This window comes from Lactobacillus selangorensis (assembly GCF_001437205.1).
Taxonomy (GTDB): Bacteria; Bacillota; Bacilli; order Lactobacillales; family Lactobacillaceae; genus Paralactobacillus; species Paralactobacillus selangorensis.
The window spans coordinates 345,811-461,153 of sequence record NZ_JQAZ01000002.1; the positions used below are offsets into that span (position 1 = coordinate 345,811).

Sequence of the window (115,343 nt, forward strand, 5' to 3'; positions counted from 1 at the left end):
TACTAGATCAGTATGGAAGTATACGTTACATGAATACTCGTGCAATCTGCTAAATAGCCTCCTCCAAATGACTAGCATAAACTGTGGAGTGGACACAATGGCAAGCAAGAACCCTTATCACAAAAAAAGACAATGATCTACTCATTGTCCTGCTTGTGCTTCATATTCTGTTGCCATAACTTGCTCAGATATGGAATCGGATGATCTTCGTCGTGAAACTTGGCCAAGTGATCATCAAATGTATCCAACTCGTGTTCTAAAATCGCACGCGTATTTTCCATATCTTCGATTTTTTGATTAAGCTCATCTAATGATTGCCGCAAAATTTCCTTTTGCGCTTGCTCAGGATGATCGACGGATTCATTCAATTTGGCATATTTGACTAGGGATTCAACCGAAAGCCCAGCCGCTCGTAAACTTTTGGCCAAGAAAAGCCGGTTGAGATCTTTGATCTGATAATCGCGGTAGCCACTTTGATCGCGTGTTACTGGCGGAATGACCCCGATTCGCTCATAATAGCGCATGGTATCGATCGTCATGCCCAAAAATTGAGATGCACGTTTACTATTCACTTCATCGCTCCCCAAAAATGAAATAGCAAACGCCATTTCGTTTCATTTTATCTCCTTATATTAAGGTATGGTGTAAACACCACAGCAAGCAAAATTTAAGCAAACTCAAAAATAAATAGATCTTGCTTGCCATGGAGTGGAGGCAAGGGTTTATGATGTAAGCGTTCAAACAATTTGCAATTGAAAGGATGATCTTAATGACAGTTCCTACTTTTAAGTTAAGCAATGGTGTTGAAATGCCTGCCACTGGCTTTGGTGTCTTCCAAATTGATCCCGCTGGTACAAAAGATGCCGTTTTAGGGGCAATTGATGCTGGCTATCGTTTGATTGATACAGCTGAAGCTTATGGCAATGAAAAAGAAGTTGGCGATGCCTTACAGGAAGCCAATGTTGCACGTGACGATCTCTTTATCACAACAAAACTTTGGATCAATCATACTGGCTACGATGCCACCAAAAAGGCCTTTGAAGATTCTTTGAAGAGATTACAGCTCGATTACTTAGATCTCTATCTAATCCACCAACCTTATGGCGATGTTTATGGTTCATGGCGTGCAATGGAAGATCTTCAAGCAGAAGGTAAAGTTCGTGCTATTGGTGTTTCAAACTTTGGTTCTGATCGTTTGGTCGATTTATCGCTTCACAATACTGAAGCCCCAGAAGTCAATCAAATCGAAATCAATCCTTGGAACCAGCAGCAAGGCGAACTCGATTGGTTCAAGAAGTACAATGTTCAGCCAGAAGCATGGGCCCCATTTGCTGAAGGCAAACATGGCTTATTTACTAATGATGTGTTATCAGCCATCGGTCAAGCTCATAATAAAGGCGTCGGCCAAGTCGTTTTGCGTTGGCTCTATCAGCGTGGTGTGATTTCATTGGCTAAATCAGTTCATGAAGATCGGATGAAGCAAAACATCGATATCTTCGACTTTGAGTTATCTGATGCTGAAATGAAGCAAATTACCGCATTAAATAAAGATGAAAGTCAATTCTTCGATCATCGTGATCCAGCTATGGTCGAAAATCTTTCCAAAAATTAAATCCGTTCTGAAACGGTCTGAAAAAACAATCTTTTAAAAAAAGGATTTCACACGTTAAATGTGAAATCCTTTTTTAGTTTATTCTTCATTGCTAAAATGCTTTTCCCAAAGCTTTTCATGTGCTTCGTTGGTTTCATAACGGCCAATATGAGTATCAAAGTGAGCGATTTTATACTGCAGGATCTTCTTTGTATGCTCAAGCGTCTGAATTCGCTGTTCCAAGCTATTAAGCGACTTTTGCAGCAGCTTTTTTTGTGCTTCGCCCGGATGATCTGCGGACTTGCTGAGCCGCTCAAATTCAATCATTTCGTCGACAGATAATCCGGCCCGCTTTAAGGATTTCGCCAAATAAAGCCAGTTGAGATCTTCGGTTTGATAATCACGATAACCATTTTTATCTCGTTTAACGGGTGGAATGACACCAACACGTTCATAGTATCGAATTGTATCGATTGAAAGTCCCAGTGTTTCAGAAACTTTTTTAATGTTCACTTGGCAGCCTTCCTTCGATGGATGATTTTTTTAATCATTAGTTGGATCTAGTTTGACTAAGCCACCAGTCACATTATTCATATCAGGTCGGTCAGCTGTAACAACTAATTGTTCGTTGACAAAAGCCATCAAACCGAGCTCACTCATTTCACGACCATAACCAGAGTTTTTTACACCCCCAAATGGCAATTCTGGTAATGAAGTCATAAACGTATTGACGTAGACCATTCCAGTATTAATTTGAGTAGCCACCTTTTCGCCATGTAAAGGATCACCGCTAAAGACAATTCCACCCAACCCATACTGTGAGTTATTTGCTAAATCAATCGCATCTTGTTCAGAATGAACTCGATAAACTTGAGCAACTGGACCAAACATTTCGGTATGCATGGCCGGATTATCAGCAGCAATATCAATTAAAATCGTTGGCATAAAGAACTGGCCGGGAAGATCAATTGGCTTATTTCCATAGGCTACTGTTGCTCCAGCAGCTACTGCTTCATCAACTTGCTTCTGAAGCTTTTCTTTGGCTTTCTTTGTATTCATCGGCGCCAATGTTGTTGCATTATCCATGGGATCACCTGGTTGAACAGATGCGAAGTTTTTGATCAAATTTTCAAGGAATTCGTCATAGACACTGTCCATCACAATAAATCTCTTTGAGGAGGTGCAGACCTGGCCCGCATTATATAAACGTGCCCGCCAAGCAATATTATTCACATCGTCCATATTAGCATCATCTAAAACGATAAATGCATCTTGCCCGCCTAATTCCATGGTACTCTTTTTCAGGTTTTGGCCAGCTTCTTTAGCAACGGAAGCACCACCGCGTTCAGAGCCCGTTAATGCAATGCCTTGAATACGTGGATCAGCAATAATATCGGCAACTTGATCATAACTCATGAATAAATTGGCGATCGATCCTTGTGGAGCACCAGCCTGAATGATCATATCGGCAAAAGTCTGCGCGGACCACGGAATATTGGCGGCATCACGCAAAATCATTGGATTTCCCGCCATAAAATTAGGTGCAAAAACCCGCATGATCTGATAATAAGGAAAATTCCAGGGTTCAACAGCTAATACAACGCCTGTTGATTGTTTATACACTTTAGCTTCACCGTTTGCACGAGTGTGAAGCAAAGTCGGTTCCATCATTTCAGCACCATGATCAGCAAAATAGTCGGCAATATCGGCACAAAGTTCAACTTCACCTTCGGACTCAGAAATCAATTTTCCCATTTCTAAAGTCATCACTTTTGCCAAATCATACTTGTTGTAACGCATATATTTAGCGATACCATGCAAAATAGTTGCACGCGTGCTGATCGGTTTACTTTTCATTTCATGATACAAGCCATCCGCAGTTTCCAACGCTTGCTGGATATCCACATCAGTTGCATCAGCAAATGTTTTTAAAACTTCATTTGTATATGGATTCACGGTTTGTCTTGGCATAATCATTACTTCCCTCTCATTTTAGTAAAAACTAGGCTTGCTCCATTCAGTACCTGGTTCGCCTACCCCTAAACTTTCACGATGATAATCTTCCTTACCATCTAGTAAGTCCGTCACAAATTGGGCAACGGCTTCACGGGTAATCTGAGCATCTTTAAAAGGTTCGCCTTTTTTCGAAACTTCGATCTTTGTATTTCCTTCTTGGTTATAAAGCCAAGTGACACGTAATAACACATAATCTAAATCACTGGCTTCAAGGATCTTAGCTGATTCAGCTCGATCACTCTGCCAAGTTAAACCGGTGTGCTGACGATACCAAGCTTGAAAAGGACCCGTAACTTCTTGATAAATATCCGGGATGCTTAAGGCAATCAGACGTTTCACACCTGTTGCATCCATGTCGTCGATCAAGCTCTGCATAATATCAGGCGTTGCGACATAACTGATGTAAACCATATCGACATCGGATAAGTTTTGTTTGATCTTGTCATTTTCTTCAAATGTGCCATCGACTAAAGTGACACGATCACTGGCTTTATCAGCCAAACGAGTGGTCACATTGCGGCCATATAAAACTAAATCAAGATCGCTCTGTGCTAAAACATCATCTGTTACCATGCGGCCGATTTGACCGGCGGCACCTAAAATCATTGCTTTCATTGTAAAATCTCCTTTAATTTAAGTTGTTCTGCTTTAAATACCGCTTCATTGCAGCATTGTTGTCATCATAACGGAAGCCGCTTTCGACCGTCACATTCTGATCTTTTTTAGCCATTTTGCGAATATACTTCGTGGAGGCACTGATCGGCGTGCTCATACTGGTCGTAAAGGGCACGATCGTTTTGCCGCTGAAGTTTTCCTGATCAAACAAAGTGTGAATGATCATCGGCGGTTGTTGCCACCAAGTCGGAAAACCGATATAAATCGTGTCATATTTGTCCAAATCAGGAATTTTTGTTTTAATGGCTGGATGACGTTTCTTCTTTAGTTGCTGCCGTGCCATTTTAACAGTGCCATCATAATCAGCTGGGTAGGCCTTCACTGGCTCAATTCGAACTAATTTGGCACCTGTATCCTGCTGTAATTTTTCAGCAGCTTTTTTAGTATTGCCCGAAGTTGAAAAATACAAGATCAGACTCTTTTTGCTGGTCGCCGCTTGAGCAGTTTCACCCTGACTTTGAAATTGAAGTCCCAATGTCAATAATGCTGCGAAGAAAGCGAGGATCACCCCAATTTTTCGTTTCATTTCATTAGCTCCTCTCTAACGGCTACTCTAAACTCTGGAGTTCACTCCACAGCAATTTTTTTGCTATAAAACTTGTTTGGATGGTCGAATAATAATTTCATTAAGCGCCGTATCAGCTGGCGCATTGATTGCAAAGGCAATCGTAGCGGCTACACGCTCTGGGCCAATCTCATTTTGAGCATAAAAGGCTTTTGCCTCTTTTTTGACACTTTCATCACGGATCGAATCCGTCAATTCAGTGGCGATCGACCCCGGTGAAACAACAGTCACACGAATGTTGCTGCCAGCAATGGCTTCTTCCTGCCGCAGTGATTCACTGATCGATAAAACGGCCGCCTTTGTGGCTCCATAAACACCATTTTGTGCATTGACGTCATGTCCAGCTGTTGAAGAAAGATTGATATACTGGCCAGATTTTTGTTCACGCATCACTGCCAAGGAAGCGTTGATTCCATATAGCACACCACGAATGTTGACATCGATCATTTGATTCCAATCTGAAACCTGACCTTTGCTCAATTCATCGGTTGGCATGGCGCCAGCATTATTCATCCAAACATCGATCCGGCCATAGGTATCCAAAGCCGTTTGTGCCAAATTCTTGACTGAATCCAAATTCGCAACATCAGTAATCGCATAAGCGGCTTGACCGCCATTTGCTGTGATTTCTTGAACGATTTGCTGCAGTTTGCTTTCACGCCGAGCGCCCAAAACAACTTGATCGCCCTGTGAAGCCAATAATTTTGCGGTGGCCTCGCCAATGCCGCTAGAAGCACCCGTGATCACAATTACTTTTTTTGTCATATGAACATACTCCTCTCTTTTTACATCACTTGCTTTGCCGGACGAATAATAATTTCATTTAAAGCTGTATCAGCTGGTGCATTGATCGCAAAGGCGATCGTTTCAGCAATTCGTTCCGGAGCAATTGCAAATTGATCATAAAATTGCTTGGTGCCAGCTTTTGTGGCCTCATCGGTGATCGAATCGGTCAATTCGGTAGCAATGGCACCCGGTGAAACAACGGTGACACGAATGTTACTGCCGGCTTGAGCTTCTTCCTGACGAAGCGATTCGCTGATTGATAAAACGGCTGCTTTAGTGGCACTATAAACACCACTACCAGGACCAGCAACATGGGCTGCGATCGAAGAAGTATTGATGTATTGGCCTGATTGTTGTTTGCGCATTGTATCCAAAGAAGCGTTGATACCATACAGAACGCCGCGAATATTAACATCGATCATGCGATCCCAATCTTCAACACGGCCTTGGCTGAATTCAGATTGGGGCATTAAACCAGCATTATTCATCCAAACATCGATCCGGCCATAGGTATCAAGGGCCTTTTGCGCCAAACCTTTGACTGAACCTAAATTCGAAACATCAGTCGAAGCATAAGTGGCTTCACCACCGGCAGCAGTGATTGTTTTAACGATTTCTTGTAATTTACTTTCACGCCGAGCCCCTAAAACAATTTGATTGCCTTGTGAAGCCAATAATTTTGCGGTTGCTTCACCAATACCACTAGAGGCGCCTGTAATTACGATTACTTTTTTTGTCATTTTCAATTTCCTCCTAATTGTTTAGAAATAACTTTCATCAATTGTCATTTGATTCAAAGCGTCATTGATTCGCTTTTCTTCATCTTTTGTTAAAACGATCTCGGCAGCGCCGTAATTTTCGATCAGACGCTTTTCTTTGGTCGTCCCTGGAATTGGAACGATAAAATCGCGTTGGGCTAATTCCCAAGCTAAAACAATCTGAGCCGATGTTGCTCCTTTTGAAGCCGCAATTTCAGCTAATAAATCCAACACAGCTTGATTTTTAGCCATCGCTTCTGGACTGAAACGGCCCATTGACTGGCGGACATCACTCTTATCATATTTAGTTTGCTGTGAATATTTACCACTTAAAAAGCCATTGCCTAAGGGACTATAAGCGACAAAACCAATTCCTAATTCTTCGCATAATGCAAAGATCTCTTTTTCAGGTTCGCGGTAAACCATTGAATATTGATTTTCTAAGGCCGTCACTGGACTGACAGCATTGGCACGGCGAATATAATCGACTGGTGCATTAGAAAGGCCCCAATACCGAATTTTGCCGGCCTTGATCAATTCATTCATCACGTCAGCCACAGCTTCTGGCTCGACATTTGGATCAACACGATGCTGATAATACAGATCAATATGGTCAGTTTGTAAACGAGTCAACGATTCGTCGACTTGTTTGCGAATTGAATCCGGACGGCTATCTAAAATCAATTCAGGCTGACCATTCACAAATTTTTGACCGGTAATCCCGAATTTTGTTGCAATAACGGCTTGATCGCGGCGATCTTTAACAGCCTCACCGAGCACTTTTTCGTTACCTTCTCCATAAATCACGGCGGTGTCAAAGAAATTACCACCTAGGTCTAGTGATTTTTGAATCAGATTAACTGCTTTTTGCCGATCTAAGGGTTCCCCATAAGCATGATCCATGCCCATCAACCCTAAACCGATTTCTGACACTTTCAACTTATTTCCTAAAACGCGCTTTTTCATTGAAATAACCTCCATTAATCATCTGCATGAACATCATAGGCAGATAGCAACATTTCTTCATTACCTGGAGCATCTGGATCATAGGTTCCCTTCCCTGTATCAAGTGCACGGATCTGAGCCATTTCTGAATCAGTTAATTTAAAATCAAAGATATCAAGATTACTCTTGATCCGAGCTGGATGAACCGACTTTGGAAAGACGATAATTCCTTCTTGATTTTCAAACCGTAAGATCACCTGTCCAGCATCTTTTTGATACTTCTTAGCAAGATCCTGAATAATGGGTTCTGCAAAAAGATCTTGGTTTCCCTGACCAAGTGGTGCCCAAGCTTCTAACTTCACATCATCGGCCGCCAATAACTTGCGTAAATCCTTCTGTTGAAAATAAGGATTGAATTGAACTTGATCAACAGATGGTGTTGTTTCAAACTGCGGAATATATTCTTGCCAATATTTCGGTGTCATATTTGAAACACCAATTGATCTGATTTTGCCGGCCTTCTTGGCTTCTTCTAGAGCTTTCCATGCGCCGACGACATCTCCGTATGGCTGGTGCAACAAATATAGATCTAAATAATTAAGTCCCATCACTTGCAGCGAGCGATCGATCCCTTTTTTAGCCGCCTCGTAGCCGTAATCCTGTAACCATAACTTGCTAGTCACCCAAATTTGATCCCGTGGAATACCACTTTCGCGAACTGCTTGACCTACCTCAGCTTCATTCATATAAACAGCCGCTGTATCAAGATGACGATAACCGACTGATAAAGCATCGCTAACAGCTCGATAGGTTGTGCCGTCATTTGGAATCAAATAAGTTCCAAATCCGATCGCTGGAATTTCAGTGCCATCATTCAATTTAAATTTTGGTGTATTGACGTTTGTCATTTTTAAGACGCTCCTTTTTATTGTTGTGTTTGTTTTAAACTTGTTCCAAAAATTTGTTCAATTGCAACGGGATCACGATGATCGAAAAATTGGCTTTCCCCTTTATCTAATGTCGCAATTTGCTCCATATCATCAGCCGTTAATTCAAAATCAAAAACATCGATATTTTCAGCCATCCGTTTTTGATGAACCGATTTAGGAATGACAGTAATGCCACGTTGCAATAACCACCGTAAGATTACTTGACCGGCTGATTTACCATACTTTTGTCCGATTGCAACCAATGCCTCATTCTTGAAGATGCCATGTTTGCCTTCTGCGAATGGTGCCCATGCCTCAACCCGCACATCTTCAGCTTGGTTAAAATCAACCTCACCAGTTTGCTGGAACCACGGATTGACTTCGATTTGATTAACAGCTGGTTTAATAGAAGTCGATAATTCAAGATTTTTTAACTGATCTTCATAAAAGTTAGATACCCCGATGGCACGAATTTTGCCAGCTTGGCGCGCTTCTTCTAAAGCGCGCCAAGCTCCGACGACATCTCCATAAGGTTGATGTAAGAGGTAAAGGTCCATATAATCCAAACCCAAACGCTGTAACGAAGCATCAATGCCCTCTTTAGCACGTTCATAAGTAAAATCTGAGACCCATAACTTAGAGGTCACGAAAATATCCTCGCGCCGAATATTGCTTTCCTGGATTGCCTGACCAACTGCCTCTTCATTTTGATAAGCTGTTGCAGTATCGATCATTCGATAACCAGTTTGTAAGGCTTCCGAAACAGCTGTCTTGGCATCTATTAAATTATGAATTTGAAAAACACCAAATCCTAATGCTGGCATCTCAACCCCATTATTTAATGGGATCATTGGAACATCTGTCATTTTTAATAATCTCCTTCATTTGCTTCGTTCACTTGATGATGGGTTCATTATGCAACCGATCCTGACATTTGAAAATTACTGGTTGAGAATGGTAGCATACGAGTAGCGTATGCTAAGGAGGAAACATCATGCTCGATAACTACTTACTCGAAGAATTAGCAACTTTTGCCGAGTGCAAAACATTAGCAAAAACCGCAGAAAAACTCCATATGACCCAGCCTTCCATTACTCGCGGCACAAAAAAATTAGAAGAAGAACTCGGTGTGCAACTATTTGAGCGCTATCCAAACCACATTACTTTGACTAAAACTGGCGAATTGGCCGCCCAAGTTGCCGCCCACATTATCAAGGTCAACCAAGAGGGCATTGAAAAGATCCGTAATTTTGACCAAAGTCAACACTCGATTCAGTTAGGCGTAACAATTCCTGGACCGCGAATTTTATTGCAGCACTTAAAAGTAGAATTTCCTGACAATGTTCATTTGAATCCTGAACTTTTATCCGAAGATTCAATTACTTCACTATTAGAAAAAAATGAATATACATTGATTTTTTCTGATCAAGAAATCTTTACAGATCAGGTTGAATCACGCTATCTGGGTGATGAAACGATGTCTGTTCATTTAAATCAATTTATGTACCTTGCCAGTCAATCATCAGTTGCCTTCAAAGATCTGAAAGGGCTTAGTTTTCTTGTTCTTTCATGTCGGTCCTTGGAACGCAATCACACAAAATGCAATTCCAGATGCAAAATTTCTTTATCAAAATGAAGATGAGACCTTCTCCGAACTCACTAAATTTTCTGATTTTCCGTTTTTTAGTACGAATTTAGCTAGATTGGATCCCCTCTATCAGGATTATTTACAAATGGAAGATAGTCGCGTAATTGTTCCGATCTCAGACGACAGTGCTCATATGCCCGTCTATGCAAATTATTTGATCAGTCAAAAACGAATTGTAAAACCTGTCATTGAAACACTCGTTAAAGAATGGCCAACTGAGCAAAAATAAAGGGGTTTCACTTGCTATGGAGTGAAGACGAGGGTTTATAGTAGTTTTGTAATTAAAATCGTTAGGGAGGTTTTTTGATGCAAGAACAAAAGGTTGTTTTTATGAATAAAGACTTGAACCTACGTTTAGCTGGGATCCTTCGTTTGCCAGCAGAGTTTAATTTAAGTAACAATTATCCAGCCATTGTTGTTACTGGCCCGATGCTTTCCGTTAAGGAACAAGCACAGAGTGTTTATGCCAAACATCTGACTGAATTAGGCTATGTGACCCTTGTATTCGATGGCTCTTATTATGGCGAAAGTGAAGGAACTCCTCGTCAGCAGGAATTACCAGATATTAAAGAATCCGACAATGAAAGTGCCGTTGATTTCTTAACGAGCTTACCTTATGTTGACAATGACCGAATTGGTGGACTCGGAATTTGTGGATCTGGCTCATATATGTCCGTTTCTGGGGTTAAGGAACCTCGTTTCAAGGCAATTGCCGCAGTTGTGCCAGCCATTTCTGATATTTCCAAATCACCGATGATGTCCTTCTTCAAGCCAGAAGATGAAGTCAAAGCTGATAAAGAAGCTTATGAAAATGGGACTGGTGAGTTGAAGTATCTCAACTTCATGCCTAGATCATTCGACGAAGGGGCTGCTTATTATTACACGAAGCGCGGCACAAATCCGCGCTGGAGCAATCAAGTTGTTGCATGGAGCCAGCTTGAGTTAGCTAAATATAACGTTCCAAATATTATGAAGGATATGAAGAAACCTTATTTGGTGATTACTGCTGAAAATGCTTGGAGTAAAGATTCTTCAACTGAGGATTACAATGCTGTCCCTGGCGATAACAAAGAGATGCATGTCATTCCAGAAGCTGGTCATTTTGATATGTATGATCTAGCACCTTATGTGAAAGAAGCCTTTGATTACATCAAGCCATTCTTTGCTAAAAATCTCTAATATTGAACGTCAAAAAGGAAACGATAGAAATGATCGCTTCCTTTTTCATTTACTTTAAAATGCCTCCTACTTGCTATGGAGTTAAGACAAGGGTCTATGATGAATGAAAATCTAGAAAGCAGGCATAATGACATGAATATTTTGATTTTAGGTGCAACCGGACAAATTGCCCATTACTTGATTACTGACCTGTTGAACCATTCAGATGCAGATCTAACCCTTTTTGGCCATCATACTTCTAGTCGTCTTACTTTAAGTAACCCCAATCGTGAAAAAGCGATTGATGGAGATATTGAGAATGCAAATGATCTTAAACAGGCCATGAAAGATCAAAACATCGTTATTCTGGATAACGCAATGCCGAATTTACTGGAAGATACTTATCAGGCCATGAAAAAAGCAGGCGTTACCCGTTTAATTGTTACCGGCACAATCGGACTCTACGATGAGGTCGGCGGAAAATTCGGCGAATGGGGCAAATCGATGTCTGGTGCTTTTAAAGACAGTGAACAATACCAACAGATCATCCAGCAGATCATAGACGACCCAGAAATCGATTTTACTTACGTCCGCATGACCATGCTTTATAATAACGATCAAAAAACAGACTATAAACTGGTCCCCTTTGGTGAAAAAGTCACAGGTGCCCAAGTATCCCGACAGGCTGTTGCTCATTTCATCACCGATATGGTCAATGATCCAACTCTCGAGAATAATGCCAACATTGCCATTATCGAACCTGGATCAGAGGACATGACAAAACCATCGTTCTATTAAAATTGAAAGGAAGAATAAAGATGTTTGAACATGCAATCCAATTAAATGACGGCAATTCAATTCCGGCAATCGGTTTTGGAGCAATGATCGAACCCAAGGACACCTATCAAGCCGTTTTAGACGCTTTGAAAAATGGTTATCGTCATATTGATACGGCTGCCAGCTATTTTAATGAAAAGGAAGTTGGTCAAGCAATCAAAGACAGTGGGATTCCTCGTGAAGAACTATTTGTGACCAGCAAATTATGGATTCAAGACTATGGTTATGAAGCAGCTCAAAAAGGACTAGACACTTCCTTAAAAAATCTGGGCTTAGATTACCTCGATCTTTATCTTCTTCATCAACCCTATGATGATGTCATCGGTGCATGGAGAGGTTTAGAAAAAGCTCAAAAAGACGGTAAAGTTCGTTCGATCGGTGTCTCCAACATGAATCCTAATCTTTGGAAGAAGTTCATTCCACAATTTTCAGAAACACCAGCTGTTAATCAGGTTGAATTCAATCCGCTTTTCCAGCAAAAAGAACTGCGCAAACTCATGGACCAAGATAAGGTCCGTCTAGAAGCCTGGTATCCATTAGGCCATGGCAATCAAGAATTGCTGACAAATCCTAAATTGGAAACGATCGCCAAGAAATACGGCAAAAATGTTGGACAGGTCATTATCCGATTTGAATATCAAGATGGTGTCATTACCTTGCCAAAATCAAGCCATCCTGAACGAATCAAAACCAATTTGAACGTATTTGATTTTCAATTAACTCCGGATGAAATGAAAACAATTGAAGCATTGGATACAGGTAAGGGAACCTTCGATCCCGAATCTGCTAGTTCAGAAAAATATTTGCGTGAACATTTAGATGTTCATCAAAATGGCTAAAATAAATAAGCGCCATCCTTTTTGAAGGATGACGCTTATTTTTATTGAAACAACCGCTGCAAGCCATTATAAGCTTGATTGGCAACAGAGGTCATATCATGATTGCCGCCGCGATCCAATTCATAGCTCAAATTTTCAGCCGTAAATTGCGGATACTGACGCATCTGCTTGATCTGCGGAGCAATTTCGCCTTGGGTGCCATCAGCACCACCGACAGAAGCATCGATTTGAAAATCGTTCGCCCTAAAATGATTTTTCGTCACTGCATCAGCTAATTTTTGGGCCGTCTTTTTAGGGACACTCCCGCCGCCCATAGGTTCAACCGTCCAGCTTCCGCCAGACATCGGCATAAAGTACTTGAATAAATCCAAATCATTTTCAAAAACATACCAAGTTGTAACAGCACCCATTGAAAAACCGCCAAACGCACGATGATCTCGTGACTTTTCTAAGCCCTGACGCGTGGTGTTTTTTGCATAAGTCCGATATTTTCCTTCAACTGCTGGCATCAAATCATTGGGCAGTTCATTTTTGGCAAATGCCAAGTTTAGCGGTGCATCTTGGGTATAGTCGCTTTTAACAAAACTGCGATCTGGATAGTAAGTTGGCGTTACAACGATCACGGGTTTCATCTTTTTAGCTGCAATTTCATGATCTAATAGCCGCTTAAAACCAGATTTTTGTTCAGTTCCAGTGTCTCCCAAAAAACTATTGACACTTTGGGTCGACCCATGCAACAGATAAAGGATGTCATATTGTTTCGTTGTATTCGCCGAATATCCGGCTGGTAAATAAACCAATGCCTGCTTTTGATATTCAACCCCTTTATAAGGGATTGAATAGGAAATGCGTTCAACACGACCCTGCTGGTCTTTTGGAGCCATATTTCGATAATTGCTTGGCATTTTGACATATTCGCCCTGATTTGTTTGAGAATTCATGCTTTCTGAAACCTCCGTTCTGGAAGGCTGATAAAACTGATCCTTTAACAAAAAGTGCCAGCCAATGATCAGTAGCAGACTCACACTAATGATGATCGCAGCCACAATTCGAAATTGCCTTTTCATTTTGTCCGATCCTTCCAAAAATATTCAAGTTAATATCTTTTTTATGAAACTATTTCCCGTTCAAAAAATGCTGATGTTCTGGCCTTTTCCTGAACCCTATTTTTTGCGTCCAAATTTAACTCGATGAAACCACTCGCGGTGATCGCCGCAATTTTAGCTTGCAGATCCCGATGCATTTTCACAATTTCCTTGATCTTTGCTGAAAGACTTGAGAGCGCAATAATTCCGATCATAATGATGACAAAAAGCAGCGTCAGCAGCAGTAGGACAGCATCTAAGATCAAATCTGGAAAGATGAATAACCACAATAAACTCATTTTTTTACCCCGTCCCTTTTTCGTTTGTATTCAATGGTTACATCCTACTTCCTGAAAGCAACGATGAAAATTACCAAATGAGCATTGTAGCATACGTGAAAAGTATACCTATTCCTGATTCCCTATGCGGCGACTTTTTGTGCCTTGTAATAACTCCAAATGTTTAGTAAGCCAGCTACAACAAGGATCAATAATGAAACCAGCATGATATTGTGCAGGCCATTATGCAAAATGACACGCATTTGTGGAATTAAATTTTTTGGCAATAAATGGATACTGGCGGCATCACTCAAATTGTTCATCATTTTCAAAGTAATGCGACCATGCGAATTACGAACACCTTTAAATAAAGCTTGATTTAAAATGATCCCTAAAATCGAGGCCATGAATGTTTGGCTGAGCATCCGAATCAAAAAACTGAATGAAGTTGCAACTGGAACATCCTCTTGAGCGGCATCCTGCTGAACTTTGATCTGCAAAACATTGAAACACATCCCATTGCCGATTCCTTCAAAAGCACCAGCAACCAGTAACAGCCAGAAAGGTGCTTGAACACCGGCAATTGTCATGACTGCAAAGGCAATGATAAAGGCAACGATCCCCATGGCAACCACACTTTGTGGCTTAAAACGCATTCTTAAAGGCGCAACTGATTCAGCGCCCATAAAATTTGTCAATGAGCCAGGAATTTGAGTGGCACCCCCAATGATCGCCGATGTTCCTAACAATCCTTGGGCCCACATCGGAATATAAATGTTAAACCCGACAAAAGCACCCCAAATCAAGGCAAATAAGATAAAATCAGTCATCAATGGATGATTTTTGAATAAACGACTCGGAATGATCGGATCAGTCGCCCGTCCTTCAACAATAAACATTGCACCTAGTAATCCCGCCGATACGATCAATAATAAAATGACGTAAAGTGTTGAAATCGTTCCGATCATTTCGATCGCCATCAACAGGCAAACTAAGCCGGCTGTCATCAATGTTGCCCCTAGGTAATCGACAGGACTGCCTTTTTTGGTTGATTTTGGAATTTTGAAAAAAATCTGGACCAGAATAATGGATAACAACCCTAATGGCACATTAAGGTAGAAGACCCAGTGCCAGCTGAATGTATCAACGATCCACCCACCCACTAATGGGCCGATGATCGTAGCAGTACTGTAACTTGCGGTTGCAAAACCAAGCATTTGTGTTCGTTTGTGTGGATCTTTGTACATCTTGGCATAAATAATATAGGGAAGCGAAATCATTCCGCCATCTCCAATTCCCATGATTGTCCGCGCAACGATCAAAAAATAAATGTTGGGTGACATTCCTTCTAAAAAGGCTCCGAGTACAAATAGGCTGGTTGCGAACTGATAAGCATGTTTATTACCAACGTGTTCACCTAATTTACTCCATAATGGCGTCGATACAGCTGTTCCTAACAAAAATACGGCCACAATCCAGCCCATCAATTGAATCCCATGCAGATCGCTGATAATGGCTGGTAAAGCCGTATTGATAATGGTACTATCTAAGCCACCCATGGCATTTGATAATAGCAATGCACAGGTGACGATCAAAATACTTCTTTTTGACACTTTTCATTCTCCTTTTCTCCTTTTCTTATTCCGAATCCTTACAATGACTCCATTATGAGAACTATCGGCCCATTTTAAAATTGCGTATTATGTATATTAGTATGCAACGGTTGTATACTATACACCTTGAAGTTTGCTTCATAGCAAAGCAAGCATGTCAAGAAAATATTTTGAAGCGGATAGTTTACAATTAGCCAATTTGGTACGAAGGTCCGTAATTTTTAACTAATAAAGGGTATATAATACCAACAAACGCCTATCTATCAACCTTTACCAGAAAAACCGCATCACTTATGATACGGCATGCCATTGATAATCGTAAAGGCGCGATAGATCTGTTCGGTCAAGACAAGTCGCATCAATTGGTGTGGCATGGTCAGCTTGCCGAATGAGAGCTGGTCGTTGGCTCGCTTGAGGACGGCTTCTGAGAGGCCCAGCGAGCCGCCGATGACGAAGGTGATGTCAGAGTGCCCATAAGTGGCGAGCTGGTCGATTTCGTGGGCGAGTTCCTCAGAGGAACGCTCCTTGCCCAGGATGGCGAGTGCGATTACGTACTCCTTATCCTTGATTTTGGCTAGGATACGTTCGCCCTCTTTGTCTTTGACATGCGTCATTTGGGCGTCACTAAGCGATTCAGGTGCTTTTTCGTCCGGCACCTCGATGATTTGGAATTTGCAGAACTTGTCGAGCCGTTTGGCGTATTCGGCAATTCCCTGTTTAAAATATTTTTCCTTCAATTTGCCGACACCGATAATTTTGATATTCACTGCTGTTTCTCCTCCACGTTTTTAACTGTCTCCATTTTACCAAACTGGCCTGATTTATCCACAGGTGAATAAACGAACTACATTCGGTGGTGGTTCGTTTTTTTCATGCCACTAGATAGCGAAGTCCTAAAATTTATCAAAACGCCATTTTCAGGTGCTGAAAATCGGCTGTCAAACGTTCGTAAAAAAGGTTGAGAACCCTATTCATAGATACCTTTCAGCCTATTTTACCAAGTGCGCATTTAGACTGGCTTTTTCATTATTCATTTGGATGTATATTTATGCAATCCCCGTTTTTAGCAGAGTTATGCACATTATCCACAGGGTTATCCACAGGTTCTTAACTTTAATTGTGGCTGGAATCCACAGCTTGACAAATCAATTTCTTAACGTTTATCCACAGGATTGCAATCAACCTTCAGTTTTTTCTTGCCTTGAAGTCCACTCGAGGGTTTATGATAGTGTCAGCAATTTCAATTAGGGAGGGTTTTTGAATGCAAAAAGTACTGATTCTTGGTGCAACGGGGACTGTCGGTAGCGCCGTTCGCCAGACCTTATTAACGGAAACAGATGACCAGCTGACTTTATTTGCCCGCCATCCAAATGGTTTACAAACCAATCCGGCTCGTGAACAGGTCATCGCTGGCGATGTCATGAGCGAATCCGACTTACGCACTGCTATTAGAGGTCAAGAAGTTGTTTTTGCGGCTTTAAGCGGCAATCTAGGTACGATGGCCCAGCAAATCGTCTCCGCAATGGACGCCGAAAATGTCACACGATTGATTTTCATTACCTCAATGGGAATCTATAATGAAATTCCAGCCGCAATCGGTGCGGATGGCAATCTCAAATTCAATCCAGCATTGAAACCGTATCGCCAAGCCGCTGATGTCATCGAAGCATCCGATTTGAACTACACTTTGATTCGGCCTGGCTGGTTTGACAATGGCAATCCAAGCTACGAAATCACCCACAAAGGCGAACCGTTCGGCGGTCACAATGTGGCTGTGAAAAGTATCGCCGATCTGGTCAGACGCCTGTCGGCAGATTCTTCATTGGGCAGTCGGGATAGTCTGGGCATCGATCGTCCACAGTAAAGGAGTTTTATCATGAATATTCAAGCAGTTAGTAAGAAATACGGCGTTTCCAGCGACACTTTGCGGTATTGGGAACGGGTCGGCGTCATTCCGCCGGTCACTCGCAATGCAAGCGGCTATCGTGATTACACGCCGGAAGATGAAAATTGGGTCCATTTTACCCAGTGCATGCGCAACGCTGGTGTTTCGATCGACATCCTGATCGAATATACGACGCTGATGATGGAAGGCAAACAGACGATTGCTGCCCGCCAATCCCTTTTGGAGGAGCAGCGTGACAAGCTGCAGGATCAGATTGATAAGTTAGCGGCGGCTCGCGATCGGCTCAATGGAAAACTGGACGGCTATGCCGAACGGATGGCCAATCTCGATGAATCGAAATATCGCAAAACGAAATAGATTTTAAAATCCGCACTGAAAACCATTCATGCGGATTTTTTCTGAAAAGATGAGTTATCATTTGTGCATTATTGACAAACCACTTACAATTAGTGAATAGCATCTTTTTAAGAAAGCGGGCGGATTTATGCAGAAGCAACACCATTTTCACATTTCAATGGGCTGGCAGATTCTGATCGGTCTGACTTTGGGAATTATTTCTGGGGTCGTTTTCTACCAGAACAAAGCGGCAATTACCGTCATGTCGAATCTCGGCTCGATGTTCATCGGTCTGATTCAGATGATCGTCCTACCGATTATCGTATCCTGCTTGATCGTCGGAATCGCCAATATGGGCGACCTAAAAAAACTCGGTCGGGTCGGCGGCAAAACAATCATTTACTTCGAAGTGATGACGACAATCGCTTTGGCATTAGGTTTGCTAGTCGGCAACGTCTTCCATCCTGGGACCTCGATCGACATCAACAAGCTGCATGCGGCCAATATCAGCCAGTACGTCACAGCGTCGAAAAGTGCGGCTTCTAGCGGTGTCTGGGGCTTTCTGGAAAGTATCATCCCTACGAATATTTTCAAAGCGCTTGGTGACGGCAATATGCTAGCCGTAATTTTCTTCAGTATTTTATTCGGGATTGGGACAGCAGCCATCGGCGAACGAGGCAAAATCATCCTCAACTTCTTCCAGGCCATTTCGGAAGTGATGTTTAAAATTACCAACTGGATCATGAAGCTGGCTCCAATCGGTGTCTTTGGGCTGATTGGCAATACCATCGCTCAGATGGGGATTAGATCCTTGCTGCCGCTTGGTTATTTCATCTTATTAGCTTATGCAACGATGGCCGTTTTTGTGGCGGTCTTTATGTCGCTGGCGGCGCATCTGTTCCATATCAACTTCAAAGAATTATTGCGGGTCATCAAAGATGAAGCTATTTTGGCCTTTACGACGTCAAGCTCTGAGGTCACCTTGCCCCGCATGATGAACAAGATGGAAGATTACGGCGTCGATCGCAGTATCGTCTCCCTAGTCATTCCAACTGGCTATTCGTTCAACCTCGATGGCGGCGCAATTTATCAGTCAATGGCCGTTCTTTTCTTAGCCCAGGCTTATCACATCAATATGAGTCTCTGGCAGCAAATCACCATCTTAGTCGTCCTGATGATTACAACGAAAGGGACTGCCGGCGTTCCGAGTGCCAATTTCGTCGTTCTGTTGGCAACGCTGCCCGCCGTCGGAATCCCGGCCTCTGGTTTAGCCTTTATTGCCGGAATCGATCGCCTCGTCGATATGGGCCGGACCTGTGTCAACGTCATCGGCAATTCACTGGCAACAGCAATCATCGGCCGTTCCGAACATGAATTTGATGACCAGAAACGACAGCAATATGTGGCTGAACATTTGGATAAAAATTAGAAAGAGGTTGTGGCCTCTTTTTTTTAACCGCATTTTGATCACAATTTGTTTTTTGTACGTCAAAACCAGCTCAATTGGCCGAAATCCGCTACAATAAGAAGAGAACTTTTTCAGAAAGCAGGTTAAAACATGAAACAGAAACCACGGGATGAGGCGGGTCACTTCCTAGGATTAGTGCCGCTGCTCTTCTTTCTGGTCGTCTACATCAGTTCCGGTGTTGTCTTCAATAATTTTGATGCGATGCCCTTGCTGGTGGCGATGATCTTGGCAACAATTCTGGCATTGGCGCTGAATCCCCATGAACGATTAAATGAAAAACTGGCTGTTTTCTACAAAGGGGCTGGTCAGGATACGATGATTCTGATGATCGTCATTTTTATGCTGGCGGGTGCTTTTTATTACGTCACCAAATCGATGCACGCCGTCGATACAGTCACCATGCTGGGCCTGCGTTTCCTGCCGAAAAACTTTATTATTCCTGGTGTCTTCGTTTTGGGCTGTCTGATTAGTTTTGCGATGGGGACTTCGATGGGGACGGTCGCTGCGTTGATGCCGATCGCCGCCCAAATCGGCCAGATGGCACATATTAGTTTGCCGTTATTGGCTGGAGTCGTTGTCAGCGGCGCTATGTTCGGTGATGATTTATCGCTGATTTCGGCGTCGGCGATCATTTCGGCTCAGACCCAATCCGTCTCGATTTTCGCCAAGTTCAAGACGAATGCGATTATGGTCCTGCCGGCGTTCATCCTGACGACGCTCTTATTAGCCTTCGTGCCAGTTGGGACATTTTCCCTTGGCATGTATAAAGCCGTCCAGTGGCTCAACCTACTGCCTTATGTGCTGGTAATCGTCCTGTCGTTTATGAATCTCAATGTGCTAATCGTCCTGACACTAGGAATCATTTCGGCGGTGCTGATCGGCCTGTTCCATGGCGACTTTACGTTCATCCAGTCGCTCAGTCTGATTCATAAAGGAATCTTATCGATGGCCGATGTGTCGTTCATTTCAATCATCGTCGGCGGTTTGGCGGCCCTGATGGAGCACATGGGCGGCATCCAGTGGCTGCTGCAGCGGATTACCAAACATGCCCACAGCTCGATTGGCGGCAAATTTGCGATTGCCTTCCTGATTTTATTGCTCGACGTAATCACGACCAACAATACGGTTTCTGTGATGATTGCTGGGCCAATCGCCAAAAAGCTGGGACATAATTACCACATTTCGCCATCCTACACCGCCAGCATCCTCGATATCTATTCCTGTGTTGGTCAGGGACTGATTCCTTATGGCGCCCAATTATTGATGGCGTCGTCACTGGTCGGAATTTCAGCAGCCTCAATTGTGCCGTACAGCTGGTATTGCATGCTGCTGTTTGTCATTTCCAGCCTGTTTCTGCTCAGTCCGTATTCGCCGAAAGAAAATCAGCTGCGCATCTAAAATAGGCTTGACCTTTGCCTCAAAATTGGTTATGGTTAGTAACAATCAAACGAGTGCTTTAATTCGGTTCAGAGAAGCCGGAAAGCTGACGGAGTAAGTCCGACCCAATGGGGATCGTCTAGTTAGCTGTAGGCAGATCTCGTTGGGGCGGACTTTTTATTTGCACTCAAAAAATTCAGGAGGCACCTATGAAACCAGTCATCATTGCGTTAGATTTCGAAAATCGGCACCAGACGGAACAGTTTCTAACTCTTTTTGATGCGGCACCGAAAAAGCCGGTCATCAAGGTCGGCATGGAACTCTTTTATCGCGAAGGTCCTGCCTTTGTCCGTGATTTGGCGGCGCAAGGCTATGCAATTTTTCTCGATTTAAAATTGATGGACATTCCGCACACCGTTGAAATGGCGATGCAGCAGCTGGCCCAGCTCGGAATCGCTTACACGACCATCCATGCCAACGGCGGCTCGGCGATGATTCAAGCGGCTAAAAAAGGCCTGACCACCGGCGCCGCAAAAGCGGGTCTGCCGACACCAAAGCTTTTGGCCGTCACCGAACTAACTTCGATTACGCCGGCAATGCTGAAAGATGAATTGCACGTCGACCTGCCGATGCAGGCTGAAGTGGTGGCCCTGGCCGAACTTGCCCAGCAGAACGGTGCGGATGGCGTCATCTGCTCGCCCCAAGAAGTGCCGGCATTGCAACAGCATTTACCGCAAGATTTCTTATTTGTCACACCTGGAATTCGACCCGTCGGTGCGGCCAAAGACGACCAAGCACGTGTCGCCACGCCAGCAGAAGCCGCCCAGCTTGGCAGTTCAGCGATCGTCGTCGGCCGACCGATTACTTTGTCACAAACACCGTTCGCCACTTATCAGCAGATTAGAAAGGAATTCAATGCTCATGACTAAAACAACGATTATTGATGGCCTTTTACAAGCCAATGCGATTCAAATTTCTCCAAACGAGCCGTTTACATACGCCAGCGGGATTTTATCCCCGATTTACACCGATTTGCGGGTCACCATTTCCTATCCGCAACTGCGGCGGCAAATTGCGACTGGCCTGGCGGAACTGATTGCCGCCAATTTTCCCGAAGCAACGGTCATCGGCGGTGTCGCCACTGCTGGTATCCCGCATGCTGCTTGGGTCGCCGCTGAACTCGACCTGCCGATGGTCTACGTCCGTTCCAAACCAAAAGACCACGGTACCGGCAAACAAATCGAAGGTAAATTGACGAAGGACGATCAGGTCGTTCTGATCGATGACCTGATTTCCACCGGTGGCAGTGTGCTTGGGGCCGTCAAAGCTGTCCGTGACTTTGGAGCCGACGTTGCCGGTGTGGCGGCCATTTATTCCTACGAACTGCCGGATGCCGACCAGAACTTTGCAGCGGCCGACACCAAATTGGTTCATTTGACTGGTTTCTCCACTTTGGTCGGTGAAATGGAACAGACCCATCGCCTTTCTGATGACGACCTGCAGATTCTCAAAAATTGGCATGCCAAACCATGGGGCAAGAAACGGGAAGAGGACGCTAAAAATGATTGATTTGACAACCACTTTAAATAAATTGCATTTTAAAACGCCGCTTATGAATGCGGCTGGCGTTCATTGTGCGACCACGACGGAATTGGACGACTTGCTGGATTCGCAGGCGGGCGGACTGGTAACCAAGAGTGCCACTTTACAGCCCCGCACCGGCAATCCCGACCCCCGTTACGCTAATTTGCCCTTCGGCAGTATCAATTCAATGGGTCTGCCTAACCAAGGGCTCGATTACTATTTGAACTATGCCAACGCAACGGCACTGACGCATCCCGATTTTCCGATTCTTTTGTCGCTGGCCGGCCAGAGTTTAGCTGAAAACCTGCAGATGCTTGAACGCATCCAAGCCAGTGCTTTTTCAGGCCTAACCGAATTAAACCTGTCGTGTCCGAATGTGCCTGGCAAGCCGCAGATCGGATATGATTTCGACCAGATGAAGACAATCTTGACGGCAGTGTTTCAGACTTTCAACCAGCCGTTAGGCATTAAATTGCCGCCCTATTTCGATTTGGCGCAATTCGACTTGGTTGCTGACATCTTGAATCAGTTTCCCTTAGCCTTCATCAACACCATCAACAGTGTCGGCAACGGCCTTTTCATCAACTTAGAAACCGAAACGACCGTCATCAAGCCCAAGGGCGGTTTCGGCGGCATCGGCGGTTCCTACGTCAAACCAGTCGCACTGGCAAATGTACGGGCATTTCGGCAACGGCTCAACCCTGCCATTCAGATTATCGGCACCGGCGGCGTGGTCAGCGGCGGCGACCTCTTCGAACTGATTCTCTGCGGCGCTGATGTCGTTCAAATCGGAACGACGCTCGCCCAAGAAGGCACACCGGCTTTCGGACGCATCTTAACCGAGCTCGAACGGATTATGGCCCAAAAAGGTTACGCCACTTTGGCTGATTTCAGAGGCAATTTAAAAACGTTGTAATTTTAAAAAAAAGGTGCCGGCAAAATTTTTGCCGGCACCTTTTTTGATGCTTTCATTTATGCTGATAAAAACCGACTTGAATTGCATCCAGAATAATCCCAACGATTAACACGAGCACAAAGACGATTCCAATCCACGCCCAGCTGATTGCTGTTACAGCCACTCCAGTTACTGACAGAACGATTGCCAAGAGGCAGTTCAATGTGATTGCCGTTAAGACCCCGTTGCTGGGGCGGCTCTGCCAGAAGAATTTCTTGGTTCTGGTCATCAAAATCGTCAGCATCGCACTGAACAAGAGGTATAAGAATAAAATGGTGCTGACTTGTCCATGCGCCATGCCGCTGGCAACGAGTTCGTGTCCGAAGACAATTCCGGTAACAATCCAGCCGACTGTGAAGACACTCGCCAACCGTGATAATTTGCCCAGATTCCAAGTTTCGGGATGGGTCGTAATTGTCGTATTGTCGGTGCCTAGCGCCAACGTTACCAAGTCGTTGAGGATCGCGACGAGTACGATCGCATTCAGGCTCAGCGGGAAGAAATGGGTGACGAGGTAGCCGACGGTCAGAAGCACCGTCAATTCAGCTGTTCGAGCTAGTTTGGTGATCGTCCAAGTCATCATCCGGGAATAAACCCGATGGCCGCTATCGAGCAAGTCGACGATGCGGCTCAATCCGTCGACCATTAGAATTACTTTGGCAGCCTTCTTGGCGATATCGACCGCCGACTTGACGGCGATGCCGACGTCAGCTTGTTTCAAAGCGGGTGCATCGTTGACGCCATCGCCGGTCATTCCGACAATATAACCGGCCTGCTGGAACTGTTTGACGATCGCCAGTTTGTTTTCTGGCAGAACATCGGCGATGCCGGCCAATTGAGCGAGCTGCGGTTTCTGTGCCAAATCAGCTGAGGAAATAACCTGGCCGTCCAATCCGACTTCGGTAGCGACTTTTTGGGCGGTTGCCTGCCCATCGCCCGTCAGCATAATCACTTTGACACCACGTGCTTTGATGGCCGCAATCGATTTGGCGCTGTCCGGACGAGGCTGGTCCTGCAAGGTAAAGACGCCGACGACTTGGTCATCGACAGCCAGTGCAACTTGCCGGCCTAACACATTTTTGTCGGCGGCATGCCCTGTCAAAACGTGGTAAGAACCAAGTTTGATACGTGCGGATTTGCCATTGACAGGAACTGTGAGTGCTGAATAACCGACTTGGGGGTTGAACAATAAATTGTCCGTTCCCGTCAAAGGTTGAGCCTGATGCCGATGTGCCGCCATTTGAATAGCGCGATCGACTTCACTAGGTGCTTTGAAGTCCGTTGCGGAGACAGCCAGTGTCAGTAATTGCTGGTCTGAAAATTGCTTGCCGATTGGCGTAATCTTGATGACTTCCGGCTTGTTGGCCGTAATCGTCCCCGTTTTATCCACCAACAGCAAATTCAAATTGGCTGCATTCTGAATCCCAGTCAGATCACTGACTAGGACCTGTTCCCGACTCAGCGTCCGTGCTTCAACCGAATTGGCAACCGCAAAGCTCGATGGCATTGCAATCGGGATTGTCGCAATGACCAGCACCGCTAAAAACGGTGCGAGTGCCAAAATGTTTTCACCCCGAATTAAGGCTGCAATGGTTAAGATTACGGCTAAAACGGCGTCGAGAATTGCTAAGTACTGGATTACTTTACCCAACAGCTTTTGCAAATGACCTGGTGATTGCGAAGTTGAGACCAATGTGATGGTTTTCCCAGCCCGACTATTTTTGCCAGTGGCTGTGACCTGAGCTAAAGATTCACCCCATTCAACGGCCGTGCCGGCATACGCTGTCGCGTTCGGGTCGTGTTTGACGGCCTGCGATTCGCCAGTAATACTGCTTTCGTCGACTTCCAGCGGTGCTGTCAGAATTTCGACATCGGCCGGAATGACATCGCCGCTTTTCAGCCGGATGACATCGCCAACGACTAATTCTTTAGATGGGACTTGCTGCCACTGGCCATCTCGTAAAACACTGACTAACGGCACCAGCTGCTGGGTCAGATTGCCCAGCACTTTGCTGGCTCGTTTTTCCTGAACGGCCCCATTTACGGCGGCAAACAAAAGCAACAGCAACACAAAAACGGCTTGAACCCATTTTCCCAATGCAAACTCCAGCAGCAACGCCACTTCCAGAATCCAGGCGGACGGTTCCCATAATCGTTTCAAAACGGAGCCCCAGAATGTTGTTTGTTTCATGGCCACTTCATTGGGCCCATCCTGCTTCAGTTTCGTCTGTGCCTGTGCACTCGTTAGTCCCTGAACTTTTTCCAAAAATGCCACCTCCTCAAAACTTTTTTATCACACCAGTGTAGTCCTTTTTTGATAATGAGGGGCACTATTTCATTCGAAAATTGATATTAAAAATCTAATCGAATTCGAGCAGCCACTCAAAAAGGCCCTTAAATGCACTTTTGGCATTTAAGGACCTTTTTTAATCTTTAATCAGCGGTTTTAGTCAGATGGACTTGAACTGATTTAAGGTCGCTGCCCCGATAGTAACCAAGCTTGATCGTCGCACCGACTTTATACTTGTAGAGTTCGGTGTGCAGTTCGGCCACACTCGTGACTTTCTTCCCATTAACGGAAACAATAACATCATACTTCTTGAGTCCGGCGGCACTGGCAGGCGTATTGCTGGAGACAGAACCAATAACAACCCCGCTGGTGATGCTGGATGGCAGCTTCAGAATCGACTTCTGCTGCGACGACGAAACATTCGATAAGTCTAAGACTTTGACGCCGAGAGCTGGACGCTTGACCTTTCCATCGGTAATCAATTGATCGATAATCGAAACAACTTGGTCGCTTGGAATGGCAAAGCCCATCCCTTCGACGGAGGAACCATCTGTGCTTGAGGATAATTTCATCGAGTTGATTCCAATCACTTGGCCGCCCATATTGACTAACGGACCACCTGAATTCCCAGGATTGATGGCAGCATCGGTTTGGATAACAGTCTGTTCCCCAGTTTCCTGGCCAGTATCTTCATCGGTCACAGCGACCGTCCGGCTCTTGGCCGAAACAATCCCTTGCGTGACACTAGTAGCATATTCAGAACCTAACGGCGACCCGATAGCAATGACCGGTTCGCCTGCCGTAATCGCACTGGAATCGCCAAAGGTGGCAACGGTCGAAACCTTGCTGCCGTCGATTTTAAGAACGGCCAAATCGGTCGCACTATCCGTCCCGACTTTCGTGGCGGTCAGTTTAGTTCCGTCGCTCAAAATCACTTCGAGCTTATCGGAACCGCTGACAACGTGGTTATTGGTGACAATATACGCCGATCCGTCTTCTTTTTTATAAATGACCCCAGACCCTTCGCTGTATTCTTCGAGCTTGCTAGAACTGCTGCTGCTATCCGAATTAGTATCCCCATTGGTCGTGCCGCCGCTGCCGAACAAACTGCCAAAGTCAGAATCGGAACTGTCCTGTTCCTTCTGCAAATTGATGACAGAAACAACCGCACCCTTAACCTTGTTGAAAGCTTTCGTATAGTCGCTGGTTGTTTTAACCGTGACATTACTGATTTCGGCGGTACCGGCTTTCTTCGGCACACTCGTTGTGGCTGACGACGAAACATTATTATCGATATAATGGGCTGCAACACCGCCCCCGACGCCGCCGCCAATCAGCGCTGCGACGATAGCAATCAACGTTGTTTTACCGATCCCTGAATTTGCCATTTTGTTAACCCTCCAGTTATCCTAATTGTTTATCTCTATCATACTGTCAAAATTTGAAGAATTTATGAATGAAATTGGCAAAATATTTCCGCTTTCATCCTTGCTAAGTCAAGCATACCACCAATTTTATCAAATAAAAAAGCATTCGCCTAATGCGAGTGCTTTCAGTGTTGCTGTTTCAGAGTTAATCATTGCCGATAAACTTATTGTAATCCTTCAGGAATTTGTCGTATTCATCTTCTGAATAATCGTCGTATTTGCCGGCATCATGGAGCGCACGCTTGATTTCCCAAACGGCCTTCTCGGTTTCAAACCAGCCGCGCGTCTTGTGACCCTCAGCGTCATCTGTGTTTGCCTTGGCAATTGAATCATCGAAGTTGCTCAAAATCTTGGCAATATCATCTAATGTTTGATCTTCTTTTTTTGCATAATCTGCCATAAAAATCGCTCCCTTCAAATTTCATTCTTACTGTAACACTGAATGAAAATGAATGGGTAAATAACGCCTCGCCCATTTAAAAACGCCAGTCTTAAGCTGGCTGGCGAATTTTCAAAAAACATCTTTAAACTGTGAACAATGGGTCAGCGACAGCTGGGTCTGTATCGAGAATCTTGAAATCATGGTCGACCCCCAGCCCCTGCTCCTTCATCATCGAAGCAACGGTCAGATGTGCGAGTTCCTTCATATTATTGTGCTGGCTGAGATGGCCCAAATAGATTTTCTTCGTCCGCAGGCCCATCACGTCCATGAGGGCGTTGGCCCCTTCTTCATTCGACAAATGACCTTGATCGCTCAAAATCCGCTGTTTGAGCGGCCATGGGTATTCGCCCATGCGCAGCATTTCGGTATCGTGGTTGCACTCGAACAAATAAGCTTCAGCATCCCGAATCTGGCCAGCCATGCGGTCAGAAACATACCCGGTGTCGGTCAGAACGACGAACGCCTTATCGTCATGGTGAAATTCATAAAACTGCGGATCGGCCGCATCGTGCGAAACCGAAAAACTTTCCACATCAAGGTCGCCAAACGATTTTGTTTTATTGGCTTCGAAGAAATGAATCTGGTCATCCGGAATTTTGCCAACGGTATGTGCCATTGCCTGCCAAGTTTTCTTGTTCGCATAGACCTGCAGCCCGTAACGGCGCGCTAAAACGCCGACCCCATGCGAATGGTCCGTATGTTCATGTGTGACGAACAGGGAATCGACATCCTTGATATCACGTCCAATGCTGGCCATCGCTTCCTTGATCTTTTTGCCGCTTAAGCCGGCATCGACCAAAACTTTGTGCTCCGGTGTTTCGATGTAAGTCGAATTGCCCGAGCTGCTGCTGGCCAAAACACTGACACGCATTCCAAAATCATCACTCATGCTGCAAGGCTCCCTTTTCCGTTTAATCTTTACTGATAAGAATAACGTGTTTTTGTGCAGAAATCAATTTGCATTCTCACTTTATTTTCATTAAATAACATTATCCAGCCCATGGTTATCCCGTTTCAAGGCAATCAAAAATCCTGTCGGAAAGACAGGATTTTCTGAAAAAGTTTTTAAACGTGTTCTGAAGTGCTGGCAATTCTCTTAAACGTGTTCACAAGGACAGCCATCTCGTTTAAGTCGTTCCAGCCTAAATCCTAAAATCCAGGATTTTGTCTGAAACTTTCTTAAGCCTCGATGCCTAAACGCCCTTGCTCACACTCTTTTTTTAATCATGGTTTTTCATGATTTCGCCGGAGAAGGCGTTGACGCGTTTATTGGTGACGTTTTTGGAGGCTTTGCTTTCAAGGCTGACATACCAAGCGGGAATATAGACGGTGCTGCCTTTAACATCCATCAGCTTCGTATAGCCGAGTTTCATCCCCTGAATAATCGTATTATTCGGAATTTCGTTGTGGGTGTACAGCGTATTGACGGCCTCTTTAGCCGAAATCGTGTTTTCTTTTTCCCGCAGGGTTGTGATTGTTGCCGAATAAGTCTGAATGTAGCCGGTAATCATATTCTTGTGTTTCTGGAACGTAATCTGACCATCGCCGTCCAGCAGGACACCATTGGGAACCTTCTGCGCATAAACGATTTCGGTGCTGGTTGACAGCTCCGGCACGTATTGATAGTCCTTCCCAAAGGCAACGTTATGCTTATCCTGCCGGAACTTATCAATGGCGGTCGTTGCTTGGCCGGATTTGAAATTCAGCGGTTCGACCAGACGGCTGGTCAGTGTCGTATTATTATTACTCAAAGTCACATGCTGGTTCTCTAGTTCACGCACTTGAGCGGCGAGCGCCGGCCGATTGCTGCTGGCCAGATAATAGCCCTGCTGATGTGTCTTCGCAAGCGTATGTTTAATGGAAATGCCATCGCTGCGCAATTCCGATGCCAAGCTCGTCGTCTGCGTCTGGTTGCCGGACAATTCGATTGGCTGGCGGCTCTGCTTCAGCGTCACAAACAGGAAAACATCTAGGGCGATGAAAACGGCCAGAAAAATCATTTCGATTCGTTTAAAATCCACGTCTCATCATCCCGCTTTCGTTTGTGACTGGCTATTGTTCAGCATATCTTTGTATTCAGACCATTCGCCTTGGTACTGCACATAATAGGACGGCTGAAGGTCGATAATCTGCTCATTATCAGCATCCTTGACCCAACGGTAGCCGATCTGAATATTGCTGATTTCATTAAGTTTGTAACCAGCGGCACTCAATTGATTGAGCATTGTCTGCGTGGCTGGCAAATGGACCGCCGTTTCTGTCGATGGGACTGGTACTTGCAAACTATAGGCGGAAAAATTCAAAGTGGTACTGGATTGCGATAGTTTGACCTTCACAGCGCCAAAATCAGTCTGATAGTAGATTGGGAAGCCCTCGACATAGCTGCGATACGTGACTGTGCCAGCGTTTTCGTCATAATTGACATAGCGCATATTCGTCAACGGGTTGCCAATCTTAATCAATTCGCTGTAACTGTTGGTCAGCAAATCCGACACATTCGTGATTTTTTTGTTGCTGGTGTAATCATCGTACTGAATCTGATTGGTCTTGTGATTGACCGTCAGACGCTGGTAAACGCCATCCGAATAAATCGTCTCGTCGTTGTTTTCCTTCGAATCAATCGAACCAGGATTGCTGGTATCGAGCAGATTGCTGACAAAGTAATTTTCCGACTGGTGACTCGCTAAATAGCTGTACGGCTTGATGTCGACCGTCTTCTGGTAATAAGTCAGCGGCAGATGATTCATCATTTTTTCGACCACTGGCAATTTGACATTGGCCGTCTGAATGATTTGATTGACTTTCTGAACGGAGATTCCAGCAACCCGTAATTGATACCCTTGGCGTGTCTTATCATTTAGCAGCAGCAAATACGTCCGCCCAGTCTTGCGTGTGATCAGCATGCGATTAAAGGTCGTATTTTTCCGCAGCGGAACCTTCAGTTTCTTAAAAATGCTTTCAAATAAATTGACCGTAATATTATCGGCGTACACGAATTGCAGGCTGTTTTTGCGAGCCAGCTCCTTTGTATAGGCCTTGCCGCTCATTTTAGCCAGTTTGCGGGGCTGTGAAAACGTCCAATTTTTAATTTCCGTTTCAAACCGGCTTGTCATATTGTCATGCGTGTTGTAAATCAGATATTTCTGACCGTCATTCCGCATAAAAATCTGAGTCGGTGAAAAGACTTCGTCGATGTTTTTCGTATCGGCGGTCTGTGTCGTTGACGAAGTTACGGAGCTGTTGGTGCTGCCTTCATAACGAACGCTGCTCGTCCAGATTTTCCAAGACAAGAAGAAACTAAGGAGAATCGCCAGTGTCAGGCCGACCCGTAAGAGAATGTCGTTAATTTTCATCCCAGAGGTCACCTCCATCGTCCATCGGTTCATACGGCAAAGAAATATAGAACGTCGACCCTTTTCCTTCACGGCTGTCGACCCAAATCTTGCCATGCAAAGCTTCGATAACTTCCTTCGAGATGGCCAAACCTAACCCAGTCCCGCCTTGCTGACGAGAACGGGCTTTGTCGACTCGATAGAAACGATCGAAGACTTTGTTGAGGTCTTTCTTCGGAATCCCCAAACCTTGGTCCGTAATACTCAAAATCACAAAATTATGGGTTTCCAGCAATCGGCAGGTGATGACCCCGCCGTCTGGCGAATACTTAATCGCATTGTTCATAATGTTATCAATGACCTGCATAAACTTGTCGGTATCGATTTCGACCCAGAGATCACGGTCGGTAAATTCACGTTTGATCGTATATTTCTTAGTCGGCTGATCGGCATCGATTGCATTGTTATCTTTGGCAACCGTTTCGTTATCCGTCTTGAGCATCATATCGAAACGATTCAAAATATAATTGAAGAATTCATTGATGTTGACATATTCCATTTCAATCTTGGCTGTCCCTTGATCCAAACGGGATAAACTAAGCAGATCGTTAATCATCCGAATCATCCGATCAGTTTCATCCGACGTCACCTTCAGAAACTGCGGTGCAATTTTCGGGTCTTTCCAAGCCCCGTCATTCAAGGCATCGACGTAACTGCGGACACTCGTTAGCGGGGTCCGTAATTCATGCGATACATTTGAAACGAATTCACGGCGGTCATGGTCGGCCTTCTGCTGTTCGGTGACATCATGAAGGACACAAACGAGCCCGCTGATAAAGCCTGATTCCCGCTGAATCAATGAGAATTCGGCATGGAGAATCAATTTATGCCCATCGACATCCGTCGAATCGAGCATGATTTCACTCTGGTCCTCAAGTAGATCCCGTAGATTGTAATCTTTTTCGATGCCAAGCACCTTCAAAATCGAATTGCCCAGCGTCGTTTCATTATTGACATTCAAAAATTCCTGCGCCATTTCATTGATGATGACGACGTTGCCACGTCGGTCAGTCGCAATGACCCCATCCGTCATATGGGATAAGACACTGTCCAGCCGTCTCCGTTCGGCCTCCGACGCTTCCTGAGCTTCTTCGACACGCACCGACAAGTTATTGACCGCAACAGCCAATTGACCCAATTCATCCTGCCCATAAATGTGGACTTGGCCCGAATAATCGCCCCGTGCCATTCGAATTGCCTGCCGTTTCATTTCATCAATCGGACGTGTGATCGCCCGACTGATGACGATCGACAGGAGGACGCCGAGCGCACCAGCCACTAAGGACGCTGACAAGAAGATCAGCGTAATATTATTGATATCCCGATAAACAGTTTCCATGCTGGCCCGAATGTAGATCGCCCCAATGGCAGCGTTGTTGTTGCTGTTGGGGTTAGTCAGCGGCATGATTGAGACATATGAACTGCCGCTGTTTTTGTCATAAGCCAGACTTTCGCTGTCACGGTTGCTGTAGATAACTTCCTTGATTTTAGCGTTGGTCGTCTTTTGGCCGACTTCATTGTGGCGATTGATATCACTTGTGCCGCGAATGGTCCCCTTATTATCGACAATCACAATTTCACCTAAGTTATTGATGTCGCTGACAATATTTTTGATTTTTTTGTTGGCCGTACTCGTCTTATCATTCAAAAGGTCATCGGCAATCTGTGTTTTGACATACTCCGGCACTTGAATCGACGTTTCGAATGTTTCAATATTCTGCTTTTCGAGCCGCTGCACAAAGTAGGCTCCAATGATCTCCAGTGTGATCACGAGCAGAAAGATGAACACGACCGCAATTTTAAAATGGATCGATTGGAAAAAGTGAATCTTCTTATTCATGACCCTGTTCTGCTCCTCTAAATTCGTCCTTGGTCGTTCTAATAATAAAAGGGCCGCAACAAAACCATTTGCCACGGCCAATAATGCTTGAAATGCATTGCAAATTCATTCTAGCTCATTTAAGCTAGAAATCAGCTTGCGATGCTTTATTTGAACGTATGATCAAATTTTGCCATACGAAATGTATTCAAGGAACGGGAAACTACAGTTAAGGTCGTTGTGGCAAAGTCCAAACATCTGGACGCTAGCCAAAGCTGCTTAATCCCCATTTCCGAAACGCTCCTTGTCGTGCTCTTATTTATCTGCTTCTGGGTTGCGTAAGAAGTACCCAACGCCACGCCGTGTGACCAGCCATTCTGGATGGCTAGGATTATCTTCAATCTTTTCACGAAGCCGCCGAACGGTAACATCCACTGTCCGGACATCGCCAAAATAGTCATAACCCCAAACGGTCTGCAGTAAATGCTCGCGCGTCATAACTTGGCCGATGTGCTGAGCCAAATAATGCAAAAGTTCGAATTCACGGTGCGTCAAATCAATCTTTTCGCCCCGTTTGGAAACACTATAAGCATCCGGATGAATTACTAGGTCTCCAATTTCAATATCATTATTTTCATTTTCGGCTTCCTGCGCAGAGGCTTGGCTCGTCGTCTGCCGCCGTAAATTAGCTTTCACACGTGCGATCAATTCTCGATTTGAAAAAGGCTTGGTCACATAATCGTCCGCCCCTAATTCAAGTCCCAATACCTTATCAATTTCAGAATCCTTGGCCGTCACCATGATGATCGGCATATCATGTTCCTTGCGAACCTGACGAGCCACTTCCAGCCCATCGATTTTTGGCAACATTAAATCCAATAGGATTAAGTCCGGGTTGACTTCATCCACTTGCTTAAGGGCCTCTTCGCCATCATAAGCTGTGTAAACGTCGTAACCTTCCTTGGTTAAATTAAATTTGACGATGTCAGAAATCGGTTTCTCATCGTCAACTACTAAGATTTTTTTAGCCATATCTATCCTCCTTGGATGCTTAAGTCCATTATATCGTTTTTCGTTCAGTTCGTAAAAAGTCGTTTTTAGGCACGAAACTGGCATTTCGTGAAAGCTTGATATATCAGCCTTCTTCACCCTAATTACGTGAATAATTCATTTTTTTCTCAAAAAGTCTTGCGTGGTTTCTGAAATCATGCTATTATATTTAAGTCGGCAAGGCAAGTAAGCCTTAAGCCTTTCACAACATGGGTTGTTAGCTCAGCTGGCAGAGCAACGGACTCTTAATCCGTGGGTCCGGGGTTCGATCCCCCGACAACCCATCTATACAAACGATAGCTGTTATCCAGTGGTTAAATACCGCGAGATAACAGCTTTTTTGTTACCTTGCGTGTCAATGCGTAGCAACCAATAATAAACCATCTATAAGTTAGCCTATAAGTTAGCGTATAGATCACTTAAATAAAATATACGTGGGTAGTCCATAGTGTGGCGGATGTTTTCATCCGTCTTTTTTCATACTCTGGAAATGGGTGGATGTCCTCAATCAGGATGGTTCGCATTTCATTTTATCGTGTTATAATACAAATACAGATAAAGTGTACTTGCATTGGTACACCAAAGCCCCTAGCTATTTGCGCATAGCTAAGGGCTTTTTTTACGCCTTAAAAGGTGGGTGCGTTACCTATTATTTTTTGTCGTGTGTATCTAACCAAAAGCTAAACCATGCAACAAGACAACCCACTACTAGTGGGCAGATAATAGAAAATGGTAAAAATATCATTTTAGAGCAAAAAAAGTGATTTAAATTTTGTTTTTTGAGCATTTTTTGAATGCGCTTACAATTAGGCGTTTATTTTTTCAAAAATCATAAAGATTTTTATAAATACTGACACCAAAAGTCGCAAAAAATTCGTTATGCTAGGGTCATCGATAGATAACTTGCCAAATTTCTTTGTTGAAGTGATTGCTGAAAGTAGGTGACCCCACATGCATAGTCAGATGACAACTAAAAAACAACGCTTGATTTCAGTCAGCTTGATTTTCTTGCTGCTGATGAGCGCTTTTTGTTCGCTCTTTTCGCCCCTTTTTCAAGTTTCGGCGGCAACGGAAGCCGCTAAAAATACGATCAGCGGCCAAAACATCCAGCTGATCTTCAGCAATCAAACACAAGACGACCAGACTGAATGGCATCTCACTTTCAAAGGAACGGCTTCATTGGGAAAACTGCGCTTCCAGCTGGCCGATCAAACGGATCGCCAGCCCTTAACAGCGCTGACTCAGGACAAACAGACTTTGAAAGCTGACTCGGAAGGCTATTTTGAGCTGACAGCCGACCAGTTGCAGGAGATTACCTTTACAACGCCGGCTGGAGAAACACTGCAAGCCGATGTCACCGAATCGGACCAGACCGATCCAACTTCATTCAGTGGCGTTGCCAAAGAATATTATCGGATTGCAGCCGATGCAACCGTCAGTGAAGACCCAACGGCGGCCAGTTCAACCAGTGAAAGCCAGCCAGCAGCTTCTATTAGCTCCTCCTCTAGTTCGGAAAGTTCATCCAGTTCAAGCAGCACTCCAGCCGAAAGCAGTTCGGCAACTGAATCCGATAGTCTTGGTTCAAATGCTGCCAAGCCGCTGCTGGCCAGCGATTTAACTGGGTCAGCCACCATTCCAGGTGATGCCATCGAGCTGAACGATGCCTTTTCGGCAGTTAATCAAATCGGAAACGGCTATACAACGACGACGATTAACGATGGCAGCAACAACAATATTCCATACACAGATTATCGCTCTCTGGCGGGCAAAGTTACACGTCGATCTGGTCTAAGAAAAAACTCGATTTTGCCAAATCATTTGCCGGCAAATCCTATGTCAATTTTGGGACGGAACCAGCGGACGGGTTTGCATTCGTGATGCAAAACGATCCACGTGGCGAGGCAGCGCTCACTTCAGCAGCTCAGGATTCACGTGATGGCCAGACGTTAGGAGTTTACGGTGGCGGCTCTTATAGTTATGGAACCAGCAGCATTGCCATTAAAAATTCCGTTGCAATTGAATTCGACTTGAACTCCAACCAGAATGCTGGTACCGACGGCCAGAATTTCGACTCAAAAGTCACATCTGAAAAGATGCATCTGGCGTACTCATTTCCAGGCGATGCGGCCAGCTATAGTAATCCGGACGGCGATCGAGCCGTCCTGAATCATTACGGGACATTGTCGCTAGATGGCACTCAAAACGGCAACTGGTACGAATTCCATTACGCCTACGATCACTCCTCCGGCAACTTTACCTACTATTTAAAGGACCCAGGCGGAACGACACAGACGGCAGTAACGACCATTCCTAGTGCTGCGCTTGAAAAAGAACTGCAACTCAGTGCTAATAATAACCAGGCTTACTGGGGCTTTACCGCTGCCGATGGTGCCGTTTCCGGCCAAACCAAAATTGCTTTTGCCGATCTGCCGATTGTGCAAGATATTTCGCTGACCAACGATGTTCAAAATTCCGCCGGCAAATCGATTGTCGTCCCTGCCGACGATGAAACAAAGGAACCATCCATCAGCAAAAACGACACGGCACAATTCAAAGCAGCATTTCACTATACGGCCAATTCTGCAACGACCCTCAAGGGCTTTGTGACCAATTTTGAAACAGCAGTCGTCAAACTGCCGAAAGCTTTAAGTACGACGGCAAATGCACCGACATTAACCATCACTCACAGCGATGGGACGACTACCGTTATTTCCGGCAGTGATCTGAATGCCACCGTCTCGCAAATCAATCAGAAAATTACGTTTCTCCCTAATTCTCCTGTCACTATTAAAAATGGCGATCAACTGGAATTATCCGTGACGTTGCCAATGGTCACAACCTTAACCGCCGATACGAAAACATATTTTACGAGTCACGTCACCACGTCCGCTTCAAATGTTGAAACGACCACGCCAGGCAATGCGGCCTACTTCTGGGTCACGACCGGCAATCCGACGACGCTGACTTGGGATGACACCGACAGCACGGTCAAAAATAAAATCATCAACGTTGATCAGCTGACTGACCTGACCACCAGCGGCAGTGATTGGATTGGAACGTTCTACTGGCAGGATAAAGATATTACGCCGGCGAATGCGACGTCCGAATTCAACGTCATCGTTAAAAAAGACGGTACCATTCTGAACAACACCGGCTATTCATTATCCAGCACGGCCGCTCAAAACGGCTTCTATAAAGGCGCTTTGCACATTCGGCCTGAATATTTTGCGGATGGTGTCAACACCTTTACCATCGCCATTTATCCGAAAGGAGTGTCCAGCGGCACGCCGCTTGATACTTTGACCGTCACTTTCAATGTCGGCGGCGATCTTTCCTTCGAAGTGCTGACCGGCCAATCCGGAACTGATCCGTTGTCATGGACCGACCGCACCGTCAGCGAAACTAAGAGCGACGCCTTGGCCCGTGACGCCGACAACACCATCCAATTCAAAGTTGATGATGCGCGACAGGCCGACCGAAACTGGGCGATTCATGCATCGACTACAACGGTTGATGGCGCCGCTGCCGTCCCGTTTTCCTTGGGCTGGCGAGATGCTGCGACAGGCAGTCTGACCGATTTGGCAACAAATCCGATTGTCTTTTCCAGTACTAGCGGCGGGACGGTTACTGGCAACCTGACCACCTCAAAAACATGGTCTAACGATGCCGGCGTTTTAATCGATAGTCCTGATTACTTGTCTGTCGGCGATTACAGCAATCGCCTGCAAGTAAATTGGCGCTTGTACAACACGTCAAACCCAGAATAGGAGGCGCTCACGATGAAAAAATGGTTGTTTAGCCTTTTAGCGCTGCTGATCATGGCGGTAGGATTGGCAGCGCATCCGACTCGGGCCAGCGCTGTGGATCGCAATCAGCAATCCGTCACCGTCGACCTAGAGGCGCCTAAAACGACGCCGCCAACAGATACTGATGGAGCCGGCCGCAATACTGCCCATAAAAACGATGCTTCTGGAACGATTCAAGGCCAGCTTGAGCAAGTCATTCATGGTATTCTTCCGCAAACCGGTGAACAAACCAGTTTCTGGCTGGCCTTTCTAGGTACACTGCTCCTAGTGGGAACCGTACTCCTGATTCTGGAAAGGAGGCGACCGTATGAAAGTTCCTAAGTATCTGCTCCTGTTGACGCTGATGCTGCTGTGCCAAACAAGCCAGCCGGTTGCGGCCGCCTCAAACAGCACGTCCGTCAAGATTGCGATCACCCCGCAACCGCTTGAAATTACCAGTACGACCGTCCCCAAATTTAGCGGCCGCATCCACACTGATCAAACGCAAACGCTGGTTTCGCGCCAGCCGTTAACAATCAAAGTCAATGATCAGCGGACCCGTCAGACCAATCCATGGATGCTGCGTTATCAAATTTCAGCTTTTAAAAATGGCACGCACAGCCTTGGTAATGAGGTCCATCTCAAGATCGGTCCAGGGCTCCTGACGACTAGTGCACCCGCTGATTACCAGGCCCAATCGCTCAATCTGCTTCCTGGGCAAACTCAGGAATTGGTTCAGGCGCAGACCCAGCCGGACACATCTGAGTACCAGGTGGCTGCGGATGCGATCACCTTAGAGATTCCGGCGAATGCGCAAGCAGGTCAATATCAGGCTTTACAGACAATTACGCTATTGGATGTTCCAAACGTTTAAAAACTTAAAAGAAGTCACCACCAAATTGGAGGAATTTAATCATGAAAGCAACTAAATTATTCGGCTTAGGCCTCGCAAGTTTAATGGTTTTTGGATTTACTGCTTCTAATGTGCATGCGGCGGGTGTCGTTGGGACAGATGCAACGACAACAAATGTTACGATCAAAGATGCCGATACGGCTAATCTCATTCTGAAATCGACACCCTCCCTCTTTTCATTTGAAACGTCATTGAATGACACTGGTTCGTACACCCTTGCTGGGACGAATAAGGACAATGAACAAATCGTCGTTTACAACGATAAGAGCGACCAATCTTGGACTGTTTCAGCAGCCTTGACCGATAATTCCTTAACCGCAACTAGCGGGACTTATACCGTTTCCACCTTAAGCTTTAACGGTGGCGATGCAATCGGAACAGGGGCAAGTAACGTAGTGGCAACGAACCCAACTGGGGCTACTAACTCTGGGACAATCGGAACTGACATCGAAGATTTGTCGATTACATTCTCGGATCCAAACGGAACCCTGAAATCAGGCGACACCCTGACAGGAACAATCAATTACACTTTAAATAACGTGACTGATCCTGCTTAACCTGTCCCACCCAAAAAGGCCAGCCCCTCATCGGTCTGGTCTTTTCTGCACAAAACGGTTCTCTATTTTCACATAAAGGAGTGTTTGCATTGAGAAAATTTGTTTGGTTGATCATGATGCTGTTTGGAGGTGTTCTTGGCACGATCGGAACGACTCAGGCAGCGTCGACTGAAGAAGTCGGCTATAACATTCAAGCGGTTATTCCTGAGAATCAAGTCGATCAAAAAAATTCCTACTTTGATTTGCGCATGCAGCCTAAGCAGGAAGAGACAATCCAAGTCATTGTCAATAACACCTCAAACACGAAAGGCACTTATAAAATCAAGGTCAATCAAGCATATACAAATGCTTCTGGTTTTATCGACTATGCCCAAGCTGTTCAGCCCGATAAAACGCTGCGTTATCCCATCGGCAAGCTGGTATCAGCGCCCAAATCGATAACCGTTCCGGCCAATTCATCGAAGAAATTCAGCTTGAAGATTAAAATGCCGGCCAAACAGTATGATGGCCAGATTCTGGCAGGCATTCAAGTCAATAAAGTTCTAAAGAAACAGAAAAAAGGAATCAGCAACGCTTATGGCTACGTTCTGGGCTTGAAACTGACTGAAACTGATAACGAAGTCGCACGCGACTTGAAACTTGTGGCAGTCAAGCCAGCTGCCAAATTCGGCAAAACCAGTGTAGTCGCCGTCTTACGGAATCCAACCATGGATGCTTATGGTCACTTGAAGTACAAGGCTAACATCACGTCCTTGGCGACCAACAAGACCATTTACCGCAAGACGTACGATAATAATATGCAGATGGCCCCGAATTCAACCTACGATTTTGCCATGACCATCGGCAAACGACTGAAGGCTGGTAAATACAAACTGGAGCTGACCGTTTCAGATGCCAAGAATAATAAATGGACGTTCGCCAAGCATTTCACCATCACTCAGAAGCAGGCTGATACCGTCAACAACGCCACGATTGATCAGGGCAAACCATCTTACACGTGGCTCTACATTCTGCTGGGTGTCATCGCTGCTCTATTGCTCATCGTCATTCTCCTCCTGCTGAAACGCCGCAAAGAAAAATAACGGTTTCATCACGAAAGAGGCGCAAATAATTCGCTATTTGCGCCTCTTTTTGTGTCCTCAGCTTAACGTTTCCTTAGCGTTTATCACAAAACATTCACAATTTGCCCAATAAATAAACTTATTTCTGCCTAAAAAAGGTCTTGTTTACCGTTTAAAGTTGTTCTTATCGATAAGAACAAAATAACTTTTAAACACACAGGGGGTCTTTCTTATGACAGAAGAAATCAATCAACAATACTTTGCAGGTGAACGGTCTTTATTTGGTGCCAACGATCTTAAAATTAAAAATTCAGTTTTCTTGGGCGGTGAATCGCCGTTAAAGGAAAGCAGCAACGTTGAGGTCGATTCATCGACTTTCACCTATAAATACCCATTATGGGAAAGTACCAATGCCATCGTCCGGAATTCCAAAATCGAGGCCGCTGCACGCGCCGGCTTCTGGTACGACGATGGTTTGACGGTCACCAATTCCGTTTTTATGGGACCGAAGGAAATCCGCAATTCCAAACACATTAAATTGGAAGACGTTTATTTCTCCGATGGCGAAGAAACGTTATGGAACTGCGAGGATGTCAATCTCAAGAACGTCCAGGTCAAAGGCGACTACTTCTGCCAGCACAGTAAGGATGTTTACGTCGACAACCTGACCCTCGATGGGAAATATGCTTTTGACAGCTGTGAAAATGTCGAGGTCCACAATTCCAGAATGATGTTCAAAGATACTTTCTGGAACTGCAAGAATGTCACCATCTACGATTCCTTCTTAAGCGGAAAGTACCTGTCCTGGCACGCTGAAAACATTACCTTCATCAACTGCACCATCGAAACCGAACAAGGTTTATGCTACCTCGATCATTTAACGATGAAGAATTGTGTGATGACTAATTCCGACCGTGCATTCGAATACAGCAGCAATGTTGACCTTGAAATCAATTCACGGATTGAAAGCGTCAAGAACATCAAGAGCGGCGTGCTCAAAGCAGATTCCATCGGCAAACTCGTCATGGATCCGGCCAAAGTCGACGTTTCACAGACACAAATCATTTGTACGAATATCGAAGAAAATACCGATCACACCGAAGATGATGATTCGAATGTGATCGAACATTATCAAAACGTTTAAGGATAACGAATCAGGGGGGTGTCGCAATGAATATTGAAATTACAGATCCATACACCGGGCAACGCTACAAAACGTTTCCGCAGAGTTCGCCGGAACAAGTTGCAACGGCGTTACAGAACGGCGCAGCGTATTTTGAAACGGCGTTACAACAATCGCCGCAGGAACGCGCCGCACAGTTACTGACACTAGCGCAGCTGTTTCGAGACCGACAGGATGAGTTAGCCACCGAAGCCACCCATAATATGGGCAAACTCTTCCGTGAAGGCCAAGGCGAAGCACAAGCAGCGGCCAACATCGCCGAATATTATGCCCAGCATGGGCCGGCGTTTTTGCAAGATCGGCCGTATAACATCGACGGGCAGCATGCCAGCCTCGAATATACAGCGACCGGCATCATTGTCAGTGTGGAACCCTGGAATTTTCCGTACACCCAAGTGATGCGTGTCTTTGCGCCGAACTTCATCCTTGGTAATCCGATTATCCTGAAACATGCTGCAATCGTCGGCGGATGTGCCGCTTTGTTCGAACAATTGGTCGCAGCAGCTGGCATGCCAACCGGCGCCTTCAAAAATTTATTCTTGAGCCATGATCAAGTGGATAAATTGCTGGCCGATCCACGTGTCCAAGGCGTTGCGCTGACGGGTTCGGAAGCAGCTGGACGTTCGATCGCCGCAATGGCCGGCCATAATCTCATTAAAAGCACCCTTGAGCTCGGCGGCAGCGATGCCTTCGTTGTCTTAGACGATGCCGATATTCCCGCCGCCGTTGAAGGCGCAACGGTCTCCCGATTGCGAAATGCTGGTCAAGTTTGCACTTCGGCTAAACGTTATATCGTTCGTAAAGAAGTCGCCGCTGATTTCATTGCCGGCATCAAGCACAATTTTCAAACTCAAATTCTAGGCGATCCAAGCGACCCAGCAACCACACTAGCGCCCCTTTCGTCCCGCAGTGCCCGTGATACCCTGCAGAAACAAGTCGATGCTGCGGTTCAAGAAGGCGCCCAAATCGTCGTCGATGGCGGTGCCGTTGCTGGTACGAATTTCTTCAAACCAATCGTCCTCAGCAATATCACCCCTAACAATCCCGCTTCACAAACCGAATTCTTTGGGCCCGTTGCCCAGCTCTACATCGTTGATTCCGATGAAGAAGCGATTCGAGTGGCCAATGCCACCCCGTATGGATTAGCTGGAGCCGTTTATTCGCAGGATATCGAACGTGCTCAAAATGTCGCCCGCCAGATGATTACCGGCCAAGTCTTCTTGAACCGGCCATCCGTCGGCGTCCCGCAGCTGCCGTTCGGCGGGGTTAAAAATTCCGGTTATGGCCGTGAAATGAGCGACCTGGGTATCCTTGAATTTGCCAATCAAAAAATCGTTGTCCACTAAAAAAAGGACCAAGTCCAACGACCTGGTCCCGCTATCAAATCTCATCTTAACGACGGTGCTGTTGTGAAGGCTGCTGTTCGGTGATTCGAACTGGGACAGCTTGCCGCTGGTTCCATTGCGGAACAACCAACAGTGCACCGACTGAAATAACTGCTAAAACACCTAAAAGAGTCAACATGAGTCATCCTTCTTTCTAGTTGCATGCCAACATTCTAATCCTTTCGGCCGCAAAAGCAAACTTTAATGAATCTGCCACACAAAATCGAGCGCCTTCTTCTGAACGACCTCATTATAACGTGGCAAACGGCTGTGCTGGGCATTCGCACCATGGGCAATGAACGTTTGGTCGCTCTTGATGCGGCTGTGCAGGGCGTAATGCAAGGATAACGCCGATGTTTCGGTAATGACGCCGTCTGAATGCGACCCATTATCAAGATTACCGGCAATCGATAGTACGTGCACTCCCTTGGGGAAGTTTTGAGCATTGTCGATGACCTGCTGGTATTCCGGCTTGATCACATTAGGACGGCCGTTACGGTCCGTTTCAGTCGCATCGACGCCGTGATCCCGCCAAATGGCCCCATCAAACGGGCCGGCGATTGTCACCAGCCGTTTTAATCGAGCGACTTGATGCGGATGTTCGGCGGCCATGATGATGGCTTCGCAGCCACGTGAATGGCCGATTGCATTGTAACTAGTCACGCCGTAACGCTGGTTGAGTTCTCGCAAGAGTTCGTCGAGCCAGTCGCCTTCACGATTCCAGTTGGCATGATTGTCTTTGAAGATTACCTGAACCATCGGCCGCTTCAAACTTTTCGGCCATTTGCCAATCAGCTGAATGCGGTCAGGAGTGATTACTGCCACCAAAGCACGGTGTGCATGGTCTTCCCATTGTGCCTTGGCAATCATATTATCGAAAGAGCCAGGGCCACCATTTAAACCATGCACAAACAAAGTCGGCCGCTGCCGTCTGACAGTCACCGAATCGGCATGAACCTGCTCAGTCGGAACGATCAGGCAGACCAAAGCGATCAGCAATAAGCATAATTTTCGAACGGAAGGTCGTTTCATGTGTCCCATCTCTTTTCAAATTCAGTTTAACATGGTTTGTATTTTTCATAAGTAATGTTGCTTTTATCAATCACACTGGGGGGATGTGAGTGAATACCACACCAACGAAAAAAAAGAAAAAGCCGTATCTATATGAAGTCGACCTCATGCGCGTCATTTTCATCTTCGGCGTATTGCTAAATCATACCACTTCTGCCTTTGCCGGCAGCATGGGAAGTGCCTCATGGGAGAAAACGTTACTAAATTCGACCCATTTGATGCTTCATTTTACCCGCATGGGCTTCATGTTCATGACTGGCTTGGTTCTTTTTCTCAACTATTATCACCGTCCAGAACAAAACTGGTGGGCTTTTTGGAAGAAACGCTACACCAGCGTCGGCATCCCGTATCTTGCTTGGAACGCCATCTTGGTCGCCGGCCTAATCTGGGGAACAAGCGGCTCATTCAGCGGTTTTTGGAGTCAATTCAGCGACGCCGTCATCCATGGGAACCGATTCTATCTCTACTACGTGTTCGTCACGTTCCAGTTGTACCTGATTTTCCCGCTGATGATCTGGCTATTCAAAAAAACGGAAGGTCATCATATTCAGCTGATGGTCGTTAGTTTCCTCTTGGAACTGCTGATGCTGTTCACCGTCAAATATGGTTATCCGCATTGGAATACCGCCAGCTGGCCGTACATCTTCCGTGCCTATGGGCTCAATGTCCTGATCTACGAAATGTATTTCATGGCTGGTGCCTATGCCGCCATTCATTACAAAGCCGTTTTGGCCTTCTTGAAGCAGCACAGCCGCATCATTTTAGGAATTACCGCCGTCTTATCGCTTGGGACCATCGGCCTGTATTGGTTCGACCTCAAGGTGCTTGGTCTTGATATGACGCATACCGAAACACCCCAGCAGCCGTACATTATGATCTACGCATTATTTATGGTCGCCGTTGTCTTCATCGTCGGCCTCAAATACGCACAGCATCGGGCTCGGGGAATCAATCCGAAAGTGGAAAACTTCATCCATATGGGGGCACGTGTTTCCTTTGGGATTTACTTGGTTCAGACGATTCCACTCGTTCTTTTAGATGGCATCTTAGGCCAAGCGGCTCGTTTCATTCCGGATTGGGGACTCTTATTACTGATTCCAATCGGATACGCCTTCGTCTTAGGCGGTTCATATCTGATTTCATTATTCTGTTACTACGTATGGCCATTTGGGTGGCTGATCGGTCGGCCTCAAAAAAAACGCCCTTGGAAAGGAGTCGCACATGACAAAACTAACACAAGCACTTCAAAAACAACTGATTGATTTTCCGAATCGTCCCTTAATCAAGGAGGCCTCCGAAGCCGACTGGCACACTGGCGCACAATTTGCCGCTGATGTCGCCCACCTCGAACAGGCTTACACCGATGCTAAAATCGGCGCTCATGACCTCCTGCTCGTCTGCCTCAGCAATTCGACAGCATATCCTGAATTGATGCAATCGATGTGGGATCGTGGCATCGCTGTTCATCCGATTGCCGGCAACACCCCTGTCGCCGAACTTCTCAACGAGTGGCACGAACAGGATTATACAGCGATGGTCGTCGATAACCATTTGCGGGATGCTTTGATGACGGCTGAAAATCTGACCGCCGAAGCCCTCAACATCGACACCAACCCGAACCTGAGTCTCCTTGTCGATACAAAACGCGTTGAGAATCGGATTCAGTCGCCTGCAGCACCGATTCTTGAAGATGATTTGGCCTTAATCTTGAATACCTCTGGAACGACTGGCAAGCCGAAACGAGTCGGCCTTTCCCACCGGCTGATTTACAACGCCGGCCGCCATAACGCCGCCAGCCAGTCGATTACCGACCAGGATACGACCATGATTGTGATGCCGATGTTCCATATCAACGCCCAAGTGATGGCGGTCGTCACCACCCGACTTTCCGGCGGCAAAATTGTTGTCACACCGAAGTTCAGTGCCAGCCATTTCTGGCAGCAATGCGCTGAAAACGACGTGACCTGGGTCGCTGTCGTTCCGACGATTGTAACGATTCTATTAATCAATCAGAACGCCAATGCCCAGTACGAGCAATATCAGGACCAGCTGAAACTGCGGTTTGTCCGGAGCTCATCCTTCTCGCTGCCGGAAGACAAATTTACCGCCTTCGAGAAACGTTTCCACACCCAAATCCTAGAAGGCTACGGCATGACCGAAACGGCCAGTCAGGTGACGATTAATCCAATCGATGCACCCGTTATCGGCTCAGCCGGCAAAGTTTACGGCACCGATTTGGCCATCTACACAGACGGTCAGTTTACAACCGCACCGAACGTCTCCGGTGAAATTGCCGTCAAGGGCGACCACGTCATCAGCCATTATATGGATGGCGAACATGATTCCTTCAAAGACGGCTGGTTTTTGACCGGCGATCTCGGTTATGTCGATGAAAAAGGCTACCTGTTCGTACAGGGCCGCAGCAAAGATATGATCAGCCGTGGCGGTGAAAAAGTCGCTCCCGCTTATGTCGAAAATGCTCTCAATAAATTATCGTTCATCAAAGAGTTGGCGGTTATCGGCCTACCCGATCCGATTCATGATGAAGCCGTCACCGCTGTGATTGTGCCTAAGGTTTGGGACCCTAGCCAGGAACAAGCTTGGCAAGATGCGTTATTTGCCTTTGCCCAACAGAAACTGGCCAAGTATGAACAACCAACCTTGGTGTACTTCATTAAGGAATTCCCAGTCAATAACACCGGCAAAGTGCTGCGGGCCGAGCTCAAACAGCAGATTTTGCAGCAGCAGGTGAGCAGTTGTTAAACCAGCCGTAAAGGACCTGAACCGTTCCCATTAAGACCTGTTCAGATCTTTTTGTGTTTGCTTTTTAGCCAGAATAAAGGAGTCGAATCAGTATGGAAAATGTATCCCCAGTGGCGGCTGTTACCCCCAAGAAAAAGAAAATGAACTGGAATCGCCTGCTTCCATGGGTCCTGCCAGTCTTAATCATCGGTGGCTGGCAGCTCGCCAGCAGTACCGGCTTTCTAGCAAGCAAAACGTTCCCATCGCCAGTGGCTGTCTTCCAAGATGGGGTCGCTTTAGCGCAAGCAGGCACATTGCAGCGTAATATTGCGATCAGCCTGTATCGGGCTACAATGGGGCTGCTGATCGGCGGTTCGATCGGGTTTGCACTCGGCGTCTTGAATGGCGTCTCAAAATTATCCCGTAACCTGACCGATACCTCGATCCAAATGCTGCGGACGATTCCCCATTTATCCCTGATTCCTTTGGTCATCCTAGCCATCGGGATTGGTGAACCGGCTAAAATTTCATTAGTCAGCATCGGCGTTCTCTTTCCCGTTTATATCAATACTTTGCATGGCATTCGGTCCGTCGATCCGAACTTAGTCGAAATGGGAACTTCCTATGGACTCTCCAAATGGGAAATCTTCACAAAAATTATTTTTCCTGGCGCCCTGCCGACAATTTTGATGGGCTTGCGCTATGCATTAGGCGTCATGTGGACGACCTTGATCGTCGCCGAAACGATTGCTTCCGACTCCGGAATTGGTTATATGGCTACCAATGCCGAAGATTTTATGGATATGGAAACGATTATTTTATGTATCGTGATTTATGCGCTATTAGGCAAATTATCCGACCTGATTGCCAAGAACCTTGAAATCTTGGCGTTAGGCTGGCGGCAGGCAAAGGAGGCCCAACAATGACAACGACAACTGCAGCACAACCCTTACTGACGATTAACGATTTGGGTAAACAGTATGGTCCAAAAGTCGTCCTCCGTGACGTTAACTTAACCATTCAGCAGGGCGAATTTGTCGCCTTGGTCGGCATGAGCGGCGGCGGGAAAAGTACCCTGCTGCGTCTGATCGCTGGGCTTGAAAAAATGTCGACGGGCACGCTTACCTATCCTGATGTGGCGCCTGTGATTCGCGTCATGTTTCAGGATGATCGGCTGCTTCCTTGGATGACGGTTCGTCAGAATATCACCTTCAAACGGAACGATGCCGCTTTGCAAGCCCGCAGTCAGAAAATGCTGGCCCGTGTCGGGCTCGAAAAGTGGGCGGATCAGTATCCAGCCCAATTATCCGGCGGCCAAAAACAGCGTGTTGCCTTGGCACGGGCTCTAATGGCGAAGCCGCAATTATTGCTGCTCGATGAACCCTTAGGTGCGCTGGATGCTCTAACCAGACGCAAAATGCAAGACTTGATTCTGCAAGTGTGCCAAGAAGAACAATTAACGACCATTTTAGTGACCCATGATGTGGAAGAAGCCGCTCGCATGGCCGATCGGACCATTGTGATCAAAGACGGGACCAACCGTTATGCTGAAAAGGGCCCTGACAAAGACGATCCTGCCGCTGTTGGTGTCGTAGCCGACCAGATTCTCCATGACATTATCGATCCGGAAGGAGGCCCGGCATGAGTCGTACCGTTCGAAAAATCGGCCTCTTCGTTTTCCTGCTGGCTTGGGTCGCCGTTGCCATCTACGGTTACCATGAAATTCATGGCAGCAGTTCCGGCTTAACCACGATCACAATTGGTTATCAAACCGCTGATCCTGTCGACATTGCTCGCCAACGGGGTGATTTCGCCAAGAAAATGAAACAAAAAGGCTATCACGTTGTTTTTAAGAAATTTCAAGATGGCGCTTCTGAAATGCAAGCCCTGAAATCCGGCAGTATTGATTACGCTCGCATCGGCGATACACCGCCAGTCACCGCCCTTTCTTCCGGGACCGACCTTGTCTATGTTGCTTCCGGTTCATCGAAGGCGAAAGGCTCTGGCATCCTCGTCAAAAAAGGTTCCGGCATCACATCCATCAAGGATTTGAAAGGCAAACGAGTCGCTTATACGAAGAGCACGAGTTCTCATTTTCTGCTTCTGAATGCGCTCAAGAAAGCTGGGATGTCATCTAGCGATATCAAGTGGGTCAATCTGGATCAATCCGCCGCCAGTGTTGCGTTCAACAAAGGCAAAGTCGATGCTTGGGTCACGTGGGATCCGATGACCGCCACCGCTGAGCTCGATCAGAATGCCACCCTCCTTGAAACTGGCGAAAACGGCGTCAGCTCTAATCGTGACTACATCTTAGCCACGAAGAGCTATGCCGCCGACCATACCGACACCTCCAAACTGATCATCAATTATCTGGAGGACGATATGAAGTGGGCCAATAACCATCACACCAAGCTGATCACCATGCTCAGCAAGTCGCTGGGACTTTCGAAGAAGGTCGTCAAGAAGATGGTTGAGCGGCGCACTTACGCCATGGGCAAGATGAGCACGACCGCCATCAAAGAAGAACAAGAAATTGCTGACACCTTCTACGCAGAAGGTTTAATCAAAAAGAAGGTCACGATTAAAAATCATGTGGCTGATTAAGCAGTATTCACACTCCGATTTTATTTCAATCGGGGTGTTTTTTTAATGAATTCGTTTGCATGCTAACTATTTTTCAAAAAGCCCTTGTATTCAGAAATGAGCGTGTTATTATAATTAGCATGCTAACAAATTAGTTAGCCCTTATTTTTGCAGATAAAGTTAGCTTGCTAATTAAATGAATGGAGTGACCTTGTTGTTTAAAATCTTAAAACGCCTCACCAAAAAAGAATGGACCATGATCGTAATCAGCGTCTTCTTTATCGCTGCTCAGGTCGGCTTGGAATTGGAGATTCCAGCCTATATGACCAAAATCACAACGGCACTTGAAACCACCGGCACGACTGCGGCTGATATTCTAACTCCTGGCAGCATCATGCTGCTGCTATCGGTCTTAAGCATGCTAGCGGCCATCATCGTCGGTTTCTTCGCCGCACGAGTAGCCGCTAGTTTCGCCGCCGAATTACGAGGCGATGTTTACGACCAAGTCATGGATTATTCAGCGGAAGATATCAGTCATTTCTCCGTCCCAAGTTTATTAACACGTTCAACCAACGATATCACCCAGCTCCAGCAGTTCATTGCGATGGGCCTGCAAGTAATCATCAAAGCACCCATCACTGCCGTTTGGGCAATCGCCAAAATTGCCAACCAGAATTGGCAATGGACGCTGGCGACCGGCATCGCCGTTGTCGTTCTGATTATCATGCTGACTATCATCTTAACCTTGGTTCAGCCACGTTTTAAGCTCGTTCAGTCCTTGACCGACCGTTTAAATGCGATTACACGTGAAAACCTGAACGGTCTCAAAGTCGTTCGTGCTTATAACGCTGAAGAATATCAAAATCAGAAGTTTGCGACTGCTAATGCCAATTTGACCAATACGAACTTATTCGCCAATCGCGTTTTAGCCTTGATGAACCCCGGCATGACGCTGATTTCAAACGGCTTAACCCTAGCCATCTATGCCATTGGGGCAATCTTAATCAGTGCAGCTGCTCAAGCCGCCAAATTAACCTTATTCAGCAATATGATTGTCTTCTCCACCTATGCCATGCAAGTGATTACCGCCTTCCTGCTCCTGTCAATCATCTTCATCCTGCTGCCACGTGTGACTGTTTCTGTCGGTCGAATCAATGAAGTCCTCGACGTCAAACCCAGCATCGCTTATGGCAGTAAAACGCCCGAAGCAAGCAAACCAGCTGGCACAATCGAATTCAAAGACGTCAGTTTCCATTTCGGCGATGCCAAGGAAGATGCCGTCAAACATTTGAGTTTCACGGCCCAGCCTGGTCAGACGATTGCCCTGATCGGTTCAACCGGCAGCGGCAAATCCACCGTGCTGAACCTGCTCGATCGGCAGTATGACGTTTCAGAAGGACAGGTGCTCATTGATGGCGTCGATGTCAAACAGTACACCGAACAAGATTTGAACAACAAAATCGGTTATGCGCCGCAGAAAGCCGTTTTATTCAGCGGCACAATCCGTTCCAACATTGATTTCGGGAACAGCCCAGAAATGCAGCAGCCCCTTTCAGACCTGGAAATCACAGATGCCTTGGATACCGCCGCAGCATTAGATTTTGTTGAGCAAGAACCGCAGCAGCTCGATGCCAAGGTGGCTCAGCATGGGGATAACTTCTCCGGCGGACAGAAACAACGGCTCGCAATCGCCAGAGCAGTGGCTCGCAAACCTGAAATTCTGATGTTCGATGATTCCTTCTCAGCTCTTGATTATGAAACCGACCAAAAGGTACGGGGCAAATTAAGCTCGAAGAACAAAGGAACGACCAAAGTTATCGTCGCCCAACGAATCAGTGCAATCATGGATGCCGATCAGATTATCGTGCTCGACGACACTGGCAACGTCGCTGGCATCGGCACCCATCAAGAATTGTTAAAGAAGAACAACGTCTACCAGGAAATCGCCTATTCACAATTATCGAAGGAGGAATTGGCCTAATGGAAAAACAGCATACAAGCATTGTCGCCGGCATCAAAAAATACGGCCAGCCCTATCTGCGCATGATGGTCATTGCAATTATCCTAGCTATTTTAGGCAGCTTAGCCACTTTAATCGGCCCGAATCAACTGAGCAAAATCACCAATTTGATCACGGCGGGTCTGCATGGTTCGATTAATCTTACTAAAATCGGTGCGATCGTCTTATTGCTAGCGATCGTTTACTTGGTCGGCGCCTTTTTCTCCTACGGGCAGGGTTACCTCATGGCGACCGTTTCGCAGAAATTCACGCAGGACCTGCGGACGAAAATCAGTCACAAAATTAACCAACTGCCGCTGTCTTACTTCGATACACATGATGAAGGGGATACTTTAAGCCGGGTCACCAATGATTTGGATACCTTCGGACAGTCGTTGAATCAAAGTTTAGGCACCTTGGTTTCTTCGCTGGTTTTAATTGTTGGTACCATCATCATGATGACTTTCACCAACTGGATCATGAGTGTAACGGCGATTATCGCCGCTGCACTTGGCATGATCGGCACCATGTGGCTGCTGAGTCATTCCCAACAGTACTTTACTGCCCAGCAGAACCAATTAGCCGACGTCTCCGGATTCGTCGAAGAAGTTTATTCCGGCCAAGCCGTCGTAAAGACCTATAACGACAAACAGCATGCTCGGGATACTTTCGTCCATTTGAATACCAATTTGTACAACAGTGTCTGGAAATCACAGTTTTTATCCGGCATTATGCAGCCGTTGATGACCTTTATCGGGAACTTTGCCTATGTGGCCGTCGCCGTTGTCGGCGCCCTGCTCGTTTTGAATCACACCATTACAATCGGTGTCGTCGTTGCCTTCATCGTCTACGTCAAAATTTTCACCCAGCCGTTATCACAAGTCACACAGGCTTTCGCCAGTTTGCAATCGGCCCAGGCCGCATTACGGCGGGTCTTCGAATTCTTGGATGAGCCTGATGAAAAAGAGGCCGCCAGCACCGAACATCTGAATGATGTCAAAGGCCAGATCGACTTCGATGACGTTTCCTTCGGCTACAACAAGGGCACCCAGATTATCAAAGATTTCAGTGCGCACATCAAACCTGGTCAGAAAGTGGCCATCGTCGGCCCGACTGGGTCTGGGAAAACCACTTTAATCAGTTTACTGATGGGCTTCTACCCCTTCAATCAAGGTTCCATTAAAATTGATGGCATCGACACCCACAATGTACCAAAGACGGAGATTCGGGACCAATTCGATATGGTGCTGCAGGATACGTGGTTGTTCGAAGATACGATTATGAACAACTTGAAGTACAATCAGCCTGAAATCGACGATGAACGTGTCTATGCGGCGGCCAAAGCGGTCGGCATCGACCACTTCATCAAAACGCTGCCGAATGGGTATGACACCGTCCTTAATGATTCCGTCAGCTTGTCGGTCGGTCAGAAACAATTGCTGACGATTGCTAGAGCGCTGGTCCGCAACAAACCGATGCTGATCCTCGATGAGGCGACGAGTTCCGTCGACACCCGCACCGAAGAACAGCTTCAGCAAGCGATGGACGTCCTGACAAAGGGCCGGACGTCACTGGTCATCGCCCACCGATTATCGACGATCAAAAATGCCGACAACATCCTTGTTCTGAAGGATGGCCAGCTAATTGAATCCGGCACACATGATCAATTGATGTCACAAAACGGTTTCTATGCTAATCTATATAATAGTCAGTTTGAAAGTTTGACTGCATAAGGAGGAACTACTATGCGAGAACCAATTGGGCCCCGAATCAAGGCCGTCAATACCCTCTTCGAAAAGCAGCTGGAAAAAAATTTGAATCATCCGAATGTGTCGCCGCATTTGACCAGTGCCCAGTTCGGGCTGATCAGCTACCTCTATGATCATCCGCATCAAGCAGTCTACCAGCGGGATTTGGAAAAAATCTTCAGTCTCAGCCGGCCGACTATCAACGGGATTGTCAAACGCCTTCGTTTGGGCGGATTCGTCGATGTCAGTCCTTCCCAATCCGATAAACGGTATAAATTAGTGACCCTGACGCCGGCATCCCGGGCCGAAATGACGAAACACCGGCCCGATTTCATCCACGATGTCCGTAAAATCGAAGATAAAATGACCGCTGGCATGAGCGACGCCGAAATCGCCGAAATGAGCCGGCTAATCGATAAAATGCTCGTTAATTTGAAGAAATGATTTAAATAAACGGCACCAAAGCCCCCAGCTACCGATTATTGCTGCGGGCTTTTTTCTTATTTTTCTGAAGTTGTTTTTAACACGATTCGTGTTACACTGAAGATACGAAAATCTTTATCAATCGACACCAAAGCCCTCAGCTACCGGTTATAGCTGAGGGCTTTTTTAACGTTTTCTTCAAACGGGTGGGTTACAAGTTGCCATGTTTACTTTCCGTCATGCTTATGTAACCAGTAAGCAAATAACTGTACGTAACAGCCGACTCAAAGCGGTGCTACGAAAATCTTCATCAATCTGATCACCTCCAGCCCATGCCGGATTTGATTTAGGCAACAAGGGCAGGATACCATACTCACACAAAGTCTACTAAGAACTATTTTTCTATTTTCAACGCTGCTGCTAATTCTTGAGCGAGTCCGGCAAAACGATCATCTTGATAGATCAGCAGGAGCTCACTCGTAACTGGCTTGGCAAGGGGACGGGCCACGACCCGGTCATTGAGAAACGGCTGGGCCGACTTTTTAAATAGAAAAGTGACGAGCCGGTCGGAATTAGCAATCAGGCCGGACAGCGTTTCAATATGAGTGCTTTCGAAGCGAATCGGCAATTCGATTCCCGTCTGTACAAATAAAGAGCTCATCAAATCAAAAATACCAGAGCTGGCCTTTAATGACACCAATTCGGAGGCTTTCAAATCATCAAGATGAATCTGTTTTTGCCGCGCCAGCGGATTCGACTGCGCCAAAATCACTTCCAGCTCGTCTGAACCCAAAACAAGCTGCTGGTAAGTCGAATTCGGCAGCTGATCAGCCCGAATGATTCCCAAGTTCAATTGCTTGTCAGTCAGCTGCTGCAGCAGTTCCTCGCCTTCCATCTCCGTCACCCGGACATCGATGTGCGGATGCGCCGCCATAAACCGCTGCATGCCATTGGTAAAGCCATACTGCGCCATAATCGGAATACTGCCGATTCTCAAATGGGAAATCTTCGGCGTCTGGTTTTGATGCAGCGCTTGCCGAGCCTGATGATCAAGCGTCAGCAGCTGAGTCGCATACGGATAGAATGCGGCGGCCTGCGGAGTACTGACAAGATGCCGCCGGTTGCGGGTGTCGAATAAAGTGACACCTAATTCCGCCTGCAGTTTGCTAAGCCGTTTCGACAAGGCCGATTGGGTGATTGCCAGCTGGTTGGCGGCTGCTGAAATTGTCTGGTTTTCATAAGTCACCACAAAACACTTCACATTAAAAAAATCCATCACACTGATCTCCCTTCCTTGCCATTATGGCATAGAAAAAGCCGTTTCGAAATGATTTCGAAACGGCTTTTTTAAATCAGCGTGGTTGTTCGCTGTTGCTGTAATAAACGGGCGGCTTGATGTCGAAGTGCTGTGCTTCCAGCCAGGCATTGATTTGCTGGGCCAAGGTGTCGGCCATTGTAAATGAAGCGTCGATTTGCGCCTGTGAAATGTGATCGACATGGATGCCGGCTGTCAGCACGCATTTGCCTGGTAAATTGTCTTTAATCTGCGGTGCAATCCGTTCGGCCACCAGATTGTCTTTGTGTTTGCGGCCATCGTGGCTGGCGAGTCGCAGTGTCGCCATGTCATCTTCCGAACTAATGACGGTCACGTCGCCCAAATGGGGATGATCGCCGCCAGTAATCACTAATAATAAATCGGGTCCGACAAACTGAGCAGCAACCGCAATCGTATAATTTTCCTGTGTGACACTGAATTGTTTATTTAACATGCGTTCCCTCCCAACGGCTGTCGATTTGATTGGCAATGCCGAGTAGATCGAGTTCCTTCATCGTCTGGTGGTGCACCAGATCGGCAATCGTCTTCGGATGCGCATAAAACGCTGGCATCGGCGGAACGATTGCTACTCCCAGTTTTGCTAGTCTAGTCAGATTTTCAAGGTGGATCACACTCAAAGGTGTTTCACGTGGAACAAGGACCAGCTTGCGTTGCTCTTTGATGGTCACATCGGCGGCCCGTCCGATCAAATCGGCATCGTAGCCGCTGCTGATGGCGGCCACTGTTTTCATACTCGTCGGCACAATAATCATCCCATCTGCTAAAAAGGAACCGCTGGCGATGGTCGCCCCCATGTCCCGATTCGAATAAACATGGTCGGCCAAATCCATGACTTGTGCCAACGAATAATCCGTTTCTTCCTTGATATTATTTTTGGCCCATTCGCTGATAATCAAATGTGTTTCAACGTCCGGATTCTGGTGCAATGCCTGCAAGAGGTCGATGCCATACGGCGCCCCTGAAGCACCGGTCATGCCCACGATTAACTTTTTCATGTGCTTGCCTCCCCCTAAACTGCTTTACTTTAAATATTTCTCCCAATCGTCAATCTGTTTGAACTGGGCTCGCTTGAACTGGTCCTTCATATCGAACGGTACCGTTCCATCGAGAATCAATTTCGAACTCATCCCTTGGAAACGAATCGACTTTGGATCGTATTGCGGCCGTTCGGATGGGTCCAGCGGATGATTCCGCATGCCCGGCAGCACAACAATGTCCTGGTCGGCCTGGAAACGCGTATTGATCGTCCACATGACATCGTTCATATCGAAAATATCGACGTCTTCATCGACCAGAATGACCGTCTTCAATTCCTTGAAGGCTGAAAAGGCCAGCAAGGCTGCCTGCCGCTGGATGCCTTCATCGGCTTCATTCTCCTTATGAATCTGCATGATCGTCATTAGCTTGCCGCCGCCTGCCGGTGGATTGTAGACATTGAGAACCTTGCCAGGAATGGCTCGATTGACGAGTTCTAAGATGCTGGCTTCGGTCGGAATGCCGGCCAGACTGACATGTTCCTCACTAGGTCCAATAACACTCTGCATAATCGGATTGTCCTTGCGATGAGTGACAGCTGTGACCTTGATCACTTGCAGCGCCGGATTGGCATCGCCGTCATAACCTGGAAATTCCGGCATTGCCTTGCCAGTATTGGTGTTGATGTCTTCACGGACCCGTTCATGCGGCATGATATAGCCTTCCAAAGTGTATTCAGACTGAGCAATTGCATATTCGTCAACGGTCTTCGCCTTGACCAAATCAACAGCTTGATGCCGAATCGCACCCGCCACACCGAGTTCGTTGTAGCCAAGCGGTGTGGTCGGCGGCTCGAAAGTAGCCCCAATGGTGATGGCCGGATCGAGTCCGACGTTGATTGTAATTGGCATCGGCTTGTTGGCGGCTTCATATTCTTCAGCAAATTTGCCGATGTGACGGCCGCCAGGCATGATATAAATACCTAACGTATCTTTGCTTTCAATGACCATCCGATGAATGGTAACGTCGCTTTGCTTTTTGTCCAAGCTGGAACCTAGGACAAGTCCGCACGTCAAGTAAGGACCGGCATCATAAGGCGTATTCGTCGGCGCCGGCACTAATTTGAACAAATCAAAATCAGGTGCATCTGATTTGATTACCACTTCCTGAGCCGGTGCCTGCTCATCAGAAACGACCGGCGGAACCGGGTCACTGACGGCATCCGTAAAGAATTGTCCTAATGTCTTCGGGTCATGATGCAGCATCATTCCAACTCGTTTGCGGCTGGCCATCAAGCCAATTAGGACCCGTGTGCCTGGAAAACCTTCAATCGAATTGAACATCATCGCCGGCCCTTCTTGTGTCGGCCGTTCAACTGTTCCGCCAGCACCGATGTAACGATAAACGCCCGACAAATCAGCGTTGGGGTTAATCGGTACATCCGTTGCATGGTATTGGCCTGGCTGCTGCTGCAGTTCTTTTAAAACACGACGCAGATTCCATACCTCACTCATAAAAATTCCTCCTTGATTGATTTGATTAACTCTAATTTAAGCGCATCCCGGCACATGAACAAGTCGCCTTTTGAGAACTAATATTCCACTTTGGAATAGAAAGCTTCATTCATGCCACTGCCAATCAAGTTTCATTATCCGAAAACTTATTTAACAAGTAATGTTTTCAGGCGTGTTACAATGACAATGAAAACGTTTGAATCGGATTGTCGAGTCTTTGGAGGTGCATATGATGTTTAAAGCTACAAGTTTATTCATTGCCGCTTTAGCACTACTGTCCTTGACAAGCGGCGGCAACCATTCGCTCAGCCAAGCGAAAAATACATCTGCTCAGGTCATAACTATCAAAAATACGGCACAACAACCACAGCCGCCTGCCGCCAGCCAAGTCGGTTCGGAATCAGCCAGTCAATCACAAGCTAGTTCTGAGCACAACCAGTCGGCGGCATCAAAAGCGAAAAGTACCGCTTCAGAAGAATCTAATCGACAGCAGACAACGGCCTGTTTTTCGATTACAACGGATGGTGCGATTTCACCCGAAAAAGCTGCCCGCCGCCTAAATATTCCTGCTGCTAAAATTACCATTCATGATCGCAACGAGGCTGTTGCCTACCTCACGCAAAAAGAACCAGCCTTGCAAAATGGCCACAAGCTGCATTGGCACGCCTTCAAATACGACTCTGGGAAAAAAGGCCATCCCTATTATCTTTATGCCAACGACCCCGACAACGGCCAGGAAATCGCCCGATACGTATCACCAACCGGCGATATCATCGCTGATTATTAATCATTAAACGATTAAAAAGGAAGCCCATCGTCATGAGCTTCCTTTTTTGAGTAATTCTTATGAAATGCGTCTTTGCACACGGCACTAACCTAATTGCGCAAATTTCAACAAGGTGCGGATCATCTGGCATGTAAAGCCGTATTCATTGTCATACCAAGCAACCGTTTTGACAATCTGAGTGTCGCCGGCAGTAGTGACTTCAGTCTGGGTCGGGTCGAAAATCGAACCATATGTGGTGTTGATGACATCACTGGAGACAATCTGGTCGTCATTCCAGCCGAAGGACTCGTTACCAGCAGTGTAGGGCTTAATTTTGGCATTGATTTCATCGCTAGTAACTTTGGTGTTTAAAATGGTTACCAATTCCGTCAACGAACCATCGGCCACTGGCACACGCTGGGCATGGCCCTTTAATTTGCCATTAAGGTGCGGCAAAACGAGTCCGATTGCCTTCGCAGCACCGGATGAATGTGGAATGGTGTTTGCAGCAGCTGTTCGAGCCGCCCGTAAATTTCCGCCCCGAACCGGTCCGTCAAGGATCATCTGAGTGCTGGTATACGCATGAACCGTCGTCATGGTTCCGACTTGAACACCGAATTCCTTATCCAAGGCAGCGGCCATCGGTGCTAAGCAGTTAGTGGTGCAAGAGCCAGCTGATACGATTCGATCGGCATCAGCCAGGATATCGTCGTTAACATTGTATACGATTGTCTTCACATCGCTGCCAGCCGGTGCAGAAATCAAAACCCGCTTCACGCCAGCATCCAAATGTGCTTGGGCTTTTGCTTTAGAAGTGTAGAAGCCGGTGCATTCCAATACGTAGTCGACGCCGTCATTGTTAACCCAAGGAATATTCTGAGCTTGCGGTTCAGCATACACATGGTATTTCTTGCCATTGACGATGATCGCATCATCAGTCGCAGTGACTTCAGCTGGAAAAGTGCCATGTGTGGAGTCATACTTCAGCAGATGCGCTAACATCGCCGGGCTGGTCAGATCATTGATGGCGACCACTTCAATCGCGTCTGATTTTTCACCGAGTTCATAAATTCTGCGAAATGCTAAACGTCCAATCCGTCCAAAACCATTGATACCAATTTTGATTGTCATCCTAAATCCCTCCAATAAATAAACATGCTTTATCGTTTCAACATTGTTACTATAAAAGAAAAGATGTCTGACAAGCAGAGCTGGTTTATCCTAGGATAACTTGTCCCATGCAAAGGAAGTGTTTTGATGAATGAAAAAGTACTGGGTCATTTTCTGAGTTACAAACGGGCTACTTTAGACCCCGCCGACTATGGAATCACCGTTTCTGCCCATCGTCGTGTTGCTGGATTGACCCGTGAGGAAGTGGCTGAACTCGCTCACGTCAGTACCGACTGGTACACTCGAATCGAACAAGGCCGTAACGGCAGTACCCCGTCGCCTGAAGTTCTAGCGTCACTGGCTAAGGTGCTTCATTTGACGCCATCTGAGCAGGAATATGTTGCTCATTTAGTCGCCAAAAATGATTTGCAGACGACGACGCCCGAAAACACAATCAGCCAAACCTTTTTGGACAGCCAGATGCCAACCCCTGCCTTTGAAACAGATCACTTTTTGACCGTCCAAAAATTTAATCACAACGCCCAGAAATTGTATCAGTTTGAACCTGAGACCAGTGCAAAGGAACGTAATTTATTCTGGCGTGCCTTTAAAATCCCAGCCTTTCGCCAACAATTTCCCGATTGGGACGACTTTGCCTATTTACGGACGGCTCAGTTTCGCAATGTCTATAGTACTGATCCTGATTCAGAATTATTATTTGCCATTTTTACCGATATTAAAGACGATCCTGTCTTTAAAAAAGCTTGGAATCAGCTTAAAGTGGCTGGTTTTCCAGCTCAAAAATGGCTCGTCAAAACAGCAGCTAACCAAGAATTATATTTAGGCGAGACGACCTGGCAGGCCCCCGACTCCGGGCATTATTTATTCCTGCAAACGCCATTGGACAATGCCACTCGTCAACAGCTTAAACGACTATAAAAAAGGAAGCCCATCGTCATGAGCTTCCTTTTTTGAGTAGTTCTTATTTAACCGATACATACAAGCCGCTAATCCATTGGCCGCTGCCAAGGTCATACCATGTTTCGCCATCGGCATATTGGACGGTCTTGATAATCTTCCAAGCCGAACCGTTCGGCAATGTCTGCCCGTTCGGTGTGATAAAACCAGGTGTCTTCCATAGTTTAGTCGGCACACCAGAAGTGATTGTAGCAACCTTGCCAGTCGTAGTCGCTGGTGTTGAAGGGGCGGCCGCTTTTGTGTCGCTATCCTTGATATATAAATCAGCACCGACTAAGTAGTAGGTGTTTCCGCTGGCATCCGTTGCAGCGCCGTTAACACGCCATGCAGACTTGTAAGCCAGCGTTTGGTGCTTGGCACCGGTCGAATCATAAGTGACCGCACCGTTTGTGTTCAGCACTGTCTTGACACCGCTGGCATTCGATTTGCTAGTGAAGAATGTGCCGTTTGACGTGTTGCTGCCAGAATTGCTGTTATTATTTGAGGAACTGTTATTATTCGACGAACCACCCTGCGGATCGGTGAAGTACTGAGTGTAGTCCAGACTCATATCGATATTGTCGCTAGTTAAGCCGCTGCCGGTCCAGTTATATTGGGAAGTATACTGCCACATATCAATGCGGCTGTCGTTGTAATACAAGTGATCTGAATATTCAGAAATCCATAAATGGGTCGGGGTCAAATCGCTTGGATTGATTGTGCCGCCGGTAAACCAGCTGCGCATCGCATATAAAGCAGTATTGTTATATCCCTGTGACTTCAAGTAACCATCAAAGGCATTGATAGATGACGTCAGATGAGCTGCCGACTCACCCGTTGCAACGGTTTCCTTGTCATCGACCATGACAGTGTTCTTGGACAAGCCGAATTTCTGGGCAAATTCCACGAACCACTTAGCTTCGGCAATCGCATCGGCGTCGCCATAATAATCCCCAAAATGGTAAACGCTGACGTTCAAACCAGCAGCCTGAGCATTTTTGATTTGGGTGCCGGCATATTTATTGACGTAGGCCGTCCCATCGGCACTCCCTTCGGTCAATTTAATGACGACCCCTTTAACGCCCTGATTCTTCAATGTTTGGAAGAAATACAGCGAATCAGGCTGATAACTGGAAACATCTGCGACAAATGTCCCATGATCGTTGCCAGGAAAGATATCGGCCTGTGCCTGGCCGCGATTTGCATTGAACCCAACCATGGCTGTCAATCCCAGCAGAAACAGGCTGAATATGTAGAAAATCTTTTTATTCAATTGTCAAACTCCTCCGTATCTGATTGTCGTTACAGTTTATGCTTAATTTTAACATTAAATAACAAGCGATAAAAGTCTGGTCTTAAAAAAAGAACTTCGTCAAAAATGACCATCAAAAAAGCCGGACTAATCTGCAGCTTAGTCCGACTTTTGAATTTTTACTCATTTGAATTTTTTTAAACTAAATTACTTAACGGTCACGTACATGGAGCTGACCCATTGGCCGCTGCCAAGGTCATACCATGTTTCGCCATCGGCATACCGAACGGTCTTGATAATCTTCCATGAAGTGCCGTTTTGAAGCAGCTGACCGTTTGGTGTGACGAAACCAGGTGTCTTCCATAACTTCGTCGGCACACCAGAACTGATGGTGGCTACGGAAGGAACCGTATCTTGGGCCTTGATGTACAGGTCGGCACCGACGAGGTAATATTCATTACCGCTGGCATCTTGGGCCGTGCCGTTCACTTTCCAAGCCGTTTTATAACTTAATGTTTGATGAGCAGTCCCATTAGAATCATAGGTAACGGCCCCATTCTGGTTATAAACCGTTTCAACCGCACTGGCCGATTGTTTGTTAGTCAATGCAGAAGTGCTGGAACTGCTGCTAGAGCTGGATGAACTAGAACTGGATGACCCAGTGCCAGTCGTATTATTCTGAGTCGTGAAGTAATGGGTATAATCAAGACTCATATCAATGTTATTGCTGCCGGTCCCGTCCCAATTGTAAGAATCGGTATATTGCCACATATCGATCTTCGAATTGTCATAGTAGAGATGGTCGTTATATTCAGACAACCACAGATGCTGAACGGTCAAAGCACTTGTGCTGATTGTACCGCCAGTAAACCAGCTGCGCATCGCATAAAGGGCTGTGTTACTGTAGCCGGCCGCCTTGACGTAATTATCGAAGGTGTTGATCGATGAGGTCAACGTTGCGGCTGATTCGCCGGTACCTTCGTTTTCCTTATCATCAACCATGACAGTGTTCTTGGAAACACCCATGGCATTGGCTTCCTTAACGAAGTATGCCGCTTCGCTAGTTGCACCTGAATCACTCGTAAAATCACCGAAATGGTAGAGGTTGACAACTAATCCAGCTGCTTCCGCATTCTTAATCTGTGCAGATGCCTTTGGATTGACGTAACTCGTGCCTTCGGTCAATTTAATGACAACACCAGAAACCCCGTCATTCTTCAAAGCTGTGAAGAAAGCCAGCGTTGACGGCTGATAGCTCGATACATCGGCGACCAATTGGCCGTCATCATTTCCTGCATAATAGGATGCGGCATGTGCTTGACCATGTCCCGCATTAAAACCCAGGATTGCTGTTAAACCCAGCGCAAACAGGCTGAATATGTAGAATATTTTTCTATCCAATTTTTCTGAAACCTCCATTTCTATTTTTAGTTTAGCACTTGAAAACGGATAAATTTATTTGTCATCGAACTGAAATAGAAACGCAATCAAACGACAACAAAATTTGTTTGTATGAAATATAAATTTAATCGATAAAGTTTTACAAAGAAACGGTTTCAACCAGCTAGACCAATCTCAAACCAGCTGAATAATGATGCTCCTTCCTATGATGACAAGCGTCCATGCCAACCTTAAAATTGGCTTAAGGAAAAAATGCCGCAAGCGGCCCACTAATTTCGCCACAAAAAAGGGAGCGTGACAGAAGTCGCTTTTTGACTTCGTTGTCACGCCCCCGCGAGGATAGCTAGGTATTTACGCAGCTTGCAGCTTTAGGAGAGCTACAGAAGTCGCTTTTTTGACTTCGTCGTAGCTCCCCCGCAAGACCATCTAGGCATTTACCTAGCTTTGTAAAAGCTAGTCAATGCCAGATGGTTACTGCGCGATGTAAATACCAGATGGCTACCGCGTTTCGCTAATTTATACTGTTCAAACAAAAATGATTCTTTAAATGCAATTTTTGCATTTAAAGAATCATTTTTCGTGAAAGAGACACTTATGTCACAGCTTTTTGTAATTTTTATGACACATTTAAAAATCAGCTGTTATTATTTAACGCTGACGTACAGGGCACTGACCCATTGGCCGCTGCCAAGGTCATACCATGTTTCGCCATTATTATAACGAATCGTTTTGATAATCTTCCAAGCCGAACCATTTGCGACAGTTTGGCCGTTTGGTGTGATGAAGCCGGCTGTTTTCCACAGCTTCGTCGGCACACCTGAGTTAATCGTTGCGACCGTCGGCACGGTATCTTGAGCCTTGATGTAAAGGTCGGCCCCTACTAAGTAGTAGGTACTGCCGCTTGCATCTTGCGCCGTTCCGTTCACTTTCCAAGCCGATTTATAACTCAGTGTCTGGTGGCTGGCCCCATTAGAATCATAGGTCACGGCCCCCTTTTGGTTATAAACCGTTTCAACGGCATTTGCAGATTGCTTATTCGTCAAGGCCGACACGCTCGATGAGCCGGAATTAGACGAATCGCCGTTTTGCTGGTTGGTGAAGTACTGCGTATAATCCAGACTCATATCGATATTATTCTGACCGGTCCCATCCCAATTGTAGGAACTGGTGTACTGCCACATATCGATTTTGGAATTGTTGTAATACAGCTGATCCGAATAGTCGGCGATCCAGAAATGGTCGACGGTGATATCATTCACATTGATAATGCCATCCGTGAACCAGCTCCGCATTGTGTATAACGCTGTATTGCTGTAACCTTGCGACTTCAAGTAATTATCGAAGGCATTGATTGATGAGGTCAGATGAGCCGCTGATTCGCCAGTAGCCCGTGTTTCTTTATCATCGACCATGACGGTACTCTTCGAAAGGCCATACTTCTGTGCGTAAGCGACAAACCATTTGGCTTCCGCAATCGCATCCGCATCGCCGTAGAAATCCCCAAAATGATACAGGCTGACGTTCAAGCCAGCTGCCTGCGCATTTTTGATTTGTGTCCCAGCTTTTGGATTCACATAAGCTGTTCCATCGGCGCTCCCTTCCGTCAGCTTGACAACAACCCCTTTTACACCTCGGTTGGCCAGTGTCTGAAAGAAAGACAAATCGGATGATTGGTAACTCGAAATATCCGCGACCAATGTGCCATGGTCGTTACCCGGGTATACGTCGGCGTGGACTTGGCCACGACCGATATTGAGACCCAGGACTGCTGTTAAACCCAGTGCAAACACACTGAATATGTAGAACAGTTTTTTATTCAATTTTCTGAAACCTCCATTTTGTTTTCAGGATATGGGTATCATATCATGCCAAGGGGCCATAAAACCGCTTGCACCTTGAATGACTTTGAATTGTCATCATCCTGAAATATTTGTCAAATTTGTCATCAATCGTGCTATACTTGGCTCATCTAAATGGAGGAGGAACTGCAAAATGGCAGACATTTTAATTACCACAACCGAAAAAATTCCCGGTCAGGAATACGAAATTATTGGGGAAGTCTTCGGTCTGACGACCCAGTCGAAAAACGTTGTGAAAAATATCGGGGCTGGTTTAAAGAACATTGTTGGTGGGGAAATCAAAGCTTACACCGAACTCTTAACAGAGGCACGTGATGAAGCGGTCAAACGATTACGCAAGAACGCTGCCGAAATGGGCGCCGATGCCGTTGTGATGATGCGTTATGATTCGGACTCAATCAGTCAGGACATGGAAACGGTCGCTGCTTATGGCACAGCGGTTAAATTTATTTAAAAGTATATACTTTTGGCCGAAATGGATTGTTTCGGCCTTTTATTTGCGGTAAACTGAAAGCGGTTTATATCAGAAGGAGGATTCAGCATGACAGCATTATATGGTGGAATCGAGGCTGGCGGCACAAAGTTTGTCTGCGCAGTCGGCGATGCCCAGGGTAATTTACAAACACGGGTTCATTTTCCAACAACAACCCCTGAAGAAACATTACAACACGTTTTTGAATTTTTTGACCAATATCAATTAACGGCACTGGCAATCGGTTCGTTCGGGCCGATCGACATCAATCCCGACTCCGATACATACGGCTACATTACCGATACGCCTAAAGAAGGCTGGCGGATGTTTGATTTCTACGGCAGCATGAAACGTCGCTACCCTGATTTAAAAATCGTTTGGACGACTGATGTCAATGTTGCTGCTTACGGTGAGTATCGCCATGCCCAATTAACGAACCAATCCGTTCAGGACAATATCCTTTACACGACAATCGGAACTGGCGTCGGCAGTGGTTTTATTTATCATGGCAGTTTATATCAAGCCTACAGCCATCCGGAAACCGGCCATATTTTAGTCCGGCACGCCCCTGACGATACGTTCAGCGGCGACTGCCCTTACCATGGCGATTGTTTGGAAGGCATGGCAGCTGGCCCGGCGCTTGAAAAGCGGGCCGGCAAAAAAGCACAAGAATTGGCTCCTGATGACCCCTTATGGAAGCTCGAAGCCTATTACATTGCCCAAGCCTGTGTCGATTACACCTTGCAGTTTGCACCGGCGCAATTGATTTTCGGCGGCGGCGTGATGAATCAGGAACAGCTCTTTCCGCTCGTTCGGGAAGAATTCACCAAACTGCTGAATGGTTATGTGGCCACCCCTAATCCGGATGAATATATCATTCATGCCCGGCTCGGCGACAATGCCGGAATCGTCGGCAGTATCTTATTAGCTGCCGAAGCAAAATAGTACAAAAAAAGAAGGCCCAACGCCTTCTTTTTTTGTGGCTTTATTCAATTCGTGTGCCGGCTTTGGGCCCGATATCCAACAGATGGATTTCATCAATGTCGATCACACCGACCTGCTGAACACTGGCCTTCGGATTGGTCTGCTGCTGATAAGCCTGTTCGGCATCGACGTAAGGACCGCTTGTGTGGATTTCAGCTTTACCGCTGAAACGGAAGCCCTTGAATGCCTTCCGATCGACATATGCAACGGCTGCCTTGCCAGTTGCTTCAATGTTTTTCATCGTCTGCTTCGCCGTAAATTCATCGTAAATTAAATGTGAATCATCATACAGCCGCATCGTCATCTTCGGTCCGACATCGGGATTGCCGTCCGTATCGACAGTCGCAATGTAAGCAAGCTGCTTGGCAATCATATCTTTCATGTCCTGTGTTATCTGTGCCATTTCAATCTCCTCCTTCGACTTTGCCTCCATTGTAACGGCTTGCCGCCGAAAACTCAATTGATTTGCTTGTCAGGGATTGAGAATATCGGCCGCATTCTGATAAGCAACCTGCTGTTTCAAAGTCGGATCGAGCTGGAGCTGCTCGAACCAGTTGCTGGCTTCTTCATTAGTGACATACGGAAAATCGATGGAAAACATCAGATGGCGCGGTCCGAAGGCTTTCAGCGCCGATTTGAAGGCATCGGTGTCGAAATGGCCGCTGGTCGTGGCGAGAAAATTGGTGCGCAAATAATAGGTCAGCGGTTTCTGATTTTTAGCACCCGTTGCTCCTTGCCGTTGTTTGTAAAGCCGGGCCTGCGTTCTAGGCAGATTCTGCGATAAACCTTCGCCTAAATGGCCTAAAATAATCCGCAAGTTAGGATGCCGGTCAAATAAACCGCTCATCATCAACCGAATCGCATGAACCGCCGTTTCCTGTGTGTAGCCCCACGCCGACCCAACCAAACCGGGGTAGCCTTGATAAATCTGGCGCTGATCTGGTTTAGGGGTGCGGGGGTGCAGGTAAACCGGCACATTCAGTTCATCGACTTTATCCCAGAATACTTCCATGGACGGGTCATCCAGGTAGACCACTTGTCCATTCGGCAAATCGGTATAACCGTTGACCAAGGCTCCTTTCATGCCTAAATCACGGACAGCTCGTTCCAATTCAGCAGCCGCTGCCTGCGGATTTTGCAGTGCCACACAGGCAAAAGCACTGAATTGATGTGGATGGGTTTGCACATAAGTCTGGTCAATCAAATCATTGGTTGCTTTAGCCAGTGCGACGGCTTGTTTCGGGTCAGGAATCCCCTGAATACCAGGTGAAACCAGCGATAACACGACTTGGTCAATTTCATTTTGAGCCATTTCCTGGATATAATGGTCGATATTGCCCCATAGATGCTCCTGAATAAATTGGGCGTAAACGGCACCGGATGTCTGTGCAGCATGCGGATTCTGATAAATTTTGCTGACGGCCGGTGTCGAAACATGTTCCTCCAACGCAATTTTTTTCATCACAAAAGCCTCCCTCTTGAAAACCACTGTACACTGCGGTGCAGCACGGCTTCAAGCAAAGAGGCTCTCTTTGTTTCACGTGAAACTAAACATTTAGTTCGTTAAATGATTCAAAACGTGTCCATCTTTCTAATTGACATTCAAAATCCATAGGAAAATCACAAACACGACGGCGAGGGCGTACATAATCGGCGAAACTTCCTTGCCTCGTTTGGCAGCGAGCATCGTAATCGGATACATGATAAATCCAAAGGCAATCCCATCCGAAATACTATACGTCAGCGGCATTCCGATGACAATCAAAAAGGCGGGAATGGCGACCTCGAGTTTCTGCCAATCGATATTTTGCAACGATTGCGCCATCAAAACACCGACGATAATCAAGGCTGGGGCGGTCACTTGAGTCGTAACGACGCCTAGCAACGGCGAGAAGAACATGCTGAGCAGGAAGCAAACACCAGCCACCACCGCCATCAGACCGGTACGGCCGCCGACTGCAATGCCGGCGGATGATTCAACGTAGACACCGACTGGCGATACGCCTAACAGCGAGCCGCCTAACATAGCGGTCGAATCGGACATCAACGCCTTCCCTACGCGTGGAATCTTATTATCGACCATTAAACCAGCCTGTTCGGCTAGGCCAACCAAAGTACCGGTCGTATCAAAGAAGGTAACCAAGAGGAATGTCAACACAACGGTCCACATCTGAACCGAATTGATGGCACCGATATGGTTCAATGCCACTAAGAAAGTCGGTTTGATGCTGGGCGGTGTACTAATAATTCGGGTCGGCATCGGAATCAAACCGGTGACTAGTCCTAACAAAGCCGTTGCCAGCATCCCGATAAAAATGCCACCAGGTACTTTGCGAATCATTAGGATTGAAATGATGATGATTCCGAAAATAGTCAGCCACGTCGTGCCGACATTGAAGGAACCTAAGCCGACGACCGTTGATTTATTGGCGACAATCAAACCACCGCCATGCAAGCCGATGAAAGTGATGAACAAACCAATCCCAGCGGCAATCGCTCGTTTGAGGTCCTCTGGAATCGCATTGATAATCATTTCACGGAGCTTGAAGACTGTGATCAGCATAAAAATAATCGCAGCTACGAAAACACCAGCTAAGGCTGTTTGCCAGGGAATTTTCATTCCGACGACAACGGAATAAACGAAGAAGGCTTCTGACCCCAGTGTCGGGGCAGTGGCGGCCGGAAACTTCGCATAAAAACCCATTAAAAGGCAACCCAGGGCACTTGCGAGTGCGGTAGCGGTGAAAACTGCTCCGGTACTCATCCCTGCTTTCCCACATACCTGGGGATTAATAAATAAGATGTATGCCATTGAAATAAAAGTCGTAAAACCGGCTAAAAATTCACGTTTTACGGTTGTACCATGTTGCTCAAGCTGAAAATAACTTGCCATTTTGTTTTGCACTATCTTTCTCCCCTTCGTGATATGTTCGTTTTTTAGTAAAAGTGTTGCTTAAAATCATAGCACAAGGTTATAAAATTTTAAATAGGCATACTTTTAAATAACAGTCTTCACAATTGTTCGTTTTTAAAGTGGATATCTTTTTAAAAAGATTCATGTTATACTAGGCTACGTGGTGCCAAACCCACTGGGACGGAGAATTGTCGGTGCAAGTTTACTTGCATTCAGAAGGCGAATCTTGCGTCCTATTTATTTTGCATGCGGACAATATCGCGTCCGGTGCCGCTTTCACAAGCAGCCCATTTTAATTTTCCAAATCCAATTGCTGGTTTGAAGCTCACGATCTCAACGGTCACCCTTTAAAAAAATAATTTTTGCCACTAAAAAAACGCATCTGCTGAGATGCGTTTTTAATTTGGCCTAGCCGACATTCAAAATCCATAAAAAGGCAATGAAAATAAAGAACAAGGCATACATAATCGGTGAAACTTCCTTGCCGCGTTTAGCAGCGATCATCGTGATTGGATACATAATAAAACCAAAGGCAATCCCATCTGAAATACTATACGTTAACGGCATGCCGATAATAATCAGGAAGGCCGGAATGGCAATGGCCAAATCCTTCCAGTTGATATTTTGCATCGATTGAGCCATTAAGACCCCGACAATGATTAAAGCTGGCGCCGTCACTTGAGTCGTGACCACACCCAGCAATGGTGAAAAGAACATCCCTAATAAGAAACAGATTCCCGTCACAACGGCGGTCAAACCGGTGCGGCCGCCGACGGCAATGCCGGCCGATGATTCAACGTAAGCGCCGACTGGCGAGGTCCCCATCACGGACCCGACTAACATGGCGGTCGAATCGGACATTAACGCTTTCCCAACTCGGGGCATCTTATTGTCAACCAAAAAACCGGCCTGTTCAGCGAGCCCGACTAATGTGCCGGCAGTATCGAAGAAAGTGACCAAGAGGAACGTCAGCACAACAATCCAGAGCTGGATTGTATTGATTGATCCGATATGTTTGACACCGACCATGAACGTCGGGGCCAAACTTGGGGCTGTACTAATAATGTGGCTGGGCATCGGAATCAAACCGGTTACCAAGCCTAACAACGCTGTGGCGACCATCCCGATGAAAACACCGCCAGGCACATGCTTGACCATTAAAATGGCTGTGACAATTAAACCGAAAATGGTTAACCACGTCGTGCCAACGTTGAAGGAACCTAAGCCAACGACGGTCGATTTATTGGCAACAATCAAACCGCCGCCATGCAAACCGACAAAAGCGATGAATAAGCCAATCCCAGCGGCAATCGCCCGTTTGAGATCCTGCGGAATGGCATCGATAATCATTTCACGGAGTTTGAAAATGGTGATGACCATAAAAATCAAAGCGGCGACGAAAACGCCGGCTAAAGCAGTCTGCCAAGGGATTTTCATCCCAATGACAACAGAATAGGTGAAGAACGCATTGATTCCCAAAGCTGGGGCAGTTGCGATCGGGTACTTGGCATAGACCCCCATCAGAATACAGCCAAGTGCACTGGCGAGCGCCGTTGCGGTAAAGACGGCCCCGCTGTTCATGCCCGATTCACCTAACACCTGCGGATTGACAAACAAGATATAGGCCATCGAAATAAAAGTGGTAAAGCCGGCAACAATCTCCCGGCGAAAGGTAGTGTGGTACTGGTCAAAGTGGAAATAAGTAGCAATTTTATTCAATTCTGATTTCTCCCTTAATGGCAATGTTCGTAATTCTCATTTGAGATTGCCAAACCAGCCCGCAAAAAGTGGCACACCAATAAAACAAGATAAAGAGGCCAACTTTCAGCGGACGTTCATTTAAATTGTTCGTGTTTCATGTTGTGAAAATAAAAAGTCAGAACAAAACGGTTCTGACTCGTATTTAATTCTTGATTTAAACGTGTTCTGAAGAACTACCAATTCGCTGAACAAACTTTTCCTTAAATACCTCAAACCTGGCATTCATCGTCAAAGTCCTGTTCATCTTCCTTGTCAAACCGTTCTTCAGCACGCTCTTTTTTTATTTATCCCAGACGTTGGCTAAGATATTGGTCTGGTCACGGTCAGGGCCGACGGAGAAGGTCAGCAAATCAACGCCAATCAATTCCTGAATGCGCTGCAGATAGTGCTGGGCATTTTCCGGTAAATCGCTGATGTGACGAGCTTGGGTAATGTCTTCCGTCCAACCTGGTAATTCTTCATAAACGGGTTCGCATTCGGCTAACATTTTCAAGGAAGCTGGGTAATGATTGATCAGCTGGCCTTGATACTTGTAGCCGGTGCAGATTTTAATCGTCTTGAGGCCGGTCAAAACATCCAAACAGTTGAGGGAGAGGTCTGTGACTCCGGCAACTCGCTTGGCATGGTTGACAACGACGGCATCGAACCAGCCGATTCGGCGTGGTCGCCCCGTAACGGTCCCATATTCATGCCCGGCTTCACGGATGAAGTCGCCATTGGCATTCAGCTGTTCGGTCGGGAATGGCCCCGCACCGACACGTGACGTATAGGCCTTAGCAACCCCAACGACACGGTCGATCTTGTCAGCGCCCAAACCGGTCCCAGTGGTTACCCCACCGGCCGGATTGGAAGAAGTGACAAATGGATAGGTCCCTTGATCGAGATCCAGCATAATGCCTTGGGCCCCTTCAAACAACAGGTTTTCACCACGATCGTGTGCTTCATTGAGGAGCACAGAGGTATCGCAGACATAATCCTTGAGCTTTTGACCATAGGCATAATATTCATCAAAAATGTCATCGAATTGCAGTGGTTCAGCTCCGTAAATCTTGGTAAACAATTGGTTCTTCTGTTCCAAATTCTGCTTCAGTTTTTCAGCAAATGTGTCCTTTTCAAGCAGATCACACATGCGAATCCCAACACGAGCGGCTTTGTCCATATATGCTGGACCAATGCCATGATTCGTCGTGCCGATCTTCTGGTCGCCTTTTGCAGCTTCCTGCAAACGGTCTAAAGCAATATGGTAGGGTAAAATTACATGGGCGCGGTCGGAAATCCGCAGATTATCCGCCGTTACCCCTTTTTCAGCTAAGTAGCTCAGTTCACTCACCAGTGACTTCGGATTCACGACCACACCGTTGCCGATCACACTCGTCTTGTCAGGATATAAAATGCCTGATGGTACGAGCTGCAGCTTGTAGACCTGACCATTCGTATGAATCGTATGGCCGGCATTATCGCCGCCTTGGTAACGTGCGATTTTTTGTGCATCCTCACTCAGAAAATCGGTGATCTTCCCTTTGCCTTCATCGCCCCATTGGGTTCCAACTACAATAACTGATGCCATATAGTAGCGCTCCTTTATTTGATTCGATTGGGCGTTTCTCAACACCAAGTTCCAGTGTACCAATCGCCGATGTGAAATTCAATGCAAAATACGAATTATTTTTATTTATTATAAATTTTGTGCTCGTAAACACGAACATTATTTCAACCAATTAAATTGATTCCTTTAAATAGCGAATAAAAAAAGAGTGTGCCCTGAGCGGCACACTCGCTGTTTACTTGCAGTTTAACTCTTTAAACGTTCTTCTAATAAATAGGCATTCATGTAGCCGAAGGAAATCTCGGCGACTTCATTCACAGCAATCTGCTGGTCCGTTTCTTCGAGGTCCTCCGTAATATCATGGAATACAAACTGTTTATCAGTCACATCACTAGGATACCCGACAAAATCGGTACCGACTGCATCGGCCAATCGGACACGAATAACCTGCTGGAAGGCGCTGGCCTGTTGCAGCAAGCTCAAGAACAAATCTGTCGATGTATCGAAGAGCCGTTCGGCGTTCAAAACCGGCTGCACGACCCGATGCTGGGCCTGATTATCATGGAGGTAACTGGTAATCGTCGCCAAATAATCAGAATCGACCGTCAGCAGTTTAATGTTATTCAGCCTGGTCAGCGTATAACCGCCAAACTGGCCGCCCATATCAATCAGATTCAGCAGAACACTATCTTGATTGAGGGTATTGACGTAACCGACAAAGAACGTATCCTCATCGTTACGTGGCGTGATGGCAATCAGCTGCTGCTGAGCCTGCAAGTCCTTCAAAGCTGGATACAGCGCCTCCTGTTCCCGAACGACCGTTGTTTTGTGATGAACCGGCTGTTTTTTCATCAGCTGTGTTTCCAAATACAATTCCAAGCCGTTGAGCTCGATAATTTGGACAGCACTCATGTCAGCCGTTAAAACGCGTTTATCGGAATAATTGAACTTGTCGAAAACATCGAAATCGAACTGGTCGCTACCCATCTTAACGACGGTCCCTTCCAGATACGTTTCGCTGTCTTCCAGCACCAGCATCATCGCACATTGGCTGACCAAAATCTGCCGCAGGACCTGCGGAATCAGCGGCTGCCGTTCTGAAAAGTGCAGCGGCTGGCCTAATTGCTGTGTCGTCAAAAAATGTTCCCGTTGTGCCGTTTGAATCTGAAAATGCATATTATCCAAATCAGCACTGGTGAACTCGATCACATGGATTGCATGAAAGGCCAATAAAACCGAGCCATCCTGGACACCGGCATCATTGTAAGTATCGATCAGCACGGCGTCTGGACCCAGCAGGCGGACGTAGCCCGTATAAAAATCAGTCGTATCAAGTTGATAGACATTGATCAAAAGATGTTCATTTTTAGCGGTTTCTAAATCAGCGATAATTGGATCCATTGTGATGACCTTCCTTCTATAAACGTAAATTAGCCCAATGATACCACTCGCACCGGCCGGCGTAAACTTTATGAAGCCTGCGGATCGGCGTTATAAGCGATTGACGAGAACTTGTTGTAGGACTTCACAAAGAGAAGTTTGACGGTCCCACGCGCCCCGCTACGGTTCTTCTCGATGATGATTTCCATTTCGCCGACATCCTGGTCCTCAGGATCGGGCGGCGGCGTTTGCTGAAAACTGTTGTCATTGTCATCATCGTCGCCAGGTTCATCCCGATAATAATCATCACGGTAGAGGAAGGCCACAATATCGGCATCCTGTTCGATTGATCCGGATTCACGGATATCGGAGAGCACCGGCCGTTTGTCCTGGCGTTGTTCGACACTACGGGATAACTGCGATAGGGCAATGACAGGCACATGCAATTCTTTGGCAAGCATTTTCAGCTGCCGTGAAATCGCAGAAACTTCCTGCTGGCGGTTTTCACCGGTTCCTTCAATCAGCTGCAGGTAATCGACGACGACGAGGCCGAGATTGCCCTTTTCCTTCGCTAAGCGCCGGCATTTGGCCCGAATATCGGCCATTCGGTTGCCAGGCGTATCGTCGATATAGATCGACGTTTTGGCCAGACTCCCAGTGGCAATGTAGAGGTTGTTCCATTCATCTTCGGTCAGCTGGCCGGTCCGCAAATGGTTGGCATCGATACTGCCTTCTGCACACAGCATACGGTTGACCAGTGATTCGGCCCCCATTTCCAAACTGAAAATGGCAATCGTCGTATCGGTTTTCGTTCCAACATTCTGTGCAATGTTCAGGGCAAAGGCCGTTTTCCCCATCCCAGGACGGGCGGCAATGACGATCAATTCATCCGGATGCAGTCCAGCGGTAATCTTATCCAAATCAGGATAACCTGTTGGCAGTCCGGTAATCGCATCCCCTTCAGCAGCTAATTTATCGATTTCCGTTAAGGATTCGTTTAAAACATTATTGATTTCTTTGAAACCAGTGCCGACTCGATTTTCAGAAACATTCATGATGTCACGTTCAGCATCGTCCAGTAAGTCCGTGACGTCTTCATCTTGGTCATAACTCTTGGTGACAATGCCCGTCGCCGTCTGAATCAGCTTCCGTAAAATGGATTTTTCCTGGACGATCTTGGCGTAATAACCGACGTTGGCCGCAGTCGGCACACTGCCGGCCAGTTCGGCCAAATAGCTGACGCCGCCGATGTCATCGAGCTGGTTATTCTTGTCCAGCTGGTCCTTCATCGTCAGGACATCGACTTTTTTATCGGCATCGTTCAAGTCAATCATGGCTTGGAAGATCATTTGATGCGCCTTCCGGTAAAAATCCTCCGGCTGGACGTATTCCATCGCCTCGACTAAGGCTTCATCATCTAAAAAGACCGCCCCTAAAACCGCCTGCTCGGCTTGATTGTCGCGCGGTGGTGTGCGATCGATCAGTTCATTATTCATCCCATCGCTCCTGTTAAAAAATATCTCTTCCCAGTTTACTTTAAAATAACAATTTAAACAATAGGCGGTCTTGGTAAAAAGGTCTGAGACAAACTGCCTCAGACCTTTTTGAGAAGTGCTTATTTAGCGTGTGTAACGGCGTTATTCTTCGACCACATGAACCCGCATCTTGGCATCGATGCCAGGTGCCAGCTTAATCATCACGTTGCGGTAGCCTAATGCACGGATTGGTTCCGGCAAGTCGATCTTGCGCTTGTCAACCTTGATTCCGAACTGCTTCTGCAAAGCTTGGGCAATCTGCTTGCTAGGAATCGACCCGAACAAACGATTGTCAGCGCCGGCCTTCGACTTGATTTCAATAACAGTCTTGTCATCTTCAAGCTTCTGTTTCAGGTCCTGTGCTTCGGCAAGCTGTTCAGCTTCTTTTTTAGCTTCGGCATGCTGCTGGCCCTTCAATTCTTGGACAGCGGCTGGTGTAGCTGCCTTAGCCTTGCCGTTTTTGATCAAAAAGTTCTGAGCATAACCATCAGAAACTTCTTTAATTTGGCCCCGTTTTCCTTTGCCACGGACATCTTCTGTAAAAATAACTTTCATGGTTGTTAACCTCTTTCCAAACCGTTTAGGATTCTTCTGCTTCGACGGCATCGATCGCATCCAGCAATTGGTCCCGGACCGCATCGATCGTCGTATTTTCGATCTGGGTCGCCGCATTGCTCAAATGACCGCCGCCGCCCATTTTCTCCATAATGAGCTGGACATTGACGGTCCCTAGGCTGCGGGCCGACACACCAATCAATTTATCCGACCGGCGGGTAATCACAAATGAAGCCTCGACACCTGACAACGACAGCAATGTATCGGCTGCCTGAGCAGCAATGACAGGATCATAAACTTGGTCTTCTTCACCTGTACATATTGCCATAGTTTCATGGACCATTTCAACCCGTTCAATCAAATGATTCTTTTCGATGTAACTCTGCACATTTTCCTTCAGCAGATGCTGAATCATCAGCCCATCGGCCCCGACCGACCGCAAGTAGCTGGCCGCATCGAACGTCCGAGTCCCCGTCCGTAACGAGAACGACTTGGTATCGACGGTAATCCCAGCCAGCATGGCCGTTGCTTCAATCTTGTCCAAGCCAGGCACATTCTGCGGCTGGTATTCGAACATTTCGGTAATCAATTCGCAGGTCGATGAGGCATACGGTTCGATGTACACCAGCATTGGGTTTTCAGGGAACTCTTCGCCCCGCCGATGATGGTCGATGATGACCGTCCGGTTGGCCAGCCGTTTGTACAGGTCGGGACTCATCGAAATCGATGGTTTCGAATGGTCGACCATGACTAACAGACTGTTATCGGTGGCCTTTTCCAACGCCTCTTCCGGTGTAATGATCTTGGGCGCAATATCGGGATAATGCTGGATTTCTTGCAACAAACGCTGCACATCCGTATGAATATGCGTCTGATCGATGACGACCCAGCATTCTTTGTTGTTCATCTGGGCGATACGGCGAATTCCTAAGGACGCCCCGATGGCATCCATATCAGGCCGGATATGCCCCATAACAAAGACTTGGTCGGTCTGATTGAAGATTTCCTGCAGTGCTTGGGAAATCATCCGGGCCCGCACCCGTGTCCGTTTCTCCATCGGATTGGTCTTGCCGCCGTAGAAACGTGCTTCGCCCTCTTTGGACTTGACGACAACTTGGTCGCCGCCCCGGCCCAAAGCCAGGTCGAGGTTGCTCTGCGAAGTGACCGACAAAGCAGCCAAATCCGTATCGCCATACGCAATCCCGACACTCAGTGTTAAGGGAAAGTTCTGCTTTGACGTTTCTTCACGGATTGTATCCAAAATCTTGAACTTATCGTCCTCAACGGCTTTAAGCGATTTGGCATATGCCATTAAGAAAAAGTGGTCGTCATCGACTCGTTTTAAGAACATTTCGAATTGATTGGCCCACATCGAGAGCTGATTCGTCACATAATTATTCAAATTCGAAATCGACTGGTCATCCATCGTCTGGGTGACTTCATCGTAGTTATCCAGAAAAACCTGGCCAATGGCAATCTGTTCATCCTTGTAACGGTCTTCGATAGCCGCATATTTGGTAATATCGAGCAGGTAAACCACGCCGATGCTCTGCTGAATGATAATTTCAAACTGGTTCTGACCCCAATGAACGACCTTGGTGTCATTGGAGTTTTCATTTTGTTCGACTAACTGTGCTAATTCCGGATCAACTTCCGAAATCTTTTTACCAATTACTTCCTTATTGCCCAAGTATCCCTGCAGATACGGGTTCGTCCATTGAATCTCGCCCTTATCGTTGTACATTAAAATCCCAATCGGCATTTTGACCAATGCTTCCTGCTCGCCCCGTTTAATTCGGTAGGAGAGGTCCGAAACATAGGCACTGGTATTCCGACTGATTGTTTCCAATCCATAGAAAACCGTCCCCAATAAGCCGATGAAGAGGATAAACAGAAGCAGGGACAAAATCGGATTGATAAACAGGGTAAAAATAACCCCAATCAACGCGATTGCGAACAGGATCACAGTAACAATCCTTAATCGCCGGTCCTCCAAAAACGAGGGCAATTTGATGCGCTTCAGTAAATTTTTCATACATGACTCCTTTTAACAAATGCTCCCCAGCATCCGTCAATACGCGACAGTGGTCATTTCCCAATGATCACGACGTCTCTTAGGATCAACGTCCCAATCGCATTCTTTGCTATACTTTTTCATAATCCTAGTCATACTAATTTTATCATAAATGAAATCAATATGTTGCGCGCATTCGAACCGCTTTCTTGGCAAAACGCCCGTCCGGATGGGCCAAAAATGCTAAAATAATCTTTGTCAAACAAATTATTTTATAGAAAGAAGCTGAGTCGATGTCGCTCAGTTTAATGATTCTGATTTTATTTGCGGCCGGTCTAGCCGGCGGACTGCTTAGTTCGGTGGCTGGATTAGCCTCGCTCGTTTCTTATCCCGTTCTGCTGGCGTTAGGACTGCCGCCGGTCAGTGCCAACACGACCAATACAGCATCCTTAATTTTCACTGGAATCGGCTCCAGTTTGTCATCGGTCAAAGATCTGTGCACCAATCGCAAGTTGACTTGGCATATTGCCGCCATCACCCTCTTTGGAGGTCTGATCGGCAGCATCATTCTCGGTTTCGCACCAGCCACCACCTTTGCACATATTGTGCCCTTCCTCATTTTCAGTGCTGGCTGTCTGATGCTGTGGTCGGAATTCAGACCGGCCAAACCACACGCTGCCCAGCAGTCGCAGCGCAAGTTCGTGCTGTTTCTGAAACAATTTGCGATTTTCCTGGTCGGGGTCTACATCGGCTACTTCGGCGCTTCAGCCGGAATCATCATGGTGGCGTTACTCACGGTCACGATCGACCGGCCGTACACTGTCTGCAATTCAATCAAGAATTTTGCCTCTTTTGCAACCAATGTTTTGTCATTGATTGTTTATGCACTGACGACCAAAGTGTATTGGTGGATGGTCGTGCCAATGGGGGCCGGCATGTTCATCGGCGGCTACGTCGGTCCTGTCATTGTACGGCATGTACCAACACGACCACTGCGAGTCATCGTGTCAATCGGTGCATTCGGTTTGGCTGGGTATTTGTTTTACACCACGTATTTTAAATAAATATTTATCCACTTGTGGACAAAAAAAGTCTGAAACCAAATTGATTTCAGACTTTTTTGACTTACAGAGCAGCTAGCTGCCCCTTCTTTTTTACGCTCTTATTAGCCTTCGTCACTAACGAATGGTAATAAGCCCATAATCCGTGAACGCTTGATTGCTACGGTCAAACGACGTTGGTTCTTGGCACTTGTACCAGTCACACGACGTGGTAAAATCTTGCCACGTTCTGAGATGAAGCGACGTAATAAGTCGGTATCTTTATAATCGATGTATTCGATATGATTTGCGGCGATGTAGTCAACCTTACGGCGACGACGGCCTCGACGTTGTCCTGCCATGTTCTATCCCTCCAATAATTGTTTAGAATGGTAAATCGTCATCAGAAATATCAATCTGCTGACCACTGTCTGCGAACGGATCGGCCGAATGATCATCGGCTGATGAGCTTGCAGAATTTTGAGGGGCCGCTTGACCAGAATTTTGCTGGCTGGCAAATGGATCTTGCGATGCATTTGACTGATTGCCACCATAATTATTCCCGTTGCCGTTATTACTATTGTTGTTATAACGGTTATTGTTGTAATTATTGTTGTTCTGACCATAGCTTTGATTATTGGATTGACCTTCGGAACGCTGGCGTTGTTCGGACTGCGAACGAGATTCCAGCAAGCTGAAGTTATCCACGACAACTTCAGTCACGTAAACTCGATTGCCTTCTTTGTTTTCATAGTTCCGTGTCTGGATATGACCGTCAATTCCGACTAATGAACCTTTATGAGTAAAGTTCGCAAAATTTTCGGCCGCTTTACGCCAGATCACGCACGTAATGAAATCAGCATCGCGTTCACCCTTGGAATTGGTATACTGCCGATTTACCGCTAAAGTAAATGTTGCAACTGCCGCACCGCCTTGGGTATAACGTAACTCTGGATCACGAGTTAAACGTCCCACTAGAACAGCTCTATTAATCAATAGACACACCCCTCTCTGAAAATAAAGGCTTCGTAGAGATTCTACAAAACCCATTGAGTGTATTAAAAAGTAAAATTAATCTTCACGTTTAACGATCATATGACGTAAAACTGAGTCATCGATCTTGGATAAACGGTCGAATTCTTTGACGGCTTCTTTGGCCTTGTCGTCAACAACCACGTTTGTGATATGGTATAAACCTTCACGATAATGGTTGATTTCGTATGCAAGACGACGTTTTTGCCAATCTTTCGAATCGATCAATGTTGCACCGTTATCCGTTAAAATTTTGTCATAACGTTCAACTAAAGCGGTCTTGCTTGCTTCATCGATGTTTGGTGCGATGATGTAAGTAATTTCATACCGAGCTTGCTTTTCTGCCATGACTATTCACCTCCTTATGGACTTTAAGGTTCTCACACAGTGTGAGAACAAGGAAGTATCTCGTAACAAACAAGGTCAAAAGCGGCCTTGTTTACCCAGGGGATTTCGTTTTCCAAACTTATCCACAGATACTCACAGAATAAAAGAATAACATAATCCGAGCCATTTTTCAACTTCCTTCGTCATTAGAATTAAAAAAGACATTCACACGTGATCCAGATAACTTAAGCGGTTATCTATAGATTACGCACGAATGCCTTTTTTATATTTAAACTTTTTTATTCGGCTGAATCAGGATCGTCCGGATCATCTTCATTGGTAATCTGATCATCGCTTTGCGCCCGATCGACTAATTTCTGCACTTGGTCGGCCTTATCCTGGTCGGTCAGATTAGCAGCAGCCTCAGAGGTCGTTTCCAGCTCGTCAGCGTCACCTTCATGTGCCGTTGTATCATCAGACGCCACATCCTCTTCAGGGAGGACACGAGCCATGCTGACCACGATTGCGTTGTCGTCCAAACGAATCAGACGCACCCCAAGTGTGGACCGGCCTGTCTGCGAAACATCGCTACTGCTGAAACGAATCATAACACCGGTATTGGTCATCACCAAAATGTCTTCGCTGCCGTTGACCGTCGTCAAGCCGGCTAATGGGCCATTCTTTTCAGTAATATTGGTAGTCTTGATTCCTTTACCACCGCGACCTTTGATTGGATAGTCGGCGACTGGCGTCCGTTTGCCGTAGCCTTTTTCAGAAATAACAAAGACATCGGCATTCGGATGCAGAATATCGGAGCCAACGACATAATCGTTGTCACGCAGCCGGATTCCACGAACACCGGTTGCGGAACGACCCATTTGCCGAACGTCTGCTTCCTTGAAGGAAACGGCGTAGCCAAGATGCGTCCCGATGATGATATTTTGAGTACCATCCGTCAATAAGACGTTGGTCAATTCATCGTCATCCTTGAGCATCAAAGCCCGCAGTCCGTTCTTGCGGATATTGGCAAATTCACTGACCGCCGTCCGTTTAACCGTCCCGTTCTTCGTCACAAAGAAGAGATCGTTCTTGTCATTTTCCTTCGTATCATCGCTGACACTGATAACCGTCTGAATCTTCTCGTCGGAGTTGATTCCCAGCAGGTTGATGACCGGAATGCCCTTTGCCGTACGGCTGTATTCAGGGATTTCGTAACCCTTCATCCGGTAAATCTTGCCCGTATTGGTGAAGAACAAGAGGACGTGGTGCGTCGTCGTCGAAATCAATTGTTCGGTGAAATCGTCGTCATGGACGCCCATGCCTTGAATCCCACGACCACCCCGATTTTGCGACTTGAAGTCACGAGCCGGCTGCCGTTTGATGTAGCCATTATGCGTCAAGGTGATGACGACATCCTCTTCTTCGATCAAATCTTCATCTTCGAGGCTGAGGACTTCGCCGACCATCAATTCGGTCTTGCGCTTATCGCCATATTTACGCTGAATCTCAAGCAATTCTTCATAGATGATTTGATGAATCCGTTCTGGTTTGGCCAGAATGTCTTTGTAATCGGCAATCGCATCCATCAAATTCTTATATTCATTTTCAACCTTGTCCCGTTCCAAGCCGGTCAAACGAACTAAACGCATGTCCAAGATAGCTTGGGCCTGTTTGTCATCTAATTCGTATTGATCAATCAAGAGGGCCTTGGCAATATCGCCGGTCTTTGAATTACGGATGATGCTGATGATATCGTCGATATGGTCAAGCGCAACTCGCAACCCTTCCAGGATGTGTGCTCGTGCTTCGGCCTTCTTCAAGTCATACTGTGTCCGCCGCCGAATGACTTCTTCCTGATGCTGCAGGTAATATTGCAAAATTTCCTTCAAGCTCAGGAGTTTCGGTGCATTGTTGACAATGGCCACCATGTTGAATGAGAAGTTGGTCTGCATCGCTGTCTGTTTGAACAAGTTGTTCAAAACAACGGAGGCACTCATGTCACGGCGGACATCGATCACAATCCGCATCCCTTCACGGTCGGATTCATCGTTTAAATCGGTGATGCCGTCCAAACGCTTTTCACGGACTAAATCAGCGATTCGTTCGACTAACTTGGCCTTGTTGACCATGTATGGCAATTCGGTGACGATAATCCGTTCCCGGCCGTTCTTCTTGGTCTCCACTTCAGTCTTAGCACGTAATGTAATCGTGCCCTTCCCAGTTTCATACGCCCGCCGGATTCCGGATTTGCCCATGACGATCCCGCCAGTCGGAAAATCAGGTCCAGGCAGAACTTCCATCAAATCGGCAGTCGTCGCATCTGGATTTTTCATCAGCATGTGCAAAGCGTTGATAACTTCCGCCATATTATGCGGCGGAATGTTGGTCGTCATCCCAACAGCAATCCCAGTCGCCCCATTGACGAGCAAATTGGGAAAACGTGATGGTAAAACGACTGGTTCACGTTCGGTGCCATCATAGTTCGGCTGATAATCAATTGTGTCCTTGTTGATATCACGGAGCATTTCAGTGGCGATTTTGCTCATCCGTGCTTCGGTGTACCGCATCGCAGCAGCACTATCGCCATCGACAGAACCAAAGTTCCCATGCCCATCGATCAAAAGGTAACGATAACTAAAGGGTTGTGCCATCCGGACCATCGCTTCGTAAATCGGTGAATCGCCATGCGGATGATATTTCCCCATGACGTCCCCAACGATACGAGCCGACTTCTTGTACGGCTTGTCCGGTGTGACACCTAATTCGTTCATCCCGTAAAGAATACGCCGCTGAACGGGTTTCAAGCCGTCCCGTACGTCTGGCAACGCACGTGCGACGATAACGCTCATCGCATATTCCAGGAATGATGTCCGCATCGTCCGTGAAAGGTCGACGGGTTTAATGCGGCTGTTTTGTGGGCCATCTTCTGCCATATTCCTTATTCCTCCCTTGTGATCAATTAAGCATCAATGTTCCGTTGATCGACATATTGTGCATTATCTTGAATAAATTCACGTCGTGGTTCGACTTTATCGCCCATCAGCATTGTCAAAGCGGCGTCAGCGTCAGCAGCATCGCCCACATGGACTTGCTCCAAACGCCGGGTTTCAGGGTCCATAGTTGTTTCCCACAACTGGCTGGCATCCATTTCACCTAACCCTTTATAACGCTGAATCACTGGTTTTGGTGACGGCGGTAATTGTCCGACTAAATCTTTTAATTCTTCATCTGAATCCAGATAGCGAATCATCTTGCCCTGCCGTACTTGATACAGCGGCGGCATGGCGATGTAGACGTAGCCAGCTTCGACCACTGGCCGCATGTAACGGTACAGCAGTGTCAGCAGCAAGGTCCGAATATGGGCTCCATCGACATCGGCATCGGTCATGATGATGACTTTGTGGTAACGGGCTTTGGAAATGTCAAATTGATCCCCAAAACCAGTCCCCATGGCTGTGAATAACGTCCGAATTTCTTCGTTCGCTAAAATCCGATCCATGCTGGCTTTTTCCACATTCAAAATCTTCCCACGAATCGGGAGGATTGCCTGTGTCAAACGTGAACGGCCCTGCTTGGCAGAACCGCCGGCTGAATCCCCTTCGACGATGAATAATTCTGAAATTTCAGGGTCTTTCGATGAATTATCGGCTAACTTACCTGGCAGATTGCTGATTTCGAGGCCATTCTTCTTGCGAGTCACTTCACGAGCACGCCGAGCAGCAATCCGGGCTTTGGAAGCCAATGCACCTTTATCCACAATCAATTTGGCTTGCTGTGGATGTTCCATCAAGAATTTGGTGAAATGTTCTGAGAAGGCACGATCGGTGACCGTCCGGGCATCCGAATTGCCCAGTTTGGTCTTCGTCTGACCTTCAAACTGCGGATCTGGATGCTTGATGCTAACAACAGCCGTCAAACCTTCACGGACATCTTCCCCAGAGAACTTGTCGTCCCCCTTCAAAGCACCGCTCTTATGGGCGTAATCGTTGATAACCCGGGTCAATCCAGCTTTAAAGCCGGCTTCATGGGTCCCGCCTTCATAGGTGTGGATATTATTGGCAAAGGTCAATAAGTTGGAATGATAATCATTCGTGTATTGCAAGGCGACTTCAACGGTAATCCCGTTTTGTTTGCCTTCGACATAAATCGGTTCATCGAGCAGCGTTTCTTTGCCTTCGACCAGGAATTCGACGTAGCTCTTGATGCCGCCTTCGTAATGGAAGACCAGCCGTTCAGCCGTATCAGAACGCTTATCCTTGAAAGTCAGCTTCAAACCTTTATTCAAGAAAGCCAATTCTCGAATCCGAGTAGTTAAGACTTTGTCATCGAATACCGTTGTTTCGGTAAAAATATCCGGATCCGGCTTAAAATGCACTTTCGTCCCATGCAGACCGTCTTTCGCATCGCCGATGACCTTCATGTGCGTCTTGACCTTGCCACGCTCGAAATCCATGTAATACAGTTTGCCGTCACGTGCAACCGTGACATCCAAATTGGTGGATAAAGCGTTAACGACACTGGCACCGACCCCATGGAGCCCGCCAGAAACCTTATATCCGCCGCCGCCGAATTTCCCGCCGGCATGCAAAACGGTAAAGACGGTTTCCAAGGCTGGTTTGCCCGTCTTTTCTTGAATATCGATTGGAATCCCACGACCGTCATCCCGAACGGTGACACTGTTGTCGGGTTCGACATCGACTTCGATCTTATCGGCGAAACCGGCTAAGGCTTCATCGATCCCATTATCGATAATTTCCCAAACTAAATGGTGGAGTCCTTGTGAACTCGTTGAACCGATGTACATCCCAGGCCGTTTCCGAACCGCTTCAAGGCCAGATAATACTTGGATCTGACTAGCATCGTAGTTTTTGGCGAGCTCAGCCAAATGTTCATTTCGTTCTTCTTTATCCGTCATGAAAGATTTCCCTCATTTCTGTATAGAGCGTGAGAATAGGCGTTCTGGCGATTGCGGCTTAGTCGGACTTGGACGTGAATGATTTGTTTTTTAAACATTCACGGAAAAGTTCACTAAACAAGACCGCCAGCCTATTCGAACGCGTTTACGATAGAGCGTGAGAAAACACGAATTGCTTCTGGCGGCTTAACGAGCTTTTCGACGTCGTGATTTTAGAATCACTAGGAGAAAACCGTTAAACGCAAGGAAACAGTGTTTTCGAACGCGTTTACGATCAAGCATACATCAAAATGCCAACTTACGCACACTTTGATAGATTACGCAGTTCAAATCATTTTCTTTTAAACAATCCACAGCTTATCCACAAGGTTGTCAATCCGTTGTGATTTGTCCAGCTTCGATGTGGAAAATACGTGGATTCTGAATAATATCTTGTGCGACGCCATCCAGACTCGTGGTCGTCAAAAACGTCTGCACTTTATGCTGAATCGTTTTCAGCAGATGTGTTTGCCGGGCATCATCGAGTTCGGACAGAACGTCGTCGAGCAGCAGGACTGGATATTCGCCGGTCAGCTCCTTCATTAGGTCGATCTCGGCGAGTTTGACGCTGAGGGCAACCGTTCGCTGCTGGCCCTGTGACCCAAAGTTCTGCACATTTTTATCGTTGATCAGAAAAACGACATCATCCCGTTGCGGACCGACCAAGGTTGTTCCTTGTTCAATCTCACGCTGGCGGTGTTTTTCAAACAGCTCCTGCAAGGCCGCCTGAGCCGCTTTAACGTCCGTCAAAGCTTCAGTCGGCACCTGACTCTTGTAAGCAAACGTCAGGGTTTCCTGATCGAGGGTAATCGTCTTGTGGATTTCTTGGGCCCAATGTTCCATCCGCTGCAAAAATTCCTGCCGTGCCACGACCACTTGTGCCCCGTATTCAATCAGTTGTTCCGTGATTACGTTGAGGTACAGCTGGTCGCTGGCCTTTTTCTGCTGCAGCATCTTCAAATAATGATTCCGCTGCTTGAGAATAGCCTGATAGTTCGTCAAAGCATACAAATACTTGGGGCTCATTTGACCAAACTCCATATCGATGAACCGCCGCCTGAGCATCGGCGCCCCTTTGACAATTGCCAAATCTTCCGGTGCAAACAAAATCACATTGAACTTGCCAATGTACTGGGAGAGCTTGGCTTGATCAAGCCGGTTGACTTTCGCCCGTTTGCCCTGATGGCTCAAAATCAATTCAAGCGGCAAACTGCCGGTCTCCTTGACGACTGTGCCATCAATTTTGGCAAACTGAGTGCCCCAGCGAATCAATTCTTTGTTGTTGCTGGTCCGATGACTCTTAGTCATGGCCAGCACATAGATTGATTCGAGCAGGTTGGTCTTGCCCTGAGCATTCGCACCTAAAAAAACATTGATATCCGGCGAGAAAGTCGTATCAACGTTTTCGTAGTTACGGTAGTTTTTCAATTTTAGTTTATCCAGATACATGTGCTAATCCTGAACGGTGATTTGCATGTCTGGCACCGTTACTGCATCGCCAGCCACTAGCTTGCGGCCTCGCCGTGTCTCAGCAGTCCCGTTAACAAGTACGGTGTTTTCCTGCAAATACCACTTGGCTTGGCCACCCGTTCCGATCACACCAACATCTTTGAGCATCTGCCCCAGTGTGATGTGATCCGAAGTCAATTTGACAATCTGTTTTTCCATTTGATCACCTTCAATCACCCAATAAAAAAGTGATATTGACCGATATCACCCCGGGAAGAATCGTTTTTCTTCTTATATATAGTATACCTTTTTGACACCCGAAAAACAAATCTATTTCGGGCTGTTTTTCCGTCTGCTCGTTTTTAACCAGTCTGACCCATATTTGCCTTTTTTCGAGAAAATCGCTGAAATACGGTTTAAACGAATCTGACGGGCAAAATCATTTTTAAGAAGGGGTATGCCAAAAAGTGACTTTTGAAATTGTAGCGAACACAATTTAATCTTCCACAAGTTATCCACCCAAAAAAGAGGTTATCCACCGTTAAATGTGGATAACCTCAGGGCTGAGCGTGCTTTTTTTATTAGTAAGTCCGAACAGGTGTGATTAACTGGATAAAGTCTTCATGATCTTCAGATGGCATCAAAGTGAAGGGCCGTAATGCCGAAGTGAAGGCGATATCGATTGTTGCTTGACCGAAAGAACGCAGAGCATCTTTCATATAATCCGGATTGAAGGAAATTTCGAGTTCTTCGCCGGATAATTCTTCGAAATGCAGACTTTCTTCGACGTTCCCGACATCTGGCGAATTGCCATAAATCGTGGCCGTTGAATCAGCTGGGGACAACGTCAGTTTAACAACGTTATTGCGGCTTTCATGCGACAGCAAGGAAGCACGTTCGATGGCGGCTAATAGAACTGGCGCATCGAATTGAATCTGAGTCGTCGATGAAGTCGGAATCAACCGTTCTGTATCTGGGTAGTTGCCTTCCAGTAAACGGGAATAGAACGAAGTATGATCTACGATGAACATCACTTGATTTTCAGCAATGCGCATTTCAACGGTATCGACCCCATCCGTCAGTGTCCGTGACAATTCAGTCAAACTCTTGCCAGGGATGATGATGTCGTAATGAACATCGGTCGGAATATCGAGATGAATCTTACGCTGAGATAAACGATGGCTATCAGTCGCAACGGCAAGTAATTCACTGTTTTGGATAACCATGTGGACCCCAGTCAAAATCGGCCGGCTTTCCTGATTGGAAACAGCAATAACGGTCTGGCTAATCAACTGCTTCAGCACATCGGCCGATAACATCAGTTTGTTGGTGTCTTCGATTTCAGGCAGACGGGGATAATTGTTGGCATCCAAGCCGTTGATCGTAAATTCAGAACTGCCGGATGTGATCTTGGTCAAGAAATTATCTTCCACTTCGACTGTCATCGTTTCTTCCGGTAAACGTTTGACGATTTCACTGAAGAAACGAGCCGGCAATACAATCGAACCGGTTGAATCGATTTGCAGTTCGATTTTATCGTCTTCAACAGATAAGAAGGATTCAATCGAGATATCGGCATCGCTCCCGATTAAAGTCAATCCTTCCTGAGTCAGTTCCATTTTTAACCCCGTCAGAATCGGAATGGTGGTTTTTGAAGAAATTGCTCGTTGCACATCGGTTAAGTTATGGATGAATGCTGCACGTTTAATTGTAAATTTCATAGTGAGCCTCCTAGACTTTTCTCATGATTTTTGGATGGCGCTTCATAATCTATTATAAAAGATTTTTAGTAATAGTAGTAGGACCTGTTAATTCTGTGGAAAAGGGGCCTGATACCAGTGCTGACAAGTTATCCACCTGTTGATAACTTGTGGATACTTGTGGGGATAAATCCCCCTGTTATCCACAGCTATGGTTTCAGCTTGTTTTTCAATTCGGCGATCTGTTCTTTCAATTGTTCGTCGGATTTCAGTTCGGCAGCGACTTTTTCATGGGCATGGATGACAGTGGTATGATCTTTGCCGCCGAATTCCTGCCCAATGCGAGGTAATGAGTTATCGGTCATTTCTCGAGACAGATACATAGCAATCTGTCGGGGCCAAACAATGTTTTTGACTCGTTTCTTGCCCTTCAGATCGGCCACAGAAACCTGATAGTACTTGGCAACGGCGGATTGAATGTCGGTAATGGTCAGGTCCTTTGGTTTTTCTTCGGCATTGAGGCTCTTGAGAGCATCTGCCGCCAAACTGGTGGTAATTGGTTCTTCCTTGGTTCGTGCGTACGCCTGAACTCGCACCAGCGCCCCTTCGAGTTCCCGCACATTGGAATCGATTTGGCCGGCGATGTAGCTTAATGTATCGTCGGGAATATTGAGATGTTCGGCATTGGCCTTGTTGCGCAGGATAGCGATTCGTGTTTCAAGGTCAGGCGGCGTAATATCGACCGATAAGCCCCACTTAAACCGTGAAACGAGTCGTTCTTGCAGCTTCGGGATTTCATTGGGCAGGCGGTCCGACGTCAAAACGATTTGTTTCTTATTATTGTAGAGATCGTTGAACGTGTGGAAAAACTCTTCCTGTGTCCCTTCTTTATCGGCGAAGAACTGGATATCATCGACTAAGAGGAGATCAACGTTGCGGTATTCCTGCCGGAACTTCTCTTGTTCTTTGTTCTGGATTGAATTGATGAAGTCGTTGGCAAATGCTTCGCTGGTGACGTATTTCACCTTTGAACCAGGATGCGTCTTCAGCAGCTGGTGGCCAATCGCCTGCATCAGATGGGTTTTGCCTAAACCGACACCGCCATATAGGAAGAGCGGATTATACAAAACCCCAGGTTCCTCAGAAACGACGAGGGCGGCGGCATGCGCCATCTGGTTGCCTTTGCCGGTGACAAAGGTTTCAAACGTGTACTTACTATTTAAACGAGTTTCCCGCATGAAAGTCGGAATATTGGCCTCTTGGTCGACCTCAGGGGCCGCAAGCGCGTCACTATCGGCTTTCTCTTGTGCATCTTCCTCCTCTTTTGAAACAAAAACAGGGGTGATCTCGATATTGGCGAAGGCATAGGCGCCTTCAACGACTTTGGTGGCGAGCACTTTTTCCCAATAGTCCTTATGCAGTGAAGACGGGACTTCAATGGTAAGTTGGTGGTTCGCCAGTTTGAGCGGTTTGGCCGTCTCGATCCAGGTACTGTAGCTGACCGCTGACAGGTGCTGCTGGAAATAAGACTCCAAATATTGCCAAAGCTCCTCCAAATTGGGCACATTGATTCCTCCTTTTTTTGTCATTTTAAATAAAAATTGCTCTTTTTCTCTAATCACAAAGCAAATTTATTTTAGCATCTCTTTAAAAAGTTTTCCACAGGCAAACCAATAAATAACAAAAATTATTCACAGGGGTGTGAATTAGTTATCCACAGCCCGACAGATTTTGTGGAAAAAAGATAGTCAAAATAATTTATGCACAGTAGCTTGTGAATTGCAAAAGCTTATATCAATAGTGTTTCACAAGTTATCAACAGACTATTCGACTTGTTGATAAAACATTTAAACAGCCTGTGGACATGTGAAAAAGCTGCGCATAAGCCTGTCAATAAATATTTTTCAAAATAAAGTTATGCACGGGTCGTCCACAACAAATCCACCAAAAGCGAGTGCGAATTGTTGACAAGTTTTTACAAAAAAAGCAAAAATGAATTTCAAATTTGCAGTGAGATATGTTATTATATTTAGGTAAATGTTCATCGAGGGAGGATTGTAGCTTCTGCGGTGTGCAACAAACGTCTATATAAAGACATGAGCATTGGAGGTGTCCAACATGACTACAAAGAGAACTTATCAACCAAAGAAACGCCATCGTCAACGTGTACATGGCTTCATGAAACGTATGAGTACAAAGAACGGCCGTAAAGTCTTAGCAAGACGCCGTAACAAAGGTAGAAAAGTTTTATCTGCATAAGGCCACTGAAGTTTCAGTGGTTTTTTATTATTTTGAGCGCACGATGAGTTGGCGCGGGTGAAAAGCCCGTATCCCCGTGTTTTTTTCGGGTGAAAGAGACCGACTGGTCGTGCGCTCATCTTTACATATTGATGTAAAGTCTTATGATTCTTCCATCGGGCATACCGGTGGAAAACCTCAAAATTGAATGCGGGAGTTAAAAGTTATGCGAAAATCTTACCGCGTTAAAAAGGAAAAAGAATTCCAGCAGGTGTTTGAACAGGGTCATTCCGTTGCCAACCGCAACTTTGTGATCTATCAGATGAATAAGCCAGGCCAGAAACATTTCCGAGTCGGCATCTCAGTCGGCAAGAAAGTGGGTCATACTGCGGTTGCTCGCAACCGGGTCAAGCGTTACATCCGCCAGAGCCTTTTGGAACTCAAACCTTTTCTACGCCAGGACGTTGATTTTTTGGTGATCGCACGCAAAGGTGCCACAAAACTCGACATGCACCAGTCGAAACGCAACATGGTACACGTCCTGAATCTGGCGCACTTATTGTCGCCGGATTATGAAACCGCCGAAACATCACAGTCAGAATCACACTAATCGTTTGTGGGTGGTGCCCATTAACGACGGCCCACCTCTAAAAAAGTGAGGAAAATACAATTGAATAAACGTAAACTTAATCGGAAACGGCTGCTGCTGCTAGCCGGATTGGCGATGTTTGTCTTAGTCGCCGCCGGCTGCAGTACGACACCCGTTACGAGCCACAGTACCGGTTTTTGGGACCGCACGGTCATCTATAATTTCTCGCAGTTCATTCTGTGGTTATCCAAGATGTTCGGCGGCAATTATGGTTGGGGAATCATCGTCTTCACAATCATTATTCGGATTATTATCCTTCCATTAACTTGGTGGCAGACGAAATCGATGGAGGGGCAGCAAGCCGTTGCACCGCAATTGCAGGCCCTTCAGAAGAAGTATCCAGGCAAGGATGCTGAATCACGCCAGAAGCTGCAGGATGAAACTCAGAAGCTCTACGCTGAAGCTGGGGTCAACCCAGTGGCTGGCTGCCTGCCGGTCGTCGTTCAGTTCCCAGTCCTGATTGCTTTGTATCAGGCCATCTACCGGACGTCGGCGCTGAAACAGGGCACTTTCCTGTGGATGCAGCTGGGCAAGCCGGATCCATTCTATGTCATGGCGATTTTGGCCGCCATCTTCACCTTCGGGACAACATACTTATCCACCATGTCGCAACCGAAGAACTCGATGACCAATGTCATGATGTGGGGGATGCCGCTGATCATCTTCTTCACAGCGATGAACATTGCGTCGGCTGTTTCCATCTACTGGGTGGTTACCAACGCATTCTCCGTCTTCCAGACCTTGCTGATTCAACGGCCATTCTCCAAGCGGCGTGAGCAGCAGGAAAAGGTTCAAGAAGAAAAGGATCACGAAAAGGCACTGGCCAAAGCTCGTAAGCGGGCTTTGAAACGGCACAAATAGTTTTTAAAGAAGAGGGGAGGTCCAAATAGATGCCCACTTTTCAAGGCAATACCATTCAAGATGCAATCGAAAAAGGCCTTGCGCAGTTGAAACTGCCGCAGGACCGGGTCAACGTGAAAGTCATTTCCGAAGGGAAAAAAGGATTTTTCGGATTGGGCAAGAAACCAGCGATCGTCCACCTCGAAGAAAAGAACGTCACGGTGACAAATATCAAACCGGCTGCTTCAGCTGCACCGGTGCAGGCGCAATCTCGAGCCAAGGCGGCTAAATCAACAGCTGCGAAACCAGCTGGCAAGACACCTAAAAAAAAGGCAGTTGCTAAAAAAGGACCTGCCAAAAAGGCGGCAGCTTCTAAAAAGAAGCCGGTCCCGCAAAAGGAACAGCCGAAAAAGCCGACTCGAGATGATCAGATTGCCATTAGTACGGCGACGCTGCATTTGACCGATATCACCGCTCGCATCGGCACGCCAACAACGGTGACGGTGGATCGGGTCGATAAAACCCATGTTACCTATCATCTGCAGACCGATAAAGAAGGTCTCTTAATTGGAAAGCATGGCAAGACAATCAATGCCTTGCAGTATTTGACGCAGGTCTACTTCAACCATAACGCCCATTCTAAGATTCTTGTAACCTTGAATGTCGGTCGTTATCGTGAACGGCGTGAAGCCACGCTGACACGACTCGCTGATAAGGCAGCCCGTGAAGTGATTGCCACTGGGCAACCCGTTTTTCTCGATCCGATGCCATCCTTCGAACGGAAACAGATTCATGCGCATCTGGCCGATAACCAGCACGTGAAGACACATTCCGAAGGCGTCGATCCGCATCGTTATGTGATTGTCACTTCGAAGATGACTGGTTTTTAAAATGTAAAAGGGACTCGCAAGAGTTCCTTTTTTTAATGCCGTAAAATTTTCTTTGATGGGGGTCAACTGGGGACACCTGTTCGCTTTGACCTCCTTTTCACGATGAACCGATTTTGACAAACTTCTAAAAAGAAAGTATATTATAAACAATCATTCTTATCATTACCTACTATTCGATAAAGTAGTCAAAGTGCTTTATCCACGAAAGCTGTTTTTTTAATGGCCGTCGTGGATGCGGAGCACTTTTTTTGTGCAATAGGAAGAATGTGAAAAGAAGCAGGTGATTGCGAGGATTAAGTAAAGTGGCTTAAACGCAGCAATCGGATTCTTCGAGCGCGTTTATCTGAAACGTGTTCAAAATGACTGACGACCCATCATTTTTCACACTCGCTAGGTCAATGATTCATTAGAAAGGAAGTTATTGCAATGCCTGCAACGACAGAATTTGATACGATCGCTGCGATTTCAACGCCGCCTGGTGAAGGGGCAATCTCAATCGTCCGGATTTCGGGTGAGGACAGTTTAAAGGTGATCGGCCGGATTTTCAGAGGCAATGATCTCAGCAAGGTGCCGAGCCACACCATCAATTATGGCCACATCAAGGATCCGAAGACGAATAAAAACGTCGATGAGGTCATGGTCAGTGTGATGCGTGCGCCCAAGACATACACCTGCGAAGATATTATTGAAATCAATTGTCACGGCGGGATCGTCGCCACCAACAAGATTTTGTCGCTTGTTTTGGCGAATGGGGCCCGGATGGCGGAACCTGGTGAATTTACCAAGCGGGCCTTCTTAAATGGCCGTGTCGACCTGACAGAGGCCGAATCTGTCATGGATATCATTCGTTCGAAGACCGACCGTGCTATGGAAGTGGCTGAAGGGCAGTTAGGCGGCAATCTTCATAAACTGATTAAAGATCTCCGCCAAGATATTTTGGAAGCACTCGCTCAGGTCGAGGTCAATATCGATTATCCAGAATATGACGAAGAACAAGTCACCGCAGATATGATGCGGGACAAGGCCACTAGCGTCAAAAAAGAAATTCAGAAGTTATTAAAAACAGCACAACAAGGCAAAGTACTTCGCAATGGCCTTGCAACAGCAATCGTTGGTCGTCCCAATGTCGGTAAATCGAGTATTTTGAACCATTTGCTGCAAGAAGATAAAGCAATTGTGACGGATGTGGCCGGAACGACGCGTGATGTTCTTGAAGAGTATGTCAATGTCGGCGGTGTGCCACTGAAACTGGTCGATACGGCCGGGATTCATGATACCGACGATAAAGTCGAAAAAATCGGGGTCGAACGCAGCCGCCAGGCAATCCATAAGGCTGATTTGATTTTGTTAGTCTTGGATGCGAGTCAGCCGTTGACGGCCGAAGATAAAGAATTACTGACGGCGACCGAAAATAAGCACCGTTTGATTTTGTTCAATAAGTCTGATCTGCCGGCCGCACTGACAATTTCTGATTTGCCAGATGTTGCGGCTAGCGATGTCATCAAAGTGTCCGGTTTGACTGGTGCTGGGATGGAAGATTTGGCTGCCAAGATCGAAGGCCTGTTCAATCAGGGAATCGAAAACAGTCAGAACGATGTCATGGTCACGAACGCACGTCAAATTGGCCTGCTGGAATCGGCTGATCAATCCTTAACGGATGTTTTAAACGGCCTCGACCAAGAGATGCCGCTTGATCTAGTGCAGATCGATATGACGGAATGCTGGAATAAACTCGGCGAAATCACTGGCGATGCGGCTCCCGATGAGCTCATTACCCAGTTGTTCAGCCAATTTTGTCTTGGAAAGTAAAGGGGTAAACAGATGAAAGAATTCGATGCACACGATTACGATGTCGTTGTCGTCGGCGCCGGTCATGCCGGCAGTGAAGCGGCGCTCGCAGCCGCACGCATGGGCAACCAGACCTTGCTGATTACCATCAACTTGGACATGGTCGCCTTTATGCCATGTAATCCGTCGGTCGGCGGTCCGGCCAAAGGGGTCGTTGTCCGTGAAGTCGATGCTTTAGGCGGTGAAATGGGCCGTAACATCGATAAGACGTATATCCAGATGCGGATGCTGAATACCGGTAAAGGGCCGGCTGTGCGGGCGTTAAGAGCGCAGGCCGATAAGAATGCCTACCATCGGTCCATGAAAGCGACGCTCGAAGCCGAACCGAACTTGACCTTGCGTCAAGGAATGGTCGACAGCCTGATTGTCGAAGATGGCGTCTGCAAAGGTGTCGTCACAGCGACAGGGGCACGTTATCACGCCAAAACGGTCGTTTTAACGGCTGGTACGTCCTCACGGGGGAAAATCATCATCGGGGAATTGACTTACTCCTCAGGCCCGAATAATTCGATTCCGTCCATCAAGTTGTCTGAAAATCTCGAACAAAACGGCTTCAAGTTGCGTCGTTTCAAGACTGGGACGCCACCACGTGTTGATGGGAATACAATCGATTTCGATAAGACCATCGAGCAGCCTGGCGACAAGGAAGTCAATCATTTCAGTTTTGAAACTCCGGATTCCGTTTATCTGAAGGATCAATTATCCTGCTGGATGACGTATACCAATCCGACTACGCACAAGATTATTCGGGATAATCTCGACCGTGCGCCGATGTTTACCGGCGTTATCAAAGGGGTCGGTCCTCGTTACTGCCCATCCATTGAAGATAAAGTTGTTCGCTTTGCTGACAAGCCGCGTCATCAGATTTTCTTGGAACCAGAAGGCCGAGATACCGATGAATATTACGTTGGTGATTTCTCAACTTCAATGCCAGAAGAAATCCAGCAAAAGATGATTCATTCCGTTGCCGGTTTGGAACATGCGCACATGATGCGGCCTGGCTATGCGATTGAATATGATGTCATCGAACCATGGCAGCTGCATCCGACGCTTGAAACGAAGGTCATCAAGAACTTGTATACGGCCGGACAGATGAATGGGACTTCCGGTTACGAAGAAGCCGCCGGACAAGGAATTATGGCCGGCATCAATGCGGCGTTACGAGCTCAGGGCAAAGAACCATTTGTTTTGAAGCGTAGCGACGCTTATATCGGCGTTATGATCGACGATTTGGTTACAAAGGGCACCAACGAACCATACCGTCTGTTGACGTCACGGGCCGAATACCGCCTGTTGTTGCGCCATGATAACGCCGATCTCCGTTTGACGGAAAAGGGTCATGATTTAGGTCTGATTAGCGATGAACGTTACGCTAAGTTTGTCGCCAAGCGTGACGCCATCAACAATGAATTGAAGCGCCTTGATTCGATTCGCATCAAGCCTGCCCAAGTCAAAGACTTTTTGCTCGAAAAAGGCAAGTCGCCGTTGAAGGACGGCGTTTTGGCCAGCGAATTCCTGCGGCGGCCTGAGGTCAGTTATGACGATCTGCTGAAGTTTATTCCGGCCAGCCCTGAACCACTTGATCGCCGTGTCATCGAACAGGTTGAAATTCAGACTAAGTATGCCGGCTACATCAAGAAGGAACTCGCTCAGGTCGATAAGCTGAAGCGTTCCGAAGCCAAGAAAATCCCTGACAACATCGATTACGATGCGATTGACGGTTTGGCTACCGAAGCCCATCAGAAGCTGAAGAAGATTCAGCCAGAAACAATTGCCCAAGCGATGCGAATCAGCGGAGTCAATCCCGCCGATATCGCTATCTTGAGCGTTTATATCCAGCAAGGCAAGATTGCCAAGGTCAAGCCGGCTTAAAAAATTTCCCTGACAACTATCATTACGCAGAAAACCTCCAAGTCATTTTGATTTGGAGGTTTTTTGTGCGGAAAAGCTATTTATTTGGTCAAGATTAGCCTATGCTGAACGTATAGACCAATAGAAAGGAAATAGCGATGAATGATAATTATCTCGCACCTCAATCAGTGCCCTACTCTGATTTTCCGGCCAGCACGGCACATGCCGCTGGGATGAAAGTAATCTCATCCGACCGTGAAAAAATCTATCCGTAACTGACGATTAACCAGGAATATGCAGATTATGACGGCTTAAAACTGCATTTGGAAATCATGCTGCCGCCGAATGCACACGACCACCAGTTTCCGCTGCTGCTGTTTGTGCAAGGTTCCGCCTGGCGCAAGCAGAATATGGCCGGCCACTTGGTCCAACTGCTGCCGTTTTGCAAACGGGGCTATGTGGTCGCCATGGTCGAATACCGTTCTTCTAAAATCGCCGGTTTTCCAGCGCAAATTGAAGACACTAAAAAGGCCCTTCATTTTATGGTCGGTCATCAAAAAGAATTTCATATCGACCCAGAACGCATTTTCTTATGGGGCGATTCCTCTGGTGCGAATACAGCCTTATCCACTGGCCTGACATTGCACAACAACTTATTGGAAGACGACCAAGCCGCCGTTTTTAGTGACATCCAGGTACGGGGTATCATTGATTTTTATGGACCCATCAACTTATTGACGATGAATGACCAGCCGTCGATTCAGGATCATATGGGCAGCGATAGTCCAGAAGGGGCTTTTATCGGCCACAAACGGGTCGATCAGCATCCTGAGCTGGCTCAGAAAACAAGTCCGCTGCATTTCATTCGGAAGGATGCGAACATTCCGCCGATTTTTATTATTCATGGGGACCACGATCGGATTGTGCCGTTTGAACAGAGCGTTGAATTATACCGCAAGCTGAAAGCGGAAGATAAACAAGTGGTTTTCTATCAATTGAAGGGCGCCGACCACGGTGATGAAGCCTTTTACAAGGATAACGTCTATGATCTTGTGGAAAAGTTTATCCATCAGAATAGTTAATCAGATAAAGTGAACTTTGAATTTTGAAGTTCACTTTTTTAATGAAATTGGGGATATGTTTCTGACAGTTGCAGTGGTATGCTTCAGTTGGCAAGGGAGATTGGGAACGTCAGCTTCATGATCAAGCGAAAAGGAGCACTATCATGAAAGAAATCAATGAAATACCGGGACAGGTTTCGTTTCGACAGGCGTTTAAAGATTATTGGCGTGGCTATGCTGAATTTAAGGGGCGTTCGACTCGAGCCGGCTACTGGTGGATGCAGCTGGTACTGCTGATTTTGCGGCTGCTCGTGTTCGGATTGTTTGCCCTTGGTTTTGTGGCCCTGCTTAGCAGCAAGCATGGGGATGCCTTATTCATTGCTAGTATTGTCGTGACCCTGATTTTATGGCTGGCCTTGTTTTTGCCGACACTGACATTGCAAATCCGTCGGTATCGGGATGCAGGCCTGCGTGGCCGTGGTTTTTTGATAATTTGGATATTCAACTTGCTGTTGCAGACAGTACCACGAATGGTGGCCATTGCACAGAATCCGTCTGTGACTAATTATCCGTTTTTCGGACCTGCATGGGTCACAGCTCTTGGTGTGGCCATTACCCTCTTTTTCTTCGTTATCACGATTCTGCCGACGAATATGCTGACGATTCGGCCCAGTCGCAATCGGTTGCTGCGCTTTTTCTTCAGAACGCACTCAATGGGTGGACAAGCAGGGTAGTAAAAAAGTTCTTTTGCAGCGAATTGGTTGCAGAAGAACTTTTTTAAACTGTTAAACCCAGTGAAATAAGTCGACGAGCAGAAATAGTGATAAGACAACCACGACGGATTGCAGGATAATTTCAAAACGAGTAGCTGTTTTGGTGCGCCATTCGAGCCAGAGTACGCTCAGATAGACGAGAATAGCAGCCGCTGCCATGATAATCAGTTTGATTTGGACACTATCATTCATTTTGACACCTCATTTTAGCTTTGCCCTCATTATACGCCAAATGCTTTTTAAAAAGAGGCTGACGCAGAAACCATTCCAGGCATTATAGTGTTCTTGTCAAAAGAAGGTGTTCTTGGTCGATTTAAAAACGTTGTTGCGGAACGATTGTCGGCAAGACAATTGAAAATGAATTGAACCAGTTTTAAAAAAGTTATCCACCAGTGGATAACTTTTTTTATGTGAATTTTTATCCAAATTGAAGGGCGATGCACGCAGAATATTCAAACGGCACACATTTAGTTGTCAAAAAAATGATTGGACACAACAAATTTTAAAAAGCCTTCTTGAAAGCGATCACAAAGATAACTTGTGTTATTTATTGATGTAAAAAGGTTGGATAAAATCTAAATTTTGTTTATGAAAATGCATTTGTTAATAGTTTTCGAATAAAAAAAGATGAATTTATGAGTTGCATTTCTACGAATCAACCTGTTATCTTTTGGAAACGATAAGAAAAGCTGAATGGAAATCATTCGAATTCTGATGTGGGGAGGGGTTCATGACACAGAAATTACGAACGACACTATCCATTTCTGCAATCCGGAGAGGGGGACAAACGATGAAAACACGGGCCAAAATATTCCAGTGCCTGATGTTGTTTACCATTTTGTTCCAATTCGTCGGATCCTTCATGGAACTCGGATCCGTCTTTGCCGTTGCAAATGAGGAGGCGGTTGTGTTTGAAAATGAAGAATATGGGAAAGCCACCTTGACTTACACACAACCTAATCAGACTCAGTTCGACTGGCAATTGAATTTTGAACAGAAAGCAAGCTCGGAAAAACGGCAAGTCGGGTTCATTTTATCGGAATATGCATCCGATAAACTCGAGTTGCCGGAGCAAGTGACAACCGCTGAAAACTTGGAATTTACCAAAACAGACCTTGAAAATGGAGAGACCCTCTATTTAGCGAAAGAAGGGACAAATGAAAACAAAACGACCAAGATCACGTTCAGCACAACTGTCAAACAGCAGCTTGAACAGTATGCTTTTAAGATTCAAGGCGTAATTGTCAATGAAGATACGGCGCGTAATGGCGAGAAGTCATGGACGAAGGACGACCTGACGACGGCCAATTTGCTGAAAGATGAAAAGAGCCAGACCGTCAATGTGCAAAATGACATCCTGATTCAGCAGAATGCCGCTCGTGAAAGCAGTGAAAAAGCTGCCGCATCTTCAAGCTCAAGTGCAGCGTCCGAATCATCCGAAGCAGATGACGATGCTGATTCGGATACTGCTAGTACGGAAGAAAAGGCAGAATCATCTTCCGAAACAGAGGAAGATGCAACAACTGAAGCTGAAGATACAACCAGTTTAGGTGCACAATCAGCCGCACGAGCAACAAAAATTAGTGCAATTGCTGCAACGAATGCTGGTGACTTGATTATCAGCGATAAGATCTTTAATAATGCTGCTGATATGAAGGTAGAAGTTTCTGAAACTAAAATAGGCGCAACGGTAACGAGAGTTGATCCAGATGATGAAAATGCTGGGAATTCTAACTACAATTCCTATACCCAAATTGAAAAAGATGTTTATTTTAACTATTTAAAAGGATCTGAAGACACTAAAGGTTCTGGGAAAGTCAATATTAAGTTCGATAGTGAATCTGAAGATGACATTGCAGAGTTAAAAAAAGCAACTGTTGAAGTTACCTACCCTAAAGTCGGATATATTCGCAATTCAAACAATAAGCTGGTCGAAATTGGTGCAAAAGTTAAAATTTCTAATATCATTCGCTCGCCACTAACTGGTTCAGATTGGGATGGTAAAGGTTATCCTTATAAGTATCCAATGATCGATTTATCCACAAACTTGTTTTCTGGAACTGTGCTTGATGGAATTAGTTCTTCGGATTGGAATTTTACATTTTTTAAAGTCGATGATGGTACGGATGTTGACTTCAGTAAACTTTCCAATCCATATATGACTTTTGGATCATTAAATGGTCACTATACGGAAAACGCAAGTAAGCCTGATACACCTGGTGTATATAATGGTGAATTTAAAGGTGAATTTGTCAAATCAATGTCAGGTGTACAAGGTAGTGTATCCGGTAGCGATTCTCTGATTGTGAACGCAAAAGAATTGAAGGTTTTTAATTCAGCAAGTAATTTAGTTTTTGAAAATGCTTATACCGGAACAGCTTCCCTGTCAGAAGACAAAGATAAGTTAGGGCATCCAGTCTTTAACACTTCAGCAGTTACTTTTGGTCTTTCTGGAACAACAAACAGTTTCCAAATCGGGACTGGTGGGGGGAGCAGCAATCATGCGTGGTTTACCTTTGCTAGTTCGGCAATCACCCCAACCCAACAGACGGCACCTGCTAAAACAGTTCAACCATTGACACAATATGATTCTGACGGAAATGCTTCAAGCAATGAATCAGGATTCGATCAGCGGTTCTATAATGACTTAGATCGTTATAACGCTGAAACTGGTGAAGAATGGGCACTTTTAGAACAATATCGTGTTGAAGGCCATAATGCAGAAAATGAAAAAGAACTTGTGGCTGGTGTTCCTAAAAAGTCAGATCGATATGTAACTGTCGGTAGTGAGTACTATTACTTTATTAATCAGCCGACAATCAACTATGTTTCTGAAGGGTTAGTTTCACCGGATAAGGTAACATTGACAGATACGCTGCCAATAGGAGTCAGCCTATCTGAAGAAACAATCAAAAATAGTTTTACCTTGTATAATTTAGATGGTAGTGAACTAGATCTCTCAGATGACCAAATTGATATTACTGCTGCAACTGAGACAACTGGTCAAAAAATCATCTTTACGTTAACAGAGCAGCAAATCAAAGATATCAATGAGTTAAGTAAGGAAGAAAAACACTATGGGGATGATTTTAGTCTTCGAATCAAAGTCAAAGTAGCAGAAAATGTTTCTGCAGGCGAAATCATGGAAAACGTTGCTTCTTCTAACTTTTCTTATACAACGACTGAAAAAGACGAAAATGGCATAGAAGAAGAAGTCATTGTTGACTTTGATGCTGATTCGAATCCGGTTCATACCGTGACAAAGGAAGAAATAAAAACTCTTCAGTTAAAACTCAAGAAAATCGCCTCTGATACGCAAGCAGGACTTGCCGAGGCTACTTTTACGGTTACTAAAAAAGATGATTCAACCGTTATTTCCACTGCAACTTCTGATACAAATGGGTTGCTCACATTTGATGAACCACTGACGGTTGGCGAGTATACGCTGAAAGAAACTGTCGCACCATCCGGATATCAGAAGGTAGCTGATATTGATTTTACGGTTAAAGAAAACACTGATGGGAAATTGGTCGCTGTCGTTAAAGTCGGACCAACAGAAACTGAAATCAATGAAAATTACCAGATTGTCGATCACAAAATTCCAATGAACCTGAAGATCAAAAAGATTGATGCTTCAGATAATAAAGAACTTTCCGGTGCTGAGTTTACTCTGAAAAAAGGTGACAATACGATCACGGGGACAACCTCTTGGAGTGATTTACAACCTGGCACTTACACTTTGACCGAAACGAAGGCACCAAGTGGTTATCAGCTTTCGGATAGTGTTTACACGATTACGATTGCGAAAGATGGAATGACAACTGTGCAAAAGGATGGACAGCCTTATGCAGATGTCAGCATTAACAAAGATGGTAATCCAATTTCAATCACGTTGACAATCAAGAACAATATGCAACCTGCATTACCTGTCACAGGTGGAATGGGGATTCTGCCATTGCTGATTGGCGGCTTGATCTTAATGGCAGCCGGTTGGTTTGGCTATCGAAAACTTCGCCAATAGGCACTCACACAAAAAGGAGCGTTTATCATGAAAAAGCATAAATGGCTACACCGACTATGGACTGGGGTATTAGCAACAGCAACCATTGTGCCACTTGCAATGGCAATCGGGAGCGCTAATCCGGTCTCAGCGGCAAAAAAAGATAGTACAGGAACAGCAGAAACGGCAACTATCAATATTCATAAGATGCAATATGATGGAACATTAGACTCACCACCAACAATTACAAACACGGGGGAAATAATTAATAATCTACCGTCTGGATATACTAAATATGAAGGCGATGGGGTCTCTTTCAAGCTGTATGATATTTCTGATGAATTTACAGAGGATATGACGACTGCTGAAATTGATGACAAGATTAAATCTTTGCAAGAGGCCATCGGTTCGACGGCAGAAGAACAAGAAAAATGGTTAGCTGAAGGTGGTGCTGGGCATAAATATAGCGGCAACGGTGTCACAATGACCCAAGATGATGAGAATGATACCAGCATCTTTACGGCCTCGGCAACAAACACCTACGGCAAGTATTATTTAGCTCTTGAAACCAATACAGATGAGTATATTACTGAAATTTCAGCACCAATTATCTTTGGGCTCCCTGTTACTTCCACAACGGGTACAAAATTATCAACAGTTGAATTGTATGCAAAGAATCAATATACAAAAACTGATGATAAAGTTACTAAATGGGGTGAACAAAAAAATAGTAATGATTTAATTCAATTGGACGGTGCAAAGTTTGATTTATATAAAGTTAAGGCTGGCGAAAATGGCGCAGATAAAAATATGGGTGAATTGATTTCCGGTGCTAAAGACGAAGATGATGACGAAGATGAAGATATTCTTGGTCGTATTAAAATGAAGAATTTAAGTGCTGGTTCATACTATCTTGTTGAAACAAGTGCTCCTAGTGGGTATGCCATTTCTAATGGGCATGATAAAACCGATAACCAGCTTGGTTTCACAGTAAGTAAAGAAGGCACTATCACAGCGACTGGTAGTGCTTGGTACAATTATCTGGGAACAAATAAAAATATCATGAACTATTTAAAACCTGACTTTATCAAGAATCATGATGAAGATAATACAGAAAAAACAAATAATGATGTTTATCAAATTGGTGATGCTATTCCATTCGTTGGGCACATCAATGTACCAAAAAACATCGATAAGTATACTCAGTTTACTTTAACAGATACACCAGAAAAAGGTTTGACATGGAAAGGGACATCACTTTCCGATTTTAACTTCAAAGATGCTAATGGCGATGAAATCTCATTTACCGAAAGTGAAACAAACAAGATTTATAGTAACGTTGCTGCAACAGAAACAAATGCTAAAGGATTTAAGTTAACATTTAGTGCAGCCGACTTAGCAGCTTACGCAGGTAAAGAAATTCAAGTTATCTATACAATGACTTTAAATGAAAACGCTAAGATTGATGAAGATAACGTTAACGAAGCTAAGTTAGAATGGAACAACGGATATGAAACGGGCAGCATTCCTAGTAAGGCAGATCCACTGACAGGTGGACGTAGATTCCAAAAAACAGATGGATCAACAGGATTACCTGGTGCTGAATTCATTCTGAAAGATAAAACTGGTACAGGAGCACAATATGCTCAATTAAAGCAAGCTACAAAGACAGTAACAGATGATGAAGAAAACGAAACTACTGAAGAAATTAAAGGTGTTTATACGTTTGTTAAATGGGTATCCGATAAAGCACAAGCAACAACAATTAAAACAGATAGTAACGGTAAGTTCGAAATTAAAGGGCTTAAGTATGACAGTAAGGAAGTAAACTATTCCGACAAAACTGGTGTTCCGTATTATTTAGAAGAAACAAAAGCACCAGCAAATCATCAAATTTTGGACAAAGATATTGAATTCAAAGTTTACTTTGGTTCTTACAGCAGAACTGAAGATGATGATAAAGTTAAAACGTTATTCGAAATCGTCAACAAGGGTAGTATTAAGCTCCCGATCACAGGTGGCATGGGCACGCTGATCTTCCTCTTGATTGGTGCAATCTTGATGGGTGGTGCTTACTGGTACTACCGTAAGCAGAAAAACAATGCATACGTTGCTTAATTAGACAAGACTTAATCACATTTCCAGAAAAGAGTTGCTGATGAGGCGCTCTTTTCTTACATAAGGAGGTCGCGCCATGAAAAAGAGAAAAATTGCACAAATCTTGGTTGGTCTGCTTTTTCTGGCGGGACTGATAGTGTTTAGCTATCCATTCGTAACGCAGCAGATGAGTGCCGACCAGCAAATCAAGCAAAACCAGACATATCGCAAGAAAGTCAAAAAGCTATCGGCAGCTCAACGGAAAAATATTTTGACAGCGATGGAAAATTATAATCAAACACTGGTGGGCAGTGGCCAGATGCTGACAGATCCTTATGCAGCGGAAAAGTCACAAGCAAAGCAGACAATCAGTAAAAATAATAAGGAAAAGGCAACTGGAACGTTAGACGTCATGGGTAGCGAGCTTGGCGGTAGCATCGCCACGATCTACATTCCTAAAATTAAGGCTGATCTGCCAATCTATGATAGTACGTCCGACAAGGCACTCTCAATTGGGGCGGGGCTGTTGAATCACACTTCTTATCCGACCGGTGGCAAAGGCACGCATGCCGTGATTACGGCTCATCGTGGCTTGCCGAAGAGTAAACTATTCACCGATTTGCCGAAGCTTAAGAAAGGTGACAAGTTCATCATTCAGACGGTGAATCGGACATTGACCTATCAGGTCGATCAAATCAAGACAGTCAAGCCTGAAGATGTTAGTCAGATCCAGATTGAGCAGGATAAGGATTTGGTGACGCTGATGACGTGCACGCCGTATATGATCAATACACACCGGCTGATGGTGCGGGGTCACCGCATTCCGAACGCAACGAATAAGGTGGTACGGCAGCATGAAATTCCTTGGATCTACGTTATTATCGGCAGCCTGCTGCTTCTTGGCGCTGGTTACGGCGGTGTCAAGTTGTATCGCCGTCAACGGAGGTGAGCACCGTGAAAAAGAAAATTGCCATTGTGATTTTCCTAATTGGACTGCTCATTTTTTCATGGCCATCCATCTATCGAACGTATAAAAAGTGGGATGGTGACCAGAAAATTGCCCAATATGAACGGACAGTCAAGAAAAAGAAGCAAGCTGACGCCCAAGAAACAAGCCAGCACGGCAAGAAAAATTCCAAAGAATCAAAAGATAATTCTTCGGAATCTAAAACGACAAATTCAAATGATTCTGGGGCAAATCAGCAGCAGGAAACGGATGCGAATCAGTCCGATTCTGCGAATACGGCGACGGAAACGGGAACGACACTCGCTGATCCGTTTACGTCAACAATCGAAACGGCTTATCGCAATCAAAGCGGCGGTAAATTAGCTGGCTATCTGGTCATTCCACGTCTCAATGAGCGTTTGCCGTTTTACTTGGGAGCGACTGCGGCCCATCTGAGTAACGGCGCCGCTCAGATCATCGGCACCGCAGAGCCGGATGCTGGAAGAAACACCAACATGGTCGTGGCTGGCCATCGTGGTTACTATGGGGCGACAATGTTCCGTTATGTCGACCAATTAAAGAAGGGCGATTCCGTTTACCTCCATTATGGCGGTCAAAAACTGACGTATCGTGTGCTGCGGCAGGAAGTAATTCGGCCGACCCAGCATGACAAACTCAATCCAAGTGCTGACAAAGAAATGATGACGTTGTTTACCTGTCATCCGTATCCGGCCAATTATCAGCGTTTGCTGGTCTATTGCGAGCGGGTCTAACGATTACGGACACATTTCGATTGTGGAATGTGTCTTTTTAATGCTATTCTTAGCCTAGAAAACAGCTGAAGAAGGCGGAACGGAATGAATCTAGCTAATTTAACAACAGAACAGCGCAATCCCAAGACCCAGCATTTGGATACGATGAGCATCCATGAATTTGCAACGGTGATGAATCAGGAAGATCAGACGGTGGCAGTCAGCGTCAGCAAGGCGCTGCCGGCGATCGAACAGGCAATTGCGGCGATTACAAAGTGTTTCAAACAGGGTGGTCGACTTTTTTACATTGGGGCGGGCACCAGCGGCCGGCTCGGTATTTTGGATGCTTCTGAATGCGGACCGACTTTCGGCTCTAGCCCAGAACAGGTGCAGGGTTTGATGGCCGGCGGAACAGGCACATTTGCACATGCACAGGAAGACGCCGAAGATCATCCTGAATTCGGACGAGCAGATTTGAAGGCCCATCATTTAACGGACCAAGATGCGGTGGTCGGCATTGCAGCCAGCGGGCGGACGCCGTATGTGATCGGCGGTTTGGATTATGCCGATCAAATCGGTGCAACAGCGATCAGTCTGGCCTGCAATAAACAGGCGCTGATTTCCGAACATGCCCAGATTGCGATCGAAGTGCCGGTGGGACCGGAAGTGTTAACCGGTTCGACTCGTTTAAAGGCTGGTACGGCGCAAAAAATGGTATTGAATATGCTGTCAACAGGAGCCATGGTTGGCATTGGTAAAGTTTATCAAAATCTGATGGTGGCGGTGCAGCCGACCAATGAAAAGCTGGTTGACCGCAGTCAGCGGATTATTCAGGAAGCAACCGGCTGTGATGCGGCAACTGCTGCTAAGGCGTTCGAACAAAGCGGCCGGCAGGTCAAGGTGGCGATTGTTATGCTGCTGATTGGTGTTTCGAAAGATGCGGCTGTAACACAGCTTGAACGGACACAGGGGTTTGTTTCAAAGGCGATTGGGAGTGATTAGGAAATGAATGCACAAACAGTTCTAGGTGTCGATTTAGGCGGTACCAAACTCCTGATTGGCGAAGTCACAGCCAATGGTCAGGTCGTTGCACAGCAGAAAATGCCGTCTGATATTACCAATCAACGAATTGCAACCCAGCTGATTCTTGATGCAATTGCAGCGTATCTACAGCAGCGGCAGAATGACAACCAGATTGTAGCGATTGCAGTCGATGTAGTCGATCGGGTCAACAATGCGACAGGAGTCTGGGAAGATATTGTCCCTGGTGTCAATCAGGAACCGATTCCATTAGCGCAATTGGTGACGGAACGTTTCCACTTGCCATGTTTTGTTGGTAATGACGTCATGGCCGGTACCGTTGCTGAAAATAAGTTAGGCATCGGCCGAGTTGAAAAAAATTTTGTCTACATTGCGATCGGAACGGGCTTAGCCGGCCGATTAGTGATTGATGGCAAGTTGCTCAACGGTGAAGATTATAATGCCGGCGAGTTCGGGCATATGGTTGTTGATCAAAACAGCACTGTCCAGTGTGTTTGTGGACGTTACGGCTGTGTCGAACCGCTGGCATCCGGCTTGGGCATGTCGAATCGCGCTCATGATTTGTATCCGCAGTATCAGGCCGAAACGAAGCTGCTGATTACGCCGGATGAACGAATTGGGGCCGATGTTTTATTTAACGGCTATGATGCTGGCGATCCGCTCGCTCGTGCCGTCGTGACACAGGCGTTACAGGCGCTGTCCAATTTAATCATGAATCTTACTCAAATCGCTAATCCAAAGGCGTTTCGGCTCGGCGGCGTTACAACCGGCGGCTGGTTAGTGGACCATTTGCAGCCGTACCTCCAGCCGACGACGATGCGGTTTGTGACTGGCGGGGTTAAAAATACGACGTTAAATCCGAATACGGTGGCGCTGCAGGGCTGTGCGTTATATGGATTTGAACGTTTAGCAGCATAGACTTAAATCGAACGTGACTTTGCGCACGTTCTTTTTTTATAATAGAGGCGGTATTAAGAGGAGCAATGTAATATGGAACAAGAAAAGCAGCCGGATCAAGCCGATATCGGCGATTATCTCAAGCTATGTGCCTGTACGGCGGTCATGATGCAGACGATTCTGAGCCTAGCTTTGACAACAAATCCATCGGCCGGCAATCAGGCCTGGATCGGGATTTTATATAATTTTGTCAAATTTACAGCGCCAGCCTTCATCTTCGGGATTCTCTACTCGACGACACGGACGACAATCGATGCGCGTACGCTGACTTATGGTCAGTATATGAAAGGACAGTGGCACGCTTTATTTGTACCGGCAATCTGGTGGACGACGATCTATCTGGTTGGGATGCCATGGGTCCAGCAAGTTAATCATTATCACGATGTGCTGTCGTTTTTATGGCATTTTGTCAACGGCAACGCTGCACCGCATCTGTGGTACAACACGATGATGCTGCAGTTTATTATTGTGATGCCGTTATTCTGGGCAATTGGACGCTGGTGCGGACACAACGCTAAACGTGGCTGGATGACATTGATTGCAACGGTTCTTGTTGCCAGCTTGTGGCTGTGGTTTTATGACGTTAATATTTTTCATGGTCCGCATATGCAGGACTGGTACTTATTCGACCGCTTTTTCTTCAGCTTCTTCATTTATGGTGTCTTCGGGGTGCTGGCCTGGCAATTCCGCACCGCCTTCAATCGGCTCGTGACCCGTGCCTGGCCGCTGTTTCTGCTGATTTTTGCCGGCAGTTTCTATTGGATCAACCATGAATTGTTCGGTTACGGCTTTCCGGTTAATCTCGGGAATGCACCGTACTACAAACCATCGATGACTATTTATGATTTGGCGGTTATTGCCTTGATTGCGGCCTTCGGATTGTTTCAAATTCGGCACCGGCTGGCGATGACCAAATTTGTGCATCGTTTCGCCGCCTTTGCCTATAAATCTTACTTAGCCAATGTTTTCTGGGCCCAGATTCTCTGGTTTCTGTTCGGCAAACAATTGACCTTGTTTAATACAGCTTTAGGGGTCATTGTCACGTATCTCTGTGTCTGGTGCTGCTCGTTTGCGACCTCGTTTACAGTGCATGCTGTTTGGACACGTGTCAAAGCACAAATCGAACGATGAAAGAAGATTGGAAAATGAAAAAAAGCATTTTTAAACTAGCAGCAGTGGCTGGAGTCGGTTTGGCTGCCTATCATTTTGGGCCGCATTCCTTGAAACGGATTGAAAAGGGCAATCAGCCTCAATATGCCCCTGAACAAACGACGCTGAATGTCGATTCTGTTCTGTATGGCAAAAAAATTGGTTTCTTAGGTTCTTCGATTACTTATGGTGCCGCTGCCCATGGCGTTTCATTCGTGGATTATTTACGTGCCGAAGATGGGGTGCTCGCCACGAAATCGGCGATTAGCGGCACAACGTTAGCTGGTAATGCTGAAAAATCATATGTGAAACGTTTGGTGAGCGACTTTGATCCGGAACAGCATCTAGATGCCTTTGTGTGCCAGTTATCGACTAATGATGGTCGGGCGCATAAGCAATTAGGCGCGATTACGCCGGATTCGCAGCGTGACGGCTTCGATCAGACCACCACTTTAGGGGCAATCGAATTCATCTGTGCCTATGTGCAGGCTCATTTCGACTGTCCGCTGGTGTTTTACACGTGTTTGCGCAAACCGGATTCGGATTATGCAGACTTGATTCAGCAACTGTATCAGCTGCAAACTAAATGGCAGTTTCAGATCATTGATTTGTGGGCCGACCCAGTTGTGAATAGTGTGACAAAGGCTGCGCCAGATGCCATGTTTGATGATGCTCATCCAACGCAATTAGGCTATGAAAAAATATGGACGCCTGTCTTTGAAAAACAGTTAAGTCAGTTATTTTGATAGAAAAAGGCCGTGACATAAGTATCTCTTTCACAAAAAAAGTTTCCAAAATGCAATTTTTTGCATTTTGGAAACTTTTTTGACAGTTTAACTATACTAAACGCGTTCGCAGCAACGGTTAAGCTGCCTATCACGCGCTAATTGTTTTGATTTTAACAGCATAGGTCGACGCTGGAGCTTGAATGGTCACGGTTTGGCCGACTTGGTGATGCATCAGCTGTTTGCCCAGCGGCGATTTGAAGTAGATTTTGTTGGCATCGAGATCGGCTTCTTGTTTGCCGACCATTTCATAGGTCTCCGTTGAGTGGTCGTCCAGAAATTCGATCGTGACGGTCGAACCGAGATCGACCTGCTGATTATTGGCTGGTGTGATTACTTGGGAAAACTGCAGTTGTTTCTTTAAATAATGAACCCGGCTATCCAGCTGCCGGAGGTCATGCTTCGAGGTGCTGTACTCGGCATTTTCCGACCGATCGCCGAGTGCGGCCGCTGCAGCCAGGCGTTTAACCAGCGCCGGCCGTTTTTGCTGTAAGGCTGTAATTTCGTCTTCAATTTGTTTTTTACCATTAGCAGTCATTTTAATAAATGTCGGTTCCATGATGACTCAACTCCCTTGATTTCAAGGATATTGTACCAAAATAGGCACCAAAAAACACCGAGTGGGGAGCTCGGTGTTTTTTGTGCGCTGCCGAAGTTTCCTGAGAAACGTTCAAACAGTGCTATTTTACTTTGGAGGAGTAAATGAAAAAGTTGGGGTTGTCAGAAACAAGTGGGAGGCTTGTTTCTATGTTGTTTATACTACTCAGTGTTTGTGAAGATTTTGTGATGAAAAAGGAACAAAAGATAAAACATTTCGTATTTTAGATATTTAGGTACAAAAACGATTGACATTTCATTCAAAGCGACTATACTCAATAGATAGTTTAGGCACCTAATAATTCTAACAATCAAAGAGGGTTTTAAAATGGAACAACAAGATGAACAATTAGTACGGCTTTTTTACGGTTTAGTGAAACAGTTTCAGCGCTACAACTTCGCACACGCACCCCAAATGGCTGGCCGTCACCACGGCGGCCACGGTCAGCGCCGTGTACTGCGCATTTTAGGCGAAGATGATGGCATGATGCAGGGCGAATTAGCCGAAAAACTCGATATTCGTCCGTCTTCATTGACCGATTTGCTCAAAAAGATGGAACAGTCAGAATGGATTGAACGGCGTCCGGATGAAGCCGACAAACGGATTGTCCGAATCTATCTCACCGAAAAGGGGCGGACACATTTGGAAGAAGTCAAACAAGAACGTGATAATATGGAAAACGGCCTTTTCGACGCCTTAAATGATGACGAAAAAAAGCAAATGGCTGCTTTAATGGAAAAAGTTTATCAAGATTTGAAAGAAAAGAATAAGGACGTTGAATTTCCGCATCGAGGCGGCGGTCACGGGCGTTTTGGCGGTCGGCCGGATTTCAGAGGCCCTCGTTTTCATGGCTTCCAAGGGCCTAATTGCCCTGGATTCAGGGGTGAAGATTGGGATTAGGGCCTTTCTGAACCGTTTGATGGGATTCGCCGGTATAATAGAAGTGGAAACTCGATAGAAAGAAGCGAATACCATGATGACGTTATTTGATATGCTGCAAGTGCTGAGTATCAACGGGTCCGATACCGATTTTAAGACAGTCCGTATCGAAGCAATCGGCACTCAGAAGCTGAATTACGATGCTGCGATTTTGTGCGATGTGCTCAATAATTTCTTGGTCACGGACAAGACATTGGCCGATGCATCAGCCGATATCGCCGGTCAGATTCAAGATATCGATGATGCCGAAGACCAGCCGATGGATGTCGACGAACTCGTCGATGATTTCGGTCGGAAGATTGACAACGTCGATGTTCAATACGGACAAAAAGAAACCCATATTTATGTTGCTTAGTGCAACTTCGCAAGCCGCTGTATCGCCACAAGGACAGCGGCTTTTTTATCTGCTTCTGGTCTTGCATTTTAAAAAGGGTTTGCGTACACTTATCCGTAGATACAATGAATCTATGGATAACGATTGATTGTAACCGTACAACTGCCGTGGATATGTCCCAAATCAGCATATCCATCTGAACTGCGCCGGAAACGCAGTTCTTTTTTTATGAAGAGCGTTCCGCAAGTGAGAATGAACTTAACCGGAATGCGTTTCGGAAAAAATAAAAATAGCAGGCCTTTAAACGTTCTTTCAAGAACATTTTCATGAGCTAGATTTTAATTCGATATCAGCTGGCTTTCATTGTCATCTAGCTGTTTGTCGCACAAAATGAAAATTTGTTGTATGCTATATAGAATAACAGTTAGATATATTTTCGATCCTTTTCGAGAACGTTATATCTTGCAGCTTTTTATTTTTGTGAAAAAGGAGCGATTCTCGTGAAAATCGCAGTTGTAACAGACAGTACCGCGAATTTATCGCAGTCTGAACTACAGCAGCCCAATCTATTCGTCATTCCGATTCCGATTATCATCGATGGGAAAACTTATGAGGAAAATGTGGACATTACAGTAGATAACTACGCACAGTTGGTTGAAACTTCCGACCAGTTTCCCAAGACGTCCCAGTCGAATGTGGGCGATTTAATTAAACTTTATAATCATTTAGGCGATATGGGGTATGACACGGTGATCAGCATTCATCTGTCGAGCGGCATTTCCGGCATGATCAATACGATCGAGCATCTGTCGCATTCGGACGATTTGAAGGTCAAGCTGGTGCCGTTCAACTCCTACATTACTGTCAGTTTGATGGGGACAATGGCGGTCACGGCTGCACAAATGGCGACCAATGGAGAATCCCTGAACAAGATTATGCCGATTTTGGAGGCGCTCCGTTCCTCAGTTGATGAATATTTTGTCGTGGATGACTTGAAGAACCTCGTCGCCGGCGGCCGGTTGTCGAATGCCGGTGCCTTCGTCGGCGGCCTGCTGAACATCAAACCACTGCTGTCGATGAAAAACGACGAACATAATATTGTGGCGATTGAAAAAGTTCGTTCTTTGAAACGAGCACAACGCCGCATTATGACCCTGTTTGAACAGAAGGTCCATGATGCGCCGTATCCGATTAAGGCCTACGTATTTTACACCACCGACCAGGAACGGGCGCAAGCATGGCAAGAAACGTTGGAAGAAGAATTTCCGCGTATCAATTTTGAGTTGCGGCAGCTGGACGCCGTGATGAACGTTTACTTAGGGAAAGGTGCCTTGGCACTCGGCTGGATGGAAGATCCAAGTGCGCTGTATCAGCCATAGAACACAATAAAAAGGATTGGAAAATGTTCCAATCCTTTTTAGTTATCCACATCTTGTGGATAACTTTGTGCATAAGTCTATATTTAGTTAGGAACGCTTGTTTGCTGCTTAATATTTTTCAATCAATTTGACGAAGGCATCGACAAGGGTCTGCAAGAACTTTGTGGTCCCTTCATCCTTGAAGGAGCCGTCATCGCTGAGCATGTTCTGGACATGACCTAAGTAAACTTCAGGCTGTTGAACGGTTGGCATGTTTAAGAATACCAAGGACTGACGGAGGACCATATTGGCCAGAGCACCGCCGATGGCACCAGTAGATGCGGAAACGACTGCGGCTGGCTTGCCGTCCCAAACACTTTCGCCATAAGGACGAGAACCGACATCGATTGCATTCTTCAATGGTGCTGGAATCGAACGGTTGTATTCAGGGGTAACGAACAAAACAGCGTCGACTTGCTTCATAGTGTCACGGAAGGTCTGCCATGCAGCTGGCACTTCATCATGATCATCATAATCCTGATTATAGAGCGGTAATTGACTGATGTCGATAATCTGCACTTGGTAATCGTCTGGGAACAACTTGACCATGTTCAGAGCAACCTTCATGTTATAAGATTCTTTGCGTAAACTGCCGACAATGATACCGATATTTTTTGTCATCAGAAAAGCCTCCTTAAATTTACTTACTTTTTACAAGTAATTTCATTGTAACCCATTACATTTGGTTCTGCAATCTATTTTAATAAGTTGCATCGTTAGATTGCAAGGAAAGCCCCTTAGAAGAGGTTCTGATTCGTGTCGGCGTGTTCATTTTTGAGATAATTCGTCAAATAAGTCACTTTATAAGCCTGATTCTCCGGCTGGAATAATTCTTCCAAAGTGAAGTTTTTCCAGCCATCGTCGAAGTGATAATGGATGACATCTGGGGTAAATAATTTGAGTTCGTCGTTAAAATGATGAAAATCGTCAATGGTTGCTGTTTCTGGGTTCATGATGGACCTTCTTTCTGATAAGATAGGGCAATAAAAGGGAGCGATCGAAATGTTATTTCAAGTTGCTGATCAAGCCGTCGTCCAAGGTACGGCTGTGTTGCAGGAAATTAAAGTACAAGCAACGAAAAACGGCAAGAGCCAGTATGCCAGCGGCGTTTTAGTAACACCTGATGAAAAAGTACCCGTTAAAATCTGGGACGTCGACGATACAATCAACCAGCTCAATAACCATGTGGTCGATTTCACCGCTCAGCGCAATGATTACAATGGCCAGCTGCAATTCGTCGTTCAGAAGCTGGCTGCCAATGAACAAGCTTCGATTCGGGATTATTTGCCGAGTTCCTACTGGTCCCGTCAGGAGGTAGCGGCGGGCTTCAAGCATTTTCTCGGCAAGATTACCGATCCGTTATATCATCAGGTGGTGAATGCTTGTTACAAACAGGTCGACCAGGAAATCACCGACCCTTTATTCGATATGCCGGCGGCCGTTAAAATGCACCATGCCTTTATCGGCGGCCTTTATACGCATACGCTGTCGATGGCGTATGAAGCCGAAGGAATTCTGGCGCATACGATTTATCGGCAGGATATCAACGAATCTCTATTATACGCCGGAATTTTATTGCATGATTTAGGCAAAGCGTATTGTTATACGAATGCGACCGACCATGAAGAAACTCGAGCCGGCAGTTTACTTGACCATGTCGCCATCATGGATGGGATGCTGGTCGAACAATTTGAAAAAATTCTGCAGGTGCCGTATGGCGATTTACTGAAAAATGAAAAAGTAACTTTGCTGCGACATATGATTCTATCGCACCATGGCAAGCTTGAATGGGGAGCAGCAATCAAACCGGCGACACTGGAAGCCCAATTATTGCATCAGGTCGATTTGGCCGATTCCCGCTTAGAAATGGCTCGTGAAACACTGGACCAGCAGGCACCGGATACGTTCAGCGACCGCCAGTTCGGATTGGACGGTGCGCGCCTGTACAAAGAAACGCCTATACGCCCGCAGTCACAAACAACTGATACAGACTCACGACCAGCAGAATAAAGCCGGCTAGCAGCCAGACGATGCGAATCCAGCGGTTCAATTTGATTCGAAACCCTGAAATCAGCAAAGCAGCAGCGATAAAAAAGATTAAAATTGGCAGGAAATCCATACTTGT

Annotated in this window: 109 protein-coding genes and 1 tRNA gene; 54 read left to right on the forward strand and 56 right to left on the reverse strand. The window is 46.0% G+C overall.

Annotated features, from left to right (window positions below):
• Positions 1–137 precede the first annotated feature (137 nt).
• Positions 138–572: a MerR family transcriptional regulator gene (locus IV40_RS04235; RefSeq protein ID WP_057769261.1), complete on the reverse strand. Its 435-nt coding sequence runs from the start codon at positions 570–572 to the stop codon at positions 138–140.
• Positions 573–769: 197 nt separating this feature from the next.
• Here IV40_RS04235 and IV40_RS04240 point away from each other — a divergent pair, with 197 nt between their 5' ends.
• Positions 770–1,612 carry an aldo/keto reductase gene (locus tag IV40_RS04240; protein WP_057769126.1) on the forward strand — a complete coding sequence of 281 codons (843 nt, stop codon included), beginning with the start codon at positions 770–772 and terminating at the stop codon, positions 1,610–1,612.
• 78 nt (positions 1,613–1,690) lie between these two features.
• Here the strand turns inward: IV40_RS04240 and IV40_RS04245 are convergent, their stop codons facing one another.
• The 9 genes from IV40_RS04245 to IV40_RS04285 all read right to left on the reverse strand — a co-directional run bounded on the left by IV40_RS04245 (position 1,691) and on the right by IV40_RS04285 (position 9,131).
• Positions 1,691–2,104 carry a MerR family transcriptional regulator gene (locus IV40_RS04245; protein ID WP_057769127.1) on the reverse strand — a complete coding sequence of 138 codons (414 nt, stop codon included), beginning with the start codon at positions 2,102–2,104 and terminating at the stop codon, positions 1,691–1,693.
• Positions 2,105–2,134: 30 nt separating this feature from the next.
• Positions 2,135–3,562: an NAD-dependent succinate-semialdehyde dehydrogenase gene (locus IV40_RS04250; RefSeq protein WP_057769262.1), complete on the reverse strand. Its 1,428-nt coding sequence runs from the start codon at positions 3,560–3,562 to the stop codon at positions 2,135–2,137.
• A gap of 21 nt (positions 3,563–3,583) precedes the next feature.
• Positions 3,584–4,222 carry an NAD(P)H-binding protein gene (locus IV40_RS04255; protein WP_057769128.1) on the reverse strand — a complete coding sequence of 213 codons (639 nt, stop codon included), beginning with the start codon at positions 4,220–4,222 and terminating at the stop codon, positions 3,584–3,586.
• A gap of 13 nt (positions 4,223–4,235) precedes the next feature.
• Positions 4,236–4,808: a flavodoxin gene (locus IV40_RS04260; RefSeq protein ID WP_057769129.1), complete on the reverse strand. Its 573-nt coding sequence runs from the start codon at positions 4,806–4,808 to the stop codon at positions 4,236–4,238.
• A gap of 63 nt (positions 4,809–4,871) precedes the next feature.
• Entirely contained in the window at positions 4,872–5,612 is a 741-nt protein-coding gene (locus tag IV40_RS04265; RefSeq protein ID WP_057769130.1) for an SDR family oxidoreductase, read from the reverse strand.
• Positions 5,613–5,632: 20 nt separating this feature from the next.
• Positions 5,633–6,373: an SDR family oxidoreductase gene (locus IV40_RS04270; RefSeq protein ID WP_057769131.1), complete on the reverse strand. Its 741-nt coding sequence runs from the start codon at positions 6,371–6,373 to the stop codon at positions 5,633–5,635.
• Between the two features lie 21 nt (positions 6,374–6,394).
• On the reverse strand, positions 6,395–7,357 hold the full coding sequence (locus IV40_RS04275) for an aldo/keto reductase (protein ID WP_057769132.1): 963 nt from the start codon (positions 7,355–7,357) through the stop codon (positions 6,395–6,397).
• 14 nt (positions 7,358–7,371) lie between these two features.
• Entirely contained in the window at positions 7,372–8,244 is an 873-nt protein-coding gene (locus IV40_RS04280; RefSeq protein ID WP_057769133.1) for an aldo/keto reductase, read from the reverse strand.
• Between the two features lie 17 nt (positions 8,245–8,261).
• Positions 8,262–9,131, reverse strand: a complete 870-nt coding sequence (locus tag IV40_RS04285; protein WP_057769134.1) for an aldo/keto reductase — start codon at positions 9,129–9,131, stop codon at positions 8,262–8,264.
• Positions 9,132–9,259: 128 nt separating this feature from the next.
• On the opposite strand from IV40_RS04285, the gene IV40_RS04290 reads away from it, so the two are divergent.
• The 4 genes from IV40_RS04290 (at position 9,260) to IV40_RS04305 (ending at position 12,747) form a co-directional block, all read left to right on the forward strand.
• Positions 9,260–9,901, forward strand: a complete 642-nt coding sequence (locus IV40_RS04290) for a LysR family transcriptional regulator (RefSeq protein ID WP_236698009.1) — start codon at positions 9,260–9,262, stop codon at positions 9,899–9,901.
• 318 nt (positions 9,902–10,219) lie between these two features.
• Positions 10,220–11,092: an alpha/beta hydrolase gene (locus tag IV40_RS04295; RefSeq protein ID WP_057769135.1), complete on the forward strand. Its 873-nt coding sequence runs from the start codon at positions 10,220–10,222 to the stop codon at positions 11,090–11,092.
• 132 nt (positions 11,093–11,224) lie between these two features.
• On the forward strand, positions 11,225–11,869 hold the full coding sequence (locus tag IV40_RS04300; RefSeq protein ID WP_057769136.1) for an NAD(P)H-binding protein: 645 nt from the start codon (positions 11,225–11,227) through the stop codon (positions 11,867–11,869).
• 20 nt (positions 11,870–11,889) lie between these two features.
• Positions 11,890–12,747 (forward strand): aldo/keto reductase, encoded by an 858-nt coding sequence (locus IV40_RS04305; protein WP_057769137.1) that lies wholly within the window; start codon positions 11,890–11,892, stop codon positions 12,745–12,747.
• Positions 12,748–12,788: 41 nt separating this feature from the next.
• Here the strand turns inward: IV40_RS04305 and IV40_RS04310 are convergent, their stop codons facing one another.
• The 4 genes from IV40_RS04310 to rlmH form a co-directional block, all read right to left on the reverse strand.
• Positions 12,789–13,688, reverse strand: a complete 900-nt coding sequence (locus tag IV40_RS04310; RefSeq protein WP_162258846.1) for an alpha/beta hydrolase — start codon at positions 13,686–13,688, stop codon at positions 12,789–12,791.
• A gap of 167 nt (positions 13,689–13,855) precedes the next feature.
• The gene (locus tag IV40_RS04315; RefSeq protein ID WP_057769139.1) at positions 13,856–14,131 is read right to left on the reverse strand and encodes a hypothetical protein; all 276 of its coding nucleotides are present in this window, start codon (positions 14,129–14,131) and stop codon (positions 13,856–13,858) included.
• Between the two features lie 122 nt (positions 14,132–14,253).
• Positions 14,254–15,723: an MFS transporter gene (locus tag IV40_RS04320; RefSeq protein ID WP_057769140.1), complete on the reverse strand. Its 1,470-nt coding sequence runs from the start codon at positions 15,721–15,723 to the stop codon at positions 14,254–14,256.
• A 287-nt stretch (positions 15,724–16,010) separates the two neighbouring features.
• The gene (gene rlmH, locus IV40_RS04325) at positions 16,011–16,490 is read right to left on the reverse strand and encodes a 23S rRNA (pseudouridine(1915)-N(3))-methyltransferase RlmH (RefSeq protein ID WP_057769141.1); all 480 of its coding nucleotides are present in this window, start codon (positions 16,488–16,490) and stop codon (positions 16,011–16,013) included.
• Between the two features lie 494 nt (positions 16,491–16,984).
• On the opposite strand from rlmH, the gene IV40_RS04330 reads away from it, so the two are divergent.
• The 7 genes from IV40_RS04330 (at position 16,985) to IV40_RS04360 (ending at position 23,310) form a co-directional block, all read left to right on the forward strand.
• Positions 16,985–17,587, forward strand: coding sequence for an NAD(P)H-binding protein (locus tag IV40_RS04330; RefSeq protein ID WP_057769142.1), 603 nt, complete (start codon positions 16,985–16,987; stop codon positions 17,585–17,587).
• A gap of 12 nt (positions 17,588–17,599) precedes the next feature.
• Positions 17,600–17,986: a MerR family transcriptional regulator gene (locus IV40_RS04335; protein ID WP_057769143.1), complete on the forward strand. Its 387-nt coding sequence runs from the start codon at positions 17,600–17,602 to the stop codon at positions 17,984–17,986.
• Between the two features lie 127 nt (positions 17,987–18,113).
• Entirely contained in the window at positions 18,114–19,394 is a 1,281-nt protein-coding gene (locus IV40_RS04340; protein WP_057769144.1) for a dicarboxylate/amino acid:cation symporter, read from the forward strand.
• Positions 19,395–19,523: 129 nt separating this feature from the next.
• On the forward strand, positions 19,524–20,831 hold the full coding sequence (locus tag IV40_RS04345) for a Na+/H+ antiporter NhaC family protein (protein ID WP_057769145.1): 1,308 nt from the start codon (positions 19,524–19,526) through the stop codon (positions 20,829–20,831).
• A gap of 188 nt (positions 20,832–21,019) precedes the next feature.
• On the forward strand, positions 21,020–21,739 hold the full coding sequence (gene pyrF / locus IV40_RS04350; protein WP_057769146.1) for an orotidine-5'-phosphate decarboxylase: 720 nt from the start codon (positions 21,020–21,022) through the stop codon (positions 21,737–21,739).
• Positions 21,732–22,379, forward strand: a complete 648-nt coding sequence (pyrE, locus tag IV40_RS04355; protein WP_057769263.1) for an orotate phosphoribosyltransferase — start codon at positions 21,732–21,734, stop codon at positions 22,377–22,379. Before pyrF ends, pyrE begins: the two co-directional genes overlap by 8 nt.
• Positions 22,372–23,310: a dihydroorotate oxidase gene (locus IV40_RS04360; RefSeq protein ID WP_057769147.1), complete on the forward strand. Its 939-nt coding sequence runs from the start codon at positions 22,372–22,374 to the stop codon at positions 23,308–23,310. The genes pyrE and IV40_RS04360 overlap by 8 nt, the downstream gene beginning before the upstream one ends.
• A 52-nt stretch (positions 23,311–23,362) precedes the next feature.
• Here IV40_RS04360 and IV40_RS04365 read toward each other — a convergent pair whose 3' ends face one another.
• From IV40_RS04365 to yycF, 8 genes are all read right to left on the reverse strand, one after another.
• Positions 23,363–25,615 carry an HAD-IC family P-type ATPase gene (locus IV40_RS04365; RefSeq protein WP_057769148.1) on the reverse strand — a complete coding sequence of 751 codons (2,253 nt, stop codon included), beginning with the start codon at positions 25,613–25,615 and terminating at the stop codon, positions 23,363–23,365.
• A 167-nt stretch (positions 25,616–25,782) separates the two neighbouring features.
• On the reverse strand, positions 25,783–27,027 hold the full coding sequence (locus IV40_RS04370) for a S1C family serine protease (RefSeq protein ID WP_057769149.1): 1,245 nt from the start codon (positions 27,025–27,027) through the stop codon (positions 25,783–25,785).
• A 184-nt stretch (positions 27,028–27,211) separates the two neighbouring features.
• Entirely contained in the window at positions 27,212–27,466 is a 255-nt protein-coding gene (locus IV40_RS04375; RefSeq protein WP_057769150.1) for a hypothetical protein, read from the reverse strand.
• A gap of 124 nt (positions 27,467–27,590) precedes the next feature.
• Entirely contained in the window at positions 27,591–28,397 is an 807-nt protein-coding gene (locus IV40_RS04380; protein WP_057769151.1) for an MBL fold metallo-hydrolase, read from the reverse strand.
• 331 nt (positions 28,398–28,728) lie between these two features.
• Positions 28,729–29,529 (reverse strand): two-component system regulatory protein YycI, encoded by an 801-nt coding sequence (locus IV40_RS04385; RefSeq protein ID WP_057769152.1) that lies wholly within the window; start codon positions 29,527–29,529, stop codon positions 28,729–28,731.
• Between the two features lie 6 nt (positions 29,530–29,535).
• A complete protein-coding gene (locus IV40_RS04390) occupies positions 29,536–30,861 on the reverse strand; it encodes a YycH family regulatory protein (RefSeq protein ID WP_057769153.1) in 1,326 nt (441 codons plus the stop codon).
• Entirely contained in the window at positions 30,851–32,740 is a 1,890-nt protein-coding gene (gene walK, locus IV40_RS04395) for a cell wall metabolism sensor histidine kinase WalK (RefSeq protein WP_057769154.1), read from the reverse strand. The genes IV40_RS04390 and walK overlap by 11 nt, the downstream gene beginning before the upstream one ends.
• Before the next feature lie 294 nt (positions 32,741–33,034).
• Positions 33,035–33,751 (reverse strand): response regulator YycF, encoded by a 717-nt coding sequence (gene yycF, locus IV40_RS04400; RefSeq protein ID WP_057769155.1) that lies wholly within the window; start codon positions 33,749–33,751, stop codon positions 33,035–33,037.
• Positions 33,752–33,980: 229 nt separating this feature from the next.
• Between yycF and IV40_RS04405 the strand changes: the two genes are divergently transcribed.
• Positions 33,981–34,053: transfer RNA gene (locus IV40_RS04405), tRNA-Lys, on the forward strand.
• Positions 34,054–34,418: 365 nt separating this feature from the next.
• Here IV40_RS04405 and IV40_RS10720 read toward each other — a convergent pair.
• Positions 34,419–34,556 carry a type I toxin-antitoxin system Fst family toxin gene (locus IV40_RS10720; RefSeq protein WP_338033650.1) on the reverse strand — a complete coding sequence of 46 codons (138 nt, stop codon included), beginning with the start codon at positions 34,554–34,556 and terminating at the stop codon, positions 34,419–34,421.
• 164 nt (positions 34,557–34,720) lie between these two features.
• Here IV40_RS10720 and IV40_RS04410 point away from each other — a divergent pair, with 164 nt between their 5' ends.
• From IV40_RS04410 to IV40_RS04445, 8 genes are all read left to right on the forward strand, one after another.
• Positions 34,721–35,647, forward strand: coding sequence for a hypothetical protein (locus tag IV40_RS04410; RefSeq protein WP_057769156.1), 927 nt, complete (start codon positions 34,721–34,723; stop codon positions 35,645–35,647).
• The gene (locus IV40_RS04415) at positions 35,644–37,536 is read left to right on the forward strand and encodes an L-type lectin family protein (protein ID WP_156404227.1); all 1,893 of its coding nucleotides are present in this window, start codon (positions 35,644–35,646) and stop codon (positions 37,534–37,536) included. Before IV40_RS04410 ends, IV40_RS04415 begins: the two co-directional genes overlap by 4 nt.
• Positions 37,537–37,548: 12 nt before the next feature.
• The gene (locus tag IV40_RS04420; RefSeq protein WP_057769158.1) at positions 37,549–37,896 is read left to right on the forward strand and encodes an LPXTG cell wall anchor domain-containing protein; all 348 of its coding nucleotides are present in this window, start codon (positions 37,549–37,551) and stop codon (positions 37,894–37,896) included.
• A complete protein-coding gene (locus IV40_RS04425) occupies positions 37,883–38,428 on the forward strand; it encodes a hypothetical protein (RefSeq protein ID WP_057769159.1) in 546 nt (181 codons plus the stop codon). Before IV40_RS04420 ends, IV40_RS04425 begins: the two co-directional genes overlap by 14 nt.
• 41 nt (positions 38,429–38,469) lie before the next feature.
• On the forward strand, positions 38,470–39,024 hold the full coding sequence (locus IV40_RS04430; RefSeq protein ID WP_057769160.1) for a hypothetical protein: 555 nt from the start codon (positions 38,470–38,472) through the stop codon (positions 39,022–39,024).
• Between the two features lie 89 nt (positions 39,025–39,113).
• The gene (locus tag IV40_RS04435) at positions 39,114–40,106 is read left to right on the forward strand and encodes a WxLIP family cell surface protein (protein WP_156404228.1); all 993 of its coding nucleotides are present in this window, start codon (positions 39,114–39,116) and stop codon (positions 40,104–40,106) included.
• Positions 40,107–40,317: 211 nt separating this feature from the next.
• Positions 40,318–41,229, forward strand: a complete 912-nt coding sequence (locus tag IV40_RS04440) for a DUF3737 family protein (RefSeq protein ID WP_057769161.1) — start codon at positions 40,318–40,320, stop codon at positions 41,227–41,229.
• Between the two features lie 26 nt (positions 41,230–41,255).
• Positions 41,256–42,614 (forward strand): aldehyde dehydrogenase family protein, encoded by a 1,359-nt coding sequence (locus IV40_RS04445; protein WP_057769162.1) that lies wholly within the window; start codon positions 41,256–41,258, stop codon positions 42,612–42,614.
• Positions 42,615–42,660: 46 nt separating this feature from the next.
• On the opposite strand, the gene IV40_RS10975 is transcribed toward IV40_RS04445, so the two are convergent.
• A complete protein-coding gene (locus IV40_RS10975) occupies positions 42,661–42,792 on the reverse strand; it encodes a hypothetical protein (RefSeq protein ID WP_269082187.1) in 132 nt (43 codons plus the stop codon).
• A gap of 62 nt (positions 42,793–42,854) precedes the next feature.
• Entirely contained in the window at positions 42,855–43,685 is an 831-nt protein-coding gene (locus IV40_RS04450; RefSeq protein ID WP_057769163.1) for an alpha/beta hydrolase, read from the reverse strand.
• A gap of 89 nt (positions 43,686–43,774) precedes the next feature.
• Here IV40_RS04450 and IV40_RS04455 point away from each other — a divergent pair, with 89 nt between their 5' ends.
• The 8 genes from IV40_RS04455 (at position 43,775) to IV40_RS04490 (ending at position 53,240) form a co-directional block, all read left to right on the forward strand.
• Positions 43,775–44,986, forward strand: a complete 1,212-nt coding sequence (locus IV40_RS04455) for an acyltransferase (protein WP_057769164.1) — start codon at positions 43,775–43,777, stop codon at positions 44,984–44,986.
• Positions 44,946–46,487, forward strand: coding sequence for an AMP-binding protein (locus IV40_RS04460; protein ID WP_057769165.1), 1,542 nt, complete (start codon positions 44,946–44,948; stop codon positions 46,485–46,487). Before IV40_RS04455 ends, IV40_RS04460 begins: the two co-directional genes overlap by 41 nt.
• 92 nt (positions 46,488–46,579) lie before the next feature.
• Complete coding sequence (locus IV40_RS04465) at positions 46,580–47,392, forward strand: ABC transporter permease subunit (protein ID WP_057769166.1); 813 nt, start codon at positions 46,580–46,582, stop codon at positions 47,390–47,392.
• Entirely contained in the window at positions 47,389–48,111 is a 723-nt protein-coding gene (locus tag IV40_RS04470) for an ABC transporter ATP-binding protein (RefSeq protein ID WP_057769167.1), read from the forward strand. The genes IV40_RS04465 and IV40_RS04470 overlap by 4 nt, the downstream gene beginning before the upstream one ends.
• Positions 48,108–49,070, forward strand: a complete 963-nt coding sequence (locus IV40_RS04475; RefSeq protein WP_057769168.1) for an aliphatic sulfonate ABC transporter substrate-binding protein — start codon at positions 48,108–48,110, stop codon at positions 49,068–49,070. Before IV40_RS04470 ends, IV40_RS04475 begins: the two co-directional genes overlap by 4 nt.
• A gap of 193 nt (positions 49,071–49,263) precedes the next feature.
• A complete protein-coding gene (locus IV40_RS04480) occupies positions 49,264–51,030 on the forward strand; it encodes an ABC transporter ATP-binding protein (protein ID WP_057769169.1) in 1,767 nt (588 codons plus the stop codon).
• Positions 51,030–52,781 carry an ABC transporter ATP-binding protein gene (locus IV40_RS04485; RefSeq protein WP_057769170.1) on the forward strand — a complete coding sequence of 584 codons (1,752 nt, stop codon included), beginning with the start codon at positions 51,030–51,032 and terminating at the stop codon, positions 52,779–52,781. Before IV40_RS04480 ends, IV40_RS04485 begins: the two co-directional genes overlap by 1 nt.
• Positions 52,782–52,793: 12 nt before the next feature.
• On the forward strand, positions 52,794–53,240 hold the full coding sequence (locus IV40_RS04490; protein ID WP_057769171.1) for a MarR family winged helix-turn-helix transcriptional regulator: 447 nt from the start codon (positions 52,794–52,796) through the stop codon (positions 53,238–53,240).
• A 373-nt stretch (positions 53,241–53,613) separates the two neighbouring features.
• Here IV40_RS04490 and IV40_RS04495 read toward each other — a convergent pair whose 3' ends face one another.
• From IV40_RS04495 to IV40_RS04510, 4 genes are all read right to left on the reverse strand, one after another.
• Positions 53,614–54,495 (reverse strand): LysR family transcriptional regulator, encoded by an 882-nt coding sequence (locus tag IV40_RS04495; RefSeq protein WP_057769172.1) that lies wholly within the window; start codon positions 54,493–54,495, stop codon positions 53,614–53,616.
• 76 nt (positions 54,496–54,571) lie between these two features.
• Positions 54,572–54,988 (reverse strand): prenylated flavin chaperone LpdD, encoded by a 417-nt coding sequence (lpdD, locus tag IV40_RS04500; protein WP_057769173.1) that lies wholly within the window; start codon positions 54,986–54,988, stop codon positions 54,572–54,574.
• The gene (locus IV40_RS04505; RefSeq protein WP_057769174.1) at positions 54,978–55,550 is read right to left on the reverse strand and encodes a UbiX family flavin prenyltransferase; all 573 of its coding nucleotides are present in this window, start codon (positions 55,548–55,550) and stop codon (positions 54,978–54,980) included. The genes lpdD and IV40_RS04505 overlap by 11 nt, the downstream gene beginning before the upstream one ends.
• Before the next feature lie 24 nt (positions 55,551–55,574).
• Complete coding sequence (locus IV40_RS04510; RefSeq protein ID WP_057769175.1) at positions 55,575–57,044, reverse strand: UbiD family decarboxylase; 1,470 nt, start codon at positions 57,042–57,044, stop codon at positions 55,575–55,577.
• Positions 57,045–57,276: 232 nt separating this feature from the next.
• Between IV40_RS04510 and IV40_RS04515 the strand changes: the two genes are divergently transcribed.
• On the forward strand, positions 57,277–57,831 hold the full coding sequence (locus IV40_RS04515; protein WP_057769176.1) for a hypothetical protein: 555 nt from the start codon (positions 57,277–57,279) through the stop codon (positions 57,829–57,831).
• A gap of 84 nt (positions 57,832–57,915) precedes the next feature.
• Here the strand turns inward: IV40_RS04515 and gap are convergent, their stop codons facing one another.
• The gene (gap, locus tag IV40_RS04520) at positions 57,916–58,941 is read right to left on the reverse strand and encodes a type I glyceraldehyde-3-phosphate dehydrogenase (RefSeq protein WP_057769177.1); all 1,026 of its coding nucleotides are present in this window, start codon (positions 58,939–58,941) and stop codon (positions 57,916–57,918) included.
• A gap of 126 nt (positions 58,942–59,067) precedes the next feature.
• On the opposite strand from gap, the gene IV40_RS04525 reads away from it, so the two are divergent.
• Positions 59,068–59,859 carry a helix-turn-helix transcriptional regulator gene (locus IV40_RS04525; protein ID WP_057769178.1) on the forward strand — a complete coding sequence of 264 codons (792 nt, stop codon included), beginning with the start codon at positions 59,068–59,070 and terminating at the stop codon, positions 59,857–59,859.
• 43 nt (positions 59,860–59,902) lie between these two features.
• On the opposite strand, the gene IV40_RS04530 is transcribed toward IV40_RS04525, so the two are convergent.
• The 3 genes from IV40_RS04530 to IV40_RS04540 form a co-directional block, all read right to left on the reverse strand.
• On the reverse strand, positions 59,903–61,150 hold the full coding sequence (locus tag IV40_RS04530; RefSeq protein WP_057769179.1) for a GH25 family lysozyme: 1,248 nt from the start codon (positions 61,148–61,150) through the stop codon (positions 59,903–59,905).
• A gap of 186 nt (positions 61,151–61,336) precedes the next feature.
• A complete protein-coding gene (locus tag IV40_RS04535) occupies positions 61,337–62,530 on the reverse strand; it encodes a GH25 family lysozyme (RefSeq protein ID WP_057769180.1) in 1,194 nt (397 codons plus the stop codon).
• A 644-nt stretch (positions 62,531–63,174) separates the two neighbouring features.
• Entirely contained in the window at positions 63,175–64,350 is a 1,176-nt protein-coding gene (locus IV40_RS04540; protein WP_057769181.1) for a GH25 family lysozyme, read from the reverse strand.
• 172 nt (positions 64,351–64,522) lie between these two features.
• Between IV40_RS04540 and IV40_RS04545 the strand changes: the two genes are divergently transcribed.
• Together IV40_RS04545 and IV40_RS04550 are read left to right on the forward strand one after the other, a co-directional pair.
• The gene (locus IV40_RS04545) at positions 64,523–64,843 is read left to right on the forward strand and encodes a heavy metal-binding domain-containing protein (RefSeq protein WP_057769182.1); all 321 of its coding nucleotides are present in this window, start codon (positions 64,523–64,525) and stop codon (positions 64,841–64,843) included.
• A gap of 87 nt (positions 64,844–64,930) precedes the next feature.
• Positions 64,931–65,806 (forward strand): ROK family protein, encoded by an 876-nt coding sequence (locus IV40_RS04550; protein WP_057769183.1) that lies wholly within the window; start codon positions 64,931–64,933, stop codon positions 65,804–65,806.
• Between the two features lie 40 nt (positions 65,807–65,846).
• Here IV40_RS04550 and IV40_RS04555 read toward each other — a convergent pair whose 3' ends face one another.
• The 9 genes from IV40_RS04555 to IV40_RS04595 form a co-directional block, all read right to left on the reverse strand.
• Entirely contained in the window at positions 65,847–66,248 is a 402-nt protein-coding gene (locus IV40_RS04555; RefSeq protein WP_057769184.1) for a pyridoxamine 5'-phosphate oxidase family protein, read from the reverse strand.
• A 69-nt stretch (positions 66,249–66,317) separates the two neighbouring features.
• On the reverse strand, positions 66,318–67,307 hold the full coding sequence (locus IV40_RS04560; protein WP_057769185.1) for an amidohydrolase family protein: 990 nt from the start codon (positions 67,305–67,307) through the stop codon (positions 66,318–66,320).
• A 129-nt stretch (positions 67,308–67,436) separates the two neighbouring features.
• A complete protein-coding gene (locus IV40_RS04565) occupies positions 67,437–68,738 on the reverse strand; it encodes an NCS2 family permease (protein ID WP_420843258.1) in 1,302 nt (433 codons plus the stop codon).
• 429 nt (positions 68,739–69,167) lie between these two features.
• Positions 69,168–70,478: an NCS2 family permease gene (locus IV40_RS04570; RefSeq protein WP_057769187.1), complete on the reverse strand. Its 1,311-nt coding sequence runs from the start codon at positions 70,476–70,478 to the stop codon at positions 69,168–69,170.
• 322 nt (positions 70,479–70,800) lie between these two features.
• Entirely contained in the window at positions 70,801–72,087 is a 1,287-nt protein-coding gene (locus tag IV40_RS04575; RefSeq protein ID WP_057769188.1) for an adenylosuccinate synthase, read from the reverse strand.
• 225 nt (positions 72,088–72,312) lie between these two features.
• Positions 72,313–73,467, reverse strand: a complete 1,155-nt coding sequence (locus IV40_RS04580) for a hypothetical protein (RefSeq protein WP_057769189.1) — start codon at positions 73,465–73,467, stop codon at positions 72,313–72,315.
• Positions 73,468–73,535: 68 nt separating this feature from the next.
• On the reverse strand, positions 73,536–74,942 hold the full coding sequence (gene dnaB, locus IV40_RS04585) for a replicative DNA helicase (protein WP_057769190.1): 1,407 nt from the start codon (positions 74,940–74,942) through the stop codon (positions 73,536–73,538).
• A gap of 141 nt (positions 74,943–75,083) precedes the next feature.
• On the reverse strand, positions 75,084–75,536 hold the full coding sequence (rplI, locus tag IV40_RS04590) for a 50S ribosomal protein L9 (RefSeq protein WP_057769191.1): 453 nt from the start codon (positions 75,534–75,536) through the stop codon (positions 75,084–75,086).
• Between the two features lie 25 nt (positions 75,537–75,561).
• Entirely contained in the window at positions 75,562–77,571 is a 2,010-nt protein-coding gene (locus tag IV40_RS04595) for a DHH family phosphoesterase (protein ID WP_057769192.1), read from the reverse strand.
• A gap of 272 nt (positions 77,572–77,843) precedes the next feature.
• Between IV40_RS04595 and IV40_RS04600 the strand changes: the two genes are divergently transcribed.
• Positions 77,844–78,614, forward strand: a complete 771-nt coding sequence (locus IV40_RS04600; protein WP_057769193.1) for a sulfite exporter TauE/SafE family protein — start codon at positions 77,844–77,846, stop codon at positions 78,612–78,614.
• 101 nt (positions 78,615–78,715) lie between these two features.
• On the opposite strand, the gene rpsR is transcribed toward IV40_RS04600, so the two are convergent.
• The 9 genes from rpsR to dnaA all read right to left on the reverse strand — a co-directional run bounded on the left by rpsR (position 78,716) and on the right by dnaA (position 89,617).
• On the reverse strand, positions 78,716–78,952 hold the full coding sequence (gene rpsR / locus IV40_RS04605) for a 30S ribosomal protein S18 (protein ID WP_057769194.1): 237 nt from the start codon (positions 78,950–78,952) through the stop codon (positions 78,716–78,718).
• A gap of 22 nt (positions 78,953–78,974) precedes the next feature.
• A complete protein-coding gene (gene ssb / locus IV40_RS04610; RefSeq protein ID WP_057769195.1) occupies positions 78,975–79,586 on the reverse strand; it encodes a single-stranded DNA-binding protein in 612 nt (203 codons plus the stop codon).
• A 75-nt stretch (positions 79,587–79,661) separates the two neighbouring features.
• Complete coding sequence (gene rpsF / locus IV40_RS04615; protein ID WP_057769196.1) at positions 79,662–79,970, reverse strand: 30S ribosomal protein S6; 309 nt, start codon at positions 79,968–79,970, stop codon at positions 79,662–79,664.
• A gap of 278 nt (positions 79,971–80,248) precedes the next feature.
• Positions 80,249–82,882, reverse strand: a complete 2,634-nt coding sequence (gene gyrA, locus IV40_RS04620; RefSeq protein WP_057769197.1) for a DNA gyrase subunit A — start codon at positions 82,880–82,882, stop codon at positions 80,249–80,251.
• 26 nt (positions 82,883–82,908) lie between these two features.
• Complete coding sequence (gene gyrB, locus IV40_RS04625) at positions 82,909–84,864, reverse strand: DNA topoisomerase (ATP-hydrolyzing) subunit B (RefSeq protein ID WP_057769198.1); 1,956 nt, start codon at positions 84,862–84,864, stop codon at positions 82,909–82,911.
• A 372-nt stretch (positions 84,865–85,236) separates the two neighbouring features.
• On the reverse strand, positions 85,237–86,352 hold the full coding sequence (recF, locus tag IV40_RS04630) for a DNA replication/repair protein RecF (protein ID WP_057769199.1): 1,116 nt from the start codon (positions 86,350–86,352) through the stop codon (positions 85,237–85,239).
• A gap of 3 nt (positions 86,353–86,355) precedes the next feature.
• Entirely contained in the window at positions 86,356–86,571 is a 216-nt protein-coding gene (gene yaaA / locus IV40_RS04635) for a S4 domain-containing protein YaaA (protein WP_057769200.1), read from the reverse strand.
• Between the two features lie 362 nt (positions 86,572–86,933).
• Positions 86,934–88,073: a DNA polymerase III subunit beta gene (gene dnaN / locus IV40_RS04640; RefSeq protein ID WP_057769201.1), complete on the reverse strand. Its 1,140-nt coding sequence runs from the start codon at positions 88,071–88,073 to the stop codon at positions 86,934–86,936.
• 188 nt (positions 88,074–88,261) lie between these two features.
• Complete coding sequence (dnaA, locus tag IV40_RS04645) at positions 88,262–89,617, reverse strand: chromosomal replication initiator protein DnaA (RefSeq protein WP_057769202.1); 1,356 nt, start codon at positions 89,615–89,617, stop codon at positions 88,262–88,264.
• 553 nt (positions 89,618–90,170) lie between these two features.
• On the opposite strand from dnaA, the gene rpmH reads away from it, so the two are divergent.
• The 8 genes from rpmH to IV40_RS04680 all read left to right on the forward strand — a co-directional run bounded on the left by rpmH (position 90,171) and on the right by IV40_RS04680 (position 98,163).
• Entirely contained in the window at positions 90,171–90,311 is a 141-nt protein-coding gene (gene rpmH, locus IV40_RS10575) for a 50S ribosomal protein L34 (RefSeq protein WP_082617872.1), read from the forward strand.
• A 205-nt stretch (positions 90,312–90,516) separates the two neighbouring features.
• Positions 90,517–90,900 carry a ribonuclease P protein component gene (gene rnpA / locus IV40_RS04650; RefSeq protein ID WP_057769203.1) on the forward strand — a complete coding sequence of 128 codons (384 nt, stop codon included), beginning with the start codon at positions 90,517–90,519 and terminating at the stop codon, positions 90,898–90,900.
• Between the two features lie 114 nt (positions 90,901–91,014).
• Positions 91,015–91,800: a membrane protein insertase YidC gene (locus tag IV40_RS04655; RefSeq protein ID WP_057769265.1), complete on the forward strand. Its 786-nt coding sequence runs from the start codon at positions 91,015–91,017 to the stop codon at positions 91,798–91,800.
• Positions 91,801–91,829: 29 nt separating this feature from the next.
• Positions 91,830–92,669, forward strand: a complete 840-nt coding sequence (jag, locus tag IV40_RS04660) for an RNA-binding cell elongation regulator Jag/EloR (protein WP_057769204.1) — start codon at positions 91,830–91,832, stop codon at positions 92,667–92,669.
• 426 nt (positions 92,670–93,095) lie between these two features.
• On the forward strand, positions 93,096–94,478 hold the full coding sequence (mnmE, locus tag IV40_RS04665) for a tRNA uridine-5-carboxymethylaminomethyl(34) synthesis GTPase MnmE (RefSeq protein WP_057769205.1): 1,383 nt from the start codon (positions 93,096–93,098) through the stop codon (positions 94,476–94,478).
• Between the two features lie 12 nt (positions 94,479–94,490).
• Positions 94,491–96,389 carry a tRNA uridine-5-carboxymethylaminomethyl(34) synthesis enzyme MnmG gene (gene mnmG, locus IV40_RS04670; RefSeq protein ID WP_057769206.1) on the forward strand — a complete coding sequence of 633 codons (1,899 nt, stop codon included), beginning with the start codon at positions 94,491–94,493 and terminating at the stop codon, positions 96,387–96,389.
• A gap of 311 nt (positions 96,390–96,700) precedes the next feature.
• A complete protein-coding gene (locus IV40_RS04675; RefSeq protein ID WP_156404231.1) occupies positions 96,701–97,450 on the forward strand; it encodes an alpha/beta hydrolase in 750 nt (249 codons plus the stop codon).
• Positions 97,451–97,593: 143 nt separating this feature from the next.
• Positions 97,594–98,163 carry a DUF805 domain-containing protein gene (locus tag IV40_RS04680; protein ID WP_057769208.1) on the forward strand — a complete coding sequence of 190 codons (570 nt, stop codon included), beginning with the start codon at positions 97,594–97,596 and terminating at the stop codon, positions 98,161–98,163.
• Positions 98,164–98,214: 51 nt separating this feature from the next.
• Here the strand turns inward: IV40_RS04680 and IV40_RS04685 are convergent, their stop codons facing one another.
• Complete coding sequence (locus tag IV40_RS04685; RefSeq protein ID WP_057769209.1) at positions 98,215–98,394, reverse strand: hypothetical protein; 180 nt, start codon at positions 98,392–98,394, stop codon at positions 98,215–98,217.
• Positions 98,395–98,992: 598 nt separating this feature from the next.
• Here IV40_RS04685 and IV40_RS04690 point away from each other — a divergent pair.
• From IV40_RS04690 to IV40_RS04725, 8 genes are all read left to right on the forward strand, one after another.
• Positions 98,993–102,223 carry an isopeptide-forming domain-containing fimbrial protein gene (locus IV40_RS04690; protein ID WP_057769210.1) on the forward strand — a complete coding sequence of 1,077 codons (3,231 nt, stop codon included), beginning with the start codon at positions 98,993–98,995 and terminating at the stop codon, positions 102,221–102,223.
• 27 nt (positions 102,224–102,250) lie between these two features.
• A complete protein-coding gene (locus tag IV40_RS04695) occupies positions 102,251–104,320 on the forward strand; it encodes a SpaH/EbpB family LPXTG-anchored major pilin (protein WP_057769211.1) in 2,070 nt (689 codons plus the stop codon).
• A 76-nt stretch (positions 104,321–104,396) separates the two neighbouring features.
• A complete protein-coding gene (locus tag IV40_RS04700) occupies positions 104,397–105,248 on the forward strand; it encodes a class C sortase (RefSeq protein WP_082617871.1) in 852 nt (283 codons plus the stop codon).
• Between the two features lie 5 nt (positions 105,249–105,253).
• Positions 105,254–106,018, forward strand: a complete 765-nt coding sequence (locus IV40_RS04705) for a class C sortase (RefSeq protein WP_057769212.1) — start codon at positions 105,254–105,256, stop codon at positions 106,016–106,018.
• 84 nt (positions 106,019–106,102) lie between these two features.
• Entirely contained in the window at positions 106,103–106,999 is an 897-nt protein-coding gene (gene murQ, locus IV40_RS04710; RefSeq protein WP_057769213.1) for an N-acetylmuramic acid 6-phosphate etherase, read from the forward strand.
• 3 nt (positions 107,000–107,002) lie between these two features.
• Positions 107,003–107,956, forward strand: coding sequence for an ROK family protein (locus IV40_RS04715; protein ID WP_057769214.1), 954 nt, complete (start codon positions 107,003–107,005; stop codon positions 107,954–107,956).
• 72 nt (positions 107,957–108,028) lie between these two features.
• Positions 108,029–109,126, forward strand: a complete 1,098-nt coding sequence (locus tag IV40_RS04720) for an acyltransferase family protein (protein ID WP_057769215.1) — start codon at positions 108,029–108,031, stop codon at positions 109,124–109,126.
• A gap of 14 nt (positions 109,127–109,140) precedes the next feature.
• Positions 109,141–109,890, forward strand: coding sequence for an SGNH/GDSL hydrolase family protein (locus tag IV40_RS04725; RefSeq protein WP_082617869.1), 750 nt, complete (start codon positions 109,141–109,143; stop codon positions 109,888–109,890).
• Positions 109,891–110,020: 130 nt separating this feature from the next.
• On the opposite strand, the gene greA is transcribed toward IV40_RS04725, so the two are convergent.
• Complete coding sequence (gene greA / locus IV40_RS04730; RefSeq protein ID WP_057769216.1) at positions 110,021–110,488, reverse strand: transcription elongation factor GreA; 468 nt, start codon at positions 110,486–110,488, stop codon at positions 110,021–110,023.
• 366 nt (positions 110,489–110,854) lie between these two features.
• Here greA and IV40_RS04735 point away from each other — a divergent pair, with 366 nt between their 5' ends.
• From IV40_RS04735 to IV40_RS04745, 3 genes are all read left to right on the forward strand, one after another.
• Positions 110,855–111,427 (forward strand): MarR family winged helix-turn-helix transcriptional regulator, encoded by a 573-nt coding sequence (locus IV40_RS04735; RefSeq protein WP_057769217.1) that lies wholly within the window; start codon positions 110,855–110,857, stop codon positions 111,425–111,427.
• Between the two features lie 73 nt (positions 111,428–111,500).
• Positions 111,501–111,821 (forward strand): hypothetical protein, encoded by a 321-nt coding sequence (locus tag IV40_RS04740; protein WP_057769218.1) that lies wholly within the window; start codon positions 111,501–111,503, stop codon positions 111,819–111,821.
• Positions 111,822–112,300: 479 nt separating this feature from the next.
• Positions 112,301–113,179 carry a DegV family protein gene (locus IV40_RS04745; RefSeq protein WP_057769219.1) on the forward strand — a complete coding sequence of 293 codons (879 nt, stop codon included), beginning with the start codon at positions 112,301–112,303 and terminating at the stop codon, positions 113,177–113,179.
• A gap of 108 nt (positions 113,180–113,287) precedes the next feature.
• Here the strand turns inward: IV40_RS04745 and IV40_RS04750 are convergent, their stop codons facing one another.
• Together IV40_RS04750 and IV40_RS04755 are read right to left on the reverse strand one after the other, a co-directional pair.
• Positions 113,288–113,839 (reverse strand): NADPH-dependent FMN reductase, encoded by a 552-nt coding sequence (locus tag IV40_RS04750; RefSeq protein WP_057769220.1) that lies wholly within the window; start codon positions 113,837–113,839, stop codon positions 113,288–113,290.
• Between the two features lie 116 nt (positions 113,840–113,955).
• The gene (locus tag IV40_RS04755) at positions 113,956–114,171 is read right to left on the reverse strand and encodes a hypothetical protein (protein WP_057769221.1); all 216 of its coding nucleotides are present in this window, start codon (positions 114,169–114,171) and stop codon (positions 113,956–113,958) included.
• A 49-nt stretch (positions 114,172–114,220) separates the two neighbouring features.
• Between IV40_RS04755 and IV40_RS04760 the strand changes: the two genes are divergently transcribed.
• Complete coding sequence (locus IV40_RS04760; protein ID WP_057769222.1) at positions 114,221–115,228, forward strand: HD domain-containing protein; 1,008 nt, start codon at positions 114,221–114,223, stop codon at positions 115,226–115,228.
• Here the strand turns inward: IV40_RS04760 and IV40_RS10725 are convergent.
• Entirely contained in the window at positions 115,176–115,337 is a 162-nt protein-coding gene (locus IV40_RS10725; protein WP_156404232.1) for a hypothetical protein, read from the reverse strand. The genes IV40_RS04760 and IV40_RS10725 overlap by 53 nt on opposite strands.
• Positions 115,338–115,343: the final 6 nt, after the last annotated feature.

Coding starts and splice junctions, on each gene's coding strand:
- IV40_RS04240 (WP_057769126.1), top strand. CDS start 770: ATGACAGTTCCTACTTTTAAGTTAAGCAATGGTGTTGAAATGCCTGCC.
- IV40_RS04250 (WP_057769262.1), bottom strand. CDS start 3,562: ATGCCAAGACAAACCGTGAATCCATATACAAATGAAGTTTTAAAAACA.
- IV40_RS04255 (WP_057769128.1), bottom strand. CDS start 4,222: ATGAAAGCAATGATTTTAGGTGCCGCCGGTCAAATCGGCCGCATGGTA.
- IV40_RS04260 (WP_057769129.1), bottom strand. CDS start 4,808: ATGAAACGAAAAATTGGGGTGATCCTCGCTTTCTTCGCAGCATTATTG.
- IV40_RS04265 (WP_057769130.1), bottom strand. CDS start 5,612: ATGACAAAAAAAGTAATTGTGATCACGGGTGCTTCTAGCGGCATTGGC.
- IV40_RS04270 (WP_057769131.1), bottom strand. CDS start 6,373: ATGACAAAAAAAGTAATCGTAATTACAGGCGCCTCTAGTGGTATTGGT.
- IV40_RS04275 (WP_057769132.1), bottom strand. CDS start 7,357: ATGAAAAAGCGCGTTTTAGGAAATAAGTTGAAAGTGTCAGAAATCGGT.
- IV40_RS04280 (WP_057769133.1), bottom strand. CDS start 8,244: ATGACAAACGTCAATACACCAAAATTTAAATTGAATGATGGCACTGAA.
- IV40_RS04285 (WP_057769134.1), bottom strand. CDS start 9,131: ATGACAGATGTTCCAATGATCCCATTAAATAATGGGGTTGAGATGCCA.
- IV40_RS04290 (WP_236698009.1), top strand. CDS start 9,260: ATGCTCGATAACTACTTACTCGAAGAATTAGCAACTTTTGCCGAGTGC.
- IV40_RS04295 (WP_057769135.1), top strand. CDS start 10,220: ATGCAAGAACAAAAGGTTGTTTTTATGAATAAAGACTTGAACCTACGT.
- IV40_RS04300 (WP_057769136.1), top strand. CDS start 11,225: ATGAATATTTTGATTTTAGGTGCAACCGGACAAATTGCCCATTACTTG.
- IV40_RS04305 (WP_057769137.1), top strand. CDS start 11,890: ATGTTTGAACATGCAATCCAATTAAATGACGGCAATTCAATTCCGGCA.
- IV40_RS04310 (WP_162258846.1), bottom strand. CDS start 13,688: ATGAATTCTCAAACAAATCAGGGCGAATATGTCAAAATGCCAAGCAAT.
- IV40_RS04315 (WP_057769139.1), bottom strand. CDS start 14,131: ATGAGTTTATTGTGGTTATTCATCTTTCCAGATTTGATCTTAGATGCT.
- IV40_RS04330 (WP_057769142.1), top strand. CDS start 16,985: ATGCAAAAAGTACTGATTCTTGGTGCAACGGGGACTGTCGGTAGCGCC.
- IV40_RS04335 (WP_057769143.1), top strand. CDS start 17,600: ATGAATATTCAAGCAGTTAGTAAGAAATACGGCGTTTCCAGCGACACT.
- IV40_RS04340 (WP_057769144.1), top strand. CDS start 18,114: ATGCAGAAGCAACACCATTTTCACATTTCAATGGGCTGGCAGATTCTG.
- IV40_RS04345 (WP_057769145.1), top strand. CDS start 19,524: ATGAAACAGAAACCACGGGATGAGGCGGGTCACTTCCTAGGATTAGTG.
- pyrF (WP_057769146.1), top strand. CDS start 21,020: ATGAAACCAGTCATCATTGCGTTAGATTTCGAAAATCGGCACCAGACG.
- pyrE (WP_057769263.1), top strand. CDS start 21,732: ATGACTAAAACAACGATTATTGATGGCCTTTTACAAGCCAATGCGATT.
- IV40_RS04360 (WP_057769147.1), top strand. CDS start 22,372: ATGATTGATTTGACAACCACTTTAAATAAATTGCATTTTAAAACGCCG.
- IV40_RS04370 (WP_057769149.1), bottom strand. CDS start 27,027: ATGGCAAATTCAGGGATCGGTAAAACAACGTTGATTGCTATCGTCGCA.
- IV40_RS04375 (WP_057769150.1), bottom strand. CDS start 27,466: ATGGCAGATTATGCAAAAAAAGAAGATCAAACATTAGATGATATTGCC.
- IV40_RS04380 (WP_057769151.1), bottom strand. CDS start 28,397: ATGAGTGATGATTTTGGAATGCGTGTCAGTGTTTTGGCCAGCAGCAGC.
- IV40_RS04390 (WP_057769153.1), bottom strand. CDS start 30,861: ATGAAAATTAACGACATTCTCTTACGGGTCGGCCTGACACTGGCGATT.
- walK (WP_057769154.1), bottom strand. CDS start 32,740: ATGAATAAGAAGATTCACTTTTTCCAATCGATCCATTTTAAAATTGCG.
- yycF (WP_057769155.1), bottom strand. CDS start 33,751: ATGGCTAAAAAAATCTTAGTAGTTGACGATGAGAAACCGATTTCTGAC.
- IV40_RS10720 (WP_338033650.1), bottom strand. CDS start 34,556: ATGCTCAAAAAACAAAATTTAAATCACTTTTTTTGCTCTAAAATGATA.
- IV40_RS04410 (WP_057769156.1), top strand. CDS start 34,721: ATGCATAGTCAGATGACAACTAAAAAACAACGCTTGATTTCAGTCAGC.
- IV40_RS04420 (WP_057769158.1), top strand. CDS start 37,549: ATGAAAAAATGGTTGTTTAGCCTTTTAGCGCTGCTGATCATGGCGGTA.
- IV40_RS04425 (WP_057769159.1), top strand. CDS start 37,883: ATGAAAGTTCCTAAGTATCTGCTCCTGTTGACGCTGATGCTGCTGTGC.
- IV40_RS04430 (WP_057769160.1), top strand. CDS start 38,470: ATGAAAGCAACTAAATTATTCGGCTTAGGCCTCGCAAGTTTAATGGTT.
- IV40_RS04440 (WP_057769161.1), top strand. CDS start 40,318: ATGACAGAAGAAATCAATCAACAATACTTTGCAGGTGAACGGTCTTTA.
- IV40_RS04445 (WP_057769162.1), top strand. CDS start 41,256: ATGAATATTGAAATTACAGATCCATACACCGGGCAACGCTACAAAACG.
- IV40_RS10975 (WP_269082187.1), bottom strand. CDS start 42,792: ATGTTGACTCTTTTAGGTGTTTTAGCAGTTATTTCAGTCGGTGCACTG.
- IV40_RS04450 (WP_057769163.1), bottom strand. CDS start 43,685: ATGAAACGACCTTCCGTTCGAAAATTATGCTTATTGCTGATCGCTTTG.
- IV40_RS04460 (WP_057769165.1), top strand. CDS start 44,946: ATGACAAAACTAACACAAGCACTTCAAAAACAACTGATTGATTTTCCG.
- IV40_RS04465 (WP_057769166.1), top strand. CDS start 46,580: ATGGAAAATGTATCCCCAGTGGCGGCTGTTACCCCCAAGAAAAAGAAA.
- IV40_RS04470 (WP_057769167.1), top strand. CDS start 47,389: ATGACAACGACAACTGCAGCACAACCCTTACTGACGATTAACGATTTG.
- IV40_RS04475 (WP_057769168.1), top strand. CDS start 48,108: ATGAGTCGTACCGTTCGAAAAATCGGCCTCTTCGTTTTCCTGCTGGCT.
- IV40_RS04485 (WP_057769170.1), top strand. CDS start 51,030: ATGGAAAAACAGCATACAAGCATTGTCGCCGGCATCAAAAAATACGGC.
- IV40_RS04490 (WP_057769171.1), top strand. CDS start 52,794: ATGCGAGAACCAATTGGGCCCCGAATCAAGGCCGTCAATACCCTCTTC.
- IV40_RS04495 (WP_057769172.1), bottom strand. CDS start 54,495: ATGGATTTTTTTAATGTGAAGTGTTTTGTGGTGACTTATGAAAACCAG.
- lpdD (WP_057769173.1), bottom strand. CDS start 54,988: ATGTTAAATAAACAATTCAGTGTCACACAGGAAAATTATACGATTGCG.
- IV40_RS04505 (WP_057769174.1), bottom strand. CDS start 55,550: ATGAAAAAGTTAATCGTGGGCATGACCGGTGCTTCAGGGGCGCCGTAT.
- IV40_RS04510 (WP_057769175.1), bottom strand. CDS start 57,044: ATGAGTGAGGTATGGAATCTGCGTCGTGTTTTAAAAGAACTGCAGCAG.
- IV40_RS04515 (WP_057769176.1), top strand. CDS start 57,277: ATGTTTAAAGCTACAAGTTTATTCATTGCCGCTTTAGCACTACTGTCC.
- gap (WP_057769177.1), bottom strand. CDS start 58,941: ATGACAATCAAAATTGGTATCAATGGTTTTGGACGGATTGGACGTTTA.
- IV40_RS04525 (WP_057769178.1), top strand. CDS start 59,068: ATGAATGAAAAAGTACTGGGTCATTTTCTGAGTTACAAACGGGCTACT.
- IV40_RS04545 (WP_057769182.1), top strand. CDS start 64,523: ATGGCAGACATTTTAATTACCACAACCGAAAAAATTCCCGGTCAGGAA.
- IV40_RS04550 (WP_057769183.1), top strand. CDS start 64,931: ATGACAGCATTATATGGTGGAATCGAGGCTGGCGGCACAAAGTTTGTC.
- IV40_RS04555 (WP_057769184.1), bottom strand. CDS start 66,248: ATGGCACAGATAACACAGGACATGAAAGATATGATTGCCAAGCAGCTT.
- IV40_RS04560 (WP_057769185.1), bottom strand. CDS start 67,307: ATGAAAAAAATTGCGTTGGAGGAACATGTTTCGACACCGGCCGTCAGC.
- IV40_RS04565 (WP_420843258.1), bottom strand. CDS start 68,738: ATGGCAAGTTATTTTCAGCTTGAGCAACATGGTACAACCGTAAAACGT.
- IV40_RS04575 (WP_057769188.1), bottom strand. CDS start 72,087: ATGGCATCAGTTATTGTAGTTGGAACCCAATGGGGCGATGAAGGCAAA.
- IV40_RS04580 (WP_057769189.1), bottom strand. CDS start 73,467: ATGGATCCAATTATCGCTGATTTAGAAACCGCTAAAAATGAACATCTT.
- dnaB (WP_057769190.1), bottom strand. CDS start 74,942: ATGAATAATGAACTGATCGATCGCACACCACCGCGCGACAATCAAGCC.
- rplI (WP_057769191.1), bottom strand. CDS start 75,536: ATGAAAGTTATTTTTACAGAAGATGTCCGTGGCAAAGGAAAACGGGGC.
- IV40_RS04595 (WP_057769192.1), bottom strand. CDS start 77,571: ATGAAAAATTTACTGAAGCGCATCAAATTGCCCTCGTTTTTGGAGGAC.
- IV40_RS04600 (WP_057769193.1), top strand. CDS start 77,844: ATGTCGCTCAGTTTAATGATTCTGATTTTATTTGCGGCCGGTCTAGCC.
- rpsR (WP_057769194.1), bottom strand. CDS start 78,952: ATGGCAGGACAACGTCGAGGCCGTCGTCGCCGTAAGGTTGACTACATC.
- rpsF (WP_057769196.1), bottom strand. CDS start 79,970: ATGGCAGAAAAGCAAGCTCGGTATGAAATTACTTACATCATCGCACCA.
- gyrA (WP_057769197.1), bottom strand. CDS start 82,882: ATGGCAGAAGATGGCCCACAAAACAGCCGCATTAAACCCGTCGACCTT.
- gyrB (WP_057769198.1), bottom strand. CDS start 84,864: ATGACGGATAAAGAAGAACGAAATGAACATTTGGCTGAGCTCGCCAAA.
- recF (WP_057769199.1), bottom strand. CDS start 86,352: ATGTATCTGGATAAACTAAAATTGAAAAACTACCGTAACTACGAAAAC.
- yaaA (WP_057769200.1), bottom strand. CDS start 86,571: ATGGAAAAACAGATTGTCAAATTGACTTCGGATCACATCACACTGGGG.
- dnaN (WP_057769201.1), bottom strand. CDS start 88,073: ATGAAATTTACAATTAAACGTGCAGCATTCATCCATAACTTAACCGAT.
- rpmH (WP_082617872.1), top strand. CDS start 90,171: ATGACTACAAAGAGAACTTATCAACCAAAGAAACGCCATCGTCAACGT.
- rnpA (WP_057769203.1), top strand. CDS start 90,517: ATGCGAAAATCTTACCGCGTTAAAAAGGAAAAAGAATTCCAGCAGGTG.
- IV40_RS04655 (WP_057769265.1), top strand. CDS start 91,015: ATGTTTGTCTTAGTCGCCGCCGGCTGCAGTACGACACCCGTTACGAGC.
- jag (WP_057769204.1), top strand. CDS start 91,830: ATGCCCACTTTTCAAGGCAATACCATTCAAGATGCAATCGAAAAAGGC.
- mnmE (WP_057769205.1), top strand. CDS start 93,096: ATGCCTGCAACGACAGAATTTGATACGATCGCTGCGATTTCAACGCCG.
- mnmG (WP_057769206.1), top strand. CDS start 94,491: ATGAAAGAATTCGATGCACACGATTACGATGTCGTTGTCGTCGGCGCC.
- IV40_RS04675 (WP_156404231.1), top strand. CDS start 96,701: ATGCTGCCGCCGAATGCACACGACCACCAGTTTCCGCTGCTGCTGTTT.
- IV40_RS04680 (WP_057769208.1), top strand. CDS start 97,594: ATGAAAGAAATCAATGAAATACCGGGACAGGTTTCGTTTCGACAGGCG.
- IV40_RS04685 (WP_057769209.1), bottom strand. CDS start 98,394: ATGAATGATAGTGTCCAAATCAAACTGATTATCATGGCAGCGGCTGCT.
- IV40_RS04690 (WP_057769210.1), top strand. CDS start 98,993: ATGAAAACACGGGCCAAAATATTCCAGTGCCTGATGTTGTTTACCATT.
- IV40_RS04695 (WP_057769211.1), top strand. CDS start 102,251: ATGAAAAAGCATAAATGGCTACACCGACTATGGACTGGGGTATTAGCA.
- IV40_RS04700 (WP_082617871.1), top strand. CDS start 104,397: ATGAAAAAGAGAAAAATTGCACAAATCTTGGTTGGTCTGCTTTTTCTG.
- murQ (WP_057769213.1), top strand. CDS start 106,103: ATGAATCTAGCTAATTTAACAACAGAACAGCGCAATCCCAAGACCCAG.
- IV40_RS04715 (WP_057769214.1), top strand. CDS start 107,003: ATGAATGCACAAACAGTTCTAGGTGTCGATTTAGGCGGTACCAAACTC.
- IV40_RS04720 (WP_057769215.1), top strand. CDS start 108,029: ATGGAACAAGAAAAGCAGCCGGATCAAGCCGATATCGGCGATTATCTC.
- IV40_RS04725 (WP_082617869.1), top strand. CDS start 109,141: ATGAAAAAAAGCATTTTTAAACTAGCAGCAGTGGCTGGAGTCGGTTTG.
- greA (WP_057769216.1), bottom strand. CDS start 110,488: ATGGAACCGACATTTATTAAAATGACTGCTAATGGTAAAAAACAAATT.
- IV40_RS04735 (WP_057769217.1), top strand. CDS start 110,855: ATGGAACAACAAGATGAACAATTAGTACGGCTTTTTTACGGTTTAGTG.
- IV40_RS04740 (WP_057769218.1), top strand. CDS start 111,501: ATGATGACGTTATTTGATATGCTGCAAGTGCTGAGTATCAACGGGTCC.
- IV40_RS04750 (WP_057769220.1), bottom strand. CDS start 113,839: ATGACAAAAAATATCGGTATCATTGTCGGCAGTTTACGCAAAGAATCT.
- IV40_RS04755 (WP_057769221.1), bottom strand. CDS start 114,171: ATGAACCCAGAAACAGCAACCATTGACGATTTTCATCATTTTAACGAC.
- IV40_RS04760 (WP_057769222.1), top strand. CDS start 114,221: ATGTTATTTCAAGTTGCTGATCAAGCCGTCGTCCAAGGTACGGCTGTG.
- IV40_RS10725 (WP_156404232.1), bottom strand. CDS start 115,337: ATGGATTTCCTGCCAATTTTAATCTTTTTTATCGCTGCTGCTTTGCTG.